Origin of the sequence: Streptomyces africanus (genome assembly GCF_030816955.1) — a bacterium.
Classification (GTDB): Bacteria; Actinomycetota; Actinomycetes; order Streptomycetales; family Streptomycetaceae; genus Streptomyces; species Streptomyces africanus.
The window spans coordinates 3,751,412-3,863,622 of record NZ_JAUSYP010000001.1 but is presented as its reverse complement, the minus strand read 5'-3'; the positions used below and the strand labels follow the sequence as shown (position 1 = coordinate 3,863,622).

109 protein-coding genes and 3 pseudogenes (2 of these 112 running past the window's edge) are annotated in these 112,211 nt (G+C 72.2%); 61 read left to right on the top strand and 51 right to left on the bottom strand.

All coding sequences use genetic code 11. The annotated features are described in order from the left end of the window. Positions 1-341, top strand: partial view of a pyridoxamine 5'-phosphate oxidase family protein gene (locus QF034_RS17795; protein WP_307175903.1) — the 3' portion only. 118 nt of this gene lie to the left of the window's left edge; only the last 341 of its 459 coding nucleotides appear in the window; the start codon falls outside the window, past its left edge; its stop codon occupies positions 339-341. A gap of 30 nt (positions 342-371) precedes the next feature. Here QF034_RS17795 and QF034_RS17790 read toward each other — a convergent pair. Further along, a pseudogene (locus QF034_RS17790) lies at positions 372-500 on the bottom strand (TetR/AcrR family transcriptional regulator); the annotation flags it as partial. A gap of 12 nt (positions 501-512) precedes the next feature. Beyond that, positions 513-1,283, bottom strand: a complete 771-nt coding sequence (locus QF034_RS17785; RefSeq protein WP_307175902.1) for a hypothetical protein — start codon at positions 1,281-1,283, stop codon at positions 513-515. 375 nt (positions 1,284-1,658) lie between these two features. Between QF034_RS17785 and QF034_RS17780 the strand changes: the two genes are divergently transcribed. From QF034_RS17780 to QF034_RS17745, 8 genes are all read left to right on the top strand, one after another. Continuing rightward, entirely contained in the window at positions 1,659-2,453 is a 795-nt protein-coding gene (locus tag QF034_RS17780) for a TIGR03084 family metal-binding protein (protein ID WP_307175901.1), read from the top strand. Next, positions 2,450-4,117, top strand: coding sequence for an acyclic terpene utilization AtuA family protein (locus QF034_RS17775; protein WP_307175900.1), 1,668 nt, complete (start codon positions 2,450-2,452; stop codon positions 4,115-4,117). The genes QF034_RS17780 and QF034_RS17775 overlap by 4 nt, the downstream gene beginning before the upstream one ends. Continuing rightward, positions 4,114-5,712, top strand: a complete 1,599-nt coding sequence (locus tag QF034_RS17770) for an acyl-CoA carboxylase subunit beta (RefSeq protein ID WP_307175899.1) — start codon at positions 4,114-4,116, stop codon at positions 5,710-5,712. The genes QF034_RS17775 and QF034_RS17770 overlap by 4 nt, the downstream gene beginning before the upstream one ends. Positions 5,713-5,723: 11 nt before the next feature. After that, entirely contained in the window at positions 5,724-7,568 is a 1,845-nt protein-coding gene (locus QF034_RS17765; RefSeq protein ID WP_307175898.1) for an acetyl/propionyl/methylcrotonyl-CoA carboxylase subunit alpha, read from the top strand. Between the two features lie 82 nt (positions 7,569-7,650). Next, positions 7,651-8,772 carry an acyl-CoA dehydrogenase family protein gene (locus tag QF034_RS17760; RefSeq protein WP_307175897.1) on the top strand — a complete coding sequence of 374 codons (1,122 nt, stop codon included), beginning with the start codon at positions 7,651-7,653 and terminating at the stop codon, positions 8,770-8,772. A 25-nt stretch (positions 8,773-8,797) separates the two neighbouring features. Next, the gene (locus tag QF034_RS17755; protein WP_307175896.1) at positions 8,798-10,369 is read left to right on the top strand and encodes a 4-coumarate--CoA ligase family protein; all 1,572 of its coding nucleotides are present in this window, start codon (positions 8,798-8,800) and stop codon (positions 10,367-10,369) included. After that, positions 10,366-11,100 (top strand): enoyl-CoA hydratase family protein, encoded by a 735-nt coding sequence (locus QF034_RS17750; RefSeq protein WP_307175895.1) that lies wholly within the window; start codon positions 10,366-10,368, stop codon positions 11,098-11,100. Before QF034_RS17755 ends, QF034_RS17750 begins: the two co-directional genes overlap by 4 nt. Before the next feature lie 4 nt (positions 11,101-11,104). Next, complete coding sequence (locus QF034_RS17745) at positions 11,105-11,722, top strand: TetR/AcrR family transcriptional regulator (protein WP_307175894.1); 618 nt, start codon at positions 11,105-11,107, stop codon at positions 11,720-11,722. A gap of 36 nt (positions 11,723-11,758) precedes the next feature. Here QF034_RS17745 and pdxH read toward each other — a convergent pair whose 3' ends face one another. After that, a complete protein-coding gene (gene pdxH / locus QF034_RS17740) occupies positions 11,759-12,427 on the bottom strand; it encodes a pyridoxamine 5'-phosphate oxidase (RefSeq protein ID WP_010035799.1) in 669 nt (222 codons plus the stop codon). A gap of 286 nt (positions 12,428-12,713) precedes the next feature. On the opposite strand from pdxH, the gene QF034_RS17735 reads away from it, so the two are divergent. Further along, entirely contained in the window at positions 12,714-13,814 is a 1,101-nt protein-coding gene (locus tag QF034_RS17735; protein WP_307175893.1) for a citrate synthase 2, read from the top strand. Positions 13,815-13,865: 51 nt separating this feature from the next. Here the strand turns inward: QF034_RS17735 and QF034_RS17730 are convergent, their stop codons facing one another. Further along, the gene (locus QF034_RS17730) at positions 13,866-14,336 is read right to left on the bottom strand and encodes an HIT family protein (protein WP_370880811.1); all 471 of its coding nucleotides are present in this window, start codon (positions 14,334-14,336) and stop codon (positions 13,866-13,868) included. 301 nt (positions 14,337-14,637) lie between these two features. Beyond that, positions 14,638-15,537, bottom strand: a complete 900-nt coding sequence (locus QF034_RS17725; RefSeq protein WP_307175891.1) for a LysR family transcriptional regulator — start codon at positions 15,535-15,537, stop codon at positions 14,638-14,640. A 72-nt stretch (positions 15,538-15,609) separates the two neighbouring features. Here QF034_RS17725 and QF034_RS17720 point away from each other — a divergent pair, with 72 nt between their 5' ends. Together QF034_RS17720 and QF034_RS17715 are read left to right on the top strand one after the other, a co-directional pair. After that, entirely contained in the window at positions 15,610-16,026 is a 417-nt protein-coding gene (locus QF034_RS17720) for a RidA family protein (protein WP_307175890.1), read from the top strand. Positions 16,027-16,191: 165 nt separating this feature from the next. Next, the gene (locus QF034_RS17715) at positions 16,192-17,595 is read left to right on the top strand and encodes a PAS domain-containing protein (RefSeq protein ID WP_370880810.1); all 1,404 of its coding nucleotides are present in this window, start codon (positions 16,192-16,194) and stop codon (positions 17,593-17,595) included. 7 nt (positions 17,596-17,602) lie between these two features. Here the strand turns inward: QF034_RS17715 and QF034_RS17710 are convergent, their stop codons facing one another. Further along, positions 17,603-18,358, bottom strand: a complete 756-nt coding sequence (locus QF034_RS17710) for an SIS domain-containing protein (RefSeq protein ID WP_307175888.1) — start codon at positions 18,356-18,358, stop codon at positions 17,603-17,605. Positions 18,359-18,657: 299 nt separating this feature from the next. On the opposite strand from QF034_RS17710, the gene QF034_RS17705 reads away from it, so the two are divergent. Together QF034_RS17705 and QF034_RS17700 are read left to right on the top strand one after the other, a co-directional pair. Then, positions 18,658-19,350, top strand: a complete 693-nt coding sequence (locus tag QF034_RS17705; RefSeq protein WP_086562108.1) for an iron-dependent transcriptional repressor DtxR — start codon at positions 18,658-18,660, stop codon at positions 19,348-19,350. Between the two features lie 626 nt (positions 19,351-19,976). Further along, a complete protein-coding gene (locus tag QF034_RS17700; RefSeq protein ID WP_307175887.1) occupies positions 19,977-20,879 on the top strand; it encodes an alpha/beta fold hydrolase in 903 nt (300 codons plus the stop codon). Positions 20,880-20,942: 63 nt separating this feature from the next. Here QF034_RS17700 and QF034_RS17695 read toward each other — a convergent pair whose 3' ends face one another. From QF034_RS17695 to QF034_RS17685, 3 genes are read right to left on the bottom strand one after another with little or no spacing between them, the layout of a single operon-like run. Then, positions 20,943-22,535: a transporter gene (locus QF034_RS17695; RefSeq protein WP_307175886.1), complete on the bottom strand. Its 1,593-nt coding sequence runs from the start codon at positions 22,533-22,535 to the stop codon at positions 20,943-20,945. Further along, positions 22,532-23,323: an ABC transporter ATP-binding protein gene (locus QF034_RS17690; RefSeq protein WP_307175885.1), complete on the bottom strand. Its 792-nt coding sequence runs from the start codon at positions 23,321-23,323 to the stop codon at positions 22,532-22,534. Before QF034_RS17690 ends, QF034_RS17695 begins: the two co-directional genes overlap by 4 nt. A gap of 50 nt (positions 23,324-23,373) precedes the next feature. Continuing rightward, a complete protein-coding gene (locus tag QF034_RS17685) occupies positions 23,374-24,036 on the bottom strand; it encodes a bifunctional DNA primase/polymerase (RefSeq protein WP_307179906.1) in 663 nt (220 codons plus the stop codon). 307 nt (positions 24,037-24,343) lie between these two features. On the opposite strand from QF034_RS17685, the gene QF034_RS17680 reads away from it, so the two are divergent. Continuing rightward, a complete protein-coding gene (locus QF034_RS17680) occupies positions 24,344-25,729 on the top strand; it encodes an NsdA family TPR-like regulatory protein (protein WP_307175884.1) in 1,386 nt (461 codons plus the stop codon). 635 nt (positions 25,730-26,364) lie between these two features. Further along, a complete protein-coding gene (locus QF034_RS17675) occupies positions 26,365-27,855 on the top strand; it encodes a hypothetical protein (protein ID WP_442480583.1) in 1,491 nt (496 codons plus the stop codon). A gap of 36 nt (positions 27,856-27,891) precedes the next feature. Here the strand turns inward: QF034_RS17675 and QF034_RS17670 are convergent, their stop codons facing one another. After that, positions 27,892-29,205 carry an ABC transporter substrate-binding protein gene (locus QF034_RS17670; RefSeq protein WP_307175882.1) on the bottom strand — a complete coding sequence of 438 codons (1,314 nt, stop codon included), beginning with the start codon at positions 29,203-29,205 and terminating at the stop codon, positions 27,892-27,894. 116 nt (positions 29,206-29,321) lie between these two features. Between QF034_RS17670 and QF034_RS17665 the strand changes: the two genes are divergently transcribed. After that, entirely contained in the window at positions 29,322-29,822 is a 501-nt protein-coding gene (locus QF034_RS17665) for an SCO4402 family protein (protein WP_086562874.1), read from the top strand. Positions 29,823-29,868: 46 nt separating this feature from the next. After that, positions 29,869-30,750, top strand: a complete 882-nt coding sequence (gene purU, locus QF034_RS17660) for a formyltetrahydrofolate deformylase (RefSeq protein ID WP_010035755.1) — start codon at positions 29,869-29,871, stop codon at positions 30,748-30,750. Positions 30,751-30,771: 21 nt separating this feature from the next. Here the strand turns inward: purU and QF034_RS17655 are convergent, their stop codons facing one another. Next, the gene (locus tag QF034_RS17655) at positions 30,772-32,043 is read right to left on the bottom strand and encodes a zf-HC2 domain-containing protein (protein WP_307175881.1); all 1,272 of its coding nucleotides are present in this window, start codon (positions 32,041-32,043) and stop codon (positions 30,772-30,774) included. Continuing rightward, a complete protein-coding gene (locus QF034_RS17650; RefSeq protein WP_307175880.1) occupies positions 32,040-32,621 on the bottom strand; it encodes a sigma-70 family RNA polymerase sigma factor in 582 nt (193 codons plus the stop codon). The genes QF034_RS17655 and QF034_RS17650 overlap by 4 nt, the downstream gene beginning before the upstream one ends. A gap of 362 nt (positions 32,622-32,983) precedes the next feature. On the opposite strand from QF034_RS17650, the gene QF034_RS17645 reads away from it, so the two are divergent. Continuing rightward, on the top strand, positions 32,984-33,364 hold the full coding sequence (locus QF034_RS17645; protein WP_307175879.1) for an STAS domain-containing protein: 381 nt from the start codon (positions 32,984-32,986) through the stop codon (positions 33,362-33,364). A 168-nt stretch (positions 33,365-33,532) separates the two neighbouring features. Then, positions 33,533-34,045, top strand: a complete 513-nt coding sequence (locus QF034_RS17640; RefSeq protein ID WP_307175878.1) for an EF-hand domain-containing protein — start codon at positions 33,533-33,535, stop codon at positions 34,043-34,045. A gap of 19 nt (positions 34,046-34,064) precedes the next feature. Here QF034_RS17640 and QF034_RS17635 read toward each other — a convergent pair whose 3' ends face one another. Then, positions 34,065-35,567 (bottom strand): class I adenylate-forming enzyme family protein, encoded by a 1,503-nt coding sequence (locus tag QF034_RS17635; protein WP_307175877.1) that lies wholly within the window; start codon positions 35,565-35,567, stop codon positions 34,065-34,067. A 90-nt stretch (positions 35,568-35,657) separates the two neighbouring features. Here QF034_RS17635 and QF034_RS17630 point away from each other — a divergent pair, with 90 nt between their 5' ends. The 4 genes from QF034_RS17630 (at position 35,658) to QF034_RS17615 (ending at position 39,794) form a co-directional block, all read left to right on the top strand. Beyond that, positions 35,658-36,854, top strand: coding sequence for an amidohydrolase family protein (locus QF034_RS17630; RefSeq protein WP_307175876.1), 1,197 nt, complete (start codon positions 35,658-35,660; stop codon positions 36,852-36,854). Then, positions 36,854-37,987, top strand: a complete 1,134-nt coding sequence (locus QF034_RS17625) for an acyl-CoA dehydrogenase (protein ID WP_307175875.1) — start codon at positions 36,854-36,856, stop codon at positions 37,985-37,987. The genes QF034_RS17630 and QF034_RS17625 overlap by 1 nt, the downstream gene beginning before the upstream one ends. Before the next feature lie 2 nt (positions 37,988-37,989). Further along, complete coding sequence (locus QF034_RS17620; RefSeq protein WP_307179905.1) at positions 37,990-38,871, top strand: acyl-CoA dehydrogenase family protein; 882 nt, start codon at positions 37,990-37,992, stop codon at positions 38,869-38,871. A gap of 443 nt (positions 38,872-39,314) precedes the next feature. After that, complete coding sequence (locus tag QF034_RS17615) at positions 39,315-39,794, top strand: ATP-binding protein (RefSeq protein WP_307179904.1); 480 nt, start codon at positions 39,315-39,317, stop codon at positions 39,792-39,794. Between the two features lie 419 nt (positions 39,795-40,213). Here the strand turns inward: QF034_RS17615 and QF034_RS17610 are convergent, their stop codons facing one another. After that, positions 40,214-41,140: a cyclase family protein gene (locus tag QF034_RS17610; protein ID WP_307175874.1), complete on the bottom strand. Its 927-nt coding sequence runs from the start codon at positions 41,138-41,140 to the stop codon at positions 40,214-40,216. 105 nt (positions 41,141-41,245) lie between these two features. Here QF034_RS17610 and QF034_RS17605 point away from each other — a divergent pair, with 105 nt between their 5' ends. The 3 genes from QF034_RS17605 to QF034_RS17595 all read left to right on the top strand — a co-directional run bounded on the left by QF034_RS17605 (position 41,246) and on the right by QF034_RS17595 (position 44,514). After that, a complete protein-coding gene (locus QF034_RS17605; protein WP_307175873.1) occupies positions 41,246-42,163 on the top strand; it encodes an SDR family oxidoreductase in 918 nt (305 codons plus the stop codon). A 153-nt stretch (positions 42,164-42,316) separates the two neighbouring features. After that, a complete protein-coding gene (locus QF034_RS17600) occupies positions 42,317-43,465 on the top strand; it encodes an acyl-CoA dehydrogenase family protein (protein WP_307175872.1) in 1,149 nt (382 codons plus the stop codon). Beyond that, positions 43,465-44,514, top strand: coding sequence for a Zn-dependent alcohol dehydrogenase (locus tag QF034_RS17595; protein WP_307175871.1), 1,050 nt, complete (start codon positions 43,465-43,467; stop codon positions 44,512-44,514). Before QF034_RS17600 ends, QF034_RS17595 begins: the two co-directional genes overlap by 1 nt. Here QF034_RS17595 and QF034_RS17590 read toward each other — a convergent pair. Beyond that, complete coding sequence (locus tag QF034_RS17590) at positions 44,504-45,571, bottom strand: GlxA family transcriptional regulator (RefSeq protein ID WP_307175870.1); 1,068 nt, start codon at positions 45,569-45,571, stop codon at positions 44,504-44,506. The two genes, QF034_RS17595 and QF034_RS17590, sit on opposite strands and share 11 nt — an antisense overlap. A 71-nt stretch (positions 45,572-45,642) precedes the next feature. On the opposite strand from QF034_RS17590, the gene QF034_RS17585 reads away from it, so the two are divergent. Then, on the top strand, positions 45,643-46,959 hold the full coding sequence (locus QF034_RS17585; RefSeq protein WP_307175869.1) for an MFS transporter: 1,317 nt from the start codon (positions 45,643-45,645) through the stop codon (positions 46,957-46,959). 32 nt (positions 46,960-46,991) lie between these two features. Here QF034_RS17585 and QF034_RS17580 read toward each other — a convergent pair whose 3' ends face one another. Beyond that, positions 46,992-47,882: a LysR family transcriptional regulator gene (locus QF034_RS17580; RefSeq protein ID WP_307175868.1), complete on the bottom strand. Its 891-nt coding sequence runs from the start codon at positions 47,880-47,882 to the stop codon at positions 46,992-46,994. Positions 47,883-48,000: 118 nt separating this feature from the next. Between QF034_RS17580 and QF034_RS17575 the strand changes: the two genes are divergently transcribed. Next, complete coding sequence (locus tag QF034_RS17575; protein WP_307179903.1) at positions 48,001-48,366, top strand: YybH family protein; 366 nt, start codon at positions 48,001-48,003, stop codon at positions 48,364-48,366. 31 nt (positions 48,367-48,397) lie between these two features. Here the strand turns inward: QF034_RS17575 and QF034_RS17570 are convergent, their stop codons facing one another. Together QF034_RS17570 and QF034_RS17565 are read right to left on the bottom strand one after the other, a co-directional pair. Then, on the bottom strand, positions 48,398-48,853 hold the full coding sequence (locus tag QF034_RS17570) for a GNAT family N-acetyltransferase (RefSeq protein WP_307175867.1): 456 nt from the start codon (positions 48,851-48,853) through the stop codon (positions 48,398-48,400). After that, positions 48,850-49,734, bottom strand: a complete 885-nt coding sequence (locus tag QF034_RS17565; RefSeq protein WP_307175866.1) for an NAD(P)-dependent oxidoreductase — start codon at positions 49,732-49,734, stop codon at positions 48,850-48,852. Before QF034_RS17565 ends, QF034_RS17570 begins: the two co-directional genes overlap by 4 nt. Positions 49,735-49,802: 68 nt before the next feature. On the opposite strand from QF034_RS17565, the gene pdxR reads away from it, so the two are divergent. Together pdxR and QF034_RS17555 are read left to right on the top strand one after the other, a co-directional pair. After that, positions 49,803-51,197, top strand: coding sequence for a MocR-like pyridoxine biosynthesis transcription factor PdxR (gene pdxR, locus QF034_RS17560; protein ID WP_307175865.1), 1,395 nt, complete (start codon positions 49,803-49,805; stop codon positions 51,195-51,197). Positions 51,198-51,335: 138 nt separating this feature from the next. Then, complete coding sequence (locus tag QF034_RS17555) at positions 51,336-51,524, top strand: hypothetical protein (RefSeq protein WP_307175864.1); 189 nt, start codon at positions 51,336-51,338, stop codon at positions 51,522-51,524. A gap of 133 nt (positions 51,525-51,657) precedes the next feature. Here QF034_RS17555 and QF034_RS17550 read toward each other — a convergent pair whose 3' ends face one another. Then, positions 51,658-52,068, bottom strand: coding sequence for a winged helix-turn-helix transcriptional regulator (locus QF034_RS17550; RefSeq protein WP_307175863.1), 411 nt, complete (start codon positions 52,066-52,068; stop codon positions 51,658-51,660). 99 nt (positions 52,069-52,167) lie between these two features. On the opposite strand from QF034_RS17550, the gene QF034_RS17545 reads away from it, so the two are divergent. Then, on the top strand, positions 52,168-53,052 hold the full coding sequence (locus QF034_RS17545; protein WP_307175862.1) for an alpha/beta fold hydrolase: 885 nt from the start codon (positions 52,168-52,170) through the stop codon (positions 53,050-53,052). Positions 53,053-53,425: 373 nt separating this feature from the next. Continuing rightward, positions 53,426-54,541 carry a methyltransferase gene (locus QF034_RS17540; protein ID WP_307175861.1) on the top strand — a complete coding sequence of 372 codons (1,116 nt, stop codon included), beginning with the start codon at positions 53,426-53,428 and terminating at the stop codon, positions 54,539-54,541. Positions 54,542-54,556: 15 nt separating this feature from the next. Here the strand turns inward: QF034_RS17540 and QF034_RS17535 are convergent, their stop codons facing one another. Genes QF034_RS17535 through QF034_RS17525 form a run of 3 tightly spaced genes read right to left on the bottom strand, consistent with a single transcriptional unit; the run spans position 54,557 to position 58,236 of the window. Continuing rightward, positions 54,557-55,174 carry a flavin reductase family protein gene (locus tag QF034_RS17535; RefSeq protein ID WP_307175860.1) on the bottom strand — a complete coding sequence of 206 codons (618 nt, stop codon included), beginning with the start codon at positions 55,172-55,174 and terminating at the stop codon, positions 54,557-54,559. A 42-nt stretch (positions 55,175-55,216) separates the two neighbouring features. Continuing rightward, positions 55,217-56,011 (bottom strand): enoyl-CoA hydratase/isomerase family protein, encoded by a 795-nt coding sequence (locus QF034_RS17530; protein WP_307175859.1) that lies wholly within the window; start codon positions 56,009-56,011, stop codon positions 55,217-55,219. Then, on the bottom strand, positions 56,008-58,236 hold the full coding sequence (locus QF034_RS17525; protein WP_307175858.1) for an acetate--CoA ligase family protein: 2,229 nt from the start codon (positions 58,234-58,236) through the stop codon (positions 56,008-56,010). The genes QF034_RS17530 and QF034_RS17525 overlap by 4 nt, the downstream gene beginning before the upstream one ends. 140 nt (positions 58,237-58,376) lie before the next feature. Between QF034_RS17525 and QF034_RS17520 the strand changes: the two genes are divergently transcribed. Further along, positions 58,377-59,216: an endonuclease/exonuclease/phosphatase family protein gene (locus tag QF034_RS17520; RefSeq protein WP_307175857.1), complete on the top strand. Its 840-nt coding sequence runs from the start codon at positions 58,377-58,379 to the stop codon at positions 59,214-59,216. Here the strand turns inward: QF034_RS17520 and QF034_RS17515 are convergent. Further along, positions 59,213-60,427 (bottom strand): flavin-containing monooxygenase, encoded by a 1,215-nt coding sequence (locus QF034_RS17515; protein WP_307175856.1) that lies wholly within the window; start codon positions 60,425-60,427, stop codon positions 59,213-59,215. The genes QF034_RS17520 and QF034_RS17515 overlap by 4 nt on opposite strands. A gap of 288 nt (positions 60,428-60,715) precedes the next feature. Here QF034_RS17515 and QF034_RS17510 point away from each other — a divergent pair, with 288 nt between their 5' ends. Beyond that, positions 60,716-61,141 carry a pyridoxamine 5'-phosphate oxidase family protein gene (locus tag QF034_RS17510; RefSeq protein ID WP_307175855.1) on the top strand — a complete coding sequence of 142 codons (426 nt, stop codon included), beginning with the start codon at positions 60,716-60,718 and terminating at the stop codon, positions 61,139-61,141. A 28-nt stretch (positions 61,142-61,169) separates the two neighbouring features. Continuing rightward, on the top strand, positions 61,170-61,835 hold the full coding sequence (locus QF034_RS17505) for a pyridoxine/pyridoxamine 5'-phosphate oxidase (protein WP_307175854.1): 666 nt from the start codon (positions 61,170-61,172) through the stop codon (positions 61,833-61,835). Between the two features lie 12 nt (positions 61,836-61,847). Here QF034_RS17505 and QF034_RS17500 read toward each other — a convergent pair whose 3' ends face one another. From QF034_RS17500 to QF034_RS17470, 7 genes are all read right to left on the bottom strand, one after another. Beyond that, positions 61,848-62,852 (bottom strand): MerR family transcriptional regulator, encoded by a 1,005-nt coding sequence (locus QF034_RS17500; RefSeq protein WP_307175853.1) that lies wholly within the window; start codon positions 62,850-62,852, stop codon positions 61,848-61,850. Between the two features lie 6 nt (positions 62,853-62,858). Next, on the bottom strand, positions 62,859-63,497 hold the full coding sequence (locus tag QF034_RS17495; RefSeq protein WP_307175852.1) for a HEAT repeat domain-containing protein: 639 nt from the start codon (positions 63,495-63,497) through the stop codon (positions 62,859-62,861). Between the two features lie 47 nt (positions 63,498-63,544). Next, positions 63,545-64,429 carry a GNAT family N-acetyltransferase gene (locus QF034_RS17490; protein WP_307175851.1) on the bottom strand — a complete coding sequence of 295 codons (885 nt, stop codon included), beginning with the start codon at positions 64,427-64,429 and terminating at the stop codon, positions 63,545-63,547. A gap of 40 nt (positions 64,430-64,469) precedes the next feature. Beyond that, complete coding sequence (locus QF034_RS17485) at positions 64,470-65,099, bottom strand: GNAT family N-acetyltransferase (protein WP_307175850.1); 630 nt, start codon at positions 65,097-65,099, stop codon at positions 64,470-64,472. Positions 65,100-65,130: 31 nt separating this feature from the next. Further along, positions 65,131-65,550 (bottom strand): Zn-ribbon domain-containing OB-fold protein, encoded by a 420-nt coding sequence (locus QF034_RS17480; protein ID WP_307175849.1) that lies wholly within the window; start codon positions 65,548-65,550, stop codon positions 65,131-65,133. Next, complete coding sequence (locus QF034_RS17475; RefSeq protein ID WP_307175848.1) at positions 65,550-65,999, bottom strand: DoxX family protein; 450 nt, start codon at positions 65,997-65,999, stop codon at positions 65,550-65,552. The genes QF034_RS17480 and QF034_RS17475 overlap by 1 nt, the downstream gene beginning before the upstream one ends. 108 nt (positions 66,000-66,107) lie before the next feature. Beyond that, entirely contained in the window at positions 66,108-66,857 is a 750-nt protein-coding gene (locus QF034_RS17470; RefSeq protein ID WP_307175847.1) for an NAD(P)H-binding protein, read from the bottom strand. An 84-nt stretch (positions 66,858-66,941) separates the two neighbouring features. On the opposite strand from QF034_RS17470, the gene QF034_RS17465 reads away from it, so the two are divergent. Then, on the top strand, positions 66,942-67,658 hold the full coding sequence (locus QF034_RS17465; protein ID WP_307175846.1) for an HAD family hydrolase: 717 nt from the start codon (positions 66,942-66,944) through the stop codon (positions 67,656-67,658). On the opposite strand, the gene QF034_RS17460 is transcribed toward QF034_RS17465, so the two are convergent. Continuing rightward, a complete protein-coding gene (locus QF034_RS17460; protein ID WP_307175845.1) occupies positions 67,576-68,568 on the bottom strand; it encodes a hypothetical protein in 993 nt (330 codons plus the stop codon). The two genes, QF034_RS17465 and QF034_RS17460, sit on opposite strands and share 83 nt — an antisense overlap. Positions 68,569-68,658: 90 nt before the next feature. Further along, entirely contained in the window at positions 68,659-69,831 is a 1,173-nt protein-coding gene (locus QF034_RS17455; protein ID WP_307175844.1) for a thiolase C-terminal domain-containing protein, read from the bottom strand. Positions 69,832-69,940: 109 nt separating this feature from the next. Here QF034_RS17455 and QF034_RS17450 point away from each other — a divergent pair, with 109 nt between their 5' ends. Further along, complete coding sequence (locus QF034_RS17450) at positions 69,941-71,122, top strand: acyl-CoA dehydrogenase family protein (protein ID WP_307175843.1); 1,182 nt, start codon at positions 69,941-69,943, stop codon at positions 71,120-71,122. Continuing rightward, complete coding sequence (locus tag QF034_RS17445) at positions 71,119-71,589, top strand: nitroreductase family deazaflavin-dependent oxidoreductase (RefSeq protein WP_307175842.1); 471 nt, start codon at positions 71,119-71,121, stop codon at positions 71,587-71,589. Before QF034_RS17450 ends, QF034_RS17445 begins: the two co-directional genes overlap by 4 nt. Positions 71,590-71,705: 116 nt before the next feature. Here the strand turns inward: QF034_RS17445 and QF034_RS17440 are convergent, their stop codons facing one another. Next, entirely contained in the window at positions 71,706-72,341 is a 636-nt protein-coding gene (locus QF034_RS17440; protein WP_086565072.1) for a TetR family transcriptional regulator, read from the bottom strand. Positions 72,342-72,475: 134 nt separating this feature from the next. Between QF034_RS17440 and kbpA the strand changes: the two genes are divergently transcribed. The 3 genes from kbpA (at position 72,476) to QF034_RS17425 (ending at position 76,494) form a co-directional block, all read left to right on the top strand. Continuing rightward, entirely contained in the window at positions 72,476-73,198 is a 723-nt protein-coding gene (gene kbpA, locus QF034_RS17435) for an AfsK-binding protein KbpA (protein ID WP_307175841.1), read from the top strand. A 212-nt stretch (positions 73,199-73,410) separates the two neighbouring features. Beyond that, the gene (gene afsK, locus QF034_RS17430) at positions 73,411-75,783 is read left to right on the top strand and encodes a protein serine/threonine kinase AfsK (RefSeq protein WP_307175840.1); all 2,373 of its coding nucleotides are present in this window, start codon (positions 73,411-73,413) and stop codon (positions 75,781-75,783) included. A gap of 93 nt (positions 75,784-75,876) precedes the next feature. Next, the gene (locus tag QF034_RS17425) at positions 75,877-76,494 is read left to right on the top strand and encodes a hypothetical protein (RefSeq protein WP_307175839.1); all 618 of its coding nucleotides are present in this window, start codon (positions 75,877-75,879) and stop codon (positions 76,492-76,494) included. Between the two features lie 75 nt (positions 76,495-76,569). Here QF034_RS17425 and QF034_RS17420 read toward each other — a convergent pair whose 3' ends face one another. From QF034_RS17420 to QF034_RS17405, 4 genes are all read right to left on the bottom strand, one after another. Further along, positions 76,570-77,520, bottom strand: coding sequence for an alpha/beta fold hydrolase (locus tag QF034_RS17420; protein ID WP_307179902.1), 951 nt, complete (start codon positions 77,518-77,520; stop codon positions 76,570-76,572). An 83-nt stretch (positions 77,521-77,603) separates the two neighbouring features. After that, positions 77,604-78,377, bottom strand: a complete 774-nt coding sequence (locus tag QF034_RS17415) for an enoyl-CoA hydratase/isomerase family protein (protein ID WP_307175838.1) — start codon at positions 78,375-78,377, stop codon at positions 77,604-77,606. Beyond that, positions 78,374-78,787 (bottom strand): Zn-ribbon domain-containing OB-fold protein, encoded by a 414-nt coding sequence (locus QF034_RS17410; protein WP_307175837.1) that lies wholly within the window; start codon positions 78,785-78,787, stop codon positions 78,374-78,376. The genes QF034_RS17415 and QF034_RS17410 overlap by 4 nt, the downstream gene beginning before the upstream one ends. Position 78,788: 1 nt before the next feature. Next, complete coding sequence (locus QF034_RS17405) at positions 78,789-79,949, bottom strand: lipid-transfer protein (protein WP_307175836.1); 1,161 nt, start codon at positions 79,947-79,949, stop codon at positions 78,789-78,791. A gap of 105 nt (positions 79,950-80,054) precedes the next feature. Here QF034_RS17405 and QF034_RS17400 point away from each other — a divergent pair, with 105 nt between their 5' ends. Beyond that, entirely contained in the window at positions 80,055-81,692 is a 1,638-nt protein-coding gene (locus QF034_RS17400) for a FadD3 family acyl-CoA ligase (protein ID WP_307175835.1), read from the top strand. Here QF034_RS17400 and QF034_RS17395 read toward each other — a convergent pair. After that, the gene (locus tag QF034_RS17395; RefSeq protein WP_307175834.1) at positions 81,655-82,581 is read right to left on the bottom strand and encodes an SMP-30/gluconolactonase/LRE family protein; all 927 of its coding nucleotides are present in this window, start codon (positions 82,579-82,581) and stop codon (positions 81,655-81,657) included. The genes QF034_RS17400 and QF034_RS17395 overlap by 38 nt on opposite strands. A 119-nt stretch (positions 82,582-82,700) precedes the next feature. On the opposite strand from QF034_RS17395, the gene QF034_RS17390 reads away from it, so the two are divergent. Both QF034_RS17390 and QF034_RS17385 read left to right on the top strand, forming a co-directional pair. After that, complete coding sequence (locus QF034_RS17390; RefSeq protein WP_307175833.1) at positions 82,701-82,967, top strand: hypothetical protein; 267 nt, start codon at positions 82,701-82,703, stop codon at positions 82,965-82,967. Continuing rightward, the gene (locus QF034_RS17385) at positions 82,967-83,362 is read left to right on the top strand and encodes a type II toxin-antitoxin system VapC family toxin (RefSeq protein ID WP_307175832.1); all 396 of its coding nucleotides are present in this window, start codon (positions 82,967-82,969) and stop codon (positions 83,360-83,362) included. The genes QF034_RS17390 and QF034_RS17385 overlap by 1 nt, the downstream gene beginning before the upstream one ends. Before the next feature lie 126 nt (positions 83,363-83,488). On the opposite strand, the gene QF034_RS17380 is transcribed toward QF034_RS17385, so the two are convergent. Then, complete coding sequence (locus tag QF034_RS17380; protein WP_037671516.1) at positions 83,489-83,674, bottom strand: hypothetical protein; 186 nt, start codon at positions 83,672-83,674, stop codon at positions 83,489-83,491. 218 nt (positions 83,675-83,892) lie between these two features. Continuing rightward, a complete protein-coding gene (gene afsR, locus QF034_RS17375; RefSeq protein WP_307175831.1) occupies positions 83,893-86,886 on the bottom strand; it encodes an SARP-family global regulator AfsR in 2,994 nt (997 codons plus the stop codon). A 217-nt stretch (positions 86,887-87,103) separates the two neighbouring features. Here afsR and QF034_RS17370 point away from each other — a divergent pair, with 217 nt between their 5' ends. The 3 genes from QF034_RS17370 (at position 87,104) to QF034_RS17360 (ending at position 90,000) form a co-directional block, all read left to right on the top strand. Then, the gene (locus QF034_RS17370) at positions 87,104-88,339 is read left to right on the top strand and encodes an amidohydrolase family protein (RefSeq protein ID WP_307175830.1); all 1,236 of its coding nucleotides are present in this window, start codon (positions 87,104-87,106) and stop codon (positions 88,337-88,339) included. Between the two features lie 2 nt (positions 88,340-88,341). Next, entirely contained in the window at positions 88,342-89,259 is a 918-nt protein-coding gene (locus QF034_RS17365; protein WP_307179901.1) for a TIGR03619 family F420-dependent LLM class oxidoreductase, read from the top strand. A 102-nt stretch (positions 89,260-89,361) separates the two neighbouring features. Beyond that, entirely contained in the window at positions 89,362-90,000 is a 639-nt protein-coding gene (locus tag QF034_RS17360; RefSeq protein WP_307175829.1) for a response regulator transcription factor, read from the top strand. Between the two features lie 20 nt (positions 90,001-90,020). Here QF034_RS17360 and QF034_RS17355 read toward each other — a convergent pair whose 3' ends face one another. Both QF034_RS17355 and QF034_RS17350 read right to left on the bottom strand, forming a co-directional pair. Beyond that, complete coding sequence (locus tag QF034_RS17355; RefSeq protein WP_307175828.1) at positions 90,021-90,812, bottom strand: hypothetical protein; 792 nt, start codon at positions 90,810-90,812, stop codon at positions 90,021-90,023. Positions 90,813-90,849: 37 nt separating this feature from the next. Then, positions 90,850-91,593 carry a hypothetical protein gene (locus tag QF034_RS17350; protein WP_307175827.1) on the bottom strand — a complete coding sequence of 248 codons (744 nt, stop codon included), beginning with the start codon at positions 91,591-91,593 and terminating at the stop codon, positions 90,850-90,852. 183 nt (positions 91,594-91,776) lie between these two features. Between QF034_RS17350 and QF034_RS17345 the strand changes: the two genes are divergently transcribed. The 4 genes from QF034_RS17345 to QF034_RS17330 all read left to right on the top strand — a co-directional run bounded on the left by QF034_RS17345 (position 91,777) and on the right by QF034_RS17330 (position 97,052). After that, positions 91,777-92,547 carry an SDR family NAD(P)-dependent oxidoreductase gene (locus tag QF034_RS17345; protein ID WP_307175826.1) on the top strand — a complete coding sequence of 257 codons (771 nt, stop codon included), beginning with the start codon at positions 91,777-91,779 and terminating at the stop codon, positions 92,545-92,547. Positions 92,548-92,664: 117 nt separating this feature from the next. Continuing rightward, positions 92,665-93,783 carry an LLM class flavin-dependent oxidoreductase gene (locus QF034_RS17340; protein WP_307175825.1) on the top strand — a complete coding sequence of 373 codons (1,119 nt, stop codon included), beginning with the start codon at positions 92,665-92,667 and terminating at the stop codon, positions 93,781-93,783. A gap of 90 nt (positions 93,784-93,873) precedes the next feature. Further along, positions 93,874-95,604 (top strand): N-acyl-D-amino-acid deacylase family protein, encoded by a 1,731-nt coding sequence (locus tag QF034_RS17335; RefSeq protein WP_307175824.1) that lies wholly within the window; start codon positions 93,874-93,876, stop codon positions 95,602-95,604. Next, positions 95,601-97,052, top strand: coding sequence for an aldehyde dehydrogenase family protein (locus QF034_RS17330; RefSeq protein WP_307175823.1), 1,452 nt, complete (start codon positions 95,601-95,603; stop codon positions 97,050-97,052). The genes QF034_RS17335 and QF034_RS17330 overlap by 4 nt, the downstream gene beginning before the upstream one ends. Positions 97,053-97,073: 21 nt before the next feature. Here the strand turns inward: QF034_RS17330 and QF034_RS17325 are convergent, their stop codons facing one another. Next, positions 97,074-97,466, bottom strand: coding sequence for a nitroreductase/quinone reductase family protein (locus QF034_RS17325; protein ID WP_307175822.1), 393 nt, complete (start codon positions 97,464-97,466; stop codon positions 97,074-97,076). Between the two features lie 50 nt (positions 97,467-97,516). Between QF034_RS17325 and QF034_RS17320 the strand changes: the two are divergent. After that, positions 97,517-97,717 (top strand): annotated as a pseudogene (locus QF034_RS17320) (endonuclease/exonuclease/phosphatase family protein); the annotation flags it as partial. A gap of 50 nt (positions 97,718-97,767) precedes the next feature. On the opposite strand, the pseudogene QF034_RS17315 reads toward QF034_RS17320, so the two are convergent. Both QF034_RS17315 and QF034_RS17310 read right to left on the bottom strand, forming a co-directional pair. Beyond that, positions 97,768-97,875 (bottom strand): annotated as a pseudogene (locus QF034_RS17315) (DUF397 domain-containing protein); the annotation flags it as partial. 10 nt (positions 97,876-97,885) lie between these two features. Beyond that, a complete protein-coding gene (locus QF034_RS17310) occupies positions 97,886-98,737 on the bottom strand; it encodes a helix-turn-helix domain-containing protein (protein ID WP_307175821.1) in 852 nt (283 codons plus the stop codon). A 201-nt stretch (positions 98,738-98,938) separates the two neighbouring features. Between QF034_RS17310 and QF034_RS17305 the strand changes: the two genes are divergently transcribed. From QF034_RS17305 to QF034_RS17295, 3 genes are all read left to right on the top strand, one after another. Continuing rightward, positions 98,939-99,379, top strand: coding sequence for an ATP-binding protein (locus QF034_RS17305; RefSeq protein WP_307175820.1), 441 nt, complete (start codon positions 98,939-98,941; stop codon positions 99,377-99,379). Between the two features lie 101 nt (positions 99,380-99,480). Beyond that, complete coding sequence (locus QF034_RS17300) at positions 99,481-99,756, top strand: hypothetical protein (protein ID WP_063888989.1); 276 nt, start codon at positions 99,481-99,483, stop codon at positions 99,754-99,756. Next, a complete protein-coding gene (locus QF034_RS17295) occupies positions 99,753-100,034 on the top strand; it encodes a hypothetical protein (protein WP_307175819.1) in 282 nt (93 codons plus the stop codon). Before QF034_RS17300 ends, QF034_RS17295 begins: the two co-directional genes overlap by 4 nt. A 38-nt stretch (positions 100,035-100,072) precedes the next feature. Here the strand turns inward: QF034_RS17295 and QF034_RS17290 are convergent, their stop codons facing one another. Beyond that, the gene (locus QF034_RS17290; protein ID WP_307175818.1) at positions 100,073-101,581 is read right to left on the bottom strand and encodes a CehA/McbA family metallohydrolase; all 1,509 of its coding nucleotides are present in this window, start codon (positions 101,579-101,581) and stop codon (positions 100,073-100,075) included. A gap of 276 nt (positions 101,582-101,857) precedes the next feature. Between QF034_RS17290 and QF034_RS17285 the strand changes: the two genes are divergently transcribed. Both QF034_RS17285 and QF034_RS17280 read left to right on the top strand, forming a co-directional pair. Continuing rightward, entirely contained in the window at positions 101,858-102,064 is a 207-nt protein-coding gene (locus QF034_RS17285; protein ID WP_086562922.1) for a hypothetical protein, read from the top strand. 43 nt (positions 102,065-102,107) lie between these two features. Beyond that, the gene (locus tag QF034_RS17280; protein WP_307175817.1) at positions 102,108-104,693 is read left to right on the top strand and encodes a bifunctional FO biosynthesis protein CofGH; all 2,586 of its coding nucleotides are present in this window, start codon (positions 102,108-102,110) and stop codon (positions 104,691-104,693) included. Positions 104,694-104,714: 21 nt separating this feature from the next. Here the strand turns inward: QF034_RS17280 and QF034_RS17275 are convergent, their stop codons facing one another. Next, positions 104,715-106,109: a hypothetical protein gene (locus tag QF034_RS17275; protein ID WP_370880809.1), complete on the bottom strand. Its 1,395-nt coding sequence runs from the start codon at positions 106,107-106,109 to the stop codon at positions 104,715-104,717. Between the two features lie 36 nt (positions 106,110-106,145). Beyond that, positions 106,146-106,598: a GtrA family protein gene (locus tag QF034_RS17270; protein WP_307175816.1), complete on the bottom strand. Its 453-nt coding sequence runs from the start codon at positions 106,596-106,598 to the stop codon at positions 106,146-106,148. 141 nt (positions 106,599-106,739) lie between these two features. Here QF034_RS17270 and QF034_RS17265 point away from each other — a divergent pair, with 141 nt between their 5' ends. Continuing rightward, on the top strand, positions 106,740-107,738 hold the full coding sequence (locus QF034_RS17265) for a glycosyltransferase family 2 protein (protein ID WP_307179899.1): 999 nt from the start codon (positions 106,740-106,742) through the stop codon (positions 107,736-107,738). A gap of 83 nt (positions 107,739-107,821) precedes the next feature. Next, complete coding sequence (locus QF034_RS17260; RefSeq protein WP_307175815.1) at positions 107,822-108,382, top strand: hypothetical protein; 561 nt, start codon at positions 107,822-107,824, stop codon at positions 108,380-108,382. Between the two features lie 9 nt (positions 108,383-108,391). On the opposite strand, the gene QF034_RS17255 is transcribed toward QF034_RS17260, so the two are convergent. Beyond that, entirely contained in the window at positions 108,392-108,904 is a 513-nt protein-coding gene (locus tag QF034_RS17255) for a DUF2165 domain-containing protein (RefSeq protein ID WP_307175814.1), read from the bottom strand. A gap of 84 nt (positions 108,905-108,988) precedes the next feature. Between QF034_RS17255 and QF034_RS17250 the strand changes: the two genes are divergently transcribed. Further along, positions 108,989-111,496, top strand: a complete 2,508-nt coding sequence (locus QF034_RS17250) for a tetratricopeptide repeat protein (protein WP_307175813.1) — start codon at positions 108,989-108,991, stop codon at positions 111,494-111,496. 251 nt (positions 111,497-111,747) lie between these two features. Here the strand turns inward: QF034_RS17250 and QF034_RS17245 are convergent, their stop codons facing one another. Both QF034_RS17245 and QF034_RS17240 read right to left on the bottom strand, forming a co-directional pair. Then, entirely contained in the window at positions 111,748-111,942 is a 195-nt protein-coding gene (locus QF034_RS17245; protein ID WP_307175812.1) for a DUF397 domain-containing protein, read from the bottom strand. Then, positions 111,939-112,211: the 3' portion of a helix-turn-helix domain-containing protein gene (locus QF034_RS17240; protein ID WP_307175811.1), read on the bottom strand. 540 nt of this gene lie beyond the right edge of the window; the window shows 273 of its 813 coding nt (coding positions 541-813); the start codon falls outside the window, past its right edge; it ends in the stop codon at positions 111,939-111,941. The genes QF034_RS17245 and QF034_RS17240 overlap by 4 nt, the downstream gene beginning before the upstream one ends.

Below are 112,211 nucleotides of genomic sequence, written 5' to 3'. Positions count from 1 at the left end.
CCATGGTCTACAGCTGGGACCCCGAGGCCCGGATCGTGCGGTTCTCGACGACGGCCGACCGCGTCAAGGTCCGGCAGCTGAGGCACAATCCGCGCGCGGCGCTGCATGTGCAGGGCGGTGACGTGTGGTCGTTCGCCGTCGCGGAGGGCGAGGCGGAGGTTTCCGACGTCACGACGGTTCCCGGTGACGAGGTCGGGCGGGAGCTGCTCGGGATCATCCCGGAGGAGGCCCGGCCGGAGGACGAAGGCGTGTTCCTGGAGCAGTTGGTGACCGAACGGCGGGTGGTCGTCCGGCTGCACGTGGACCGGCTGTACGGGACGGCGCTCGACATCGACGGCTGAGGTCTGCGGCGACTTTCCCCGCCGGACCCGTCAGGCGGGTGGCCGGCTCCGCAGGGCCATGTCGGCCACCCGCTGGAGCTCGTCGCGGGTGGCGCCGCCGGCGGCCTGGACGGCGATGCCGTTGGCCACGGTCATGAGGTAGCGGGCGAGAGGTCGGGGCCGAAACACCCCCTAGCGCACCAGCACCCCCCGCACCGAGATCCCGTAATGCACCCGCAGCCGCCGCAGCTCCCACAACCCGACCGCGGTCACGGACAGCGGGGCCCCGAGCACGAACACCGCCCGCACCGGCCCCGGCACGCCCGCATACGCCCCGGTGACGACGTCGATCAGCGCCATCTCCCAGACCAGCGTCATGGCGAGCAGCGGCGGCATGGTCTGGTGGATGTCGGCCGTGCGGAACACGTGGATCAGCGCCAGACCGATGCCCCAGAAGATGAACGGCGTCACCCACACCAGGATGAACACGATGACCACCCAAGTGACCACGGACATCACCGGGTTGGTCGCGAACTTCCCGTCGAGGAAGCCGGTGAGCATGGACGCCGGGAAGACGAAGACCCCGGCGATGAGGGCCAGGATCGCGCCGAACGACTTCGCGGCCCGGCGCAGTAGGTCCCGGCGGGCCGGCGGAGCCGTCAGGGCCGTCAGGACGCCCACGACCGCCGGGAGCGTCACGGACAGCATCAGCACGCTGATCCACGACTGATGGAACCGGTCGTCCGCGACGTCCTGGACGGAGTTGGCGATCTTGTAGGCCACCGACACCCACACCACCGCGCCCAGCCCCACCAACGTACGGATCTTCTGCATGCGCGCGATCAACGGATCCTCGACGAGGTCCGGCCGGGAGGGCTTGAAGACCCGGCGCGCGGTGTGGATCGGGCCGATACGCCGCCGCAGCCGCGTGAAGGGGCCGGGCGGCGGCGCCTGCGGTGGCATCGGGTGAGGGGTGTAGGGGTGCGGCACATGGGGCGGATAGCCACCGCCAGCGCCCGGTGGCTGGTGCGGCGGCCCATAGGGGCCGGGTGGAGGCGGCGGGTACGGCTGCCCGCCGTGCGGACCGTACGGCGGCGGCTGCCCACCCGGGTTCCAGTTGCTCATCCTTGTGTCTCCCCCGATGCGTGACCATGCGCGACCAAGTGAACGAGCGCGTCCCAGAGTGTATTGATCGCGCCGCCTGAGCACACGCTTCCGGCCACCCCACAGTTTCATGCAAGCACGCTTGATTGTTTCTGGCTCCGCTGCCATGCTCCTCAGCACGCCGCACCACCCCGCACCGACCCCGCACACCGCCGTGCCCCGAGGGGAGCGCCCGTGTCCGATCCGACGTCCGTGATCGACGACCTGCGCGAGGAGAGCGAGGAACTCGACCGCCTCGTGGCCGCGTTGAGCACGCAGGGCTGGGCGCTCCCCACCCCCGCGCCCGGCTGGACCGTCGCCCACCAGATCGCCCACCTCGCCTGGACGGACCGCTCGGCCCTGCTCGCCGTCACGGACGCCGACGGCTTCCGAGCCCTGGTCGAGAAGGCCCTCGCCGCACCGGGCTCCTTCGTCGACGAGGGCGCCGAGGAGGACGCCGGACTCCCGCCCGCCGAGCTGCTCGCGCGGTGGCGCGACGGCCGTACCGCGCTGGAGGAGGCGCTGCGGGCCGCCCCGCCCAAGGCGCGCTTCCCCTGGTACGGCCCACCCATGTCGGCCGCCTCCATGGCGACGGCCCGCCTCATGGAGACCTGGGCCCACGGCCAGGACGTGGCCGACACCCTCGGTGTGGTGCGCCCACCCACCGACCGGCTGCGGCATGTGGCCTGGCTCGGGGTACGGACGCGGGACTTCGCCTACGGAGTGCACGGGCTGACTCCGCCCACCGAGCCCTTCCGCGTCGCACTCGACTCGCCCTCCGGTGACGTGTGGGCGTACGGGCCCGAGGACGCCCCGCAACGCGTCACCGGGCCCGCCCTCGACTTCTGCCTCCTGGTCACCCAGCGCGCCCACCGCGCCGACCTCGCCCTGCGCGCCGACGGCCCCGACGCCGACCGCTGGCTGGACATCGCCCAGGCCTTCGCGGGCCCGCCGGGCACCGGGCGCCCCCCGAAAGGGGCCGCACCGTGACCCTCCGGATCGGCAACGCCTCCGGCTTCTACGGCGACCGCTTCGACGCCATGCGCGAGATGCTCACGGGCGGCGACCTGGACGTCCTCACGGGCGACTACCTCGCCGAGCTGACGATGCTCATCCTCGGCCGGGACCGGCTGAAGGACCCCGGTGCCGGATACGCCCGTACCTTTCTGCGGCAGTTGGAGGACTGCCTGGGGCTCGCCCATGAGCGGGGCGTGCGGATCGTCACCAACGCCGGCGGGCTCAACCCGGCCGGACTCGCCGACGCCGTACGGCACTTGGCCGACCGGCTCGGCATCCCCGTGCGCGTCGCACATGTGGAGGGCGACGACCTCACCGCCGCCCATCCCGGCAGCCTCGCCGCCCACGCCTACCTCGGCGGCTTCGGCATCGCGGCCTGTCTGCGCGCCGGCGCCGACGTCGTCGTCACCGGGCGGGTGACGGACGCGGCGCTCGTCACCGGGCCGGCCGCCGCCCACTTCGGGTGGCGGGAGACCGACCACGACCGGCTGGCCGGGGCCGTCGTCGCCGGGCATGTGCTGGAGTGCGGGGCGCAGGCCACCGGCGGCAACTACGCCTTCTTCCGGGACGGCGACGTCCGCCGGCCGGGCTTCCCGCTCGCCGAGCTCCACGAGGACGGCAGCTGCGTCATCACCAAGCACCCCGGCACCGGCGGTTTCGTCGACGTCGGCACGGTCACCGCCCAGTTGCTGTACGAGACGGCCGGTGCCCGGTACGCGGGGCCGGACGTCACCGCCCGGCTGGACACCGTGCGGCTCGCCCAGGACGGGCCCGACCGGGTGCGGATCGAGGGTGTGCGCGGTCAGGCACCGCCGCCCACCCTCAAGGTCGGGCTCACCAGGCTCGGCGGCTTCCGCAACGAGGTCGTCTTCGTGCTCACCGGCCTCGACGTGGAGGCCAAGGCCGCCCTGGTGCGGGAGCAGATGGAACCCGCCCTCGGCAAGGCCGCCGACGTGCGCTGGGAGCTGGTCCGCACCGACCGGCCCGACGCCCGGAGCGAGGAGACGGCGAGCGCGTTGCTGCGGCTCGTCGTACAGGACCCCGACCAGGAGGTCGTCGGACGGGCCCTGAGCGGGGCGGCCGTGGAGCTGGCGCTCGCCAGTTACCCCGGCTTCCATGTGCTGGCACCACCCGGAAAGGGCTCGCCCTATGGAGTCTTCGAGGATGTGTACGTCCCCCATGGTGCCGTCGACCACGTGGCCGTCCTCCATGACGGGCACCGGGTCCCGGTGCCCCCGGCCCACGACACCGCCGTACTCGACGAGGTCCCACAGCCGCACCTGCCCGAGCCGCTGCCGCCCGGGCCCACCCGGCACGCCCCCCTCGGGCTCGTCGCGGGCGCCCGCAGCGGCGACAAGGGCGGCAACGCCAACGTCGGCGTCTGGGCCCGCACGGACGACGCCTGGCGCTGGCTCGCGCACGAGCTGACGGCCGACCGGTTCCGGGAGCTGATCCCCGAGAGCCGGCCGCTGAAGGTCACCCGGCACGTCCTGCCCAACCTCCGCGCCCTCAACTTCGTCGTCGAAGGGATCCTCGGCGCGGGCGTCGCCGCACAGCACCGCTTCGACCCGCAGGCCAAGGCCCTCGGCGAATGGCTGCGCTCCCGCCACCTGGACATACCGGAGGCCCTCCTGTGACCGTCCTGACCTCCGCGCTCGACCCGAGCGGCCCCGAGTACCGGGCCAACCGCGAGACCATGCTCGCCAAGCTCGCCGAACTCGACGCCGAGCACGCCAAGGCCCTCGCGGGCGGCGGCGAGAAGTACGTCGAGCGGCACCGCAAACGCGGCAAACTCCTCGCCCGCGAACGCATCGAGCTGCTCCTCGATCCCGACACGCCCTTCCTGGAGCTGTCCCCGCTGGCCGCCTGGGGCAGCGACCACACCGTCGGCGCCTCCCTCGTCACCGGCATCGGTGTCGTCGAGGGAGTGGAGTGCCTGATCACCGCCAACGACCCGACGGTGCGCGGTGGTGCGAGCAACCCCTGGTCGCTGAAGAAGGCCCTGCGCGCGAACGACATCGCCCTCGCCAACCGGCTGCCCTGCATCAGCCTGGTGGAGTCCGGCGGCGCCGACCTGCCGTCGCAGAAGGAGATCTTCATCCCCGGGGGTGCCATCTTCCGGGACCTCACCCGGCTTTCCGCCGCCGGGATCCCCACCCTCGCGGTCGTCTTCGGCAACTCCACCGCCGGGGGCGCCTACATCCCCGGCATGTCCGACCACGTGATCATGGTCAAGGAGCGGGCCAAGGTGTTCCTCGGCGGTCCGCCGCTGGTGAAGATGGCGACCGGGGAGGAGAGCGACGACGAGTCCCTGGGCGGCGCCGGGATGCACGCGCGCGTCTCGGGCCTCGCCGACCACTTCGCCGTCGACGAGCACGACGCGCTCCGGCAGGCCCGCCGCGTGGTCGCCCGCCTCAACCACCGCAAGGCGTACGGCGATCCCGGCCCGGCCGAGCCGCCCGAGTACGACGCCGAGGAACTCCTCGGCGTCGTCCCGGGCGACCTGAAGAGCCCCTTCGACCCGCGCGAGGTCATCGCGCGTATCGTCGACGCCTCCGACTTCGACGAGTTCAAGCCGCTGTACGGGACGAGCCTGACCACCGGCTGGGCCGCGCTCCACGGCTATCCGATCGGCATCCTGGCCAACGCCCAGGGGGTCCTCTTCAGCGAGGAGTCCCAGAAGGCCGCCCAGTTCATCCAGCTCGCCAACCAGCGCGACATCCCCCTGCTCTTCCTGCACAACACGACCGGCTACATGGTCGGCAAGGAGTACGAGCAGGGCGGCATCATCAAACACGGCGCGATGATGATCAACGCGGTCAGCAACAGCCGCGTCCCGCACCTCTCGGTCCTCATGGGCGCCTCCTACGGCGCCGGCCACTACGGCATGTGCGGCCGGGCCTACGACCCGCGCTTCCTCTTCGCCTGGCCCAGCGCCAAGTCGGCCGTGATGGGCCCGCAGCAGCTCGCGGGCGTGCTGTCGATCGTCGCCCGCCAGTCGGCGGCGGCGAAGGGGCAGCCGTACGACGAGGAGGCGGACGCCGCTCTGCGCGCCATGGTGGAGCAGCAGATCGAGTCCGAGTCGCTGCCGATGTTCCTGTCCGGGCGGCTGTACGACGACGGCGTCATCGACCCGCGCGACACCCGCACCGTCCTCGGCCTGTGCCTCTCGGCGATCCACACCGCCCCCTACGAGGGCGCGCGCGGCGGCTTCGGCGTCTTCCGGATGTGAGGAAACCTCCAGTGATCACTTCTGTGCTCGTCGCCAACCGGGGCGAGATAGCCTGCCGCGTCTTCCGCACCTGCCGCGAGCTGGGCATCCGCACGGTCGCCGTGCACTCGGACGCCGACGCACACGCGCTCCACGCGCGCGTGGCCGACACGGCCGTACGACTGCCGGGGGCCGCGCCCGCCGACACCTATCTGCGCGGCGACCTGATCGTGAAGGCCGCCGTCGCGGCCGGAGCGGACGCCGTGCACCCCGGCTACGGCTTCCTCTCCGAGAACGCCGGCTTCGCCCGGGCCGTCCTGGACGCGGGCCTGGTCTGGATCGGCCCGCCCCCGGACGCCATCGAGGCGATGGCGTCCAAGACCCGCGCCAAGCGGCTCATGGGACTGAAGCCCCTCACCGACGTCACCGAGGCCGACCTGCCGGTCCTGGTCAAGGCGGCGGCGGGCGGCGGCGGACGCGGCATGCGCGTCGTACGGCACCTGGCGGACCTGGACGCCGAGTTGGCCGCCGCGCGTGCCGAAGCCGCGAGTGCCTTCGGCGACGGCGAGGTCTTCGTCGAGCCGTACGTGGAGAACGGCCGCCACGTCGAGGTGCAGATCCTCGCCGACACCCACGGCACCGTCTGGCCGCTCGGCACCCGCGACTGCTCCCTCCAGCGCCGCCACCAGAAGGTCATCGAGGAGGCCCCCGCCCCCGGCCTGGCCGGGGAACTCGAAGAGGAGCTGAGCGCCCTCGCCGTACGGGCCGCGCGAGCCGTCGACTACGTGGGCGCCGGCACGGTCGAGTTCCTCGTCGCCGACGGCCGGGCCCACTTCCTGGAGATGAACACCCGCCTCCAGGTCGAACACCCCGTGACGGAAGCCGTGTTCGCCCTCGACCTGGTCGCCGAACAGATCCGCATCGCCGAGGGCCACCCCCTCGACAGCACCCCTCCACGCGCGCGTGGCCACGCCGTGGAGGCCCGCCTCTACGCCGAGGACCCGTCCCGCGACTGGTCCCCGCAGACCGGCCGCCTGCACCGCCTCGCCCTGCCCGAGGGCATCCGCCTCGACACCGGCTACACGGACGGCGACGACATCGGCGTCCACTACGACCCCATGCTCGCCAAGGCCGTGGCCCACGCCCCCACGCGCACGGAGGCCGTCCGCAAGCTCGCCTCCGCCCTGGGACGGGCCGTGATCCACGGCCCCGTCACCAACCGCGACCTCCTGGTCCGCTCCCTGCGCCACCCGGAGTTCACCGCGGCCCGCATGGACACCGGCTTCTACGACCGCCACCTGCCGGACCTGACCGAGCCGTCCCCCGACCCGCACGCCCCGCTGGCCGCCGCGCTCGTCGACGCCCACCGCCGCTCCCGCTTCGGCGGCTGGCGCAACGTCCCCTCACAGCCCCAGACCAAGCGCTACGCCATGGCCGGGCAGGAACACGAGGTCCGCTACCGGCACACGCGCACGGGCCTGGAGGCGGACGGCGTACGGGTGGTACACGCCGACGCGCACCTCGTCGTCGTCGAAGTGGACGGAGTGCGGCACAAGTTCGACGTGACCCGCTACGGCGACCAGATCCACGTCAACGCCACCGCGCTCACGGCCCTGCCCCGCTTCCCCGACCCGACCACGCAGCACGCCCCCGGCTCCCTCCTGGCCCCCATGCCGGGCACGGTCGTCCGAGTAGCCGACGGCGTCACCGCAGGAAGCGCCGTCAAGGCCGGAGACCCCCTGCTCTGGCTGGAGGCGATGAAGATGCAGCACAAGATCACGGCGCCGGTCACGGGAACGCTGAGCGAGCTGTGTGTTGTACCCGGACAACAGGTAGAGCCGGGCGCGCTACTGGCAGTGGTGACAGAAACCTTCTAGGGGCGCGGGGCTGCATCGAATATGCGGCTCCGCCGCGTGGGCGCCTCAAGCCACATACGGCTCGCACCCGAAAGGACTCCCCATGGACACCGAAGACCACAAAGCCCTACGAGAGGCAGTCGCCGCACTCGGCAACCGCCACGGCCGCCCCCACGACACCGCCCAACTCTGGTCAGAAGCCGGAAAACTCGGCTACCTCGGCGTCAACCTTCCGGAGGAACACGGCGGCGGAGGCGGCGGCATCTCCGAACTCTCCATCGTCCTCGAAGAACTCGGCGCAGCCGGCTGCCCCCTCCTCATGCTGATCGTCTCACCGGCGATTTGCGGCACCGTCATAGCCCGCTTCGGCACGGACGCCCAGAAACAACACTGGCTCCCCGCCCTGGCCGACGGCTCCCGCCTCATGGCCTTCGGCATCACCGAACCCGACGCCGGCTCCAACAGCCACCGCATCACGACCACGGCACGAAAAGACGGCAACGACTGGATCCTCACCGGCCGCAAGGTCTTCATCTCCGGCGTCGACCTCGCGGACGCGACCCTCATCGTCGGCCGCACCGAGGACGCCCGCACCGGCCGCCTCAAGCCCTGTCTCTTCATCGTCCCGCGCGACGCGCCCGGCTTCACCCGCCGCCCCATCGACATGGAACTGGCCGCCGCCGAGAAGCAGTTCGAGCTGACGCTGGACGACGTACGGCTGCCCGCCGACGCACTCGTCGGCGACGAGGACGCAGGGCTCCTCCAGCTCTTCGCCGGCCTCAACCCCGAGCGCATCATGACGGCCGCCTTCGCGATCGGCATGGGCCGCTACGCCCTCGCGAAAGCCGTCGAGTACGCCCGCGACCGACAGGTCTGGAACACGCCCATCGGCGCCCACCAGGCCATCGCCCACCCCCTGGCCCAGGCGCACATCGACCTCGAACTGGCGCGCCTGATGATGCAGAAGGCCGCCGCCCTCTACGACGCGGGCGACGACATGGGCGCCGGCGAGGCCGCCAACATGGCGAAGTACGCGGCGGGGGAGGCCTGTGTGAAGGCAGTGGACCAGGCCGTGCACACCCTCGGCGGCAACGGCCTCACCCGCGAGTTCGGTCTGGCCTCGCTGATTACGGCCTCGCGCGTGGCTCGTATTGCCCCGGTGAGCCGGGAGATGATTCTCAACTACGTCTCCCACCAGACCCTGGGCCTGCCCAAGTCGTACTGAGACGGCCCGCGCGCGAGGAGGAACCATGTTCCGCAGCGAGTACGCCGACGTCCCGCCCGTCGACCTGCCCATCCACGACGCCGTCCTGGCCCGGGCCGCGGAGTTCGGCGACATCCCGGCGCTGATCGACGGCACGGACGGCACCACCCTCTCGTACGAGCAGGTGGACCGGTTCCACCGGCGGGTCGCCGCCGCCCTCGCCGAGGCCGGGGTGCGCAAGGGCGACGTCCTGGCCCTGCACAGTCCGAACACCATCGCCTTCCCGACCGCCTTCTACGCCGCCACGCGCGCGGGCGCCACCGTCACCACCGTGCACCCGCTCGCCACCGCCCAGGAGTTCGCCAAGCAGCTGACGGACTCCGCGGCCCGCTGGATCATCACCGTCTCGCCGCTGCTGGACATCGCGCGCCGGGCCGCCGAACTCGCGGGCGGCGTGCACGAGATCTTCGTGTGCGACAGCGCGACCGGACACCGCTCCCTGATCGACATGCTGGCCTGTGCCGCCCCCGAGCCGCAGGTAGCCATCGACCCCGTGGAGGACGTGGCGGCCCTGCCCTACTCCTCCGGGACCACCGGCACGCCCAAGGGCGTGATGCTCACGCACCGGCAGATCGCCACCAACCTCGCGCAGCTCCACCCTGCGATACCCGCCGGCCCGGGCGACCGTGTCCTGGCGGTGCTGCCCTTCTTCCACATATACGGCCTCACGGCCCTGATGAACGCGCCCCTGAGGCAGGGCGCCACCGTCGTCGTCCTGCCGCGCTTCGACCTGGAGCAGTTCCTCGCGGCCATCCAGAACCACCGCATCACCGCCCTGTACGTGGCCCCGCCGATCGTGCTGGCCCTCGCCAAGCACCCGGCCGTCGCGCAGTACGACCTGTCGTCGCTGAAGTACATCATCAGCGCCGCCGCACCCCTGGACGCCCGCCTCGCCGCCGCCTGCTCCGAGCGGCTGGGCCTGCCGCCCGTCGGCCAGGCCTACGGCATGACGGAACTGTCGCCCGGCACGCACGTCGTCCCGCTGGACGCGATGAGCCAGGCGCCGCCCGGCACCGTCGGCAAGCTCATCGCCGGCACCGAGATGCGCATCGTCTCCCTCGACGACCCGGACAAGGACCTCCCCGCCGGCGAGTCCGGCGAGATCCTCATCCGCGGCCCCCAGGTCATGAAGGGCTACCTCGGCCGCCCCGACGCCACCGCCGCGATGATCGACAGCGACGGCTGGCTGCACACCGGCGACGTGGGGCACGTGGACGGTGGGGGAGGCTGGCTGTTCGTCGTCGACCGCGTCAAGGAACTCATCAAGTACAAGGGCTTCCAGGTGGCCCCCGCCGAGCTGGAGGCCCTGCTGCTCACCCACCCGGGCATCGCCGACGCGGCCGTCATCGGCACGTACAACGACGACGGCAACGAGATCCCGCACGCCTACGTGGTCCGCCAGCCGGCCCGCACCGACCTCTCCGAGGCGGAGATCATGATGTACGTCGCCGAGCGCGTGGCCCCCTACAAGCGGATCCGGCACGTCACCTTCATCGACGGCGTCCCCCGGGCGGCCTCCGGCAAGATCCTCCGCCGACAGCTCAGGGAGCGCGCATGACCCTGGTCAGCCGGGCACGCGCGCGTGCCGTGGAAACCCTCACCCTCGACTCGCCCCACAACCGCAACGCCCTGTCGGCGGCCCTCGTCGGCGAACTGGCCGCCGCGATCGCGGACGCGGGTCGGGACCCCGGCGTCCGCGCGGTCGTCCTCACCCACACCGGCAACACCTTCAGCGCGGGCGCGGACCTCAAGGACCCGCCGCCCCCCGAGGCGCTGGTCGCCCTCCTCCGCCGGATCATCGAGTTGCCCAAGCCGGTCGTCGCCCGGGTCACCGGCCACGTCCGCGCGGGCGGCCTCGGCCTGCTGGCCGCCTGCGACATCGCGGCCGCCGCCACCGAGGCCACCTTCGCCTTCACGGAGGTCCGCATCGGCGTCGCCCCCGCGGTCATCTCCCTGCCGCTGCTGCCGCGCACGGACCCGCGCGCCCTGTCCCGCTACTACCTCACCGGCGAACGCTTCGACGCGGCGGAGGCAACCGCGACCGGCCTGCTCACCACCCATGCCGACGACGTCGACGAGGCCCTGGCCCCCATCCTCGACGGCCTGCGCAGATCCGCCCCGGACGCCCTGGCCGAGACGAAACGGCTGCTCACGGCTAGGGTGCTGGAAGCCTTCGACCGGGACGCGGCGGGCCTGACCGCGCTCTCGGCCCGGCTGTTCTCCTCCCCGCAGGCCCGCGAGGGGATGACGGCCTTCCTCGAACGACGGGATCCGGCATGGGTGGTGTGAGGACATGGGCGGTGTGAGCACGGTCGATCGTGCGGAGCGAGTCCCCAAGCAGGACCGCAGCCGGGCCACCCGGCAGCGGCTCCTGGAAGCCGCCGTGTCCTGCCTCGCCGAACACGGCTGGGCGGGATCCACCGTCTCCGTCGTCGCCGAATGCGCCGGTGTCTCCCGCGGGGCCGCCCAGCACCACTTCCCGACCCGTGAGGACCTCTTCACGGCGGCCGTCGAGTACGTCGCCGAGGAACGCTCCACGGCCCTGCGCGCTCTGTTCCCCGAGGGCGCGGCCGGAGACCGGCACGCGGTCGTCGCGGCCCTGGTCGACCTCTACACGGGACCGCTGTTCCGCGCGGCCCTCCACCTCTGGGTGGCCGCCTCCAACGAGGACCAGCTCCGCGCCCGCGTCACCGAGCTCGAATCGCGCGTGGGCCGCGAGACCCACCGCATAGCCGTCGACCTGCTGTCCGCCGACGAATCCGTCCCCGGCGTCCGCGAAACCGTCCAGGGCCTCCTCGACATGGCCCGCGGCCTGGGCCTCGCCAACCTCCTCACGGACGACGCGGCCCGCCGGGACCGGGTGGTCGAGCAGTGGGCGGGGCTGCTGGAGGGGGCGCTGGGCCGCCGCTAGGGGACGTCCGCCCAGGGACGCCCGCCCGGCGTCCGCCTAGGGACTGAGCCGCTCCACGCGCCAGCTCCCGTCGGCCCGCTCCACGTACCGCAACCGGTCGTGCAGCCGGTTCTCGCGGCCCTGCCAGAACTCCACCGTCTGCGGGGCCACCCGGAAACCGCCCCAGTGCGGGGGCACGGGGACCTGTTCGCCCTCGGGGTAGCGGGCGGCCAGTTCGGCGTACGCGCCGTCGATGTCGGCGCGGGTGGCGATCACCGAGGACTGGGCGCTGGCCCACGCTCCGAGCTGCGATCCGTGCGGCCGGGTCCGGAAGTACGCCGCCGTCTCGTCCCGCCCGGTCCGCCGCGCGACCCCGGTCACGATGACCTGCCGGGCCATCGGATGCCAGGGGAACAGCAGCGAGACGTACGGGTTCTCGGCCAGGTCACGGGCCTTGCGGGAGTCGTAGTTCGTATAGAAGACGAAGCCCTGTTCGTCGAAGTGCTTCAGCAGCACCGTGCGGGAGCTGGGCCGGCCCTCGGCGTCGGCCGTCGAGACGATCATGGCGTTCGGCTCGAACAGCCCGCCGTCCGTCGCGGCCTGCTTGAACCAGCGCGCGAACTGCTCGACGGGGGTGGCGGCCAGCTCGTTCTCGGAGAGGCCCTCGGCCCGGTACTGCTTGCGCATCGAGGCCAGGTCGAAGGGGACGGCGTCGCGGTCGGTCACCCGGTCATCTTGCCGTATGGACGGTGTCCTTCGTCACTGCGTGGCACTGAGTGCCGTGAACCCTCCCCAACGGTGGCACTCGGGGATATCGTTTCCGTGCCGTTCCGGTTGGGTGACCGCCAGCCGCACGGGGCATCACAGGGGGAGACCGGCCAGGACCGCGAGTCGCCGCACACGACCGTGGATCCTCCGGACGGCCGCCCGCTTCGCAAGCTGACTGACACATGGTTCGTTCGCCCCACCCCACATCACACCATCTGTCACTTCCATCACGAGGAGCCGCCTGATGTCCGACTTCGTACCCGGGCTCGAGGGAATCGTCGCGTTCGAGACGGAGATCGCCGAGCCGGATAAGGAGGGCGGCGCACTCCGGTACCGGGGCGTCGACATCGAGGACCTCGTCGGCCACGTCTCCTTCGGCAACGTCTGGGGCCTGCTCGTCGACGGCGCCTTCAACCCCGGCCTGCCGCCCGCCGAGCCGTTCCCGATCCCCGTCCACTCCGGCGACATCCGCGTCGACGTCCAGTCGGCCCTCGCCATGCTCGCGCCTGTCTGGGGCCTCAAACCCCTCCTGGACATCGACGCCGAGCAGGCCCGCGAGGACCTGGCCCGGGCGGCCGTCATGGCCCTGTCCTACGTCGCCCAGTCGGCCCGTGGCCAGGGCCTGCCGATGGTCCCGCAGCGCGAGATCGACAAGGCCCACTCGGTCGTCGAGCGCTTCATGATCCGCTGGCGGGGCGAGCCGGACCCCAAGCACGTGGCGGCGGTGGACGCGTACTGGACGAGCGCCGCGGAACACGGCATGAACGCGTCCACGTTCACGGCGAGGGTCATCGCCTCGACCGGCGCGGACGTGGCGGCGGCCCTGTCGGGAGCGGTCGGCGCGATGTCGGGTCCCCTCCACGGCGGCGCCCCCTCCCGCGTCCTCGGCATGATCGAGGAGATCGAGCGCACGGGAGACGCCGAGGGCTACGTCAAGAACGCGCTCGACAAGGGCGAACGCCTCATGGGCTTCGGCCACCGCGTCTACCGCGCCGAGGACCCGAGGGCGAGGGTCCTGCGCCGCACGGCCCGCGAGCTGGGCGCTCCCCGCTTCGAGGTCGCCGAGGCCCTGGAGAAGGCGGCCCTGGCGGAACTCCACGCCCGCCGCCCCGACCGGGTCCTGGCCACCAACGTCGAGTTCTGGGCGGCCATCGTCCTGGACTTCGCCGAGGTCCCGGCCCACATGTTCACGTCCATGTTCACCTGCGCCCGCACGGCCGGCTGGTCCGCCCACATTCTCGAACAGAAGCGCACGGGCCGCCTGGTCCGCCCCTCGGCCCGCTACACGGGCCCGGGCTCCCGCGACCCGCGCGAGATCGAGGGCTACGAGGACATCTCCCACTGACCCGTCCCGCACACGGCCTCACCCGGTTCCGGGTGAGGCCGTCCTTACGCCTCACCCCGTGAGCCGGTCCAGCTCCTCCCCGATCGCCTCCCGCAGCGGGGCATGCCGCGCCCCGAGCGCATACCGCTCCTCGCTCCACGTCTCCCGCGGATAGAGCCACACGGGCAGCCGCACGAGATCCTCGGGCTCCCAGTCGTAGCGCGGCCACACATGCGCGTGCAGGAACCCGTCGGCGTTCCCGAGAATCTCCAGATTGACCCGCCGAAACCCCGACTGCACCCGTCGGCAGGCCCGCTCGACGGCTTCCCCCAGCCGCTCCATGTCCCCCAGAAACGCCAGCCGCCTGCTCCGCGGCAGCTCCGACAGCCGCTCCACCAAGGGATCATCGGTCAGCAGCACCGAGTAACCGGGCAGGAACTGCACATCGCCGATCACCGCGAACCCGGCGTCCAGCCTCCGCATCACGGCCGGATTGTCGCCCCGCAGAGCGCTGCCGATCCGATCGTCGCGCCACTCACCCATCACCGTCGCCCCCCCCTGAAAACGCAGACGACCCGCGAGCCTGGTCCTCCGGAGGAGGGCCGGCCGGACGTACCGGCGGCTCGCGGGTCGGGTGACTGCTGGAGATTGGGCCGGCTGCACGTTTCGCTCACGCGCTGGTCCGGCACCGCACTGTGTGTGGTGTCGGGCCGCTAGCCCGCAGCCACCTCACGCGTCCGGTATTCATACATCTGCCGAACCACCTCCTCTCTCGTGTACCTGGAACCCTAGGAAACGGTCCGGCCTCGGATCAACCGATTTTCCGAGAGGTTGACCCGCACACTCACGAGGCCTGGACCGTCTCCAGCAGATTCGCCGTCAACGGCCCCTGATCGCCCCGGCGCCACCCCACCGCCACGCAGGTCCGGGTGTCGTCCGGCACCACAGCGCGGAACGCCACCCCGCGGAGGCGGATCCGGCGCATCCCGGCCGGGGCCAGGGAGACGCCGAGGCCCGTTTCGACCAGGGCGCAGACCGTCTGCCACTCCACCGCCTCCTGGACGACCCGGGGCGTGAAGCCGGCGGTGGCGCACAGGCTGGTGATGCGGTCGTGGAGGCCGGGGCCCGCCTCGCGGGGGAGGAGGACGAAGGGGGAGTCCGCCAGGTCGGCCAGGGCGATCGTGCGGTGGGCCGCGAGGGGATGGGAGGACGGGAGCACGGCCACGAAGGGTTCGGTGAGGACCGTGCGGAAGGCGAGATCGGGGTCGTCGCCCGGGGGTTCGCGTAGGAGGCCGACGTCGATCGTCCCGTCGCGCAGGGCGGCGAGCTGCGGTGCCGTGGTCATCTCGCGGATGTCGAGCTCGACCTGCGGGAAACGCTCCCGGTGGGTCCGGAGCAGACCGGGCAGCACGGTGAGGGCGAGGGACGCGGCGAATCCGATGCGCAGGTGCCCGGTGCGGCCGCTCCCGGCGGCACGGGCGGCGGCGAGGCCCTCCGTGAGGCCGGTGAGGGCCCGCCGGGCGGCGGGCAGCAGTTCCCGACCGGCGGCGGAGAGGGCGACGCGCCCCGGGGACCGGGTGAACAGGGCGTGGCCGACCTTGTCCTCGAGGCGGCGGATCTGCTGGCTCAGCGGCGGCTGGGCGATGCCGAGGCGGTCCGCCGCACGGCCGAAGTGCAGTTCCTCGGCGAGGACGACGAAGGCGTGCAGCTGTGGGAGGGGGAGCAGTTCCGGGCGCCGTTCCATATGGTCAGGGATATCAGAACGACCCCCATCTCGTATTGGACGTATGGACGATCTCCCGCCTAGCTTCGGCGCATGACACAGCGACGACAGGCGATTCTCAGCGGTTCGGTGTTCGAGGAGCGGATCGGCTACGCCCGGGCCGTGGTGGACGGGGACTGGGTGCACGTGTCGGGGACGACCGGGTTCGACTACGCGGACATGACGATCTCCGACGACGTCGTGGAGCAGGCAGAGCAGTGTCTGCGGAACACCGGGGCCGCGCTGGAGAAGGCGGGGTGCTCGTTCGCGGACGTCGTGCGGGTGCGGTACCTGCTGCCGGAGCGGGAGGACTTCGAACCGTGCTGGCCGGTGCTGCGCAAGTGCTTCGGTGAGGTGCGGCCGGCCGCGACGATGCTGGTGTGCGGGCTGGCGGACCCCCGGATGAAGATCGAGATCGAGGTGTACGCGCGCCGCGGGAGTGGTACTGGGGGCGTGGCGTTGATCGACTGAGTCCGCGGCGGGCCCCCTCGGGGCGTTGACGTGGGGATCGCCGCCGTACAACGATTCCTTCAATGTTGTGGGAACTCGGTGTGCGCTGGGTCACGTTCGAGTTGAATGATTGCAAGTAGCGAACCGACGTGCCGTACGTGCGGACGCAGCCTGCAGGGGGTCCAGGTGAGTGCTTCCCGGCGTAGTGGGACCACCGACGAGCTGGGGCCCGACGGGCCCGAGCCCGAGCGGGACGGCTCGGACGGCTCGGACCTGCTCGCCGCGCTGCTGGACGGCATGGACGCGGCGCTGTGCGCCTTCGACGCCGACGGGGTCGTGACGCACTGGAACCGCGAGGCCGAGCGGATCCTGGGCTGGAGCGCGGACGAGGCCGTGGGGCGGCGGGGCCTGGCCGGATGGGCCGTGCGCAGCGCGGACGCCGAGGAGGTCGAGGGGCGGCTGATGTCCGCCATGCACGCCCCGGGGCGCCAGGTCAACGAGTTCGCGCTGCTGACGAAGGACGGCGGGCGGGTGCTCGTGCGGACGCAGTCGGCGGCCGTGCGGGGCCCGGACGGCAAGCCCGCGGGTGTGTACTGCGCCTTCAGCGAGGTGCACACGCAGATCGATCTGGAGCGGTCGATCGCCCTCAGCGAGGCGCTGTTCGAGGACGCGAGCTGGGGCGTCGTGCTCGTGGACGTCGACCTGCGGCCCGCCGTGGTGAACGCGCACGCGGCCCGGGCGCTGGGCATGGGGCGTACGTCCGTGCTCGGGCGGCCGCTCGGGGAGCTGCTCACGCAGGGCGTGGAGGAGCTGGAGAGCGCGCTTCAGCATGTGCTGGCCCAGGGCGCGCCGCCCGCGCCCGCCGAGGTGTGGGTGACCGTGCGCACGCCCGAGGGGGAGCGGCGGAGGTGCTGGCGCAGCGGTTTCCTGCGGCTGGCCTCGCCGCTCGCCGAGGAGCCGGTCCCGCTGGGCGTCGGATGGCTGTTCCAGGACGTGACGGAGGCCAAGCAGAGCGAGCAGGAGGCGTCGCTGCTGCGGTTCCGTACGCAGCAGCTGCACCGGGCCTCGCGGGCCGCCGCCGAGTGTGAGGACCCGGCGGAGGCCGCGACGATCCACCTGGACTTCGCCCTGGCCGGTTTCGCCGACCACGGGCTGATCGACCGGGTGTCCGGCGGTGCGCTCACGGACGCGGAGGCCGAGGGACCGGTACGGCTGGTGCGGGTCGCCGAGACACCCTCCGGCGCGCCGGGTCCGAGCAAGCTCGCCGACCGCGCGGGCCTGCCCGTGCGGTACGCCGAGGGGCATCCGGCCCTGCAGTGCGTGGAGCGCGTCGGCGCGCTGCGGGCGAGCGCGGGCACGGTCCCGCCCGAGCAGGCCCGGGAGTGGGCCCTGGCCCGCCAGTGGCCGCCGGACGCCGTGCACGCCCTGTGCGCGGTGCTGCGCAGCCGGGGGCGGACACTGGGCGTCGTGACGTTCCTGCGGGGCGCGGGCCGCAGCGCCTTCGAGCGGTCCGACGCGATGTACGCGGAGGACGTGGCGGTACGGATCGCCGCGGCGCTGGATCTCGCGGGGCTGTCGGACGAGGAGTGAGCGACGGTCAGTGCCGGTAGAAGATCCGGTCCCGGTACTGCTCCATCACCCGCGCGTTCCAGTCATGTCCTCCGTCGACGTTCCCGGAGCGCAGGAGCGGCGGCTCGACGCCGCGGTCGGCGAGCGTGGCGGCCGTTGTCGCCATGACGGCCTGGAGGAGGGCGGAGGTGACGACCGTGGAGGCGGGGGCGAAGGGGGCGGGCACGTCGTCATGGGTGAGTTCCGCGTCGCCGACCGCGATCTTCGAGTCGAGGACGAGATCGCAGTGGTCCTTGAGGTACGTCCCCGAGGCGTGCCGCGGCGTCGTCTCCGTGGCGTACGCCACCGACGTCACGCCGATGACCTTCGCGCCCAGGGCGCGCGCGTGCAGGGCCATCTCCACGGGAAGGGCGTTGCGCCCCGAGAGGGAGATGATCAGCAGGGCGTCGCCCGCGCGGAGCGGGGAGCTGTCCAGGACGGCGCTCGCGAGGCCGTCGACGCGTTCCAGGGCGGAGCCGAGGGGCGCGGGCATGACGTCGACGCCGACGACACCCGGCACGGCGAGCAGGTTCATCAGGGCGAGACCGCCGGCGCGGTAGACGAGGTCCTGCGCGGCGAGGGAGGAGTGCCCGGCGCCGAAGGCGAAGAGGCGGCCGCCGTTCTCGACGGTGTCGGCGAGGAGCGTCCCGGCCGCCGTGATGCTGTCGGCCTCCTCGTCGCGGACCCGCCGCAGCAGGCCGATCGCGGCGTCGAGGAACTGGCCGGCCGGCGCGCGGTCGCTCATACGGGGTCCCTTCGGGCTGGGCTGAGGCCGAGTGTCGCGCATCACGGTGCGGTCTGGACCAGTGCGGTGTCAATACGGCCGTGAAAGGCCCGGCAGAGCCCTGAAAATCCCGCCGGAGGCGGTGTGAGTGCTTGGTGCGGCTGTGAAAAGCTCCGTCGTACCCCGTCGCGGGCCCGGATAACCTTCGCCTTCGCTCCCGCGGCACGGTTGTCGGTGGTATCCGGCAGAATTGAGTGCAGGGCCAGCGCACACGCCGGTGAGCCGTCCAGCCTCCGGCAGATCTCATTCGAGGGGCACGTATGTCCGGACTGATCGACACCACGGAGATGTATCTCCGCACCATCCTCGAGCTGGAGGAAGAGGGTGTGGTCCCCATGCGCGCCCGTATCGCCGAACGGCTGGACCAGAGCGGGCCGACGGTCAGCCAGACCGTGGCGCGGATGGAGCGCGACGGCCTGGTGTCCGTCGCGACCGACCGGCACCTGGAGCTCACCGACGAGGGCCGCCGTCTCGCCACGCGCGTGATGCGCAAGCACCGCCTCGCCGAGTGTCTGCTCGTCGACGTGATCGGCCTGGAGTGGGAGCAGGTCCACGCGGAGGCGTGCCGCTGGGAGCATGTGATGAGCGAGGCCGTGGAGCGCCGCGTCCTGGAGCTGCTGCGGCACCCGACGGAGTCGCCGTACGGCAACCCGATCCCGGGGCTGGAGGAGCTCGGCGAGAAGGACGGCGCCGACCCGTTCCTGGACGAGGGCATGGTGTCGCTGGCCAGCCTCGACCCGGGCCCCGAGGGCAAGACGGTCGTGGTGCGCCGGATCGGCGAGCCGATCCAGACGGACGCGCAGCTGATGTACACGCTGCGGCGCGCGGGCGTGCAGCCCGGCTCGGTGGTGAGTGTGACGGAGTCGGCGGGCGGTGTGCTGGTCGGCAGCGGTGGCGAGGCGGCCGAGCTGGAGTCGGACATCGCCTCCCACGTGTTCGTCGCCAAGCCCTGAGCCCGGCCGCGGCCCGGACCGCGGTCCGGACCAGGTCCCGGGGTCGTCGCCAACTACCGTTGCCCGTGGAGTGGTTGTGGCGTTGGCGTGATCCCGTCGAATCCGGGATTCAGTCCGTCGAATGGCAGCGCTCGTTCGCTTCCCGTGCGACGCTGTCGCGTGAGGCATATGACCTGAGGGCTCTTGGCCGCGGCTCGACAGCGATGTCGCCCGGCCGGGGAGGGGGCGCAAGGATGTGCCGTGGAGAAGCGGAGGGCCCCGGCGCCGTGTGGCGCCGGGGCCTGTCCTCCCCTGTGCTGACCCGGAGCCCCGAGCTCTCAGGGTCATTCCCCGCGGACCGGTTTCCCCGAGCGGTCCGCCCCCCGCTGAAGATCTCCCCTCGACCGAGGCGATCAATCCCCGAGGGTGGTCACTCGAACGAGGGGTGTTGCCCGCGAGAACGGTCTCCTCGAATGGCCATTCGATAATCTGCGGGTGACAGACCCGCCGGAGCGTGCGCTACAGGAAAGGGCGCTCCGACAGGAACCACGAGGAACGGCGACAGGCACAGCAGGCAGAACACGGTTCACAGGACCGACCGGCCGAAGACGGCCACGGTCCGCGCGAAGCTTGGGGGGTGCCAGGACATGGCGCGACGCATCGACGTGACCGGGACGGGCGGCGTACGCCTGGCGGCCTGGGAGTTCGGCGACCCGCCCAAGACCGATCCGGCCGGATCCGGTCCGGCCGGGTCCGATCCGGCGCGGGACGTGCCGGACGGCTCCCCGGGCGTGCTGTTACTGCACGGCCTCATGGGCCGCGCCTCGCACTGGGCGTCCACCGCCCGCTGGCTCTCCGGCCGGTACCGGGCGGTCGCCCTCGACCAGCGCGGCCACGGCCGCAGCGACAAGCCCCCGCAGGGCTCCTTCACGCGTGACGCCTACGTCGACGACGCCGAGGCCGCTCTCGAACAGCTCGGCCTCGCCCCGGTCGTCCTCATCGGCCACGCCATGGGCGCGCTGACCGCCTGGCAGCTCGCCGCCAAGCGCCCCGATCTGGTCCGTGGCCTGATCATCTGCGACATGCGGGCCTCCGCGCTCGGTGCCGCCTCGCAGCGCGAGTGGGACCAGTGGTTCAAGTCCTGGCCGCTGCCGTTCGCCACACTCGCCGACGTCCGCAAGTGGTTCGGCGAGGACGACCCCTGGGTGGAGCGGCCCAATCCGGCCCGCGGCGAGTTCTACGCCGAGGTGATGGCCGAGTCCCCGGACGGCTGGCGCCCGGTCTTCGACCCGGAGCAGATGCTGCGCTCCCGAGAGACGTGGGTGTACGACGCGCACTGGGAGGAACTGGCCCAGGTCCGCTGCCCCGCTCTGGTGGTGCGCGGCCTCGACGGCGAGCTGGGCCGGGCCGAGGCCCAGGAGATGGTCCGCGTCCTGCCCCGCGGCCAGTACGCGGAGGTCGCCGACGCCGGCCACCTGGTCCACTACGACCAGCCGGAGGCCTGGCGCGCGGCGATCGAACCGTTCCTCGACGCCCTCAGCACCGACTGACGCCCCCAGGGGTGTTTCGGAAGCCCCGCACAGCACCCGCGGGGCTTGCGGAACACCCCCTGGTCACCCCTTGCTGACCGCCGTCAGGATCTCCGGCAGCCGCCGGGCCGTTCGCGGCGCGGCGAGCCGCAGCCCCGCCGCCGTGAGCGCCGCCGCGTACCCGGCGCCCACCGGCAGCAGCAGCCACCTCCAGTCGTCGCCGCCGGCGCTCACGTTCAGCCAGATCGTGAGCGCGATGACGGGCGCGCACAGCAGGGCGGCGGCGACCATCCCGCCGAAGATGGAGATCCAGGCGAGCCCGGCCTGCCCGGGGGCGACGTTCTTGTAGCCCTCCTGCGGGATGGAGTAGGGGAAGCGGGCCGATGTCCACGCCCCGGTCGCGAGCATCGCGCCGAGCAGCGCGAACGACAGCCCCAGCGCCTCGGGCAGCCGCCGCCAGTCGCCGAGCATGGCGCTCGTCACCACGGTGACGAGCGTGGCGTACGGCAGGGTGATCAGCAGCAGGGCCAGGGCACGGGCGCGCAGCTCGACGTAGGCGTCGCGGGTCGACGAGATCGTCATCGCGACCATCCAGAACGCCGAGGTGTCCTGCCCGAACTGGTTGTACATCTGGATGCCGAGCATCCCGGCGGCGAAGCAGGCGAAGTACACGGAGCCGGTGCCCTGCCAGGCGTTGAACACCGGCACGATCAGCCCGATGGCCAGCGACGTCACCCAGGCCGCCTTGGTCTTGGGGTCGCGCCACACGTACCGCAGGCTGCGCTCCATGACCGTCCCCGTACGGCCCGCCGGCAGCAGCCGACCGAGCCCGGTGGACGTCCGCTCGCGGGCGGCCGACTCGGCGGCCGGCAGCGTCGACCCGTCGGGCGAGGTCATCAGCCGGGTCAGATGCCGTGACCACACCGCGAGCAGCGCGGCCAGCGCGCCCGCCGTCAGCGCCAGTTGCGCGAGGGCGCGACCGTACGCCCCCTCGCCCACCGCGTGCACGGCCCCGATGGCCGACGCGGGCGGCACCCACCGGAGCACGTCCGCCGCCGGGTCGAGCTCGCCCAGCCCGGACGCCCCGAGCCGCTGCGCACCGAAGTTGACGACCTGCGCCCCGATCGCGATGACGAGCCCGCTCAGCACTGCGAGGTCCCGCCCCTTGCGGCTGGTCAGCAGCCGTACGTTGGCGGCGGCGACGGCCCGCGCGAGAGCCACGCACACCAGCAGCGCCAGCACGACGGCGACCACGCCCACCGCGAACGCCGCCCCGCCCCGGGCCACCGCGACCACCGAACCGACCAGCAGGCACAGTGTGAACAGCGGCCCGATACCGACCAGTGACGCCACGAGCAGGGCCCGCACCAGCGGCCGGGGCCGCAGCGGCAGCATCACCAGCCGGGTCGGATCCAGCGTCTCGTCACCGCCGGGGAAGAACAGCGGCATCACCGCCCAGCCGAGCCCCAGCACCGCCGCCGCCAGCACGACCACCGACTCGGCGTGCGCGTGCCCGCGCAGCGCGATCAGGCCGATCAGTTGCAGCGCGGCGAACAGCAGAGCACAGACCGCCGACGCGAGGTAGGCGGCCTTCCGCCCGCCGGACTGCCGCAGCCCGTTGCGCAGCAGCGACAGCTTCAGCCGTACGAAGAGCGGGGTGATCGCGGAGTCGCTCACCGGGCCCCGCCGCCCAGCCAGTCGAGATCGGACCCGGCGTCCCGGCTCTGCGCCCCGACGAGCTCCAGGAACGCCCGCTGCAACGAGGGCGCGTCACCCCGCACCTCGGCCAGCGTCCCGTGCGCGCGGATCCGCCCGGCGGCCATGACGGCCACCCAGTCGCACAGCGACTCGACGAGCTCCATGACGTGGGAAGAGAACACGACCGTGGCGCCCGAGGCGGTGTACCGCTCCAGGACGCCCCGGATGGTCTGGGCGGAGACGGGATCGACGCCCTCGAACGGCTCGTCCAGGAACAGCACTTCGGGATTGTGGAGGAGGGCCGCGGCGAGCCCGATCTTCTTGCGCATGCCGGTCGAGTAGTCGACGACGAGCTTGTGCTGCGCCCCCGCCAGATCGAGGACGTCGAGGAGCTGCGTGGCCCGCTTGTCGACCTCGGCGCCGGGCAGGCCGCGCAACCGCCCGGTGTACGCCAGCAGTTCCCGCCCCGACAGCCGCTCGAACAGCCGCAGCCCCTCCGGCAGCACCCCGATCCGCGCCTTCACCTCGACGGGGTCCCGCCACACGTCGTGCCCGACCACCTCGACGGTCCCCTGGTCGGGCCTGAGCAGCCCGGTCACCATGGACAGTGTGGTGGTCTTCCCCGCCCCGTTCGGCCCGACGAGCCCGATGAACTTGCCCGCGGGCAACTCCAGATCGACCCCGGCAACAGCGACCTGCTGCCCGAACCGCTTCCAGAGCCCCCGCACACGCACAGCACTGGAACCCACCGCATCTCCCTCCGTCACCTTGAACCCTACGGTGGCGTTCTTCAGGGGCGCGGGGAGTTGCGCGACGCTTACCGATCCCTGCCGCATGCATAGGCCAACGGCGAGATCAACTCCTCCGCATCCGGCAGCCACCGATTCGCAGGCGTGGGCCGGCAGGCCCACTGCACAGCCCCCCGAGACCCGAACCGCGTGGGCGGCGCAGCCACATACGCGCCCTCACCCAGCACCGTCAGATCCAGCGACGACGACGACCACCCCAGCTTCCGCACCAGATCGGGCACCTTCACCGACGCCCCCGGCAGCACGAAGAACTCCATCCGCCGGTCCGGCGTGAGCGTCACCGGCCCCAGCGTCAGCTCCATCCGCTCCATCCGGGCCAGCGCGAGAAACCCGGCGGTCTCCGGCACGGAAATCGCGTCGAACGTCCGCCCCGTCGGCAGCAGGATCGACGCCGTCGGCTGCTTCTGCCACATCCGCCGCGCGACGGTCGCACTGCCCGTCGCCTGCGTCGCCCAGTCCGGGCGCGCCGGGTGCGATCCCGGGGCCGGACACGCCGCGTCACCGCAGGAGCAGCGCTGGGCGCCGTCGACGGCTTCCAGCCAGGTGCCGGGGAACACGTCCCAGTGGCGCTCCTCGGCGTAGCGGACAGCGGTCTCCAGCAGCGATTCCCCGCGCTGCTTCGGGATCTGAGCGGCTTCGGTGCCGGCGATCGTCTCTTCCACGATGAACACAACTCTGGTCGTCACCAGGGGTTACGCCCGCTCGCGTGCGCGGGGAGGAGCATCGCCCTCGGCGTCGGGGCGCATGGGTGCATGTGCGGGGGCGCGCAGGAGGATCCCTGGCCGGGGCTGGGTAGCCACGAGGGGGGCCGGCAACAGCCGTTACCCCGGCAATCCTCACATGCCTCGCATTTTCGCCTGGTCGGCGGGGCATTGATCTTCACGGCCGGATCTTTTCGCCGGGACGCGAGGGACCCCGGCCGCGGAAGACACGTCAACTCGGTGCGTGGGCAGGCACCGCAGCCACAGGGGGTACGCCATGGCCGCAAGGCCGCTCGTCGCCAGGCAGCCGAACGAACGGCTCCAGGCGCTCATCCAGGAAGCCGGATGCTCCAACGCCGGCCTCGCCCGCCGGGTCAACATGTGCGGCGCGGAGCACGGCCTCGACCTGCGCTACGACAAGACGTCGGTGGCGCGCTGGCTGCGCGGGCAGCAGCCACGGGGACGGGCCCCGGCGATCATCGCCGAGGCGCTCGGCCGCAAGCTCGGCCGTACGGTCACGATCGACGAGATCGGCATGGCCGACGGCAAGAACCTCGCCTCGGGCGTGGGTCTCCAGTTCTCGCCGACGGTACTGGGGGCCATCGAGCAGGTCTGCGAGCTGTGGCGCAGTGACGTGGGGCGGCGGGACTTCCTGTCCGGCTCCTCCGTCGCCGCGTCCGCGCTGGTCGAGCCCAGCCGTGACTGGCTTATCTCCGCACCCGACGGCCAGGTGGCGCGCTCGGCCGGGCCGCGGGTCGGGCAGTCCGACGTGCAGGCGGTGCGGGCCATGACGCAGGCGCTGGTGGATCTCGACCACCAGTACGGCAGCGGGCATGTCCGGCCGGTCGTCGTGCACTACCTCAACAGCGTCGTCTCGGGGCTGCTGGCGGGGTCGTACCGGGAGGCGGTCGGGCGGGACCTGTTCGCCGCGGTGGCCCGGCTGACCGAACTCGCCGGGTACATGGCCGTGGACACCGGGCAACCCGGCCTGGCCCAGCGCTACTACATCCAGGCGCTGCGGCTCGCCCAGGCGGCCGGGGACCGGGGCTACGGCGGGTATGTGCTCGCCGCCTCCATGAGCCATCTCGCCGCGCAGCTCGGAAACCCGCGGGAGATCGCGCAGTTGGCGCGGGCGGCGCAAGAGGGCGCGCGGGGGCGCGTGACGCCGCGTGCGGAGTCGATGTTCCACGCGGCGGAGGCGCGCGGGCACGCCCTCCTGGGCGACGCGCGCGCCGCCCAGTCCAGCGCCGGGCGGGCGGTGAGCGCCCTGGAGGCGGCCGACCCGGACACCGGGGACGACCCGGCGTGGATCGCGCACTTCGACGAGGCCTATCTCGCCGACGAGCTGGCCCACTGCCACCGGGATCTGGGGCAGGCCGAGGCGGCGGCGCGGTGCGCGCAGGAGTCGCTGGCAGGGCATCCCGAGACGCGGGCGCGCCGCCGGGCCATCGGTTATGTGCTGTTGGCCACGGCGCAGGTGCAGCAGCGCGAGATCGAAGAGGCGTGCAGCACGGGCATGAAGGCCGTCGAACTGCTGGAGGGACTGCGTTCCAACCGGGGTGCCGAGTATCTGGAGGACTTCCAGCAGCGGCTGGAGCCGTACCGGGAGGAGGCGGTGGTCAGGGAGTTCGGGGCGCGGCTGGACCTTCAGACGGCGGCGTGAACACAGGGTCCGCGGATGCGTGAACGTACGGGAACGGCCGCTTGACGCGAAGGAGGTGACGGGGGCGGCGGGCCGTGACCCGGTTTTGTTACCGCGCTCACAGGGCAGGAGGTCGCGTCCTGTGCTGCGTGGCACGGGGCTCGGGGGACCCGGTAGCGTGACCCGACGATTCACAAGGTCCCCCATTAGTAGGAGTCCCGGTGACGCAGAGTGGACAGGGCGAGGAGCCCTCGGCGCGCCCCGCGCGCGAAGGCATCGTGCTGCCCTCCGACGGTGGCGAGCCCCTGCTGCCGGGCATGACGGGCGGAGCCGGCGACGCGCCCGCCGGACACCGCTCCGGCCCGCCCCCGACCGGTCAGGCCCCGGCCTCCGCCCCCGCCGAGGGCCAGACCTGGGGCCAGCCGTGGGGCCCCGACCAGCAGACCCCGCCCGCGCAGCCGGGCCAGAGCTGGCAGTCCCCACCGCCCCAGCAGTGGACGGAGCCATCGGCCTGGGACGGCCGGCACTCCAACCCCGGCACCCCGGGTCCGGGCGAGCTCCCCCCGGAGGGCACCCAGCCCCCGAACCCGTACACCGGCTCCTACGGCCCGCCCGCCGACGCCGGACAGTACGGCGCGCCCGCGGGCGGAGCCCCGTTGCCGCCGGAGGGCACGGGCGGGCAGCCGCCACAGCAGTCCGGCGCGTACAACTCCCCTGCTGGCGCAGCGGGCCCCCAGGGGACCGGCGGGTACGGGCCCGGGCCTGCCGGGCAGCAGCCGCAGCAGCCCGGCGCGTACGGGACCGGCCCCGCGGGCGGGCAGCCGCAGCAGCGGACCGATGCGTACGGGACCGGAGCCTCCCACGCCTATGGACCCGGACCTTCCGGGGGCCGACAGCCCCAGCAGTCCGACGCCTACGGGCCCGGGCCCTCCGGTGGGCAGCAGCCGCAGCAGCCTGGCGCGTACGGGACCGGCCCCGCGGGCGGGCAAGCGCCGCGGCAGGCCGATGCGTACGGGGCTCCCGCGGGGGGCGCCCTGCCTCCCGCCTCCGGTGCGTACGGGCCCGCCGGTGGGCAGCCGCCGCAGCAGAATGACGTGTACGGGTCCGCCGCCGGGCGCGCCCCCCTGCCCCCGGCCGCCGACGAGGGGGCGACCCAGTATCTGCCGCCCGTCGCCGCCCCCGCCGACGAAGGGGCGACGCAGTACATACCCCCGGTGGGCCCGGGCGCGCTGCCGCCCGAGATGCCCGCCGAGCAGGACTCCGAGGCGACGCGGTTCCTGGGGACCGGGCCGCTGCCGCCCGCCTCGAACCCGGACGCCGAGGCGACGCAGTACATCGCGCCGGTGCCCGGCGGAGGCCAGCAGCCGCCCGCCGGGTTCGAGAACCTCTTCCGCAGCGAGCCCGGCGCCGAGAGCCCGGCCGCGGCCACTCAGCAGATACCCCGCTTCGAGCAACCGGAGCCGCAGCCTTCCTATGCCCCGCCCGGCGGCGGCCGGTCCGGCCGTGGTGGCCGGACCGGCTCGCGCGTGCCGGTCATCGCGGCCGTCGGCATCGGCATCGCCGTCCTCGGCATCGGCGCAGGCGCGCTGCTCGCCGGCGGCGGAGGCGGTGACGACGACGGCGGCGACAACAACAAGACCGTGGCCGCCTCGGCGCCCGCGACGGACGGTTCCGCCTCGCCGTCCGCCGACCCGGCCCGCGCGCAGGCGGTCGAGCTGGACAAGCTCCTCGCCGACAGCGGCGACAGCCGCAGCACGGTGATCAACGCGGTGGCCGACGTCAAGGGCTGCGACAACCTCGCCCAGGCCGCCAAGGACCTGCGCGACGCGGCCGAGCAGCGCAACCAGCTGGTCACCCGGCTCTCCGGCATCACGGTCGACAAGCTGCCCGACCACGCCGCGCTGACCACCGCCCTCACCAAGGCGTGGCAGGCCTCCGCCTCGGCCGACAACCACTACGCGGCCTGGGCCGACCAGACCGCGGGCAAGAAGGGCTGCAAGAAGGGCCAGGCCCGGGTCACCGGCCAGACGCAGGCCGGCAACCGGGCCAGCGGTGTCGCGAGCACCGAGAAGGCCAAGGCGGCCCGGCTGTGGAACGGCATCGCGAAGAAGTACGGCCTGACCGAGCGCCAGCCGACGCAGCTGTGAGGCGACCGGAACTCAGGAGCCGGGTCAGCGGTTGACTCAGTAGTTCACGTCGGCGTTCTGAAGGGTCCTCGTCGTGTCGACGAAGCCCTTCCGCGCCGACACCAGCCGTCCCTCCCGCACCACCTGAAGGGTCACGTTCGCATTGACCAGGCGCGGGAAGCCGACGGAGGCGAGCTCGGCCTGGAACCGCCACTGAAGCGTCGGCGTGAGGCCGCCCGTGCCGATCCTCAGGCCGTTGTCGAGGGCCTCCGTGACGGTGTCGGCGGTCACCTCACCGCCGCCGAGCGACTCGACGACCTCGCGGAACACGGTGTAGGCGATCCAGGTGGTCTGCACTCCGGCGTCCGCAGGGTCGATGCGGTTGTCGTCGAAGGCCTCGTCCTTGATCACCCGCTTCATCGCGTCCCAGCGGGGATCGCTCGCCACCGGGTACCAGCCGGTGATGTACGAGCCCTCGTACGGCCCCGACGCCCCGCCGGTCGCGTCGATCACCGTCTGGTCGACGCTGCCGAGCACGGTGGCCGTCCGTACGTCGGGATAGTCCTCACGGGCCCGGCGGAAGGAGTCCATGAAGGTGCCGTTGCGGTCGCCGAGCGCGGGCACCACACACCCCCGGTCCGCCGGGTCGGTGGTCGTCGTCTCCAGTGCCCGCTCGGCCTGGCCGTCGTACTCGGTGGCGTCCTCCGCCGCCCGCTGGTCCCGCGCGGGCCGGTGCCCGCCCGCCTTCAGGCCGGAGTCGAGAAGCGGGGGCAGCTGGTCGCCCGTGATGGTGTCGGGCCGGATCAGCGCCACGGGGCCGCAGTCGCCGGCGAGCGCGCTGCCGAGCCCGGCGAGCAGCGCGGGCTGGCCGCCGTTGACGGGGTAGGACAGCGGGCTGGTGAACTCGGCGTTGGTGATGCCGTAGCCGCCTATGTACGGGATGCCCGCGCCCTCCAGGGACGGGAAGAAGGAGTCGGCGTGCTGGCTGTAGGATCCTACGACCGCGACGACGTTCTCCTTGGCGGCCCGCCGGGCGCACTTGGCCGCGGCCACGCTGTCGTTGTGTTCGTTGCAGGTCAGCACGTTGAGCTTGCGGCCGTTGATCCCGCCGTGGGTGTTGACCCAGCGGGCGTAGGCGCGGGCGAAGGCGGGCATGCCGGGCTTGTTGGTCGCCTTGGTGTCCTGCGGCGCCCAGGTCATGACGGTGATCGGGTCGTCCCCGGCATCCCCCGTGGTGCCGGGGACGGCGCCGCAGCCGGCGAGGAGCGACGCGCACGCGACCGCCGTGCCTGCGGAGAGGACGCCGGATCTGGCGTGACGGGTGAGGAGGCCGGGGAGGAATGTGCTGCGCTTGCGTCGCCTGCCGGTCATGGTCCGCACGATTCCGCCACATGACCAACCCGGCAGTGATCTCCGGTCAACGATCGGTGACGCACAGGTGAATTGCAGGGGTCGGTGTGACCGATGTGAAGGGGAACGTACGATCGATGACCGTGCAAGCTTCGGAGAACTCTTCCCGTCGTGGCCGTCGCTCATCCACCATGGGCGGCATGCCTGTCAATGACATGCCGTGGTGGCGCTGGCGCAGCAACGTGCGCTCGGCGCTGCACATGCTCTCCGATCCCGTGTTCCAGCGGGACGTCTGGCTGGCCGGCGTGGACGGCTACGGCGACGTGACCGACGCGGTGTACCGGCTGGTCGAGGATACCTGGCTGGACCACTGGTCCGCGGAGAAGTACGTCGGCACGATCTTCCGCGACTCGCAGGAGGCGGCCCTCGTCGACACCGCCGTGCTGCGGGTGCTGCGGATCATGCACCAGGTCGGGCCGGACGCGCCGGTCGCCGCGTACCTGGAGCACCAGGCGTGGCCGGAGGCGGTCCAGGCGGCCCGGGACGCGCATGTGCGGCTGGCCGCGAGCGACGGTGACGAGCCGGACGCGCCGCCGCGCAGCCTGGAGGTGCTGCGGATCATGACGAGGTCCGCGTAGCGGGACGATTGCCGGTGGTCTCGTGGCTTGTGGGACCCTGTCCTGCATGAACGAGCAGTCCACCAGCGCCGCGGCCCCGGCCGACCAGTACGTCCTCACCCTCTCCTGTCCGGACAGGAAGGGCATCGTGCACGCCGTGTCGAGCTATCTGTTCATGACCGGCTGCAACATCGAGGACAGCCAGCAGTTCGGCGACCACGACACGGGACTGTTCTTCATGCGGGTCCACTTCTCGGCCGAGGCGCCGGTGAGCCTGGACAAGCTGCGGGCCAGCTTCGCGGCGATCGGTGACTCCTTCCAGATGGACTGGCAGATCAACCGGGCCGACGAGAAGATGCGGATTCTGCTGATGGTCAGCAAGTTCGGGCACTGCCTGAACGATCTGCTGTTCCGGGCGCGGACCGGGGCGTTGCCGGTGGAGATCGCGGGTGTGGTCTCCAACCACACGGACTTTGCGGAGCTGGTGGGCTCTTACAACATCCCCTTCCACCACATCCCGGTGACGAAGGACACGAAGCCGGAGGCAGAGGCCCGGCTGCTCGACATCGTGCGGGAGGAGGGTGTCGAGCTCGTCGTCCTCGCCCGGTACATGCAGGTGCTGTCGGACGACCTGTGCAAGGCGCTCGCCGGGGGGATCATCAACATCCACCACTCGTTCCTGCCGAGCTTCAAGGGCGCGAAGCCGTATCACCAGGCTCACGCCCGGGGTGTGAAGCTGATCGGGGCGACGGCTCACTACGTGACGGCTGATCTCGACGAGGGGCCGATCATCGAGCAGGAGGTCGAGCGGGTCGGGCATGACGTGACGCCCGAGGGGCTGGTCGCGATCGGGCGCGATGTCGAGTGTCAGGCGCTGGCCCGGGCCGTGAAGTGGCATGCCGAGCGGAGGATTCTGCTCAATGGGCGGCGGACTGTGATTTTCGCGTAGGAGCTCGCCCCTCCGGGGACGTCACATCCTGCTCAGTGACGCCGCCGCGAACAGGACGTCCCTGATCGCCTCCCTGTCTCCCACCTGGCCCGCCGCCGCCTCCTGCGGGGGTACGTGGCCCGCTGCCAGGCGGCAGAACTCGACGCCGTCCAGGGCCACGTGGGCCACCTCGTGCTCGGCGGAGCCCTTCGCGGCGGGGGAGTCGAGGGGGATCAGCCACTCGCCGCCGCCCGAGCCCTCGATCTCCAGGCGGAGGCTGCGGCCCGGTTCGCCCGCTGTCACGAGATGGCGGTGGCGGGCGGGTGCGGCCAGGCCGCCTCTGCGGCGGTCGGCCAGGACGTCGGGCAGCATGCGGGCCGCCAGGTCGATCATGCGGTGCAGATGGCGCGGCGAGGGCGGGTCGTACGGGTAGTCGACCGCGTCCGCGATGTCCTCGGCGTGCACCCAGCATTCGAAGGCCCGGTCGAGCATCGCGTCGTGCAGGGGCAGCGCGAAGTCGCCGTAAGGCACCGGCAGCCCGCCGACGCCGCTGCCCGTGAAGGACACCGTGCGGACGAGGTGGTGGCTCTGCTCCCGCCAGGGCGCCCGCACGGCACGGGTGGGCGGGAAGTGGGAGGCGTTCCAGTACGCCTCGGTGCGGGCCGCCGGGGTCGGCCGCCGGGGCGTGACGTCGCCCAGCGGGTCGTCCAGGCCCAGCGCGACCGCGACCAGCCCGTCCACGCTGAGCAGGTGCGCGATGACGCCGGCGACGGTGGTGCGGCGGCTCGTGGCCTCGTCGCCCCGGAACCAGCGCAGCCGTACCGGCGCGTGCCACTCGGCGTCGCCGAAGTCCTGGAGCAGGGCGTCCAGGCGCGCGGTCTCGGTGTCGTACGCGGCGGCCCAGTCCGGCACCGGGATGCGCGGCGGGCGGCGCTCCAGGCAGGACTCCAGGACCCGGGTGCGCAGGCCCGGGTCCAGGTCGAGGCTGTCGGGGCGTTGCAGCAGCCCGACCGCCTCGCGCAGCCGCCGGGCCTCGTCGGCACACGCGCCGCACTCGCCGAGGTGCTCCTCGACGGCCGTGGCCTCCTCCGCCGAGCACGCGGCCAGCGCCCAGGCGCCGAGCAGGGCCTTCAGCACGGGGTGCTCGAACACGGGCCGTGCGGGCGGCGGCTGTGTCGCGTCACCGGGCTCCCCCAGAGCGGGCAACGGCAGCCCGGTGTCCTCGACGGAGGTCCGGGGCGTGGGGACCCGCGGCGGGCGCCCCGGTTCCTCGTCATCACCGTCGTACGCCTCGAACCGGTCCGGCCCGCTCACACCGCACCCCCGTATCCGGGCGGTGCGCCGGGTGCCTCGGAGTCGTGGGCGGTGGCCAGGAGTTGCAGGCCCAGGCGGAGCCGGCGGCGGGCCTCGTCCTCGGTGATGCCGAGGTCGGTGGCGGTCTGGCGGTAGTCGCGGCGCTGGAAGTAGGCCCGCTCCAGGGCCGAGCGCAGCGGGACCGGCATGGACTGGACGATGTAGTCGGCGCGGGCGGCGACCGAGGCCCGGCGCACGGTGTGCTCCAGTTCCTCCGCCGAGCCGGAGCCCTCGCGGGCGAGCGCGGCGGTCTCGGTGGCGCGCAGGCGCTGGACGGCCAGGCGGTGGGTCAGCGTGGCGACCCAGGTGCGCAGCGGGCCCTGTTTGGGGTCATAGGTGTCCGGATGCTCCCAGACGTGGACGAAGACCTCGCGGGTGATGCGGTCGGCGGCGCGCTCGTCGCCGAGGACGCGGTGGGCGAGGCCGTGCACGAGGGAGGCGAACCGGTCGTAGAGCTCGGCGAGGGCGGCGGCCTCCCCGCGGGCGAGCCGCTGCTGCATCGTGCGGTCCCAGCGAGGCGGTACGTCCTTTTTCGCCATGCGGCCCCCTCACCCCCTGCTCGTGTCCCGCGCCCGTGCCCTGTCCAGCCTGTGTCCGACGTCTCCCCGAATGTAGTCGGCACGTCCCGTAGCGCACGCCCCTTTGTGGCAATGTGCGCCCCCTGACCGGCCGCAGGTGGTAGGGGACCGCCGGCGGCTCGTGCCGGGTGTCATCGGGCCGCGCCTACCCGTCCCACCTCCGATCAGACCTGACTGAAGAGGATCGAACAGGATCGAAGTCGACTAAAACAAGCCTCATCTCCGGGGGATCCGTTTTTCGGGTTGTGTTTCAGGGAACGGCCGCTGGGCAGCCGCGCTGCAAGGAAGCGTAGGGACTGCTTCCGTTTTGGCGATCGAAGGGCGTGGTGGTGACCTTCAAAGTGACCGGCGGCGAGCAGGGCGAATGGGCCGTGCTCCAGGTGTCGGGCGAGCTGGATCTGGTGACGTCGCCGGTGTTGCGTCAGCGTGTGCACGACGCGGTGGCCGAAGGGCACCACTGTCTCGTCCTGGACCTGTCCGAGGTGTTCTTCTGCGACTCCAGCGGCGTCGGCGTGCTCATCGCCGCCCGCCGGCTGATCCGCTCCTGCCAGGGCCGGCTGCGGCTGGTGCTGCCCGCCCGGGGCGCGGCCGACGGGTCGCATGTCAACCGGGTGCTCGGCGCGCTGGGCGTGCGCAGGCTGTTCGACGTGTACGGCGATGTGGACGCGGCCCTGGGCGACGAGGGCGAACCCATGTCCGCATGAGGGGCCGGTGGCGCACGGTGGGGCGAGTGTTGCCGTTCCGACACGCTGGTGTCCCGGAATTCCCCCGGTCTCGGCACAAGTGACGTTTTCCCGCGCCCGAACGGCCCCCTCCGTCGTACGCTCCGAGCCAGAAGCACCCCACCCGACGTAAGGCGGCCCGAAAGAGACATGGTCAGCAGCGAGTACGAGCGCAGGATCGCCGCCCGGTTCGCCACCTTCGACCAGGACGGCAACGGCTACATCGACCGCGAGGACTTCTACGGCGCGGCCAAGGCGCTGCTCACGGAGTTCACCGTGGCGGCCCGGTCCGACAAGGGGCAGGCGCTGTACGTCGGCGCCGAGGCGTTCTGGCAGGGCATGGCCGGGATAGCGGACCGCGACGGCGACCAGCGCATCACGCGCGAGGAGTTCGTGGGCGGCGCGGTCAAGCGGCTGCGCGACAACCCCGACCGGTTCGCCGAGATCGCCCGTCCCTTCCTGCACGCAGCCCTGGACGTCGCCGACACCGACGGTGACGGCGCGGCGACGGTCGAGGAGGCCGCCCGCGTCCTGAAGTGCCTCGGCGTCCCCGAGGACATCGCGGGCCCGGCCGCCGCCACGCTCGACGCGGACGGCGACGGCAAGGTCGGCGAGGCCGAGGTCGTCCCCGCCTTCGCCCGCTACTTCACGGTGCCCGAGTAGCCGCGCCCGGCGCCGGGCGTCAGGTGCCCGCATAGCGCTCGCGCAGCTTGTACTTCAGCACCTTCCGCAGGGTCTCGCCCCGCGGAAGGGCGTCCACCACCTCCAGCCGCTCGGGCAGCTTGTGCACGGACAGTCCCTCGGCACGCAGGAAGGCGGTCACGGCCGCGAGCGTCAGGGCCTCGGCCCCCGGGGGCTGTTCCACCACCGCGCACACCAACTCCCCGCGCGCCGCGTCCGGCAGCCCGATCACCGCCGCGTCCCCGACCGCCGGATGCCGGTGCAGCAGGTCCTCGATCTCCCGGGCCGAGATGTTCTCGCCCTTGCGGATGATCACGTCCTTGAGCCGACCGGTGAGGACCAGGTGCCCGGTCTCCGTCAGCCGCCCGAGGTCGCCGGTGCGCAGGAACCCGTCCTCGTCGAAGGCCTCGGCCGTCTGCCCCGGGTCCAGATATCCCCGGCACACCGCCTCCCCGCGCAACCGCACCTCCCCGTCCACGATCCGTATCTCCATGCCCTCCGGCGGCCGCCCCTCGGTCGTCGCCAGCAGCTCGGGCGTGTCGTCCGGCGCCCCCATGGTGATCATCGGCACCTCGGTCATGCCGTACCCGTGGGTGAGCCGCACGCCCATCTCGCGCACGACGGCGTGGTACAGCTCCGGCGGCTTGGGCGCCCCGCCGCCCGCCAGCAGCCGCAGTGACGGGACGACCGGAACCCCCGGCTGTTTGCGCTGCTCCGCCAGGAACATCGAGTAGAACGCCGTCGACCCGCCCGCCAGCGTCACCCCGTGCCGCCGGTAGGTCTCCAGCGCTTCCGGCAGCGCGAACTGCTCGAACAGCACCGCCGGGAAGCCGTACAGCAGCAGCATCACCGTGTAGTCGGGCCCGCCGATGTGGGCGTACGGGAAGGCGATCGACCCCACGTCATGCGCCGAGGGGCGCAGCGCGTGGGCGAGGCAGGAGCCGCCCGCGAGCAGGGAACGGTCCGTGTGCAGCACGCCCTTGGGGTCGGAGGTCGTGCCGGACGTCCAGTAGATCCAGCGGACGGCGGTGCCGTCGCGGGGCGGGGGAGGCAGCACCGACGGATCGCCGTCGGGCAGGTCGTCGTAGGCCTCGAAGACGCCCCTCGCGCCGAGCCGCCGGGCCATCTCCGTGTGGTCGAAGCCCCGCCACACGCCCGGCACCGCGAAGAACTCCGCCTTCGACTCGCGCAGCGCGAAGCCGACCTCGCGGTCCCGGTAGAAGGGGATCACCGGGGTCTGCACGGCGCCGAGGCGGGCCAGCGCGAAGGAGAGCAGGGCCGTCTCGATACGGGTGGGCAGCTGCCAGGCGACCACCGTGCCGGGGCGTACGCCCATGCCGTACAGGCCGGCCGCGACCCGCTCGGCGCGCGTACGCAGGGCGCCGAAGGTGAGCACGCGGTCGTCCTGGAGGAAGAGCGGGCGGCCGGGGGTGAGGGCGGCGCGGCGGACGAGAAGCTCCCACAGGGTGCGGGACGAACTCAGGGCGTGCGGGGTCTCGGTCACGGCTGCCCCCCTGCTGCTTGGCTGACGGGTCGTCAGGTGGGATGCTATCTGACGCTGCATCAGATAAGTACCGTCCGGCGGAGGGGACCCATGGCGACCGAACTGCCCCGCATCATCAGCGTCGACGACCACGTGATCGAGCCCGCCCACCTCTTCGACACCTGGCTGCCCGCCAAGTACCGCGACCGCGGGCCGAAGGCGCTGACCGCCGGAATCGGTGAACTCGCCTACGTCGGCGGCAAGTACCGCATCACGATGGACCCGGACGGCCCGCCCACCGACTGGTGGGTCTACGAGGACCTGAAGTTCCCGTACAAGCGCAACATCGCCGCCGTCGGCTTCGACCGCGACGAGATGACCCTGGAGGGCATCACCCGCGAGGAGATGCGGCCCGGCTGCTGGGACCCCAAGGAGCGCCTGAAGGACATGGACCTCAACCATGTCGAGGCCAGCCTCTGCTTCCCGAGCTTCCCGCGGTTCTGCGGCCAGACCTTCGCCGAGGCGCACGACAAGGAGGTCGCCCTGGCCTGCGTGCGCGCCTACAACGACTGGATGGTCCAGGAGTGGTGCGGGGGCAGCGGCGGACGGCTCATCCCGCTGTGCCTGATCCCGCTGTGGGACGTCGGCCTGGCGGTCGCCGAGATCCGGCGCAACGCCGCGCGCGGGGTGAAGGCCGTCACCTTCTCCGAGATCCCCACCCACCTCGGGCTGCCGTCCATCCACTCCGGCTATTGGGACCCGTTCTTCGCGGTCTGCCAGGAGACCGGGACGGTCGTGAACATGCACATCGGGTCCTCGTCCCAGATGCCGGCCGCCTCCCCGGACGCCCCGCCCGCCGTCCAGGCCTCGCTCAGCTTCAACAACGCGATGGCCTCGATGATGGACTTCCTCTTCAGCGGGGTCCTGGTGCGCTTCCCGCGCCTCAAACTCGCCTACTCCGAAGGGCAGATGGGCTGGGTCCCGTACGCCCTGGAGCGCGCCGACGACGTCTGGGAGGAGCACCGCGCCTGGGGCGGCGTCCGCGACACGATCCCCGAGCCGCCGTCGACGTACTACTACCGGCAGATCTTCTGCTGCTTCTTCCGCGACAAGCACGGAGTGGCCTCGATCGATGTCGTCGGCCGCGACAACGCCACCTTCGAGACCGACTACCCGCACGTCGACTCGACCTTCCCGCACACCAAGGAGGTCGCCCTCGACCATGTGAAGGGCCTCGACGACGAGACGGTGTACAAGCTGATGCGCGGCAACGCCATCCGGATGCTCGACCTGGACCTCGACCGCTGATGGACCTGTCGGACACGCCCGAGGAGGAGGAGTTCCGGGCCCGGCTGCGGGACTGGCTCGCGAAGACGCTCCCCGGTCTCCCGCCCGCGCCGTCCCCCGACGACTGGCCCGGGCGGCGGGCGTACGACCTCGGCTGGCAGCGCAGGCTCCACGACGCCGGATACGCCGACGTCCACTGGGACGCCTCCCCGGCCACCCGCCTGATCTTCCTGGAGGAGACCGAGAAGGCGGGCGCACCCTACGTGGGGGCCAACTTCGTGGGGCTGCTGCACGCCGGGCCGACGATCGCCGCCGAGGGCACGGACGAGCAGCGGGCGCGCTGGCTGCCGCCGATCCTGCGCGGCGAGGAGGTCTGGTGCCAGGGCTTCAGCGAACCGGACGCCGGCTCCGACCTCGCGGCCCTGCGCACGCGCGCGTGGCGCGACGACGACACCTACGTGGTGACCGGCTCCAAGATCTGGACCTCCCACGCGGAAGTCGCCGACTGGTGCGAGCTGTTGGTCCGCACCGACCCGGAGGCGCCCAAGCACCGGGGCATCACCTGGCTCGCGATGCCCATGGACGCGCCCGGCATCACCGTACGGCCGCTGCGCACGCTCGCCGGGTCGGCCGAGTTCGCCGAGGTCTTCCTCGACGAGGTGCGGGTGCCGGTCGGCAACCGGGTCGGGGACGAGAACGACGGCTGGCGCGTGACCATGGTGACGCTGTCCTTCGAACGCGGCACGGCCTTCGCCGGCGAGGTCGTCGCCTGCCGCCGCGTCCTCGGCGAACTGGCCGTCGCCGCCCGCGACAACGGCCGCTGGGACGACCCGGCGCTGCGGCGCCGGCTGGGCAGGCTGCACGCCGAGTTCCGGGCGCTGTGGCGGCTGACGCAGTGGAACGTGAGCGCGGCGCAGGCGTCGGGCGGCGTGCCGGGCGCCACAGGCTCGGTCTTCAAGCTGCGCTACTCGCACGCCCGCCAGGAGCTCTACGACGCCGCCGCCGAGGTCCTGGGCGCCGACTGCCTCGACCTGGACCGCCCCTGGACGCTGGACCGCCTCTCCTCCCTGTCGTACACCATCGCGGCCGGCACCTCGCAGATCCAGCACAGCATCATCGCCGAGCGGATCCTCGGCCTGCCGAAGGGACGGTGACCGTGCGGTTCCGGCTGACGGACGACCAGCGGGCCTTGCGAGACGCCATGCGGCAGCTGCTGGCGCGGCACTTCGACGGGACGGCGCTGCGGGCCGCCGCGCAGGGCCCCGCCCGGCTCGACCGGGAGCTGTGGCGGGCCCTCGGCGACGCCGGGTTCTTCGCGCTGCGGCTGCCTCAGGCGCAGGGCGGGGTGGGACTCGGGCTGCCGGAGGCGGTGTTGGTGTTCGAGGAGGCGGGGCGGGTGCTGCTGCCCGGGCCCTTGGCCGCCACCCATCTCGCCGCCGGTGTGGTTCCGGGAGCCGCCACCGGGGAGACGGTCGTCGCGGCCGTGGACGGCGGGCTCGTGGAGTGGCCGGCACAGGCCGACGTCGTACGCGGTGACGCCGCCGGAGCCGTGCCGGTGCGCTCCCTCGACCCGCTGACGCCCCTGCACCGCGTGCCCGGCGGCACGGCGGCGGAACCGGACCCGGTCGCCGTCCTCCTCACCGCCGCAGAGCAGCTCGGCACGGTCGGCCGCGTCTGCGAACTGGCGGTGCAACACGCCCGGGCGCGCGAACAGTTCGGACGGCCCGTCGGGAGCTTCCAGGCGGTGGCACACCTGTGCGCCGGGATGCTGGTCCGGTCCCGGACGGCCCGCGCGGCGGTGTACGCGGCGGCCGTCACCGCCGACCCGGTCGACATCGCCGCCGCCCGTCTGCTCGCCGACGAGGCCGCCGTGCGCGGCGCCCGCGACTGTCTCCAGGTGCACGGCGGCATGGGCTTCACCTGGGAGTCCGAGGTCCATCTCCATCTGAAACGCGCATGGGTTCGAACCCAGCGTGCGGGCGGAGTTACGGAGAGTGAGGAGATTCTTGCGGCCGCTCTGGCGGCCGGAGGAGCCTGACAGGCCGCCTGGCTGCGGTGTCACCGAATATGCCCGTGGAGATGTCGCGGATCGTGGCATCCCGTGATCACGGAGCGTTGATATCGGCTTGTGTCCCCGGAGCGACTCGTCACGGCCCGGAGTCGACTGCGGGCTCCGGTACCTTGTGTGAGATGCGAGTGGTTCTGAGCGCGGTACGACCCAGTAGCGCCGCCTGTTCGACTCCCCGCAGCGAGCGTCGCACAGTATGCCGCACGGGTACTCCTTCGCGCTGGAATATGCCCGAAGCGCTTGTTGGGGTGACTGTACGTCAACCATGCTGTCCCACAAGGGATTCACGTTGCGTGATCCTTGTCCCGGCCGTTGTTCTGGCCATGCAGAAAATGGCTACGATCGTGGCCCTCGTGAGGCGCGAGCCTAAGTGTCCGCCGGTTCGGATGGTGTGAGCGGTGCAGGTGCTTCAAGTGCAGCTGGAGATCCGGCCCGACCCCGCAGAAGTGGGGCGGGCCCGGCGGTGGGCCCGCTCCCGCCTGGCCGGGTCGGGCATACAGGCCGACGAGCCGCTCGCCGAGACCCTGATCCTGCTCGTCTCCGAGCTGGTCACCAACGCCGTGGTGCACACCGGCCGGCCCGCCGTGCTGCGGCTGTCCCTGCCGCACGCGGTGACGGAGGAGGTCACCGTCCGCCTCGAGGTCGCCGACCGCAGCGGCCGGGCCCCCGTGCCCCGGTGTGCGGACGACGACGCGACCGGCGGCCGGGGCCTCGCCCTCGTCGACGGCCTCGCCGACCGCTGGGGCTGGAGCGTCGAGAGCACCGGCAAGCGCATCTGGTGCGAACTGGACCGGTGTTCGAAGTCCCCCGAGGTCGCGGCCGCCTGCGGGGGCGGCGCGGTGGCGTACGGCGGCGGGGCCGCCATGGAGGGGTTGGCCTACGAGGCCGTGTGAGCCGGCGTGGGGTGGTGTACGGCGGCACATGCCGCGCGGTGTTGCGGCGGGGCCGGGGCACGGTCGCACGGCAGATCCGCCGTTTTCGTCATGGCATGCGGCGATGCGCCGGGACGTGCTTCCGTGCGCGCCCAAGGTGAAAGCCGCATAAGCGACAAATCCCCGAATGGGTGTTGACGCGTCGTGACCATTTGCTCACGCTTGTGGGCAGCGATTCGCCGTGAGGGGACGGCGAGGGCCGGCGACGGCGGCCCTCGGCGAGTGCGAGTCGTGACTCGGCGTCGGCTCCCTTTTCAGGGCCACGGGAGCCGGGGCGGGAGCGCCGGAGTCGGGTGGTGGCGCGCGCTGCCGTGCTCGGGGCGAGCAGCGCGGCGCCGCCATCCAGCTTCCCGGGGTGGGGTGGCGGCCCGGCGTGCGGGCTACAGGACGGCGACCGGGGCCACCGGAGAGCCGGTCGCTCCCGTGAACGGCTCGGGTGTCGCCGCCAGCAGGAACGCGTAGCGGCCCGCTTCTCCACAGGCTGTGGACAACTTTTCGAGATTCCAGTTCTGGCCCTGAGGCATCCCCATCTCCACGAGATGGAGGGCGTGCACCGGCAGCCACAGGTCCTCCACCTCGGGCGGGAACACCTCGAAGGTGAGGGTGTCGTTGGCGACCGCCGCGACGTCGCGCGCGTGGAACCACTCCGGTGTCCGGATCGACAGCCCCGGCGACGGATAGGCGTACGCGTGCCGGTCCCCGGCCAGGCAGAGCTGGACCTGCCCCGTCCGCACGAGCACGACGTCGCCCGCCCGCACGCGCGTACCGGCCAGGTCCTCGGCCGCGTCCAGGTCCTCGGGCGTGACGGCGTATCCGCCGTCGAGCCGGTCCGTGCCCCGGGCCCGGGCGACGTCGAGCAGTACGCCGCGCGAGACGAGGTGCCGGACCTTGTCGATGCCGCTGAACTCGGCGCCGTCGTGCGCGGTGATGGAGTGCGCCGGGCGGCCGTTGTAGAGCCTGCCCGAGTGCGAGACGTGCGGCAGCGCGTCCCAGTGGGTGGCCGCCTGGAGCCCCATGGTCACGGCGTCGTCGCTGCACGCGACGGTGCCCGGGCCGAAGAGCTCCTGGTTGATCTGCACCATGACGTGCAGCGGGTCGATCCGCCCCGGGATCATCCCCGTCTGGACGCCGTCGCGCCTCAGGGGCAGCGCGAGCGGGATCCGGCGACCGGTGCGGACCGTCGCCGCGGCCTGACGGACGACCTCGTCGGTGATCAGGTTCAGTGTGCCGAGTTCGTCGGCGGCTCCCCAACGGCCCCAGTTGTTCACGCGCTTGGCGATGTCGTGGAACGCGTCCGGCAGCGACATGAGTCCTCCCCGGGGCTTGTGCTCCCGTATCTGACGGGTCGTAGAATCTGGAGGTCTGCAAATCTAACGGTCCGTCAGAAACCGTGGGACGGGAAGGGGCCGGGCGTGGGGAACTTCTTGGCAGGCAAGGTCGTCGCCGTCACCGGCGCCGGGCGGGGCATCGGCCGGGCGGTCGCGCTCGCGGCGGCGGCCGAGGGAGCGAAGGTCGTCGTCAACGACTACGGCGTGGCGGTCGACGGCGCCTCCCCGACCAGCGCGGTGGCCGAGGCCGTGGTCAAGGAGATCGAGGCGGCGGGCGGGGACGCCGTCGCCGTCGCCGACGACATCTCCACCATGGCGGGCGGGCAGCGGGTCGTCGACGTGGCGCTGTCGTCGTACGGGCGGCTCGACGGGGTGGTGTGCGTGGCCGGGATCCTCCGGGAACGGATGCTGTTCAACATGACCGAGGAGGAGTGGGACCCGGTCGTCGCGACCCATCTGAAGGGCACGTTCACCGTGTTCCGGGCCGCCTCGACGGTGATGCGGGGGCAGCGCGCCGGCACGCTGATCGGCTTCACCAGCGGCAACCACCAGGGGTCGGTGTCGCAGGCCAACTACAGCGCGGCCAAGGGCGGGATCATCTCGCTCGTGCGGAGCGCGGCGCTGGGGCTGCACAAGTACGGGGTGACCGTGAACGCGGTGGCACCGGTCGCGCGTACGCGGATGTCCGCGGGGGTGCCGATGGAACTGGCGGAGATCGGGGAGCCGGAGGATGTCGCGGCGCTGGTGGTGTATCTGCTGTCCGACGAGGCCTCCCGGCAGGGGATCACCGGGCAGGTGTACACGGTCGCCGGGGCGAAGATCGCGGTGTGGGCGCAGCCGAGGGAGCTGCGGGCGGCGTACTCCGCCTCCGGCGGGTGGACCGTGGAGAGGATCGCGGAGTTTCTGCCCGGGTCGGTGGGGGTGGATCCGATGCCGATGCTGGAGCGGGTGCGGGAGATGGAGAGGGCGGCTCGAGAGGGGGAGCGGCCGAACGCCCAGTAGCTCGGGGGTGCGTGTGGTGGTGCGGCTGCGGGTGCGTGGGGGCTTGTCGCGCAGTTCCCCGCGCCCCTTGGATTGCTTCGCAACCCGCCGGCAGTCGCCACCCACCCCGCATCAGCCTCATCGCAGCAGTCACTTCGGACTAGGGCGGCAACCGTGGATTTCGGGTTCGCGCAAGAAGACGAGGACTTTCGTGCCGAGGCTCGTTCCTGGCTCGCCGCGCATGCCGACGGGGCGAATGAGCGCCGTTCCTGGGAGCGCACCCTCGGGGCGGCCGGCTGGATCGGGATCGGGTGGGGGGCGGGCGGGTACGGCAATCGCGCTGCCACGCTCACCCAACAGGTCGTGTGGGCCGAGGAGTACGCGCGGTCGGGCGCGCCCCCGCGCTCCGGGCACATCGGCGAGAACCTCCTGGCCCCCACGCTCATCGCGCACGGCACCGAGGAGCAGAAGTCCCGCTTCCTGCCCCCGATCGCCGCCGGTGAGGAACTCTGGTGCCAGGGGTACAGCGAACCCGGCGCCGGCTCCGACCTGGCCGGTGTCCGGACCGCGGCCGTGCGCGAGGCGGACGGTCGTACCTACCGGGTCACCGGGCAGAAGATCTGGACGTCGCTCGCCCACGAGGCGGACTGGTGCTTCGTGCTCGCCCGCACCGAGCCCGGCTCGGAGCGGCACCACGGACTGACCTTCCTCCTCGTCCCCATGGACCAGCCGGGGCGGATCGAGGTCCGCCCCATCCGGCAGCTGACGGGTACCAGCGACTTCAACGAGGTCTTCTTCGACGGGGCGCGCGCGGAGCATGTCGTCGGCGGTGCGGGCAACGGCTGGCGTGTCGCCATGAGCCTCCTCGGCTTCGAGCGGGGCGTGTCCACGCTGGCGCAGCAGATCGGCTTCGCCGAGGAGCTGGGCAGCGTGGTGCGGGCGGCCGTGGAGTCGGGCGCGGTGACGGATCCCGTCGTACGGGAACGGCTCGTCCGGCAGTGGGCCGAGCTGCGCACCATGCGCTGGAACGCCCTGCGCACCCTGGGCGGTTCGGGCGACGCGGGAGCCCCGAGCGTGGCGAAGCTGCTGTGGGCCGGCTGGCACCAGCGGCTCGGGGAGCTGGCGGTGCTGGTGCGGGGCGCGGCGGCGAGCGCCGGTCCGGCGGACTGGTCGCCGGCGGCGCCGTACGCACTGGACGCGGCGCAGCACCTCTTCCTCTTCTCCCGGGCCGACACCATCTACGGCGGCTCGGACCAGATCCAGCGCACGATCATCGCCGAGCGGGTGCTCGGCCTGCCCAGGGAGCCCAAGGGAGCCGCGTGATGCGAGGCGTGATCTTCGACGGGAAGCAGGTCCGGGTCGTCACGGACCTTCAGGTGCGGGAGCCGGGGCCGGGTGAGGTGCGCGTCGCGATCTCGGCGGCGGGGCTGTGCCACAGCGATCTGTCGGTGGTGGACGGGACCATACCCTTCCCGGTTCCTGTGGTGCTGGGCCATGAGGGGGCGGGTGTGGTGGAGGCGGTGGGGGAGGGCGTCACGCATGTCGCGCCCGGGGATCACGTGTCCCTGTCCACGCTCGCGAACTGCGGTACGTGCGCTGAGTGCGACCGGGGGCGCCCGACGATGTGCCGGCAGGCGATCGGGCGCCCGGGCCGGCCGTTCCGCCACGCCGGCCTGCCGGTCCACCAGTTCGCCGCGAACTCGGCGTTCGCGGAGCGCACGATCGTGAAGGCCGTACAGGCGGTCCGGATCCCCGAGGACATCCCCATGGCGTCGGCGGCGCTCATCGGATGCGGGGTGCTGACCGGTGTGGGCGCCGTGCTGAACCGGGCGCGGGTCGACCGCGGCGACAGTGTCCTGGTCATCGGGGCGGGCGGCATCGGCCTGAACGTGGTGCAGGGGGCGCGGCTCGCGGGCGCCCTGCGGATCGTGGCCGTCGACGCCAACCCGGCGAAGGAGGAGGTGGCACGCCGCTTCGGCGCGACGGACTTCCTCACCTCGACGGCAGGCGTGCGGGACATCCTGCCCACGGGCGTGGACCACGCCTTCGAGTGCGTCGGCCGGGTGGAGCTGATCCGGCAGGCGATCGACGCGCTGGACCGGCACGGCCAGGCGGTCCTCCTCGGGGTGCCGCCGGCCACGGCCGAGGCGTCCTTCCGCGTCTCGTCGATGTACCTCGACAAGTCCGTCCTGGGCTGCCGCTACGGCTCCTCCCGCCCTCAGCGGGACATCGCCCTGTACGCCGAGCTGTACCGCCAGGGCAGGCTGTTGCTCGACGAACTCGTCACCCGGACCTACCCGGTCGAGGACTTCGAGAAGGCGGCGGCGGACGCGGAGGCGGGGCGGGTGGCGCGCGGGGTGCTCACGTTCTGACGGCCGCTGTGCGGTCCTTTCCGGTCCTTATCGGTATCTTCTGGTCCTTTCCGGTCCGGAAGGTGCGCCGGTAGGCGGTGGGCGTGACGCCGAGCGCCGCCTGGAGGTGCTGGCGCATCGACTGGGCCGAGCCGAAGCCCGCGTCGCGTGCCACCTGGTCGACGGAGCGGTCGGTGGTCTCCAGCAGGTGCCGGGCCCGTTCCACGCGCTGCTGGGTGAGCCACTGGCCGGGGCTGACGCCGGTCTCCTCGCGGAAGCGGCGGGTGAACGTGCGCACCGACATGGACTCCTGGGCGGCCATGTCGCGCAACTGGATCGGCTCGTGGAGACGGCCCAGGGCCCAGGCGCGGGCGGTGGTGGTGGAGGCCTGCTGCGGATCGGGCACCGGCCGCTCGATGTACTGCGCCTGACCGCCGTCGCGGTGCGGCGGTACGACCGTACGGCGGGCCACGTCGTTGGCGACGGCGGCGCCGTGGTCCCGGCGCACGATGTGCAGGCACAGGTCGATGCCGGCGGCGACGCCCGCGGAGGTCAGCACGTCGCCGTCGTCGATGAACAGCACGTCCGGGTCGACCCGGATCCTGGGGAAGAGCCGCTGGAGGCGTGCGGCGTCGGCCCAGTGGGTGGTGGCGGGGCGGCCGTCGAGGAGGCCCGCGGCGGCGAGGACGTAGACGCCGGTGCAGATGGAGGCCAGCCGGGTGCCGGGCCGGAGGCGGGCGAGGGCCGCGGCCAGTTCGTCGGTCAGCACGCCCTCGCGGTGGACCGGGCCGAGTCGGTACGAGGACGGGATGATCACCGTGTCGGCATCGGCGAGGGCCTCCGGCCCGTGCGCCACGTGGATGGCGAAGTCGGCGTCCGTGTCGACGGGGCCCGGCGCCCGGACCGAGCAGGTCACCACCTCGTACAGGCGTCGTCCCAGGGCGTCCTTGGGGCGGCCGAAGATACGGTGCGGGATGCCCAGTTCGAACGGGAGCAGCCCGTCGAGGGCGAGGACGACGACGCGGTGGGGACGGAAGCCGGCGGCCGGGGCGCGGTGGGCATGGCTGGCCGATGTCATGGCCCGATCCTAGCGAATGCTGTCCTCCGGGCCACTCGATGGAGCCTGCCGCAGGCCGGAAGCTCTATGTCGTGACCCAGACAAGCGAAGCCGCAGCAGTCGCACAGCAGCCGCCGAAGCCGGGCCGCGGCAGCCGCATACGCGTGCACCGGGCCTGGTTCGTCGCCGCCGTCACCTTCGTGACCATCATCGGCGCGGCCGCCTTCCGTTCGGTGCCGGGCCTGCTCATCGACCCGTTGCACGACGAGTTCGACTGGTCGCGCGGCACGATCGGCGCCGCCGTCTCCGTCAATCTCGCGCTGTACGGTCTGACGGCCCCGTTCGCGGCGGCCCTGATGGACCGCTTCGGCATCCGCCGGGTCGTCGCGGTCGCCCTGACGGTCATCGCGCTCGGCTCGGGCCTCACGGTGTGGATGACGGCCGCCTGGCAACTGATGCTGTGCTGGGGCCTGTTGGTCGGCCTCGGCTCCGGCTCCATGGCGCTGGCGTTCGCGGCGACCGTCACCAACCGCTGGTTCACCGAGCGGCGCGGCCTGGTCAGCGGCATCCTCACCGCCGCGTCCGCCTCCGGCCAGCTGATCTTCCTGCCCCTGCTGTCCTGGATCGTCGAGCGGCACGACTGGCGTCCGGCGGCCGTCACGGTCGCGCTCGCCGCCCTGGCGGTCGTCCCGTTCGTCTGGCTCCTGCTGCGCGACCACCCCGCGGACGTGGGCCAGAAGCCGTACGGCGCCACCGAGTTCGTACCGAAGCCCGCACCGGTCCCCGGCGCCGCCCGCCGGGCCGTGACCGTCCTGTTCTCGGCCGCGCGCACCGGCCCGTTCTGGCTGCTCGCCGGCACCTTCGCGATCTGCGGCGCCTCGACCAACGGCCTGATCCAGACCCACTTCGTGCCCGCCGCCCACGACCACGGCATGCCCCTGACGACCGCCGCCTCGCTGCTCGCGGTGATCGGCGTCTTCGACGTCGTCGGCACGATCGCCTCCGGCTGGTTCACCGACCGCTTCGAAGCCCGGCGCCTGCTCGCCGTCTACTACTCCTTGCGGGGCGTCTCCCTCCTCTTCCTGCCCCTCCTCCTGGTGACGCCCGGCGTCCAGCCGCCGATGATCTTCTTCATCGTCTTCTACGGCCTCGACTGGGTCGCCACCGTCCCGCCCACCCTCGCCCTGTGCCGCGAGCAGTACGGCGAGGACAGCGCGATCGTCTTCGGCTGGGTCCTCGCCTCCCACCAGGTCGGCGCGGCCCTCGTCGCCTTCCTCGGCGGCCTCGCCCGCGACACGTTCGGCTCGTACGACGTGGTCTGGTACGCGTCGGGCGCGTTGTGTGCGGTGGCGGCGTTGATGGCGCTGGTGATCCGGCGGCGGGGGGTGGGGGCGGAGGCCATGGCCTGAGAGCGGGCCCCCGCCTTAGCCGTGTCCTCCGCTCAAGTCGGGCCGGGCTCGGTGAATGCCCGTCGGCTGTGCAGGAGCAACTCCCGCAGGGCGGGGCTGTGCTGGCTTTTCCAGATCAGGGCGAGCAACGCCGGTGTCTCGACGTCGTCGAGGGTGCGGGCGGTGAGCCGGTCGCGGTGGTCCGCGGCCATCGACTCGCTGAGGACGGCGACGCCGAGCCCGCGGGCGGCGAGGTCGGCGATCGCCTCCGCCGAGCTCGCCTGCAGTGCGATCGCGGGCTGGAGGCTCTGTGCGGCGCAGGCGCGGTCGAACACTGTGCGCAGACCCGTACCGGGTGGCATGCACACGATGGAGTGAGCGGCCAGATCGAGCAGAGTGACCCGCCGTTGTTTTGCCAGGGGGTGCCCGGCCGGAACCGCTGCGACGAGCCGCTCGCTGATGATCGTCAGCGCGTCCAGCCCGTCCGGAGCGGCGGCTGCGGTCCCGATGAGAGCCAGGTCGACGGTGCCGGCCCGTACGCCCTCGACGAGCCGGTCGGAGTTGTCCTCCAGCAGGGAGATCTCCACACCCGGATGCGCCCGGTGGAAGGTGGCGAGGGCGTCGAACAGCGGCGTGACGGTGCAGCCGATGACCATCCCGACCGTGAGCCGACCTCGGATCAGGTCGGTGACCTCACCCACCGCTTGGCCGACCGCATCGGCTGCGGCGAGCGCGGCGCGGGCGTGTTCGAGCGCGGCCTTTCCCGCCACGGTGAGGGTGGCGGTGCGCGCCGAGCGGTGGAACAGTTCGGCGCCGAGTTCGCGTTCCAGTTGGCGGATCTGGGCGCTGACACCGGACTGGCTGATGTGGACCCGCTCGGCCGCCCGGGTGAAGTTCTGTTCCTCGGCCACTGCGACGAAGTATTCCAGCTGCCTCAGTTCCATGACCGGCAATTCTAGTTTCCAGAAGAACCATCTGTTGGACTTCTGGTCGGCGGCCGACCAGGCTGGAAAGCGCTGGAAAGCACTGGAAAGCACTGAAGCCCGACGTCAGGAGGTACCCGTGCCGGAGTACGAGAAGGCCATGCGGCCCGAAGACATCACCCGCTTGTTCGTCGAACGCTCCAACGCCGGTGACGCGGCCGGGGTTGCCGCACTGTACGAAGAGGACGCAGTGCTGGCCTACCCGCCCGGCGAGCAGACGGTGGGCCGGGAGGCGATCCGTGCGCTGTGGGAAAAGGTGCTGGCGGGCCGTCCCCGCTTCGAGCCGGAACAACCGCTGCCGACGCTGGTCAGCGGCGACATCGCGCTCACCTCGACCCCGCCGAAGGACGGGGCCGGCGCCCGGGCCCAGGTCGTCCGGCGCCAGCCCGACGGAAGCTGGCTGCGCGTGCTCGACCAGCCCGAGTTCGTCCCGCCCGAGCGTTGAGCCGGCTCTGGTGCTCGGCCGGATATGAGCGTCACAGTTCGATCTGGTATCGGATGAAACCGCGGTTCTCCGCCACCTTGTCGTAAAGGTGCCGTGCCGTGCTGTTGGACTCGTGGGTGTTCCAGTACACGCGGCAGCAGCCGCGAGCCCGGGCCCGGTCGGAGACGGCGGTGATCAGCGCGCGAGCCGCGCCCTTGCCGCGTACGGCCGGTGCGGTGAAGAGGTCTTGCAGGTAGCAGACGTCCGGCCCCGACGTGCTGGGGTGGACGAAGAAGTGCGTGATGCCGACGAGCCTGTCGTCCAGCCTCGCCCCGAGGGCGTGCAGACGTGTGTCGGCCTGGAACTCGCGCCAGGCCCGGTCGTACATCTCGGGCGGCTCGACCCGCTCGTAGAACTCGATGTACGCGCGGAACAGGGCCTCCCAGTCATCCCTGTCGGACGGCACGAGCTTGCCGATACGGATCATGCGGCCCACCTGTTCGTTCACCGCCGGGGTCCCTTCGTCGCGGTCTGCAGGATGTGGGACAGGACGGCCGAGTAGTCCTGGCCGGCGCGTCCCGCGCGCTCGGCGTCGACCAGCCAGTCCCGGGCCGCGGCGGTCAGGCCGAGGCCGAGCCCGCCGTCGGTGACGGCGTCGACGACGAGGTCCGCGTCCTTGCGGGCCAGGGCGAGTGCGAAACGCGCCGGATGGTCGCCGGCCTCGATCGCAGGGCGGCGACGCGCGGCCTGCTCGGCCAGCGGTGTCACGCCCAGCACCTCGTGCAGGGCCTCCCACGACAACCCCAACGCGCCGCCCAGCGCGAGGGATTCGCCCAGCACGCCCAGCACACCGAAGAGCGCGTTGTTGGCGACGAGTTTCGCCGCGGTGCCGGCCCCGAGCTCCCCGACCCGCAACGGTGCACCCAACTGCGTCAGAAGGGGCAGGCATCGCTCGACCAGCTCGTGCGGGCCACCCACCAGGAGCCGCAGCGTCCCTGACGCCGCCTCGGCCACGCTGCCGAGCACCGGCGCGTCCAGCAGTCCCGTACCCGGTGGCAGCGCATGCGCGAGACGGGTCACCGACGACGGCGACACCGTCGACATCTGCACGACCACCGCTCCCGGTTGAACCCCGGCCGCGATCCCGTGCTCGCCCTCGGCCACTGCCAGCAGTGCCTGCGGGTCGGAGACCATCACGATCACCGTCTCGGCCCCCCGCGCCGCCTCCGCCGGACTCGCCCCGACCACGGCGCCCGCCTCCCGCAGCGCCGCGACCCGCCGCGGCGAGCGGTTCCAGACGGTGACCCGGTCACCGTTGCCCAGCAACCGGCGGGCGATCGGCGCGCCCATCGCGCCGAGCCCGATGACAGCGACCCGTTCCACGCTCATGCTCCCTCCGTCCCGCCTTCCGACGTCGAACGTAGAGGGCCACAGGACCAGACATAAGATCCAGTTCCATGCCAGAACATTGGTCCGGTTCCCGGCTCGACCTGCACATCGATCTCGATGCCGCAGGGGGGCGTCGCACCGGCCTGGAGTCCGCGCTCCGGGCGGCCATCCGCCAGGGACGCCTGCCCGCCGGCACGCTCCTGCCGTCCACCCGCGGGCTGGCCAGGGAACTCGGACTCTCGCGGGGCACCGTCACCGCCGCCTACGGCCAACTGGTCGAAGAGGGCCGCCTGATCACGCGGCCGGGTTCGGGCACCACCGTGGCCGGGATACCGCAACACGCCACGCCTGCCACACCCCCCGCACCCGCGCCGACGACTCCCCGTCACGACCTTCGCCCCGGGCTCCCCGACGTCAGCGCCTTCCCCACCCGGGCCTGGCTCGCCGCCACCCGCCGCGTCCTCACCCGCGCCCGCCCCGAGGTCTTCGGCGCCGGAGATCCGCAGGGCCGGATCGAGCTGCGCCACGCCCTCGCCGACTACCTGGGCCGCACCCGCGGTGTGATCACGACCCCGGACCACATCGTGATCACCTCCGGCTGCCACCAGGGCCTGGGCCTGCTCAGCGGCGTACTGGCCGCAGGCGGCATCAGCACCGCGGCCGTGGAGGATCCGGGCCACCGCCTCTTCCGCGACGTGGTGCGACGCGCCGGGCTCACCGCCGTCGCCCTGCCCGTCGACGCCCACGGCGCCCGCGTGGAGGAGCTGACGCAGCGCACGGGAGCCGTGTTCCTCACCCCCTCGCACCAGTATCCGACCGGTGTCCCGCTGCATCCGGGCCGCCGCCAGGCACTGTGCGCATGGGCGCGCTCCACGGGCGGGCTGATCGTCGAGGACGACTACGACGGCGAGTACCGCTACGACCGCTCACCGGTCGGCGCCCTCCAGGGCATCGCCCCCGACCATGTCGTCTACTGCGGAACCGCGTCCAAGACCCTGGGCCCCGCCCTCCGCCTGGCCTGGATGGTCCTGCCGCCCCCTCTGGTGCCACTGTTGGTGCGGGCCAGACAGGAAGCCGACCTGTACACCGAGACCCTGGGCCAGCTCGTCCTCGCCGACCTGATCACCACGCACGCCTACGACCGTCACATCCGTGCCGCCCGCCTGCGCTACCGCCGCCGCCGTGAGCTCCTCGTCAACCGCGTGGCCGCAATCCCTGGTTTCCGTGTTCACGGCGTCCCCGCCGGCCTGCACGCCCTCCTCACCCTCCCCTCCGACGGCCCCACCGAACACCAACTCCTGACCAGAGGCGCCCGCCACGGCCTCGCCTTGGGCGGTCTCACCGACCTCCACCACGTCCCCGCCAACCGCCCCCAGGGCCTGCTGATCGGCTTCGCCGCCCCGTCCGAACACGGCTACCCGGTGGCCCTCGACGCCTTGTTCACGTTGCTGGCTTCGAATTGAGTCCTGCTCGTAGCCCCCTGGGCTCTGCGGCCCTGCACGATCACCACACTTCGGAGGTATCCCGATGATCGAGTCCGGCAGTTCGGAGAGACTTCGGGACTCCAGCGAGTGCAGAAGGCGCCGCCAAGCGAACGGCCCGTGTTGTTCTGGGTGTTCACGGCCATCGCCGCGCTCGGCGCCGTTCTCACCGTCTTACGGCTGCGGCGCATGTGGAACACACACCGGCGCCGCCGCACCCTGCCCTCGTGGACACGGTTCCTCGGCGTGCTGCTCGCCGTGTACGGGCTGTACGTCGCCTACTGCGTCGCCGACGGCTTCGCCGGGTAGGGAGCGGGAGCCACGTAGCAGATGGCCTCGATCCGCTGTCCTGCTCCGTACGGGTGCTCGGCCAGGCGGGTCCTGAGCCAGCCGAGGCCTCGCCGTTGGGTCGCGTCACGGCGCCATGGCCGATCCGGTCTGCCTATCCCTCACCGATCTCCTGATCGGCGACTTCGTTGGCGCGGTCGATCTCGGCCATGTGCTCCTCCGCCCAGGTCCGCAGCCCCGCTAGCGCGACTTCCAGAGACAGCCCGAGTGCGGTGAGTCGGTAGAAGACCCGCGGCGGCACGGTCGGTTCCACCCGGCGTGACACCAGCCCGTCGCGGGTCAGGCTGCGCAGCGTCACGGACAGCATCTTCTGCGAGACGCCGGGCATCCGGCGTCTGAGCTCCGCGAAGCGCACCTCGTCCGGTGCGGCATCGGCGAGCGTCTTGACGGCCATGGATGTCCACTTCGTGCCGATGCGGTCCAGCAACTGCCGCGTCGGGCAGTAGGGATCGAACAGATCGCCGCGCACCCCGCGACCGGCGGGCCGGGCTCCTCGGGTGGTCACCTGTGACTCACCACCTTCCCTGAAAGTGCCGTCTGGGCAGCGGTCGGACAGTTACTTATCGTTCTGTGGTCACCAATGGTAACCATCCGGGGAGTCGTCATGCCCGCCACCACCGCACACCAACTGCGCCGCATCACCACGAACGGCGTCCAGCTCAACGTCGCGATCGCCGGTGAGGGACCTGCGGTTCTCCTGCTGCACGGCTTCCCGCACACCTGGCAACTCTGGCGCGGCATCATGGGCCGACTGGCCGGGCAGTACCGGGTCATCGCCCCGGACCTGCGAGGCTTCGGGGCCAGTGCACGTGCCGTCGAGGGTTACGACGCAGGCACCCTCGCCGCCGACGCCGAAGGGCTGCTCGACGCACTCGGCGAGCGCTCCGCAGCAGTGGTCGGCATCGACGCGGGCACCGCCCCCGCCGTCCTGCTCGCGCTGCGCCGGCCCGGCCTCGTCCGGCGCCTGGTCGTGATGGAGGCACTGCTCGGCCGCCTGCCCGGAGCAGAACACGCCTTCGCGGGCGGCACCCCGTGGTGGTTCGGCTTCCACGCCGTCCCCGGCCTCGCCGAGACCGTCCTGGCCGGCAACGAGGGCCCGTACATCGACTGGTTCCTCGACTCGGGGACGCTCGGGCGCGGAGTACCCGACGACATCCGTGCGGCCTTCGTCCACGCGTTCACCGGGAGCGAGGCCCTGCGCTGCGCGTTCTCCTACTACCGGGCCCTGCCCACCAGCGCGCAGCAGATCCAGGACGCCGTCGCGACGGCTCGGCTGACCATGCCCACCATGGCCGTCGGCTCACACCCCGTCGGCACCGGGCTCGAACGCCAACTCCGTCCCATCGCCGATGACCTGGTCGGACACCATCTCCAGGACTGCGGCCACATCATCCCCCTCGACCGCCCCGACGCGTTGTTCGCGCTCCTTGCTCCCTTCCTGGCCGCCGATCTGCCGGGACGTGGGGCGATGTTCCCGTCCACGACGTGAAGGAACGGTCGCGGCCGACCCTTGCCCCAGGCCGTTCCAGCACGTGGAAGAAGCGAGCGGGCGGCCCGTAGAGGCGGGTGGCCGGGGGCGGTTGGCCTCTTCGGTTGGTTGTGTGGCCGCTCGGCGAGGGGTGGGCGCGGTCGCGTGTCGCCTGCATGCCGGGTGGAATCGGCGGTGATCGGTGGGCGGGCCGCGTGGCGATCCGTGGGTGGGCCGAGCGGTGATCGGTCGGTGGTTCCGGAGCTGTGCCTATCCTGGGGCCAGCTGATTCGCCTCTCGGAAGGTCCGTTGATGACACTCGGCATGGTCCTCGGTGACGTGGTCGTCGTGACGTCGCAGGTTCGTTCACGTTCGACCTTCCGAGGAGTTTGCCGTGTCCACGATCCACTGGATCGAGGCTCAACCCCGTTCCGCCCGCTGGCACTCTGAGTCCGGGCTGCCCCTGCCCCGACGGGTCGTCGTCGCCGACGACCGTATGCGGGCCGCCGTCGCCTACCGGCTGGCCTGCGAGGGCACCGCGCTCTTGTGGCGCGGGGATTTTCAGAACGCGCGGCAGTTGTTGCGCGCGATGGACCGTCGAGTCGGTCGTGCCGCGCCCGGTGCGGCGCAGACGCCGGCCGAGACCTTTCGCCTGTACCGCCGGTTCCGTGCCCACCGCGCGCGCGTGATCGGCAAGTTGCTCGTCGTGCTGGAGGAGGACCACACGCTGGCGCTGCGCCGGGCGCCCGATGTGGGCCGGGCGTGTGCCGAGGCGTACGGGTCGTCCGATGGTCCTGTGGCCGTCGCCCTGACCGAGTTGCTGGGCGTGATCAGTGCCCGGGAATGGCGGGAGAGCGGCGTGTACGTACCGGCGCTGGGCGCCCGGATCCACCCGCACTACGGGGTGTTCGCACCGACGAGGAGCGAGTACGTCGACCTGGCCGCGCGGGCACCGGTGCCAGGCCCTGGTATGCGTGCGGCCTTCGACCTGGGTACGGGCACCGGCGTGCTCGCCGCCCTGCTCGCCCGGCGGGGTGTGGGGCGGGTCGTCGCCACTGATGTCAGTGCCCGGGCGCGGGCGTGTGCCCGGGACAACGTGCGGCGGTTGGGGCTCGGGCGGGTGGTCCGCGTCACCGGACCCGAGTTGTATCCCGACGGTCGCGCCGGCCTGGTGGTGTGCAACCCGCCCTGGATTCCCGGCCGTCCCGCCTCCGACCTCGACCTCGGCGTCTACGACGCGGGCGGCGGCATGCTCCACGGGTTCCTCGACGGGCTCGCCGATCGGCTGGAGCCGGGCGGTGAGGGCTGGCTCGTGCTGTCCGATCTGGCCGAACGGCTCGGGCTGCGCAGCCGGGCCGAGCTGCTGACCGCCATAGAGGCGGCGGGGCTGCGGGTCGTCGACCGTCTGGACACGCGCCCGCGCCACGCGCGCGTGCGCGACACGCACGATCCGCTGCACGCCGCACGGGCCGCCGAGGTCACGTCACTGTGGCGGCTGGCCGTCGCCTGATCCGTACCGACTCGATCAGTCCGACAGCCGCGCGAAGCGCCCTCGGTGGAAGAGCAGCGGTCCGTCCGGATCGTCGGCCGCCGTGCCGAGGGCGTCCACCCGGCCGACCACGACGAGGTGGTCGCCGCCGGTGTGGACGGCGTGGATCGCGCAGTCGATCCAGGCCACGGCCCCCGACAGGCGCGGCGAGCCGGACACCGGCGCCGCGTCGTACGCCACCCCCGCGAACTTGTCCGCGCCGCTCACCGCGAAGGCGCGGCACAGGTCGCTCTGGTGGGCTCCGAGGACGTTCACGCAGAACACCCCGGCCCGGGCGATACGCGGCCAGGTCGTCGACCTGCGGCCGACCATGAAGGCGACCAGCGGGGGGTCGAGCGAGAGGGACGTGAAGGACTGGCAGGCGAAGCCGGCGGGTGAGTCGGTGGGGGTGGCGGGGGGTGCCGTGATGACGGCCACTCCCGTCGCGAAATGTCCCAGGACGCGGCGGAAATGCGCCGGGTCGACGGGCGCGCGCTCGTCCTCGCCGACGCACCGCAGCTCGGGGCGCGGCAGCGCTTCGACGGGCTCAGGGGCGGGTGGGCGGACCGACCTGAGGTAGCGGACGGCGGCTTCGGCCATTCCTGCTTGTCCCATCACACACGCCATTGAAGCTGACGGACCATCAGATGGGAAGGGTCAGCAGCCCCTGTACGCCGGGCTCCGCCGCTCCACGAAGCTCCGTACGCCCTCCTGCGCGTCCGCCGTCGTCATGTTGATCTCCTGCGCGGCGGCCTCCGCCGCGAAGGCCGTGGCGCGGTCGGCGTCGAGGGAGGTGTTGACGAGCTGCTTGGTCAGGGCGAGGGCGCGGGTCGGGCCGGTGGCGAGGCGTTCGGCCCAGGCGCGGGCCGTCTTGTCCAGGTCGGCGTCCGGGACGACCCGGTTCACCAAGCCCAGCCGCGCCGCGTCCGCCGCCGTGAGCGCGTCGCCGAAGAACATCAGCTCCTTGGCGCGCTGCGGTCCGATGAGGCGGGGCAGGAGGTAGGCGCCGCCGGCGTCGGGTACCAGGCCGCGTCGTACGAACACCTCGATGAAGCGGGCCGATTCGGCGGCCAGGACGAGATCGCAGGCCCACGCGAGATGGGCGCCCAGCCCGGCCGCCGTGCCGTTGACCGCCGCGATCACCGGCTTCTCGCAGTCCAGGACGGCGGCGATCAGGCGCTGGGCGCCGGTGCGGAGGGTGCGTGCGACATCACCGGCGACGTGTGCGGCGGGCGTGGCGGCCGTGGCTCGGAGGTCCGCGCCGGCGCAGAAGCCGCGCCCCGTTCCCGTGAGCACGACCGCTCGTACCTCCGCCGACGCGGACGCCTCCGACAGCAGCCGGACGATCTCGTCCCGCTGGCCGGGCGTGAGGGCGTTGAGAGCCTCGGGCCGGTTGAGGGTGAGGGAGAGGACGTGGTCGGCGGTGGTGTGCAGGACGGCGGGTTCCGTCATCGGCTGCACACCGCCAGCGCGTCCAGCGCCACCGCGCCCTGCCCCTGGGGCAGGACCATGAGCGGGTTGATGTCCAACTCGGCCAGCTGGTCCCCGAGTTCCAGCGCCATGCGCTGTGCGCGCAGGACGACCTCGACGAGTGCGTCCAGATCCGCCGGTGGCCTTCCCCGGACCCCGTCGAGCAGCGCCCGCCCGCGCAGCCCGGCGAGCATGTCCCGCGCCTGCTCCTCGCCGAACGGCGGCACCCCTACGGCGGTGTCGCGCAGGACCTCGACGAGGACCCCGCCGAGCCCGACCGTCACCGTCGGCCCGAACAGGTCGTCGTGCGTGATGCCGACGACCATCTCCACGCCGTGCTCGACCATCTGGCAGACCAGTACGCCGTCCAGCGGGACATCCTCGTAGCGGGCGATGTCGGTCAGCTCCCGGTAGGCGTCGCGGACCTGGCTCGCCGAGGTGAGCCCGATCTTCACGAGGCCCAGTTCGGTCTTGTGGGCGATCCGGGCACCCGAGGCCTTCATCACCACCGGGTAGCCCACCAGTCCCGCCGCCCGTACGGCCGCCGCCGCGCTGGTCACCAGCTGCTCGCGCGGCACGCGGATGCCGTACGCCCGCAGCAGCTGCTTCGCCGCGTGCTCGCTGAGCTGCTCGCCGGGCCGCATCAGCGCCTGGGCCTTGCGGTAGGAGGGGGAGGGGGTGCGCGGGGCGTCGTCGAAGGGGGAGCGGTAGCCGGTCGTGAAGCGGTGGTGGGCGAGGTGGGCGCGGACGGCGGTGAGGCAGTTGCCGACCGTGCGGAAGGTGGCCACGCGGGAGGAGCCGAGCAGGACCTCGCGGTAGGCCGGCTCGGTGCCGACCGGCGAGCCCCACACCACGCACACCAGCTTGTCCGTCTGCTCCGCCGCGTCCACCAGGTCCCGCACGAGCCGGTCGCTGAGCGGGGGGAACGGCCCGGTGACGGGGCAGACGAGCACGCCCACCTCGGGGTCGTCCAGGATCGCGTCGATGATCTTCCGGCCGCGCCGGTCACCGACCGGGTGACCGCCGTTGTCGACGGGGTTGGCGACGCTCAGGTACTCGGGTATCCACTGGTGCAGCTCGGCCTGTTTCGCCTCGGACAGGACCGGCAGCCGCAGGCCCGCCTCCGTCGCCAGGTCGGCGACGTGCGCGCCCGTGCCGCCGGAGATCGAGTAGACGACGACCCCGTCGGCGCGCGGCGGACGGGCCCGGGCCAACAGGGCGGCCGTGTCCTGGAGTTCGTCGAGCCCGTCGACGCGGATCACGCCGTACTGCCGCAGCGCCGCGTCCACCACCGCGTCGGCGCCGGTCAGCTTGCCGGTGTGGGAGGCGGCCGTGCGGGCGCCGGTCTCGGTACGGCCCACCTTGACCGCGACGACCGGCACACCGCGCCGGGCGGCCCGGTCGGCGGCGAGCAGGAAGGAGCGGCCGTCCTTCAGCCCCTCCAGGTAACAGGCGATGGCGCCGGTCCCGGGCTGCTCGGCGAAGTACGAGAGGAAGTCGGCGCTCTCCAGGTCGGCCTCGTTGCCGGTGGGCGCCCAGTGGGAGAGCCGGATGCCGAGTTCCTGGAGGGCGAAGACGGGGCGGCCCTGGTGGCCGGACTGGGTGATCAGCGCGATCGCCGGGCCCTGAAGGTCGTCACGGAAGTGCTCGAAGGCGTTGAGGTTGGTGTTGGGGCCCAGCAGCCGCATCCCGGACCGCTCGACGGCGGCGGCCAGTCGCCGCTGGGCGGCCTCGCCCTCGGGCCCGGTCTCCGCGAACCCGGAGGCGAAGACGACCGCGAACCGCGCCTTGGCCTCGGCCAGTTCCTCGACCACCGGGAGGGGGTCGCCGACCAGCACCACGGCCAGGTCGACCTGCTCGGGCAGGCCGGCGACGGAAGGGCAGCAGGGCATGCCGAAGACGGACGGCCGGCTCGGATGCACCGGATACAGCCGGGCCCCGACCCGCCCGGCCCAGTCGGCCAGTTGCCGCGTGACGCCGGTGTGGGGGCGTCCCTCGGCATCGGACGCGCCGATCACGGCGACGGACTGCGGGTGGAAGAAGCGGTCCAGGTCGGGTACGTCCGCGTGCAGCGGACGCCCGCTGACATCGAGGTCTCCCGTCTGGGCCGGCCTGCCGTGCACGACGGGCCCGGACCGCTCGCCACAGGCGATGGCCCGGGTCCGGCGGGAGTCGGTGGTGAGGGTGCCGTGGGTCGATCCAAGCATCGTTCCGCCCGCTCCTGTGAGACAGCCGCTAACTGACGCTCTGTCAGATTATCCGAACTGACAGGCTGTCAGGAACGGTTGTGAACGGGGGAAAATGCCGGGCGGATGAACGTCCGTGTGCCGTGTGCCACGCTGAACCCATGAGTGAGGCCACCTCCGGTATCCGGCTGATGACCATGAACGTGCTGGCACCGCAGTACGCCGACGGCCCGAGCCGGCGGGCGGTCCTGGCCCGCGAGATCGAGCGCCAGGACCCGGACGTGCTCGCGCTCCAGGAGGTCACCCCGGAGGACGTGGCGGCCCTCGTCGACGCCGGCTGGCACGTCGCTGCGCACCCTCGCCGGTCTCCCGACGGTGTGGGGGCCGTCCTGGCCGCCCGCCACCCCTTCGGGCACACCGTGACGGACCCGCTCCAGGTGACCGAGCGCACGGCACTCACCAGCTGGTGCGGAGTCGTCGCCGCCGAACTACGGCTTCCCGAACCCTTCGGCACGATCCTCGTCGTCCACCACAAGCCGAGCTGGCCCTACGACTACGAGCGGGAACGGGAGTTGCAGGCGCTCGTCACCGCCCGGCTCGTGGAGCGCGTCACCGCAGAGCGCCCCGTGCGTCACACCGTCCTGCTCGGCGACTTCGACGCGACCCCCGAGGCCGCCAGCCTGCGGTTCCTCCAGGGGCTCCAGTCGCTCGACGGCATGGGCATCTGCTTCCAGGACGCCTGGTCGGCCGTGCACCCGGGTGAACCGGGCCCCACGTTCAGCCCCGCCAACCCGCTCGTGCGCCAGGGGGACATGCCCGAGGCCTCGGATCGCCGGATCGACTACATCCTGCTCCGGTGCGGCCCGCACGGCCCCACCCTGCGGGTCTCCTCATGCCGGCGCGTGCTGGTACGACCGGTGGACGGCGTGTACGCGAGCGACCACTACGGCCTGGTCGCCGACCTGACGCTGCCCGGCCATCCTCCGGGCCGGTGGGCCTAGGGGGTGTCCCCCTGGCCCGGGAGCCGCGACACGCTCCCCGAACCGTCCCGTTCGATGGCCTTCGCGATCTTCACCGCGTCGATCGCCATCTCGCGGAACATGCCGCTGATCGGGTTGGTGAAGCCGGTGAAGTACAGGCCGGGAGCGGTCCGCGGGGTGCGGGCGCCCTGGGTGACGGGCTTCCCGCGGGCGTCGAGTACGTCGAGGTGGCCGACGAGGCCCTCCAGCGCCCGGGTGTAGCCGGTGGCCGCGACGACGGCGTCCGGGGAGAGGCGGGTGCCGTCGGCGAGGACGGCCTTGCCGTCCTCGAAGCCCTCCACGGCCGCCACGACCTCCACCCTGCCCTTGCGCACGGCGTCGATCAGACCGACGTCCTGGACGGGTACGGCGCCCTCGGTGACCCGGGTGTAGAGGCCGGTGTCGGGGCGCGGCAGGCCGCGGGCGGACAGGTCGGGCACGCTCAGCTTGGCCATCTGCCGGGCCATCCGGTCGACCAGGCCCACCGGCAGGTGCCGTGCCAAGACGCCCGAGTACTGCGCGGCCCAGCCCGCGGTCGAACGGCGCACGATGTGCGGGACGGTGCGGATGGACAGCCGTACCCGGGCGCCGCCGTCCGCCAGGTCCACGGCGATCTCGGCGCCCGTGTTGCCGGCGCCCACGACGAGGACCTCGCGGCCGGCGAAGGGCTCCGCGTTGCGGTAGGCGGAGGCGTGCAGGAACTCGCCGGTGTAGGTGTCGCGGCCGGGCCAGTCGGGCACGCGGGGCGTGTGGTTGTAGCCGGTGGCGACGACGACCGCCGCCCCGGTCAGTTCCCGGCCGCCGGTGGCGTGCAGCAGCCAGCCCGTGCCGTCGGGCGCGCGCTCGATGCGGGACACCTCGACGCCGGTGACGACTTCGAGCCGGTGGTGCTCGGCGTACTTCTCCAGGTACCGCACCACGTTGTCCCGGGACACCCACCGCCCGAACCGGCGCGGCATCGGCAGCCCGGGCAGGGACGACAGCCGGCGGGTGGTGTGCAGGTGCAGCCGGTCGTAGTGGCCGCGCCAGGACGACCCGACGCGGTCGGACTTCTCCAGGACGACGGCCCGTATGCCCCGGGCCCGCAGCGCGTACGCGGCGGAGAGTCCGCCCGGGCCGCCGCCGATGACGTAGACGGGGCGGTCGGGTGCGGAGGGCGCGGGGGAGTGTGTGGGGGGTGTGGAGTCGGCCATGAGCGGGAGCGTAGCCACGGGCCCGCTTGATGGGTCTCGGTCAAGACCGGAATTGGTTTCGGATTGATCACGGCTGTAGGGGGACGGGGTGGACCCGGTGGAGTGGCGGGCCCGGGTGTGGCGAGCCGGTGGAGTGGCGGGCCCGGTGCGGCGAGCCGGTGATCATTCCCTGCGTCCCAGGAGCAGAGGTCTGAGGACACGGGGCCGACACGGGAACACCCTTCTGTGGAGCGGGTGTTGAGATGACACCGAGGTGGAAACCGGAACGACCCCGCGAAGGAGACCGGAATGGCCCTGACACGTGAAGAGCGCGAACAGTTCCTGGCCGAGCCGCACATCGCCGCACTCGCGGTCGACGCGGGGCCGGGCCGCGCGCCGCTGACCGTGCCGATCTGGTACCAGTACGAGCCCGGCGGCGACATCTGGATCATGACCGGCCTCGACTCCCGCAAGAACCAGCTGATCAGCGCGGCGGGCCGGTTCTCGCTGATGGTGGACCGGCTGGAGCCGACGGTCCGGTACGTGTCGGTCGAGGGCCCGGTCGTCGACACGGCCCCGGCCACCCCCGACCAGCTCCGCGAGCTCTCGGCGCGCTACCTGCCGGCCGACAAGGTCGACGGCTACGTCGACTTCTCCTTGAAGAACCACGGAGAACAGCTGGTGCTGCGGATGAGGCCGCAGCGGTGGGTGTCGTCGGACCTCGGACAGGTGTGAGGAGGCCTCCCGGGTGACAATCGGGGGCATGGCAACGGATCTTCACGAGCTGCTGAGGTCACTGCGGGTCTGGGACCCGCAGGTCACTCGACTGCCTCCCTTCGACCCGACGACCGCCCCCGCCACTCCGCTGCCGCTCTTCACCGAGTGGTTCGCGGCGGCGGTGGCGGCCGGGCAGACCGAGCCGCACACCGTGTCGCTGGCGACCTCCGACGAGTCCGGCCTGCCCGACGTACGGATCGTCATGCTGCACGGCGCCGACGAGACCGGCTGGTCCTTCGCGTCCCACGCCGGCAGCCGCAAGGGCCGCCACCTCGGCGCCCGCCCGTACGCCGCGCTCTGCTTCTACTGGCCCGTGCTGGGCCGGCAGGTCCGGGTGCGCGGCCCGGTGGCGTCGGCTCCGTCCGAGGAGGCCCAGGGCGATCTCCACGCCCGCTCGACGGGCGCGCTGGCCGCGGCGCTGACCGGCCGCCAGAGCGAGATCCTGGGCTCGGTGGAGGAGATGGCACGGGCCTCGGAGGCGGCGTGGGAACGGGCCCGGAGCGAGCCGGCGACTCCCGTACCGTCCTGGACCCTGTACCGGCTGCGGCCGGACGAGGTGGAGTTCTTCCAGGGAGACGCGGCACGGCGGCACGTACGGCTCCGCTATCGGAGCACAGGTGAGGAGTGGACGCGGGAACTGCTGTGGCCGTGAACGGGCCCGGGGTCATCGCGCGTCACGCAGCCCGAGAACGTAGGCCGCGGTAAGCGCCACGGCACGGTCTTCGTCGTGTGACAGGTCGGCGAGGGCACGTGCCGCCGTGCTTCCCGGGATGTCCGCGAGCGCCTGTGTCAGCCGTCGGCGTGCGGACGCGTCGACGGTGCCGTGGGCGAGGCATCCGACGAGCCCGGTGGCGATCCGATCGGCCAACGCGGGACGACTGGCCAGCGCGCTCAGCGCGTCGGCGGCGTCGACGTCGTTCGCCTCCTCGACGATCATGTCGATGAGCGTCGGGACCGCGTCGGCCACCCCGCGTGCCCCGAGCTCCAGAGCGGCATACCTGCGGACCACGATGTCGGGGTGCGCGAGGGCGTCCTGGAGCAGTGCGGTCGCCTCACCGTCCGCAATCTCGGCGATCGACTGGACGGCACGCTTGCGCACCTCGGCCGCCGGTGAGCCGAGGCCCTCCGCCAGCAGCGCCGGCGCGCCGTCGCCCGAGCGGGCCAAAGCCCATCGCAGGGCTCCGGCGACGTTCGGATCGGTCTCGCTCAGCGCCGCCTCGACCAGGGCTTCCACCGGCACCGGAACCTCGTCGACCGAGGACAGGGCCGCACGTTGGCGGGCTCCCGCGCTCTTCGACCCCAACCCCCGCAGCAGCGCGACGACCTGGAGGACGTCCTCCCAGCCGGCGGGTTCCGCGGCACCGATCCTGTGGAGCCGCGTGAGCAGCTCCGTCTCAGCCGCGATGCGTTCTCGCGTCTGGCGGACGAGGTCGTCGACGAGCTCCGCGGGCGCGAAGCCGGGTTCGTCGAGCGCTCGCTTGACCTCACGCAGCGACAGCCCGAGCGACCGCAGGCTCTCGATGTGGAAGATCCGCCGGACGTCCTCGCCGGAGTACTCGCGATAACCGGCTACGGTACGACCCGTCGGCCGCACCAGGCCGAGCGATTCGTAGTGCCTGAGCATGCGGGCGCTGACCCCCGACCGACGTGCCACATCACCGATCAACACGGCCTGTCATCCCTCCGGGCAGGTCGTGCCGAGAGCCACGACGCGCTTCGCCTCCTCGACCGCGAACTCGAATCCGGCATCCGGGTCGCGCAACAGCCGTTCCGTGACGAGCGCGTGCGCGCGCACGCCGGGGTCGAGGTCCGCCGTCGCGTCGCGCAGGGCCGGCGTGATCACCTCACCGAGCGCGATCAGCGCCCGGCTGAGACTCAACCGCGTCTCACGCTCGCCGCGCCCGAGCTGTGTCACCAACACCCCGGCCAGTTGCCTCTCTTCACCCTCGGGCACGAGCACGACCGCCGCTCGCCAGGCGCTCCGGGCCACCTCGTCGTCGGGATCGGTCAGTAGCGCCCGTGTGATCGCGGGCCAGACCTGACGATCCCCGATCTTGGACAGCGTGTGCAACGCCTGGCTCCGTGCCTGCGCACGCTCCGAGCGGAGTTCCCTGAGAAGCTCGGGGACCGTCATCGACGCCGGGTGGCGGGTGAGCGCCCACGTGAGCATGTCGCGGACGGAGAACTCCGGCTCGACCGCGCACCGTTCGACGAGCTTGCCGATGAAGCGCGGGTCAGGGGACGTGCCGACCGCCAGCGCCGCCCGCAGCCGCACGGACGAGCTGCTGTCCTCCAGGCCTTGGAGACCTCTCATCGGGACCACCTCCTCGCCACAGTGAAGGCCTTGTCACTGTGTCAAGGTCAAGCGGATGCGGAGGGCCCCGCGAAGTCGTACACCGCGAAGTCCGCCACCGGCCGGTACCCGATGCGCTGGTACAGGCCGTTGCTGGTCGGGTTGGCCAGGTCCGCGAAGAGGAGCACCTCCTGCGCTCCGGCCGCCAGGGCGGCGCGGCTGACCTCGGCTGTGGCGGCGCCCGCGTAGCCTCGGCCGCGCAGGTGGGGCGGGGTGTAGACCGGGGCGACGCGGATCTGGCCGGCGACCTGAGGGGTCGTTCCGGCCATGGCGGCGGGGGCGCCGTCGGGGGTCTCCCAGAACGTGATGCCGCCCTGCTCGATGCGGGCGTCCGCCCACTCGGCGGCGTCCCGGAAGACGCCCGAGCCGGCGGCTGCGACGAACTCTTCGTGCCAGCGGATGAGTTGCTCCCGGTCCGCCGTACCGGCGATACGGGGACCGCCGGGCGGCAGGGGAGTGGGCACGGCCAGGGTGCCGAGCCGGTAGAGCCGATTGCGCTCCCGGAGGGTGGCCGTGGCGCCCGTATGCCGCTGCCAGGCCTCGGCGAAGGCTGTGGCGGTGTCGCGGTCGGCGTGCACGCCGGGCAGGCATTGCCCGAGGGCGGCCAGCCGTGCGGCCAGCGCATCGGCCTCCTCGGGCGTCAGGACGGTGAGGTTCAGCCGGTGCGGTGGTGTGCGGAAGAACGTCGCCCGGACCGCGCCGTCCTGTTCCAGCATGCCGAACTCCGGCACTCCGTCGCCGTAGATGTGCGGGCCGTGCGTACGCAGGTTCTCCGTGACGGTCAACGGGAGAGTGTGCAGAGCGAGTTGGGAGCGAAGGAAGGCGTCGGCCCGGGTCAGGAAGGCGTCGAGGTCCTGGGTGAGGTGCCAGTGCCGGTGGTCGTCGGTGCGCATGCCCCATCGTGCCGCCCGCGCCCCCGTCGGCACCTCCGAATTACGCCCCGGGCGGCCGGCTCACCTGTGGTTCCGCGTCCGGTTCCGGATCCGTCGCCAGCCGTGCGTGCAGGTGGGCGTCCCGGAACGCGTCGTGCCGGCCCTCCTCGAAGATCGCCCCGCGCAGCGTCCCCTCGTACGCGAATCCGCACCGCTCGGCGATCCGGCAGGAGGCGTCGTGGCCGACGGCGTGATCCAGTTCCAGCCGGTGCAGGCCGAGTTCGGCGAGGGCCCAGCGGGCGGCGAGCAGCAGGGCCCGGGTGGCGACGCCCTGGCCGCGTGCCTCGGGGAGCACCCAGTAGCCGACGCGGGCGACCTTGAGGTGGTACTTGATCTCGTTGACGCCGATGTGACCCAGGGCGGTGCCGCTGCGGGCGTCCGCGATCCGGAACGACATGGACGTGCCCTCCGCCGCGCTCTGGGCCCGCGCGAGCAGCGACTCCCGGGCGCTCGTCCGGTCCGTGACCAGCCTCAGCGGGGTGTTCCAGCGCCGGAACTCCGGGTCCCGCATGCCGCGCAGCCATGTCTCGACGTCGGCGCCGGACGCGGGGTCCCAGGGGCGGAGACGGAGGTCGTGGCCGTGGATTTCCGGGAGGGGGCCGGTCGGGGACCGGTCGGGTATGGGGGCCATGGGGCCATTCAAGCGCGTGGGGCGGCGCCGTTCACCCGCCGGCCGTGCCCGGCACGACCCGGAACACCGGGATCCCGTCCCGGAACACGACCTCCAGTTCCGCCCCGGCGGACAGCTCCCCGGTCGGCGGTTCCGCCGCCGCCCCCACGACCTCCGTCATCATCCGCGGCCCCTCGGCGAGGTCGACCACGGCGGCGATGTACGGGGTGCGTTCCGCGAAGGGCGGCAGGTCGTTGCGGTGGACGACGGACCAGGTGTAGAGGGTGGCGCGGCCGCTCGCGGGCTCCCAGGCGACGTCCTCGCTCCAGCAGTGGGGGCAGAACTCGCGCGGATAGTGGTGGGCCCGGCCGCAGGCCCGGCAGCGGCGGATGAGCAGCCGGCCCTCGGCGGCCGCGTCCCAGTACGTCCGGGTGAAGGCGTCCGGCTCGGGCAGGTCGAACCGCCCGGCCATCAGAACAGCCCCAGCGCGCTGTCCAGCGACCAGGTCTGCCAGGACATCCCGAACAGCCCGACCACCGACATCAGGGCCATCATCGCGTTCTGCCCCTGCTCGGCCACGTCGTGGATCATGAGGGTGAAGTAGAGGGCGTTGAGGAGGAATCCGCCGGCCAGGGCGATCGGGGTGAGGAAGCCGGTGATCAGGCCCAGTCCGAGCGCGAGTTCCGCTGAGACGACGACGTACGCCATCGCGCGCGGGTGGGGCGCGACGACGGTGTCGAAGCCCGAACGCACGGCGCTCCAGCGGTGCTCGGCCGCTATCCCGGCCGCCCATGTGATGCCGCTGCCGCGTTCGAACCAGGCCTTGCGGTCCTTGTGCCGCCAGCTCTCCAGCCACCACAGCCCGAGCCCGATCCGCAGCACGGCCAGCCATTCCGCTCCGGTGAGCCAGATCGTGTCCATGCCCATGCTCCCGCGTCGCCGCCCGAGACGAAATCTGACGGTACGTCAGATAGATGGCGGCAACAAGCCCTGGAGCGACGCTCGGCTGCACCAGTGCCGGCGGCACCGTCAGTCAGGGAGGAACTCCCGGGCGTGGTCGTGTGCCCACTGGGCGAAGGTGCGAGCCGGGACCCCGGTGACCTCCTCGGCTGTGGGCAACGGCCCAGCCGCCGCCGGATCGAGTTCCTCGGGTGCCTGCGGGTCCGTCTCGCCGCCTGAGTAGTCCTCGAAGCCGAGCAGGAAATCCGCGTTCTCCGCTGCGAATCCTCCTTGTCTGCGGTAGTTCTCCCGTGCCTCTTCCCGGCTCACCACTTCGAAACGGATCGGTCGCCCGGTGGCCTCGGCGATGAGTTCGACCTGTCGACGGTGCGACAACATCTCGGGGCCGTTCAGGGTGTACGCCCGTCCGCAGTGTCCGTCCTCCAGCAGAGCCAGGGCCGCGACATCGGCGATGTCCCGCTCATGCACCGGGCACCAGGCCGCGTCGGGGTAGGGGTCGCGCACCACGCCCTCGGCACGGATGGACGGGCCCCACAGGGCCAGCTTGTTCATCGCGAACTCGCCGGGGCGCACATGAGTCCACTCCAGGCCCGACTCCTCCACGGCCCGCTCCGCCGGCAAGTGGAAGTCGCTGTCGAAGCCGGCCGTGACAGCCCCGGAGGACAGCACGACAATGCGGCGCACCCCGGCCTGCCGTGCCGAGGCGACCACGTCCCGTGCCGTTTCGGCGACCGGGAAGAGATACATCCGGTCGACGCCCTTCAACGCGTCGGTGAGTGACTCCGGTTGCGTGAGATCTCTTCCGTAGGGGCGCGGCACAGCGCACCGGTCGCGGAGAAGGCGCCTGCCTTCTCCGCGACCGGTGGGGCTCCGACTGCCGAAGAAGCTGATCTACTGCGGGTCATGCCGTTGTTGCTGCTGGACCTGGACAACACTCTCGTCGACCGCGATGCGGCCTTCCGCTCCGCCGTCGTCGACTTCCTCGCCGAGCACGGTCTGCCCGCCTCCGACCTCTCTTGGGTGATGGCCACCGACGCCGGCGGCTACACCGCACGTCGCGATGTCGCCACAGCCCTGACCGACCGGTACGGCGACGTGGTGCCCACCACCGCCGTCCGTGCGCTGCTCGACACGGGCGCCGCCGATCGCGTCGCCCTGGCGCAGACCGCCCGCGAGGCGCTGGGCAGAGCCCAGGCGGACGGCTGGACTTGCGTCATCGTCACCAACGGGCGCACTGTCCAGCAGGAAGCGAAGATCCGGAAAACCGGACTCGATCAGCTCGTCCGGGGCTGGGTCGTCTCGGAAGCCGTCGGCCACAAGAAGCCGGCACCGGAGATCTTCCAGGCGGCAGCCGCTCTCGCCGGTCTCCCCCTGCCGGGCGCGTGGGTCATCGGCGATTCACCGCACGCCGACATCGCGGGCGCCGACAGGCTCGGTCTTGCGAGTGTGTGGGTGACGGACGGACGTGACTGGACCGAGGACTCCTACCGGCCCACTCATGTCGCCGACGACGTCGCCTCCGCGATCGACCACGCCATCAGCCGGCGACCCTCCCCGCCTCCTCATCCGCACGCAGCTCCCCGTGGAGACGGGCGAACACCGCACACACCAGCGGCATGACCAGCGGGGGCAGCAGCAGGAGAGCCACGGCTGTGGGCAGGATCAGCACCAGTACGCCGGTGATCCACACGTTGTCGTCGCTGAGCCACAGCATGCCGAGGCCGGCGAAGTGGGCCAGGGGAGCGGCCGCGTACCGGGCCGGCGTGAAGACGAGTACCGCGGCCGCGGTGACCAGCGTGCCCAGGCCCAGGACGCGCCGGCGTGCGCGGCGGGTCAGCACCCAGGAGCGGTACAACGCGACGAACGGGGAGCGGCCCTCCAGCACCGTCTCGGCCGTGGCCAGGGACAGGCGGAAGTACAGCAGCGGGCCGAGGCACCCGACGGCGATCGGCAGCACCCAGCCCACCAGCGTGTACTGCGGGGTCGCGGTGCCGTGCAGGGGCGTGGGCTCGACGCCGGGCACCTTGCCGCGCTCGACGAGGTCCCACCACATCAGGGCCGTCAGCTCGATGGCGGCCACGGCCAGTCCGGTCAGCGCGTTGACCATGAAGGCCGCGGGGAGGCGTGCGCGGGTGCGTCGCCACAACGCGCGGGTGGTCAGCGGTCCGCCGTCGCGCCTGGCGTGCGAGTCGCCGAGGGCGTACGCGCTGTGCAGGACAGAGAGGACGAGGAGGGCCAGGACGAGCAGCAGCAGCGACACCACGGCACCGGCCCGTACCAACGGGGGCATGCCGCCGTCGGCGTAGGCGACGTAGGAGTCCTCGTTGGCGATGTTGGTGTCCGCGTAGTCCCGGACGGCCTCGAAGGTGTCCCAGGTCTGCGCGAAACCGCCGGCCACGATCGCGCAGGCGAGCAGAGCCGTCAGGGCGGACACGCGGAGGGTGAAGCCGTACAGCGCGCGCGGGTGGCGTCTGACGACGTCGAGCGCCCCACCGAGACTGCCGACCGGCTGGTTTCCGTGGTGTGCCATGACTTGGCCTGACCTCCATGCGGCCCGGTAGCGGTGAAGGCAAAGACGCCGTGTGCGGTGCGTGGGGTTCCCGGAAGCCCGACAGGCCGGTCACCCCACCCCCAGCACCACCGTCCCCGACGAGCAGAACCACCCACCCGTACCCGACGCCACCCCCAGCCGCGGCAGCCCCCCGCCGGCGCCCCGCCGCACCTGCCGGTCCCCGCCCTCCCCCCGCAACTGCCGTACCGCCTCCACCAGCAGGAACAACCCCCGCATCCCGGGATGCTGGGCCGACAGCCCGCCCCCGTCGGTGTTCACCGGAAGGCCCCCGCCCTCGACCCGCAGCCGGCCCTGCTCCACGAACGCCCCGCCCTCGCCCTTCCCGCAGAAGCCGAGGTCCTCCAGCGTCACCAGGGTCATGTAGGTGAACGCGTCGTAGATCTCCGCGAAGTCCATCTCGTCCGGCCGTACGCCCGCCCGGTCGAAGGCCAGCCGTCCGCTCACCGCCGCCGGGGACACCGTGAAGTCGGCCCACTCGGACATCGCCGCGTGCGAGACGTGCTCCCCGCTGCCCAGCACCCACACCGGCGGCGTACGGCAGTCCCGTACGTACTCCTCCGCCGCCAGCAGCACCGCCGCCCCGCCGTCGGAACGGACGCAGCAGTGCAGCTTGGTGAAGGGGTCGGCGATCATCGGGCCGGCCAGGACCTCGTCCACCGTGACGGGGGTGCGGAACATCGCCTCCGGGTTCAGGGCCGCGTTGGCCCGGGTCTGGACCGCCACTTCCGCCAGCTGCTCGATCGTCGTGCCGTACTCGATCACGTGGCGGCGCGCGGCCATGGCGTACTTGGCGATCAGGGTGTGGCCGTAGGGGACTTCGAACTGGAGGGGGCCGCGCGTGCCGAAGGACAGGGTTCCGGTGCGGCGGCCCGCCCTCACGTCCGCGCGGGCGGTCGAGCCGTAGGCGAGAAGCACCACGCGCGCGTGCCCGGCCGCGATCGCGTCCACCGCGTGGGCCGCCATGACCTCCCAGGTGGCGCCGCCGACCGAGGTGGAGTCGACCCAGGTCGGGCGCAGGCCCAGGTACTCGGCGACCTCGACGGGGGCCAGGGTGCCCAGGCCCGCCGAGGCGAAGCCGTCGACCAGGGAGCGGTCCAGGCCCGCGTCGGCCAGGGCGCGCCGGGCCGCCTGGGCGTGCAGGGCGTACGGAGTCGCGTCGTCCACGCGGCCGCAGTCCGAGAGGGCCACGCCCACGACGGCCACTTTCCTCCGGGCAACCATGGATCTGACGGTACATCAGGTAACCCGCAGTGCAAGGCCGCAGGACTCTGGGCATCCCCGCTCCGCCGCCCTAATATGACGGATCGTCAGATGCGGAGGTGCTACCCCCATGGACGCCCGCTTCACCCCCGAACAGGACGAGATCCGCCGCACCCTGCGCGAACTGCTCCACAAGCGGTGCGGCCCCGAGGAGCTGCGGGCCGCCGTCGGCACCCCGGCCGGGCACGACCCGGCCCTGTGGACCGCCCTCGCCGAACAGCTCGGCCTGCCCGGACTGGCCCTGCCCGAGAGCCACGGCGGTGTCGGCTGCTCGGTCACGGAGCTGGCCCTGGCCTGCGAGGAGACGGGCCGGGCCCTCGCCCCCTCCCCGCTGCTCGCCACGGCCGTCCTCGCCGCCCCGCTGCTGCTCGCCCTCGGCACCGACGCCCAGCGGACGGACCTCCTCCCGCGGATCGCCTCCGGGACACTCACCGCGGCCCTCGCGGTACCGGGTCCCGCTCTCGCCACCGCCCTCGGGCTCACCGGCCACGACCCGCGCGGGGAGTGGGCCGGCGGCGGGCGGGCCGGGGGCGTGCAGGCCCGGCAGGCCGAGGGCGGCTGGCGGCTGTACGGGCAGGCCGACCAGGTCCTCGACGGGCACAGTGCCCGGCTGCTCGTGGTCGCGGCGCACACCGGCGGGTTTACCCGCTCCCGCGTGCCGCTCTTCCTCGTGCGCGGTGACGCGGCCGGTCTCACCCGCGTACGGCAGACCGCGCTGGACGCGACCCGCCCGCAGGCTCGGCTCCAACTGCGGGATACGCCCGCCGAGTTGCTGGGTGATGCGGACACCGACGCCCTGACCGCCCTCGCCCGCCTCGGTGACACCGCCGCCGCCTGTCTCGCCGCCGAGGCCGTCGGCGCCGCCGGCCGGGTGCTGGAGCGGACCGTCGAGTACGTCGGGCAGCGCGAGCAGTTCGGGCGGCCGGTCGGCTCCTTCCAGGCGGTCAAGCACCGGCTGGCCGATGTGTACGTCCAGGTGCAGGCGGCCCGCTCGGCGGCGTACTACGCGGCCTGGGCCACCGCCCGGGGGGAGCGGGTGGGCGGCCTCGCCCTCGCCCAGGCGCTCCAGGCCCTGCGCTCGGCCGCCGCCGAGGGGATCCAGCTGCACGGCGGCATCGGTTTCACCTGGGAGCACGAGGTTCACCTGTACTTCAAGCGCGCCGCGGGCGACGAGCTGCTGTTCGGGCCGGTGCACCGGCTGCGGGCGCACGCCGCCGACGTGGCGCATGTCGTCGAGGAGGCCGGCCGATGAGGGGCGTGCGGTTCGTGCAGAAGGTGTCCTCCACCCGGGGCTTCGCGCGTGTGGCGCCGCACGTCTTCCCGGCCCTGGACCGGGCCGTGCACCGGCTCACGCGCGGAAAAGTGCTGCTCAGCGCGCAGCTCCTGCCCGGGGTGGTGCTGACCTCGACCGGGGCGAAGAGCGGTCTGCCCCGTCGTACCCCGCTGGCCTGTATGCCGGAGGACGGCGGGGACAGCTGGATCCTCGTCGGGTCCAACTTCGGGCGGCCGGGGCACCCCGCCTGGAGTCACAACCTGCTCGCGCACCCGGACGCCCGCATCAGCTGGAAGGGCCAGGACATCGCGGTCACGGCCCGGCTGCTGGAGGGGGCGGAGCGGGCGGCGGCCTGGCAGGCGGTGCTGGCGTTCTGGCCGCCGTACGCGGCGTATCAGGCGCGGGTGGAGCGGGAGATCCGGTTGTTCAGGGTCGTACGACGGTAGAAAGCTGCGAATCGTACGACGGCGGAAAGCGCAACAGGCGGCCGTCCACTCGGGTGGACCGCCGCCTGCCAGACAGGACTTGGGTGCGGGAAAGAGGCCGGGGCCGCCGGGCCGGGCTACCTCGTGGGCTTTCTGCCCGTGACGCCCAGGTGCACCAGCAGCGCGAGGTTCGGCTTCAGTTCGGCCTGCTTCACGCCCCAGGAGGAGAAGCCCTTCTGGTGGGAGGCGACGGCCGCGAGCATCGCGACCAGCGAACCGGCGACGGCCGCCGGGTTCACGTCCTTGTCGACCCGGCCCTTGGCCTGGAGCTCGGCGACGGAGTCCGCGAGCGAGTTGTTCACCGAGTTGAGGATCTTCATCCGGAGCTTGTAGAAGCGCTTGTCGCCCTCGGCGGCGCCGAGATCCACGACCCGGAGGATCGCGTCGTTCTTGCGCCAGAACTCCAGGAACCCGTCGACGAGCTCCTGCGCCGTCTGCCAGCCGGCCTTCCCGGCCCAGGAACGGCCCTCGAGGAGCTCGGTCAACGACGCGCCCTCGGCCGCCATTTGCTCGGCGATCTCCAGGACGGCGCCCTCGACGTCCGGGAAGTACTGGTAGAAGGTCGCGGGCGAAGTGCCCGCCTTCCGGGCGACATCGATGACTTTGACGTCCCGGTACGGGGAGGAGCTGAGCATCTCGCTGAGGCAGTCGAGCAGCTTCTGCCGGGTCGCCTGCCCGCGCCTACCGGCCACGCGGCCGTCGACGGTACGCACTTGTCCTGTCATGACGTCAGCTTACCGAGGCGTGATCGGGGCGCGATTCGGCCGACTGCAAATGGGGTGTAAGGGAGTACGGGGGCTGGTGTGCCTGGTCTGCGGGGTGTGGCAGTCGCGGTTACGTTGTCGGCATGGCCGAAAACAGGGCATCGGTGTACGCAGAGGGCGTTCCCTGCTGGGTGGACGCGCAGCTTCCCGACGTCGAGGCGGGCAAGCGGTTCTACGGTGAACTTTTCGGGTGGACCTTCGAGGACTGGTTCGGCCCCTTCGCGCAGGCGCTGAAGGACGGGGAACCCGTGGCCGCGCTGGTCCGCAAGGCGGACGGCCGGCTGCCCACCGTCTGGACGGTGTACTTCGCGACCCCGGACGCGGCGGCCCTGGCCCGTCGTATCCGGGCGGCCGGCGGGCAGGTCGTCTCGGCGCCCGTGCCGGCCGGCGAGCTCGGCGTCACCGCCCTGGTCACCGACCCGGAGGGGGCCGTCTTCGCGCTGTGGCAGCCGGTCGAGCACCCCGGCTTCGGCAGGCGGCACGAGCCGGGCACCTTCGCCTGGGCCGAGCTGTACGCCCGGGACACCGAGGCGGCCAACGCCTTCTACGGCGATCTCTTCCGGGAGGCCCTGTTCGGGCCGGACACCGAGCCCGACGTCGGCCGCGCCCCGGTCACCGACGTGTTCCCGGCCGAGATGCCGCCCCACTTCCTCGTCCACTTCGCCGTCGAGGACGTCCCCGCCGCGCTGGAGGACGTCACCCGTCTCGGCGGCCGGGTCCAGGCCCCGCCCTTCGCGACCTCGTACGGGACGGTCGCCGTCGTCACGGACAATCAGGGGGCGTCCTTCGCGCTGCTGCACCGCTGAGCAGGGCTGAGCAGGGCTGATCAGGCAGTGTTTGGTCGTCGTTTGGTCGCCTGTGTCCGGAGACATCCCAATTGTCACCGGGTTCGCAACCAGGGCTCCGGCCAGGAAGAATCGGGGTGCGTGCCGCCATGGCGGTGCGGTGGTGAGACGCTGCACGGGGTCGCGTGGAACATGTGGCTTGGCGCGGCTCGTACGGGGAGGTGGCAGGCAGAGTGGTGGATCAGCTGACGCAGCACGATCCGCGGCGGATCGGGCCGTTCGAGGTGCTGGGACGGCTGGGTGCCGGCGGCATGGGGCTGGTCTATCTCGCGCGCTCGGCGTCCGGTCGGCGCGTGGCGATCAAGACCGTCCGCACGGAGCTCGCCGAGGACCAGCTGTTCCGGGTCCGCTTCACGCGTGAGGTGGAGGCGGCCCGCGCCGTCTCCGGCTTCTACACGGCCGCGGTCGTGGACGCCGACCCGCGCGCCGCCGTGCCGTGGCTGGCCACCGCGTACGTTCCCGCGCCCTCCCTCGAAGAGATAGTGAACGACTGCGGGCCGCTCCCGGCCCAGGCGGTGCGCTGGCTGGCGGCGGGTGTGGCCGAGGCGCTCCAGTCCATCCACGGTGCCGGGCTGGTGCACCGGGACCTCAAGCCGTCGAACGTCCTCGTCGTCGAGGACGGCCCCCGGGTGATCGACTTCGGTATCGCGTCGGGTGTTTCGAACACGCGTTTGACGATGACGAACGTCGCCGTCGGCACGCCCGCCTACATGTCCCCCGAGCAGGCCAAGGACTCCCGCAGCGTCACGGGCGCGAGTGACGTCTTCTCCCTCGGCTCCATGCTGGTCTTCGCCGCCACCGGACACCCGCCCTTCCACGGCGCCAACCCGGTCGAGACCGTCTTCATGCTGCTGCGCGAGGGCCCGGACCTGGAAGGTCTCCCGGACGAGCTGCGGCCGCTCATCGAGTCCTGTATGCAGATGGACCCCACGGCCCGCCCCAACCCGGCCGACCTCCAGGCCCAGCTCGCCCCCCACCTCTTCGGCTCCGGCTCCGACGACAGCGGCACGGCCTCCGCCTGGCTGCCCGAGCGGGCCGTCGGCCTGATCGAGTCCCGCCGCAACGGCCGCCCGGCCGGCAAGCCCGCCTCCGGTGCCGGACGCAGCGGCGGCGGACGCCCCGCCCCGGGGTCCGCCCCCATCCCGCCCCCGCCCTCGCACGACCCGGTCGTCCCGGTGCCCGCCCCGGTCGGCGGCCCCGACACCGGCCCGGTGCGGCTGGCCGGCGGCCAGGTGCCCATCGGCCCGGGCCCGCGCGTCGCCGACGTCCGTGCCGCCGCCGTCAAGGCACCCCCTCCGGAGGCCGCCCTCGCCGCCTCCTGGTCCAAGCCCCGCCCGGGCGTCAACGGCACCGACCCCGCCGTGGGCCCCGCCGTCGCCGCGCCCCCGGCCCCGGCCGCGCCGCCCGAGCAGGCGAGCGGCTGGCGGCCGTGGCGCTTCCGCATGTCGAACGACGTCTGGGGCACCCCGTCCGTCGACGGCGACCTGGTCTACGTCACGTCCTTCGAGGTGCACGCGCTGGACGTGGCCACCGGCCGCCGCCGCTTCAAGACCCGGGACGTCGCCTGGTCCATGGCGGTCGCGGACGGCCGTATCCACGCCTCCGACGGTCCCACGCTGTTCGCCCTCGACGCTCGTGAGGGCGCCGACCTGTGGCGCCTCCAGACGGACGCCTGGGTCTACTCGCTCAAGGCCGAACGCGGCACGGTCGTCACCGGCACCCGGGGCGGCGGCGTCCAGGGCTGGGAGGCCTCGAACGGCCAGAAGCTCTGGGAGGTCACCGGCTGCCAGAGCGACTTCGAGTCGCCCGAGGCCGGACCCGCCCTGCACGACGGCACGGTCTACGTGTGGCAGGACGCCCGGCTGCGTGCCCTGGACGCCCGCACCGGCGACGAGCGCTGGTCGTACCCCATCGGCGACACGGCCTCCTGCGGCGGCGTCCCGGTCCGGGTCGCCCAGGCGTCCGACGGCTACGTCTACGTCTGCGCCGGCACCCGCGTCCTCGCCCTCGACGTGGCCGCCGGGCACGTGAAGTGGCACTTCGAGGCCCCGGCCGTCTTCCTGTCCCCGCCCACCTTCGTCCCCGGCCCGGCCGTCACCGGCGGCGGCATCTACCTCGCCGACTACCTCGGCACGGTCTACGCCCTCGACGCCACCGACGGCCGGGACCGCTGGCGCATCGCCACCGAGTCCCGGGCGTCCGTCGACCCCGTCCTGGTCGCCGCCGGCCATGTCCACGTGGGCAGCGGCAAGGGCCTCTACACCCTCGACGCGGTCACCGGCACACCCAAGTGGCGCTTCCAGGCGGGCGGGGACATCGTGGGCGCCCCCTCGGTGGCCGAGGGCCGTATCCACTTCGGCTCCACCGACCACCTGCTCTACACCCTGAAGGCCGACGACGGCCGGCTCCGCTGGAAACTCGCCACCGGCGGCGAGATCACCGGCTCCCCGGTCGTCCGGGACGGAGTGGTGTACGCGTGCAGCAAGGACCGCTGCGTGTACGCGCTGGACGCGGAGAAGGGCACGGGCACGGCGCGCACCGCGTGACGCGCCCGGGGCGGCCGCGCCCGACCATGTCGGGCACGATCCGGTCGCCCCACGGTGACATGACCGTGACAGGCGTTCACTAGGCTGTCCGCCATGCAGATACGGGGGCGCAGGCTCAAGTTCACAGCGGTGTCGGTCCTGGTGGTACTGGCACTGACCGGCTTCTCCACGGGCCGGGGCCGCGGCGGCAGTCACAGCAGCAGCGGCAGCCACGGCAGCGGGGGCGGGTGCAGCAGTTCCAGCCAGGACCACGACAGTTCGAGGTCGTCGTCGACATCGGGCGGCGGCTCGTACAGCTCCGGCGGCTCGGGCGGCTCTTACGGTTCCGACGACGATGACGACGACTACGGAACCAGTGGCGGCGGCTCCTACAACCGCAGGCCGAACTACGGATCCAGGCCGACGTCCACGACCGGCTCCGGCTCCGGCAAAGCCCTGCGGGACGGCACGGCGAAGCTGGTGACCTGCGCGACCCCCGCCTCTCCCCACGCGACCGTCGAGGTCAGCAACCCCAACAGCCGCAAGGCCACGTTCTCCGTCTCGGTGACCTTCGAGGACGCCCGGAGCATCACCGTCACCGACCGGAACGCGGACATCACGGTCCCCGCCCAGGGCAAGGCGACCGTCGAGGTCGAGGTGGGCGGCGGCTCGGGCCTGGTGGACTCGGTCGACCACTGCAAGGTCGACGGCCAGGCCCTCGTCGACGACTGAACGGGATCGGAGCGTACGGGACTTCAGTTCGGCCGGAGCCGGCGGGACGTCAGTCCCACCGGAGCCCACAGGACGTCAGTCCCGCAGCTCCGTCAGGAAGTCCAGCAGCGCCTCGTTCACCTCGGCGGGCCGCTCCTGCTGCGTCCAGTGGCCGCAGCCCGGCAGCACGAGCGGCTTCCGGCGCAGGTCGGGCATCAACCCGGGCAGCTTCTCGATCAGTTCGGGCGTGCCCGGGAAGGCCGGGACCAGGTCCCGGTCGCCGTACACGTACAGCGCGGGCGGGGACACGACCGCACCCTGCCAGGGGGCGGTCAGCTCCCAGTTGCGGTCCAGGTTGCGGTACCAGTTGAGCGCGCCGGTGAAGCCCCGCGCGTAGCTGTCGGTGAGGGCGTCGAGGTCCTCCTCGGTCAGCCACCCGGGCAGCACCTCGGGGTCGGGCGCGTCCGCCAGCCAGCCGCGGTCCAGGTCGACCAGAGCCTGCTCGGGGCGTCCGGCGTCCGGGGCGTCACCGGAGGCGGAGTACAGCAGCTTGCGCAGGGTGGCGCGGGTGTCGGCGGTGAACTCGGCCTCGGCGACCCCGGGCTCCTCGAAGTAGTTCCAGTAGAAGCGCCCGCCGAACCGCTCCCGCATGGTCCTGAGCGGCGGTTGCGCGCCACGGAACGGTGGCGGCACGCTCAGCCCCGCCACCCCCCGCACCACGTCCGGCCGCAGCAGCGCGGTGTGCCAGGCCACCGGCGCTCCCCAGTCGTGCCCGACGACGAACGCCCGCTCCTCACCCAGCGCGTGGACCAGCCCGACCACGTCGCCCACCAGGTGCAGGATGCTGTACGCCGCCACGTCCTCGGGGTGATCGCTGCGCCCGTATCCGCGCTGGTCGGGCGCGACCACCCGGAAACCGGCCTCGGCGAGCGGCCCGAACTGGTGCCGCCAGGAGTGCCAGGACTCGGGGAACCCGTGCAGCAGCACCACGAGCGGGCCCTCGCCCTGCTCCGCGATGTGCAGCCGTATGCCGTTCACGTCGATCATCCGATGCTCAACCACCCGTCGAGCATACGCGTGTATGGGTAAACGATTCCCTGGCGCAACCGGTCATCAGCGGGACGGGTAGCTCAACGCAACCGGTACTCACGCCGCCGCCCCGCGAACAGCCGGGCCTGCTCCTCACCCGTCGCGTTCCCGAGCGCGATGAGATGCGGCGCCTGCGCGAACCCCTGGGCCCGCCCCGCCTCACGCGCGGCCCACAGCGCCCGCACGGTCCCCTGCACGGCCTCGGTCGGATACCCGGCGAGGACGGCGGCGCACGCCCGCGCCGCCCCCAGCGCCTCGCCCTCCGCCACGAGTTCCGACACCAGCCCGATGTCGTACGCGCGCCGCGCGGAGATCCGCTCCGCCGTCCCCATCAACGCCATCCGCGCGGCCTCCCCGTACGGCATGCGCTGCGCCATCAGGACGGACTCGTAGGCGCTGACCATGCCGTAGGCGGTGTGCGGGTCGAAGAAGGCGGCGGTGGGGTCGGCGACCAGGAACTCCGCCTCCCCGAGGAGGTAGAAGGCACCTCCGCAGGCCATCCCGCGCACGGCGGCGACGACCGGCTTCCACAGGTCGTTCGCCTTCGGCCCGATGCCGAGCAGCGGATCGTCCTGGGAGTACGGCGAGTTCGGCTGCGGCACGACGGCGTCCCGGTCGATGCCCGTGCAGAAGGCCCGCTCCCCGGCACCGGTGAGGACGACGGCCCGCACGGAGTCGTCGCACCGCAACTCCCGCCAGACCCGGGCGAGATCACCGGCCATCTCCAGGTCGACGGCGTTGAGCCGCTCGGGCCGGTTCAGGGTGACGACGGCGACTCCGCTGTCCTCGTCGGCACTGACCAGTACCCCGCTCATGACCGCTCCGGAACCCACCAGGGGAGCCCGTCGTCGAAGACGACCCGCACCCGGGCGCCGATCCTCAGGCGGTCCGCCGCGAGGGAGCCGAGCGGCTCGCCGGGCCCGGCGACGAGGTTGCCGACGAGCCGGATGCGCGGGGCCTCGTCGAGTTCGACGACGACCACGTTGTACGGCGCCAGCTCGGCGTAGCCGGGCAGCAGCGGCGGATGCGGAACCACGTACGACCAGACGCGGCCCCGGCCGGACATCCGGCGCCAGTCGGTCTGGAAGGACTGGCAGTGCGGGCAGCAGGGCCGGGGCGGGAAGCGGAGCTCACCGCAGCCGGCGCAGGCCTGGACCCGCAGCTCGCCCCGGGCGGCATACTCCCAGAAGGGCGCGCCGTCGGTGTCGGTGACGGGACGCAGCATGTCAACTCCTCAGCAGCAGAGCGGAGGTCGGGACGCCCTCGCCCGCGGTGACCAGACAGGCCGAGGCGCCCGGCACCTGCGCGGTACTGGTGCCGCGCAGCTGCTTCACCCCTTCGTTGATCAGGTTGAAGCCGTGCACGTAGGCCTCGGACAGTCCGCCCCCGCCGGTGTTCACGGGCAGCAGCCCGCCGGTCTCCAGCGCCCCGCCCTCGGTGAACGCCCCGCCCTCGCCCCGCCCGCAGAAGCCGTACCCCTCCAGGGACAGCAGGACCAGGGGCGTGAAGGCGTCGTAGATCTGGGCGACGTCCACGTCCTGCGGCGTCAGGTCGGAGTGTTTCCACAGGTGCCGGGCGGCGGCCCAGGCCGGGCCCGTGAGGGGGTCGTCGTTCCAGTAGTTGACCATGCCGTGGTGCTGGGCGGGGAGCGACTGGGCGGCGGAGTGGACGTAGACGGGTGTGCGGCGGCAGTCCCGGGCGCGCTCGGCGGAGACGACGACACAGGCCAGCGCCCCGTCCGTCTCCAGGCAGTTGTCGAAGAGGCACAGGGGTTCGCTGATCCACCGGGACGTCATGTACATCTCGCGGGTCAGGGGCCGGTCGTACATGATCGCGGCGGGGTTCTGGTTGGCCCGGTTGCGGCAGGCCAGGGCGACGTTGAACAGGTGGTCCCGGGTGGCCCCGTACTCGTGCATGTAGCGACGGGCCAGCATGGCGATCTCGTCGACCGGCCTGAGCAGCCCGAACGGGCGGGTCCACTGGGCCGGGGTGGGCAGCTGGACGGCGGTGTTCGTCCAGGGGCGGGGCCCGCTGCCCCGCTTGCGCGACCGCCAGGCGACGCCGACACTCGCCTGCCCGGTGGCGACGGCGGCGGCGAGATGGGCGACGGTGGCACACGAACCGCCGCCTCCGTAGCCGACCTTGCTGAAGAAGGTGAGGTCACCGAAGCCACAGGCCTTCGCCAGCTCCACCTCGTCCGTCTCCTCCATGGTGTAGGAGGCGAGGGCGTCGACCTCCCCGGGCGCGATCCCGGCGTCGTCCAGGGCGGCCAGCACGGCACGGCAGGCGAGGGTGCGCTCGTCCTCGGGGAGCCGCTTGGCGAAGGGCGTCTGGCCTATGCCGACGAGGGCGGTGGCGTCCTTGAGGCCGCCCGATCCTGCTGCCATGCTGCGCGCACCTCCGGGCCGAACGGTTCGCTGACAGGTCGTCAGATTACAGCTAATCTGACGGTCAGTCAGCTCCTGTGCCGGCTACTGCTGGGGAGGCCTTCGGTGCGAGCGGATACGGAGTCGGGAAGCATCCCGGGCCTGGTGCGGACGGCGGCCGGGCGGTACGCGCACGTCGAGGCGGTCGTCGAGGGCCGCACCCGGATCACCTACGCGGAGCTGGGCGCCCGTGTGGAGCGCGCGGCGGCGGCCTGTCTGGCGCACGGCATCGGACCGGGTGACCGGGTCGGCATCTGGGCACCGAACACGCTCGACTGGATCGTCAGCGCCCTGGGCGCGGTCTCGGCGGGCGCGGTGCTCGTGCCGCTGAACACCCGCTTCAAGGGCACGGAGGCGGCGGACGTGCTGCGCCGCAGCGGGGCGCGGCTGCTGTTCGTGACGGGCACGTTCCTCGGCACGTCGTACGTGGCGTCGCTGCGCCGGGCGGCGGGCCAGGGCCCGGGCACCGGCCCGCTGCCCGGACTGCCGGACCTGGAGCACGTGGTGGTCCTCTCGGAGGACGCCCCGGCCGACTTCCGCACCTGGAAGGACTTCCTGGCGAGCGGGGAGGCGGTCGGGCCGGCACGGGTGCGGGCGAGGGCGGAGGCGGTCGACGGCTCCCGGCCCTCGGACATCGTCTTCACCTCGGGCACCACGGGCCGCCCGAAGGGCGCGGTCATCACCCACGCCCAGACGCTGCGGGCGTACGAGATCTGGAGCGACCTGGCGGGCCTGACCCGGGGCGACCGCTACCTCATCGTCAACCCGTTCTTCCACACCTTCGGCTACAAGGCCGGCGTGATCGCCTGCCTGATGCGGGGCGCGACGATGATCCCCCAGCCGGTGTTCAACGTGAACACGGTCCTCGCCAACATCGCGGCCGAACGGGTCTCCGTGCTCCCCGGCCCCCCGACCCTCCTCCAGTCCCTCCTCGACCACCCGGCACGGGACGCGCACGACCTGTCCGCACTGCGCCTCGTGGTGACGGGAGCGGCAGTGGTGCCGCTGCGACTCGTCGAGCGGCTGCGCGGGGAACTCGGCGTCGACACGGTCCTGACGGCCTACGGCCTCTCCGAGGCAAGCGGCGTCGTCACGATGTGCCGGCGCGGCGACGACCCGACGGTGATCGCGTCGACGTCGGGCCGGGCGATCCCCGGCACCGAGGTCCGGGTCGCGGACTCCCGGGGCAAGCCCCTGGGACCCGGCACCCCGGGCGAGGTCCTGGTCCGCGGCTTCAACGTCATGACCGGCTACTACGAGGACCAGGAGGCCACCGCCGAGGTGCTGTCGGAGGACGGCTGGCTGCGCACGGGCGACGTGGGCGTCCTGGACGCCGCGGGCAACCTGCGCATCACCGACCGCCTCAAGGACATGTTCATCGTCGGCGGCTTCAACGCCTACCCCGCCGAGATAGAGCAACTCCTCGGCCTCCACCCGGACGTGGCGGACGTGGCCGTGATCGGCGTTCCCGACGCCCGGCTGGGCGAGGTCGGCAAGGCGTACGTCGTACGGCGGCCGGGCGCCCTGCTGACGGCGGACGACCTGATCGCCTGGTCCCGCAGGGAGATGGCGAACTACAAGGTCCCGAGGACGGTGGAGTTCGTGGCCGAACTGCCCCGCAACGCGAGCGGAAAGGTCGTGAAGGGGGCGCTGCGGGACGGCCTGCTCAGCGGCCGGCCGGCGGCAGCGCCGGGGTCCCGGTGACGGACATGACGAGGGAGTACAGGGTGGTGTCGGCGGCGATGAAGAGCCGGTTGCGCCGGGCGCCGCCGAACCGGATGTTGGCCACCGTGCCGGGCACCAGGACGCGGCCGAGGAGCGTGCCGTCGGGGTCGTAGCAGTGCACACCGCCGTGCAGGGCGGCGGCCCACAGGCGACCCTCGTCGTCGAACCGGATGTTGTCGAAGTTGCCGTCACGGCACTCGGCGAAGACGTCGCCGCCGGTCAGGGTGCCGTTCGGCCGGACGTCGAAGACGCGGATGTGATTGGCCAGGCTGTCCGACACGTACAGCTTGCGCTCGTCGGGGGAGAACACCAGCCCGTTGGGTCCCTGGAAGCCTTCGGCGGCCACGCGCACGTCGCCGCTGCCCGGGTCCACGCGGTAGACGTTCCGGGCCCCGATCGCGCTCTCCCCGCGGTGCCCCTCGTAGTCGGTCGCGATCCCGAACTCGGGGTCGGAGAACCACACCGACCCGTCGGACCGCACCACGGCGTCGTTCGGGCTGTTGAGCCGCTTCCCCCGGAACCGCTCGGCGATCACCGTCACCGACCCGTCGTGCTCGGTCCGGGTCACCCGCCGGTTGCCCTGCTCGCAGGTGATGAGCCGCCCCTGGCCGTCCAGGGTGTTGCCGTTGGGGTACCCGGCGGGCGAGCGGAAGACCCCGACGGACCCGGTGGTCTCGTCCCAGCGCAGCAACCGGTCGTTCGGGATGTCGCTCCACAGCAGATACCGCCCGGCCGGCACGTACACCGGCCCCTCGGCCCACCGGCACCCGTCGAAGAGCGTCTCAAGCCGCGAGTCCCCGGCCTGACACCGGCCGGTCCGGAACCGCTCGTCGAGGGTCTCGTACGTCTGCGGTTGCTCGCCGGGCATGGGGCGCCACCTTCGGGGTCGGGCCGATCGTGATCAGGTTCCGGACCCACTATCGCGCGCCCGGAGCGGCAGCGCACGCCACCGGGCCGAGCCCCTCCGACCCGGGTATGGTGAACGGTATGGCAACGAAGAAGTACACCGTGACCCTCCCGGAGGAGCTCGCCGAGGAGATCCGGCAGGAGGTCGGGTCCGGCGGCTTCAGTGCCTATGTCACGCGGGCCATAGAGCGTCAGCGGGAGCAGGACCGGCTCGGTGAGCTGGTGGCGTGGCTGGAGGAGGAACACGGCCCCGTCACCGACGACGAGCTGGCGTCGGCCGAAGCCGAGCGCAGAGAGTTCGAGAGCCACTTCGCGGAGCAGGGTGAGCAGCACCGGAAGGCAAGTTGATGCGGCCCTCCTGCTATGTGCTGGACTGCGAGGCGCTGTCGCGCGCCGTGCTGGGTGACCGGGCGATGCTCGCGCGGCTGAAGGACGCCCATCGCTCCGGCATCCGCGTCGTGACCAGCTCCATGACGCTGATCGAGGCGTATCACGGTCGGGTACAGCGTGCCGCCTGGGCGTGGGCGATGTCGCGTGTCGTGGTGGAGCCCGTGACGCGGGAGGTCGCCGACGCCGCCGTCATTCTGCTCCAGGACACGGGCCTGCACGGCCACAAGTACGCCATCGACGCGGCCCTGGCCGTCATCGCGGGCCGGCAGCCCGGAGGCGTGGTGCTCTTCACGTCCGACGAGGACGACATGGGAAAGCTCTGCGGGCCGGGTGTCAAGGTCGTTCCGTTGTAGCGAACGACCCCGCTTGCGGACACACATCGGCCGCGACGGCTCCCCCTCCGCGCCGCCGCGGCCGAACCCCGTGTGGAGATGGCTTGCTTCCCCCGTCGGCTTCCCCCCGGCGCCTGCGCCGGTCGCCTACTTCGTCGGCTTGAAGGGCTCCGACGTGGCGTGCAGGTCCTTGGTCTCCAGCGGCTCGTCGGTGGCGTGCAGGTCCTGCGTCCTCACGGCCCCCTCTTCCGTGGCGTGCAGGTCCTCCGTCGAGGCCTCGCCGTCCGTGCCACCCGTGGCGTGCAGGTCCTGCGGCTTGAGCTCGTCGCCCATATCGTCAACTCCCCTTGGCATGGATCAAGCAGTGAGGTCGGCGGGCCCGCCCGGTCACTCCCCCGAGGGTGACCGGGCGGGCCCGCCTGGGCCGCTCACCCTGGTTCGGCGGTGGCAGGCCCTGCGCAGTGACCCGTCTGCCCCCCGACGCGACGGATCGACTGCCTCAAGCATGGCGGGGAGCGATAAACGAATGATGAACGCGGGCGCGCCAGGCCTCAGGCCGCCCGCACCGGCGACAGCAGCGCGCGCACCTCGGCGGCCTCGGGCGAGCCCAGCTCCTCGTAGATCGCCGCCGCCTCCTGCCAGCAGACCTGCGCCCGGCCTGTCTGCCCTATACCGCTCAGCGCGCGGCCGAGGACGGTGAGGACGTTGCCCCGCCGCCACTCCCCGCCGATGCCGCGCAGCACGGTGAGGGCCATCTCGGCGTTGGCGGCGGCCTGTGCGGGGCGCCGGGCGGCGAGATCCACCTCGGCCAGCCGGAACAGGCTCATGCCCTCCCACAGGCGCTGCCTGCTGTCCCGGAACACCTCCAGCGCTTCCTGGAGCCGGCCGGCCGCGTCGCCCAGCTCACCGCTCTGCGTGAGGGCGAGGCCGAGGGCGTAGCGGGCGTTCGCCCCGCGCATGGAGTTGCCCATGGCGTCGTAGATGTCGATGCCCTCCTGGGCGAGCGCGACCGCGCTCTGGGTCCGCCCGGTCGCGAGGTGGATCCGGGAGAGGTTGCACAGCGCGGCGGCCTCGCCGGGGCGGTCGCCCAGGGCCCGGAAGTGCTCGATGGCCCGGGAGAGGTGTTCCTCGCCGTCCTCGTGCCGGTTCTGGTAGAGCGCGATGATGCCGCGGGCGTTGCTGGCCCAGCAGACGGGCAGCAGGTCGCCGGCCTGCTGCGCGAGGACGATGGCCCGTTCCGCCTCCTGGTCCGCCCGCTCGAAGCGGCCGCCGACGTGGTGGACGTTGACGAGCGTCATGAGCGCCCGGGCCTCCGCCCGCACGAGGCCGAACTGCCGCGCCGCGTCCAGGAGCGCCCCGGCCGTCGCCTCGTACTCCCGCGAGTTGGCGCCCGACTCGGAGAGGTCGTGCGCGGCCCACAGCAGGTCGATCGCCCGGGGGAGGGTGTCCGGCAGCGCCGCGGACTGCCGTACGCACGCGAGGAGGCAGATGGCCTCCGCGTACAGCCAGTCCTGTGCCGCGTGCCGGCTGTCGAACCGCAGCCCCGGGTACGAGGCAGGCTCCAGGTGGTCCACCAGCCCGTCGCCGGGCCGCTCGATCGCGTACACCCCGGCCGCGGACGCCAGGTAGAAGTCCAGCAGCCGCGACAGCGCCGCCCCCCGCTCGCTCGGCGGGAGTTCGTCCCTTTCCGCACAGGCACGCGCGTAGAGCCGGACGAGGTCGTGGAAGCGGTAGCGGCCGGGAGCGGCCGATTCGAGGAGGGAGGTGTCGACGAGGGACTCCAGGAGATCCTCCGTGTCCTCGACCGGAAGGTCGAGGACCGCCGATGCCGCCGGCAGGGAGATGTCCGGGCCGTCGGCGAGGCCGAGCAGGCGGAAGGCGCGGGCCTGGGCGGGCTCCAGCTGGCCGTAGCCCAGCTCGAAGGTGGCCTTCACCGCCAGGTCGCCGGCCTGGAGTTCGTCCAGGCGGCGGCGTTCGTCGGCGAGCTTCGCCGCGAGGACCGACACGGTCCAGGTACGGCGGGCCGCCAGGCGGGAGGCCGCGATGCGGATCGCCAGCGGCAGGAAGCCGCAGGCCGCGACCACGTCCAGGGCGGCCTTGCGCTCGGACGCCACCCGTTCCTCGCCCACGATCCTCGTGAACAGGGCCAGGGCCTCGTCCGGTGCCATCACGTCCAGGTCGATCAGGTGGGCGCCCGCCAGGTCCACCATCCGCACCCGGGAGGTGACCAGCGCGGCGCAGCCGTCCGTGCCGGGCAGCAGGGGGCGTACCTGGGCGGCGTCGCGGGCGTTGTCCAGCAGGACCAGGACGCGGCGGCCGTCCAGCACCGAGCGGTACAGCGCCGCGCGCTCCTCCAGGGAGTCGGGGATCGCCGTGTCGGCCGTGCCGAGGGCGCGCAGGAAGGAGCCCAGGACCGTTTCCGGATCCGCCGCCCGGGCGCCCGCGCCCTGGAGATCGACGTACAGCTGCCCGTCCGGGAACGCCCCGCGCGCCTGGTGGGCGACGTGCACGGCGAGGGTCGTCTTGCCGACGCCGCCGATGCCGGCCAGGGCCGAGACCGCCATGACCCGGTTCTCGGCCGAGGCCAGGATGTCGCCGAGCTCGCGCACGAAACCGGAGCGGCCGGTGAAGTCCGGCACCGTCGCGGGCAGCTGCGCCGGACGGACCGGGACGGCGGCCGGCTCGGGGGCCGGGGAGGAGGGCTCCGCGAGCCCCGGGTCCGCCTGGAGGATCCGCTGTTGCAGTTCGCTCAGGCCGGGGCGCGGGTCCACACCCAGTTCGTCGGCGAGCAGGCGCCGCGTGTCGGCGTAGACCGCGAGGGCCTCGGCCTGGCGTCCGCTGCGGTACAGCGCCAGCATCAGCAGCTCGCGCAGCCGCTCGCGCAGCGGATGGGCCGCGGTGAGGGCGGTGAGCTCGGAGACGGCCTCCGCGTGGCAGCCCTGCTCCAGGTCCATGTCCAGCCGGGACTCGACGAGCTGGAGCCGCCACTCCTCCAGGCGGACGCGCTGTGCCTCCGCGTACGGGCCGGGTACGCCGGCCAGGGTCTCCCCGTCCCACAGGGTGAGGGCCCGCCGCAGCACCTCCCGGGCGTGGCAGAGGTCGCCGGCCGACCGGGCCTTCTCCGCCTCGGTCGCCAGGTCCTGGGCGACGGTCAGGTCCAGGGCGCCGTCGCCGAGGCCCCGTACCGCGTAGCCGCCGGATTCGCTGACCAGGACGCCGGGGTCCAGCACCTTGCGCAGCCGGGAGGCGTACGTGCGCAGCGCCGCCAGAGCCTGCGAGGGCGGTTCCTCGCCCCACAGGGCGTCGATGAGCTCCGCGGCCGTGGCCGTACGGCCCTCGCGCAGCAGCAGGGCGGCGAGCAGGGCGCGCTGCTGGGGGGAACCGGTGGCGAGCGCCTCCTCGCCCCGCCAGGCGCGCACCGGTCCGAGCACGCCGAACCGCAGCGCCGTCAGCCCCGTCGCCCCCGTCGGCTCCGGCGGCTTCGCCGAGGAGTCGGAACGCCGCTGCTCCGGTACGCGCGGTACACCGTCCGGTACACCGTCCATGCAGTCCCCCTAGACATCCTGAGCAACCACGCCAGTTTGCCTTGTGCGCGGCGGATACGTCAGCCGTGGGAGATACCGATCACAGGGCGACGCACGGGAGTCCACAAGGTCCGCACACTCTCTCCGCACCCACCCGCCCCGGCCCGGCCACCGCGGCCGGAACCCGCCCCCGCCCACATAGCTGACGGTCCGTCAGATCGGCGCTACCGTGAGCCCCATGGACACCCACGCGAGCACGTTTCCGCTGATCATCTCCGTGGACGACCACACCGTGGAGCCCCCGACCGTCTGGCAGGACCGGCTCCCGGGTAAGTACCGGGGCACCGGCCCCCGGATCGTCCGCGCGCCCGTGAAGGAGATGACGTTCCTCGGCGGGCGCTTCAAGCCCGTCATGGGCGCCCCCGGCGACGACGGTCCCGTCGGTGACTGGTGGGTCTACGAGGACCTCCGCCGGCCCCTGACCCGACTCGACACCGCCGTCGGGTACGACAGGGACGAGATACGCCTGGAGGTCATCACCTACGAGCAGATGCGGCCCGGTTCCTACGACGTCCCGGCCCGGCTCGCCGACATGGACGTCAACCACGTCCAGTCCGCCCTCTGCTTCCCGACGTTCCCGCGCTTCTGCGGCCAGACCTTCACCGAGGCCAAGGACCACGAGCTGGGCCTGCTCTGCGTCCGCGCCTACAACGACTGGATGGTGGAGGAGTGGTGCGGGCCCGAGGCGCACGGGCGGCTCATCCCGCTCACCCTGATCCCGCTCTGGGACCCCGAGCTGGCCGCCGAGGAGGTCCGGCGCAACGCCGCCCGCGGGGTCCGTGCCGTCGCCTTCTCCGAGATACCGCCGTACCTCGGGCTGCCCTCCGTCCACACCGACGACTGGAACCCCTTCCTCGCCGCGTGCGACGAGACCGGCACGGTCGTCGCCATGCACATCGGCAGCAGCAGCCGTATGCCTTCCACCTCCGCCGACGCGCCACCCGCCGTCGGCTCCACCATCACCTTCGCCAACTGCTGCTTCTCGATGGTCGACTGGCTGATGAGCGGCAAGTTCGAGCAGTTCCCGAACCTCAGGGTCATGTACGCGGAGGGCCAGATCGGCTGGATCCCCTACATCCTGGAGCGCGCCGACGTGGTGTGGGAGGAGAACCGCGGCTGGGGCGGCGTCGCCGACAAGGTGCACCGGCCGCCGTCCGAGCTGTTCGCCGAGCACGTCTACGGCTGCTTCTTCGACGACGCCTTCGGGCTGCGCAACCTGGACGCCATCGGCCTGGGCAACGTCCTCTACGAGACCGACTACCCGCACTCCGACAGCACCTGGCCCAAGTCCCGCGAGGTCGGCGAGGCGCAGATGGGGCACCTGGAGCCGGAGGTCGTGGAGCGGATCGTGCGGCGCAACGCGATCGAGCTGCTGGGACTGACCGACGACGGGCTCTGGGACGGGCCGCGGTGAGCCTGGCCTACGGGATCCAGCTCCCGGTCCAGTCCCAGAGCACGATCTACGCCGAGCCCTGGGAAGCCGCCGCCGGGCCCGAGGACCTGCTCGCCGTGGCCCGCGCCGCCGACCGCGCCGGTTTCGCCTACCTGGCGTGCTGCGACCACGTCGCCGTCCCGCGCCGCCTCGCGTCCGCGATGAGCACGGTCTGGTACGACCCGGTCGCCACCCTCGCCTTCCTCGCGGCGGCCACCGGGCGGACCCGGCTGCTCAGTCACGTCGCCGTGGTCGGACTGCGGCATCCGCTGCTGACCGCCAAGCAGTACGCCACCCTCGACCATCTCTCGGGCGGCCGGCTGGTCCTCGGGGTCGGGGCCGGGCACGTGCGGGAGGAGTTCGAGGCGCTGGGGGCCGACTTCGAGCGGCGCGGCGCCGTGCTGGACGAGACGATCGACGCCCTGCGCGCCGCCCTCGGGCCTGAGGAGTTCCCCGAACACCACGGCAAGCTGTACGACTTCGAGGGGCTCGGGCAGCGGCCCCGCCCGGTGCAGGACCGGGTCCCCGTCTGGGTCGGCGGGTCCTCGCCCGCCGCCCTGCGCCGGGCCGCGCTCAAGGGCGACGGCTGGTTGCCCCAGGGAGACCCGAGGGGCGTGCTGCCGGACCGCATCGCACGGATACGGCGGCTCAGGGAAGAGGCCGGCATCGAGGGGCCGTTCACCGTCGGCGCCATCGCCGAGCCCCTGTACGTCGGGACGCCGGGCTGGGACGTCGGACGGCGGACGGTCAGCGGGCCCGCCGGGGCGGTCGCCGAGTCGCTGCGGGCCTACCGCGCGATGGGGGTGGACCAGGTCCAGGTGCGCTTCCGCAGCCGGAGCCGGACCGAACTCGCCGCGCAGATCGAGCAGTTCGGGGAGGAGGTCGCGCCGCTGCTGCCGTAAGCGCGTTCCTTGAAAGCTTGAACATGTCCTCGCCGATCTCCGTATGGACGGACGTACGGACACGTACGGACACGTACGGCTTCGGCGGAAGGACACAATGACGTGCGCACTTCCCGGAAACTCTCCGTCGCCCTCGCCTGCCCCGAGGGTCCCTGGCCGCATCCCGACTGGCCGGCCCCGGACGACCCGTACGTCGAGCGGGTGGTGAGCCTCAGCCCGCCCCCGCCCTTCCGCGTCCCGGACGGCGTCGACGTCGTCGTCCTGCGCTGCGCCGAACCGGTCGACGGACTACGGGAGTTGCGGGCCGACGGCGTGCCGGTGATCGTGATCGGCCCGGACCGGGACGCCGAGACGATCGTGGAGGTGTTCCGGGGCGGCGCCGGGTATTTGGTCGAGGGCGACTACTGCACCTGCATGCTCTCCTCGGCCGTCGTCGGGGCCACCATCGGGCACACCTACCTCTCGCCCGCGGCCTGCGCGGCCCTGCGCGAGGGGGCCCGGCGGGCGTCCCCGGAGGACACGGCGCTGGAGCGGCTGCGTGGGCGGCTCTCCCCGCGCGAGCGGCAGATCATGGAGCTGCTGTCGACCGGGCTGGGCGCGCAGGAGATCGGGCTGCGGTTACGGCTGAGCGAGAAGACCGTCCGCAACAACCTCAGCAACATCTACGCCAAGCTGGATGCCCGCGGCAGCACGGACGCGGTCCTGAGGTGGCTGGGAGCCGCGCCCGTGCTTCGCATCTGAGAACCTCAGAAGCGGTTCTTCTACTGTGCCGGAATATCCGACAGCGGGATCTCGACGTCGGTGACGTTCTCGCCGGCCTCACCGAATCCCGGTTCGGACCGCAGGGCGCGCGTGGAGTTCTTCAGGCCCGACGCCTCGGGCGTTCCGCACTTCACGTTGCGCAGCCACAGCCGCCCGTCGGGGGTGCCGTTCTTCAGGATCTGCGGATAGAAGACGTGCACGCTCGTGGCGCCCTCGCTCGGGGAGAAGAAGACCGTGCCGCCGTCCTGCGCCTCCTTGTACGTGGCCCTCAAGTAGCCGCTCACGTCGGTGCGCTTCGCGGACCACATGAAGAACCCGACGCTGTCGGGCTGCACGGTGTCCGTCCTGCTGAACTGCAGGGTGGTCGTCTTGTCGTCACGCGTGATGTTGATCTCGGACGTGCTGAACTTCACGCCGATCTCGAAGAACGAATTGCCGAGTTTCGTGTCGGCGCCCGCGGTGAATCCGTCCTCCAGCTGAATGGTCCTGGTGACGGACGTGCTCACATTGAAGGTCTTCGAGGCGGTGCTCGTCGATCCGCAGTTGTCGGTCACCGCGGAGACGCGCTGGTTGGGACCGAGGCTGTTCCGCTTGAACTGGACGTCGACGAACTCGCAGTTCTCCAGCTTGTCGGAGTCCGCCGCGCAGTCGGCGGTCACTTCGGAGGGGGTGGCGGCACCCGCGGGGTTCATCAGCGGCACGGCCACCGCGAGGGCCGCGACCGGGGCCAGGGCGAGGGTGATGCGCTTCTTCTTGCTCCGGTGGCTTCTCGAGCGGCTGGTGCGTGTCATGGGGTTCTCCTGTGGGGGAAGGAAAGCGGGCGGTCGGTCAGCAGTCGGTCAGGACGGCCTTGGAGGTGCCGTCCACGACACCCGGGGCGCCGGCCGCGCCCGGCAGCACGACCGGGCCCTCGACGACCTCCGGCGCGACGAAGTTCTGTTCCGGAGTGGCGTTGGTGACGGTCGTCGCCTCACGGGCGTCGATCCGCACCCGCCACTCGCCCGTCATGCGCTGCATCTTCGGCGTGAACTCCATGTGGAGCACCTTGCCGACCGGGACCTCCCGCTGTTCCGTGTCACCGGCGGTCGCCGACCTGACGGTCATGTCGAGGGTGCCCTTGTGCTTGACCCAGGATCCGCTCAGCGCCCCGAAGAGCCCTCCGGCGCCGCCCTGCTGGGTGACGGTGTACTTGCCCTGGCCCTGCGCGGTCGTCGCCTGCCAGGTGACCGACACCTTCGCCGGTTCGGTGGCGTTGGGTTCGCAGTTCGGGAAGTCGATGGAGGCCTTTTCGGTCGGTCCGTCGAAGGTCTCGAACTTCGTCTCGACGAAATCGCAGTTGTCGGACGCGAAACCGGGGCCGGCGATGGGGTGGCCGCCGAAGTCGGAGATGGACTGCTGCTTTCCGTTGAGCACCTTGGCCCGCTGGCACATCGTCATGATCTGCTCGGGGGTCTTCTCGTCGGCGGCGTTCGCCGACGGCAGCAGCACCGCGGCCACGGCACCGCCGGCCACGAGAGCCGCTCCGATCGCGACGATCCTGATCTTTCTGTTCTTCAGTCTCCTCTTGGCCATGGGGCCGATCCTGGAAGGTCCCGACCGGCCCCGACAGGGTCAAACATCCCTACTTGCGGGTTACGTGAGATTCGCCTCAGCAACGGCCGAGTCTTGTATCTGCCGAGTCTTGTATCTGACGCTCCGTCAGGTATGCCGGTACGATGCCGAGGCCACCGTGTCCACCGCGCGAAGGGGGCTGCCATGGGCAAGCTCGACGGACGGGTCGTCATCATCACCGGCGCCGCGCGCGGCCAGGGCGAGCAGGAGGCCCGGCTGTTCGCGGCCGAGGGTGCCCGGGTGGTCGTCGCGGACGTCCTCGATGACCGGGGCGAGGCCCTCGCGAAGGAGATCGGCGCCCGGTATGTCCATCTCGACGTCGGCCGGGAGGACGACTGGCAGGCGGCCGTGACTGCCGTCCAGGACGCGTACGGCCGGGTGGACGGGCTGGTCAACAACGCCGGCATCCTCCGCTTCAACTCCCTCCTCGACACACCCCTCGACGAGTTCATGCGGGTCGTCCAGGTCAACCAGGTGGGCTGCTTCCTCGGCATCAGGGCCGTCGCGCCCGGGATGGCCGACGGGGGCACGATCGTCAACACCGCCTCGTACACGGGCCTGACGGGGATGGCGGCGGTGGGCGCGTACGCGGCGAGCAAGCACGCCGTGGTCGGGCTGACCCGGGTCGCCGCGCTGGAACTGGCCGGGCGGGGGATACGCGTCAACGCCGTCTGCCCGGGCGCCATCGACACCGCGATGTCCAACCCGGCCCGGCTGGACCCGGACGCCGACGCGGAGGAGACGGCCCGGGGGCTCGACCGGCTGTACCGCAAGCTCGTGCCGCTGGGGCGGGTCGGGCAGCCGGAGGAGGTGGCGCGGCTCGCCCTGTTCCTGTCGTGCGAGGACTCCTCCTACATCACCGGGCAGCCGTTCGTGATCGACGGGGGCTGGCTGGCGGGGGTGAGCGTCATCTGACCCGGCCGCCGCTGCTCTGACGTGCCGTCAGCTATTGACGCTCCAGGGGAGCGGTGGAACAGTCGGAGCCATGTATCTGACGAACCGTCAGAATTGACTGTGGGGCGGTGAATCTCCTTGGAATTCGGGGTCTTCGTACAGGGATACGTGGGCAAACGGGCCGAGACCGACCCGCTCGCCGAACACAAGGCGCTGATGGAGGAGACCGAGTACGTCATCCAGGCCGACAGGTCGGGCTTCAAGTACGCCTGGGCCTCCGAGCACCACTTCCTGGACGAGTACTCGCACCTGTCCGCCAACGACGTCTTCCTGGGGTACCTGGCACACGCCACGGAGCGGATCCACCTGGGCTCGGGCATCTTCAACCCCCTCGCCCCGGTCAACCACCCCGTGAAGGTCGCCGAGAAGGTCGCGATGCTCGACCATCTCAGCGAGGGGCGGTTCGAGTTCGGCAGCGGGCGGGGCGCCGGCTCGCACGAGATCCTGGGCTTCATGCCGGGGGTGACCGACATGAACCACACCAAGGAGATCTGGGAAGAGACCATCGCCGAGTTCCCCAAGATGTGGCTCCAGGACGAGTACGCCGGCTTCCAGGGCAAACACTGGTCCCTGCCGCCGAGGAAGGTCCTGCCGAAGCCGTACGGCGGCTCGCACCCGGCGATGTGGTACGCGGCCGGGTCGCCGCCGTCGTACGCCATGGCCGCGAAGAAGGGGCTCGGGGTGCTCGGCTTCAGCGTGCAGAAGGTCTCCGACATGGAGTGGGTGCTGGAGCAGTACAAGACGGCGATCGTGGACGCGGAGCCGGTGGGTGACTTCGTCAACGACAACGTGATGGTGACGACCACGGCGATCTGTGCGCCGACGCATGCGGAAGCCGTGCGGATCGCGGCGAGCGGGCAGTTGCACTACCTGCCGTCGCTGGTGTTCCGGTACCACGACACGTTCCCGCGGCCCGAGGGGTTCCCGGTGTGGCCGGAGACGCTGCCGGAGTACACCGAGGAGTTCATCGAGGTGCTCATCGAGGAGGAGCTGCTGATCTGCGGGGATCCGGACGAGGTGCTGCGGCAGTGCGAGCGGTGGGAGCGGGCCGGGGCGGATCAGCTGAGTTTCGGGTTGCCGGTGGGGGTGCCGAAGGAGGAGACCCTGCAGACGATTCGACTGGTCGGGGAGTACGTGATTCCCAAGATCGATACGGATCCCGTGCATCGGACTTCGCGGTTCCGTCAGGGGGCCTGAGCGTTCGTCGGCGGGTGCGGGTGGTTCGTGGCCGGTCGCGCAGTTCCCCGCGCCCCTATAGGGCAACGGTCTCAAGGGAGTTGACTGCTCATGCTCGATCACGTCATCAAAGGTGTGACCGTCGTGGACGGGACAGGCGCCCCGGCCTACACCGCCGACGTCGGCATCCTGAGCGGGCGTATCGCCGTCATCGGTGAGGTCACTCAAGAAGCGCGCACAAGCGAGGACGCCACCGGCCTCCTCCTCGCCCCCGGCTTCGTCGATCCGCACACGCACTACGACGCCCAGCTCTTCTGGGACCCGTACGCCACGCCCTCCCTCAACCACGGGGTCACCACCGTCGCCGGCGGGAACTGCGGGTTCACCCTCGCGCCGCTGAACCCTGCCCGGCCCGAGGACGCCGACTACACGCGGCGGATGATGTCCAAGGTCGAGGGCATGTCGCTGGTGGCGTTGGAGGAGGGGACGCCCTGGAGCTGGCATTCCTTCGGGGAGTACTTGGACGCCCTGGAGGGGCGGATCGCCGTCAACGCCGGGTTCATGGTGGGGCACTGTGCGCTGCGGCGGTACGTGATGGGCCCGGAGGCCATCGGCGGGCAGCCGACCGGGGAGCAACTGGCGGCGATGGTCGCGCTGTTGCGGGACGCCATGGACGCCGGGGCCTGGGGCTTGTCCACCACCCAGTCGACCAGCCACTCCGACGGCGACGGGAAACCGGTCGCCTCCCGGCACGCCGGGCCGGCCGAGCTGCTGGCGCTGTCGCGGGCCGTCGGGGAGCACGAGGGCACGCAGATCGAGGCGATCGTCGCGGGCTGCCTGGACCAGTTCAGCGACGCGGAGATCGACCTCTTCGTCGAGATGAGCGCGGTGGCGGGGCGGCCGCTGAACTGGAACGTGCTGACGATCGACGCTGCCGTTCCCGAGCGCGTGCCCCGGCAGCTCCTGGCGAGCGAGCAGGCGCGCAAGGCGGGCGGCCGGGTCGTGGCCCTCACCATGCCGATCCTCACGCCGATGAACATGTCGCTGGGGACGTTCTGCGCGCTCAACCTCATCCCCGGGTGGGGGCCGATCCTGGGTCTGCCCGTGCCCGAACGGATCGAGAAGCTGCGCGACCCGGACGTACGGGACGGGATGCTGCGGCGCGCCCGGTCCAAGGAGGCGGGCGTCTTCCGGCGGCTGGCGAACTTCGGGCGGTACGTCATCGGTGACACCTACAGCGAGGCGAACGCCGGGCTGACCGGCCGTGTGGTCGAGGACATCGCCGAGGAACGCGGGCAGGAGCCCTTCGCGTGCCTGGTGGAGATCTGCGCCAACGACGCGCTGCGCACGGTGCTGTGGCCGATGCCGCCCGACAACGACCCGGCGTCCTGGGCGCTGCGGGCTCAGACCTGGCGGCACGAGGACGTACTGCTCGGCGGGTCCGACGCGGGCGCGCATCTGGACCGGATGTGCGGGGCGCCGTACACGACCCGGTTCCTCGGGGACTGTCTGCGCGGCCGGAAGCTGGTCGGTCTCGAACAGGCCGTGAAGATGCTCACCGACGACCCGGCCCGGCTCTTCGGTCTGCGGCAGCGGGGGCGGGTGCGGGAGGGCTGGCACGCCGACCTCGTCCTGTTCGACCCCGAGCGGATCGACGCGGGCCCGGCCACCCTGGTGCACGACCTGCCCGGTGACAGCCCGCGGCTGGACTCCCGGGCGCTGGGCGTGCGGGCCGTGTGGGTCAACGGGGTCGAGGTGATCCGGGACGACGTGGTGACGGGTGCCGTGCCGGGGCGGGTGCTGCGCTCCGGCCGGGACACGGCGACGGTGAGCACGAGGTGACGGCACGGCAGGCGCTGTTCGTCGGCGGCTCCTGGGTGGAGCCGGACGGCGGGCACTACGAGGTGATCGACCCGGCGACCGAGCAGACCGTCGGGTGGGCGCCGGAGGCCTCGCGGGATCAGGTGCACGCGGCCTGTGCCGCGGCCCGTGAGGCCTTCGGGCCGTGGTCGGCCACGCCCGCGGAGGAGCGGGCCGCGGTCCTCGCCCGCGCCGCGGACATCGTCCGGGACCGTCTCGTGCCGTACGCCGAGCTGGCCCGGGCGGAGACCGGCGCGACCACCGGCACCGCACGCGGCATGCAGGTCGGGGTCGCCGCCGCCCGCTTCCGGCGCTACGCGCGCGTGGAGCCCGCCGAGTGGCCGATCCCGCCGCAGATCAACGAGGCCGGGCCGATGGGCAGGGCGGGCGTCATGGGCGCACTCGCCGTACGTCAGCCCGTCGGGGTCGTCACCTGCATCACCTCGTACAACAACCCCTGGGCCAACCCGGCCGGCAAGATCGCCCCCGCCCTGGCGATGGGCAACACGGTGGTGGTGAAGCCGGCGCCCCAGGACCCCCTGTCCGTCTATCGCATGGCCGAGGCCCTGGAGGCCGCCGGCGTGCCGCCGGGCGTGGTCAACGTGGTCAGCGGTGCCCGTACCGAGGTCGGCGAGGCGGCCGTGGACTCGCCGGACGTCGACATGGTCAGCTTCACCGGCTCCACGGCGGTCGGGCAGCGCATCGCCGAGGTGTGCGGGCGCGGCATGAAACGGCAGTTGATGGAGCTGGGCGGGAAGGGCGCGGCGATCGTCCTCGACGACGCCGACCTCGGCTCGGCCGTCTCCGGCATCGGCACCACGTTCTCCTTCTACAGCGGCCAGATCTGCACGGCCCCGACCCGGGTGCTGGCGCAGCGGGGCATCTACGACCGCCTCGTCGGTCAACTGGCCGCGTACGCAGGCCGCTTGAAGGTGGGCGACCCGTGCGAGCCGGACACGGTGGTCGGTCCGGTGATCTCGGCGACACACCGGGACCGGGTGGAGTCGTACGTGGAACTCGGCCGGAAGGAAGGCGCGACGGTCGTCACGGGCGGCGACCGCCCCGGCCTGCCGACCGGCTTCTACGTCACCCCGACCCTCCTGGCCGACTGCACCAACGACATGCGCGTGGCCCGCGAGGAGATCTTCGGCCCGGTGGTGGTCGTCATCCCCTTCGAGGACGAGGAGGAGGGCGTGGCCCTGGCCAACGACTCCGACTACGGCCTCATCGACTACGTCTGGTCGGCCGACGTGGCCAGGGCCTTCCGGCTGGCCCGCCGCCTGCGGTCCGGCGGCGTCGGCATCAACACCGTGGGCCGCAACATGGAGGCCCCCTTCGGCGGCTTCAAGAAGAGCGGCGTCGGCCGGGACGTCGGCTCGTACGCCCTGCACGCGTACAGCGAGGTGCAGGCGATCGTGTGGCCGGGGTGAGGCCCGCGCGCCAGGGGGTGGTCAGTCCGTCAGATCCACCCGCACCGTCAGCAGATCCGTCCCGAACGCCCGCACCCCCAGCCCGTTGACCCTCGGCAGCCGCCGCAGCCGCGCCACCGGGTCGTCGTCCGGCAGCAGGTGCGCGACCCCCGTGTGCCACCGCCCGCGGATCCGCACCCGCACCCGCGGATCCGCCTTGATGTTGCGCACGTACTGCGACCGTTCACCGAACTCCGACACCAGCCAGAAGGAGTCACCGGTGCGGCGACCGCCCACCGGGGTGCGGCGGGGCAGGCCCGAGGCGCGGCCCCTCGTCTCCAGAACGGTCTGGAGGGGAAGGCGCCGCATGAGCGGGTTGACGCGGCGCTGGAAGGACGTGGCGGCGCGGAACCTCAGGTCGGCGAGGCGGGACATCGTCGCGGGTCTCCTTCGCACGAAGTTCTCACGGTTTCTGCAACGGTTGCGCCCCCGCCGCCACCTGGGACGCCGCCAACCCGTACGTGGCGCCGACCCATGAGCCGAGCGTGCGCATCGACTACATCCACGTGGGCCCGCCCGACCCCGGCGGACTCGGCCGCGTACGGGACGTCCGGCGGGCGTGCGACGGCCCGGTGGACGGGGTGTGGCCCTCGGACCACGCGGCGGTGGTGGCCGACCTGGCGTAGGAGAGCAGGGCGCGGAATGCGGTGTGGCTGGTGGTGAGGATGGCCCGGGGCGGGTCGGGGCGGTCGGTTATGTGGACGGAGTCGTGGCTGACGGATATGTGGACGCAGGCATCGCCTTCCTGGCAGTAGGACGACTTCTGCCAGCGGTGCGGGGACATGTCGGCTCCCTTACAGGTTCTGGGCGATGGAGTGGATCAGATCCCGGGACTTCTCTGGACTGAGTGCGGTGGCTTCCACGATGTCGAGCAGGTTCCGGTACTTGTCCAGGAGGGCCTCGGCGTCGAGGAGGGCGGGGCCGTGAAACTGGTCGAGTTGCGCGGTGTCGAGTTGCGGCACCGTGCCGTACAGGTAGTTGATCGACTGACCGGCTCCGGGGAACGCGCCGACGTCGTACGGAAGCACGCGGATCGTGATGTGCTCGCGTTCACTCATGTCGAGCAAGTGCTGCAACTGGGCACGCGCCACCTTCCGGCCGCCGACGCGCATGTGCAGAGCAGCCTCGTGCACGGTCGTCCCGTACGGAGTCGGATTGTCGCCGTACAGGACTCCCTGCCGTTTGATCCGGTGGGAGACGCGGTGCTCGACCTCGGGTGGTGTTGGTGAGGGGATGACGTGCCGGAAGATCTCACGCGCATGATCGGCTGTCTGGAGCAGTCCCGGCATGTGGGAGGTGTACGCCGTGCGTACGGCGATGGCGTGGTGCTCCAGTTCGGCCAGGTCGAGGAGCCCTGATGGCAGTACTTCGCGATACGACTCCCACCAGCCGAACGTCTTGTCGGTCGCCAGGTCGACCAGAGCCTCGATGAACCCCTGGTCCGCGCAGGAGTAGATGCGGGCCAGAGCCCGGATGCGCTCGGGGCTCACCCCGAAGCGTCCCGACTCCACGTTGCTGAGCTGCCCCTGGCTCGTACCGAGCGCACGGGCGGCCTCGGTCGCCGTCATGCCCGCACGTTCGCGCATCTTGCGCAGCTCCACGGCGAGCCGTAGGCGACGGGCCGTCAGAGGTGGCCTTGCGGGCATGTGAACGCCTCCTGGACATACGTTCCGTCGCAAGTCACCCACACGAAGGGAAGTTGGCCGAAGTATCTCCGGATCACGCAAATGACATTTGCTGAGGTCCTATCTTCCTCCTCAGGCGCCCCGCCTGGAAGCGCACCGTGGGACGCCACGGCAGAGACACCAGGCACCCGTCCAACCCTCCTCAGCAACCGGAGACTTCCGATGGCCACCGTATCCCCGTCCTGGAACTACACCCTGCACCTGCCGCACGATCCACGCGCACCCGGTATCGCACGCGGCACCCTCAGACTCATTCTCGCCGCTCACGAGATGCCCGAACTCGTCCCGACGGCGGAACTCCTGGCCGCCGAACTGCTGGCGAACTCGCACTGCCACACCAAGGGGCCGTACGCCCTCCGCGTCCGCTCGGCGGAGCCCGGCCGGCTCCGTGTGGCCGTATGGGACACAGACCCTCGTGTCCCGCCCGGCTTCTCGAACGGAGGATCCCCGGCGCCCCCACCGGACGCCGAGCACGGCCGCGGCCTCCCCCTCGTGCGCGCCTGCGCGGACGCGTGGGGCGCGTCGGTGCTCCGCGAGCTGGGCGCGTCGAAGGGCGGCAAACTGCTGTGGGCCGAGTGCGGCGGTGGGGCGGCGGCGTGGTGAGCGGAGTCGTGCGGACCGTAGGCCATGGAGCGCGATGCCCGTCCAGGGCAGGCGGCGCCATACTGGGAGGTGGAGCGATGCCCTTTCATCAGGAGCAGATCATGAGTGCACAGCCCGAGCACGGCTGGACAGCGATGCCGCTGCCGGAGATCCGGACCGTGGACGATTTGCGCAGTGCGCTCAGCCGCTACGGCTTCCCGGGCGACCGGGAGCGGTTCGAGGAGGAGCTTGCGGCCGCCATAGGAGCCTCCCCGACCAACGACCTCACGGGCGCTGCAGCCGTGGTCCGGGCCTACCGGCACCGGGTGCTGATCAGGAACTCGCCCGACATCATGGCGGCTCTGGAAGAGGCGCGAGCCGGGGGCGGCGGCGCGTGAACGAAGTCCCGCTGGAGGAGGCCGAGCCTGCGCGCAAGGCGTTCGGTGACCTGACGGAGGGGGAGCGGGAAGTCGTCCGGGAGGCGCTCGTCGCCATCGCCCGCGAACCGGCGGCGGGTCGCGAGATCCCCGGCTGGCGGCCTCCGTCCGTGGAATACACGTACACCACGCCCCTGGCCCGCGACTCGGCTGAGGCGATCACGGTCGTGTACACGCACACTCCGGGCATGGGAGTGACGGTCGTCTACTACTTCCGTGATCCACAGGTCGTGGACTGACTCTGCTGCGTACCCCGTGAAAGGCTCCACACCCGATCTCACTGACGTCCGAGAAAGATCGGGTTCGTGAAGGCGGCCAACGCCCCCGGCACCGGCCCCGCCGCCGCCTCGTGCCGCAGTTCCGCCCGGACGTACGCCGCGTACGACGGCGTCGTACGCCACTCCACGACCCCCGCACCCGCCACCGGCAGCGGGGCGCTCGTGTGCAGCACGCCCTGGTCGGTGACGAAGCGGACCGTGCAGCGCGGGGCGCCCGTGACCTCCAGGCGGACGGTGACCGGGGTGTCGCGGTCCACCCGCAACCGCTCGCCGATGCCCGCGTGGTCGCCGCGTCCGCCCGACGCCCGGAAGGACAGCGCAACGCGCGCGGACTCGGCGGCGTACGACCGTCCCGCCCGGATGCCCTCCTGGATGGCCTGCCGGGTCAGGTCGTCGGCCAGGACGACCGTCTGGGGGTGCCCGACGGCGTCCGGGTCGCGGTGGGCGTCGCTGCTGCCCATTGCGGGGATCCAGTCGCGCCCGTCCCGTACGGACGCCACCAGCATGCTGTCCCAGTCGGCGAGGGTCACCTCGTCGTCGGGCGTGTAGGGGCCGTTCCACACCTCGACCGCGTCGGCCTCGCCGAAGCCGAACTTCCAGTTGCAGCCGACGCACGTGGCGTGCGGGTGGGCGGGGACGACCAGACCTCCGGCGCGGCGGATGCGGTGGGCGAAACGGCCGAAGCGGTTGTCTCGGGCCCGGTAGCGCCAGTCGACGAAGGTGCCCGGGTCGGTGCCGAGCGCCACCACGTGGCCGTTCCTCGTCGTGACCTCCTCGCCCAGCATCACCAGCAGGTCGTCCCCGGCCACGTCCGCCCAGTGGGCGTGCGCCGAGTGGGTGTTGTGCTCGGAGGAGTTGATGAAGTCCAGGCCCGCCGCCCGCGCCAGCGCCCCGATCTCGGCGGGGGTGCGGCGGCCGTCGGAGTACCAGGAGTGCAGATGGCAGTCGCCCCGGTACCAGGCACGGCCCCGGCCCCTGGCCCGGTCCGGCGGGTACACCGGCCGGATGGCCTCGCCCGACTCGCCGTACGTCAGCGTGATCGTGATCTCGTACGACAGGCCCTGCGGGGCGACCGTGTACGGGCCGAGCGCGATGTGCCAGGTGCCCTCGCGCACCGGCCCCGGGAGGTAGCCGGGCGTCGCCTCGTCGGCGCGGATGAAGAACTCCGTGCGCGCCCCGCCCGACCAGCCCCTGAAGCCCCGGCCGCCGAGCTCGGTGCCGCGGTCGTCGAAGATGCCGATGTCGAGGGCGTTGCCGGTGGTGCCGGCCGGGACGGCCGGGCGGTCGTAGGTGTAGGCGACCCTGAGCTCCCGGACACCGGCCGGGACCTCGACGGGCACGTACACGAAGTCGGGGGAGCCGGGCGGCAGGGTGCCGCGCACCGTTCTGCTCTCCTGCTCCCCGTCGGCCGCTGCGGCGAAGCTCACGCTTCCCAACGTAAGCGCGGCGGCCGCTCCCGTCACGAACAGAGCGCGCCGGCCGAGCCCGCCGTGGTGGTCCTCGCACATGCTGCTGCTCCCCAGGTGTCGTCTGCTGACATGGCATGGGTGGTGCGGGGGTGGTGCGGTGCAACTCTTGTATTCGGCCCTGAACCGGCGGGCAAGGGAAGGGAATCCGATGGCGGGAAACAGCCGAACAGGTCGCGTCGGCGCCTGACAGTGCCGACCGGTCGGTATGGACCGTCGAGTGCCCCTCGGGTACAGGACCGGGCTCACGGGATATCTTCCAGGTACCTGACAACTCGCTGACCACTCGGTCCGGACACAGGGGGAGAGCACGGCGTCATGAGGCTTGCCTGGTTATCGTGGCTCGCGCGGCATTTCACCGAATACGGCTACAGTCAGGGGCTGTTGCGGGCCGGGATCGGGACGACGGCCGTGCTCGTGACCGCCGCGCTGGTCTGGTTCGGTCTGCACCGCAACAGGCCCCTCGCGGTGGCCCTCAGCGGTCTCGTGTCAGCCCTGGGCATCGGGTGGCTGGCCTTCCACTGACGGGCCCCGGCCGAGTTGATCAGCGCGATCGTATGCTCGAAGGATGACGACTTCCGCGACCTCCGGAACCGGCCCCACCGAGAACTCCATGCGTCGCGCCCTGAAACGGGCCAGGGACGGCGTCTCCCTCGATGTCGCCGAGGCGGCCGTCCTGCTCCAGGCCCGGGGCGCGCACCTGGAGGACCTGGCGGCCTCGGCCGCCCGGGTGCGGGACGCGGGCCTGGAGGCGGCCGGCCGGCCCGGCGTCATCACGTACTCCAAGAGCGTCTTCATCCCGCTGACCCGGCTGTGCCGGGACAAGTGCCACTACTGCACGTTCGTCACCGTCCCCGGCAAGCTGCGCCGCGAGGGCCACGGGATGTTCATGTCCCCCGACGAGGTCCTGGACATCGCCCGCAAGGGCGCCGCGCTGGGCTGCAAGGAAGCCCTCATCACCCTCGGCGACAAGCCGGAGGACCGCTGGCCGGAGGCGCGCGAGTGGCTGGATGCGCACGGCTACGACGACACCATCGCCTACGTCCGCGCCATCTCCATCCGCATCCTGGAGGAGACGGGACTCCTCCCGCACCTGAACCCGGGCGTCATGTCCTGGACCGACTTCCAGCGGCTCAAGCCCGTCGCGCCCAGCATGGGCATGATGCTGGAGACGACCGCGACCCGGCTCTGGTCGGAGCCGGGCGGCCCGCACCACGGTTCTCCCGACAAGGAGCCCGCCGTCCGCCTGCGCGTCCTGGAGGACGCCGGGCGGTCCTCCGTGCCGTTCACCTCGGGCATCCTCATAGGGATCGGCGAGACCTACGAGGAGCGCGCCGAGTCGCTGTTCGCACTGCGCAAGGTGTCCCGGGCCTACCACGGCGTCCAGGAGCTGATCATCCAGAACTTCCGCGCCAAGCCGGACACCGCGATGCGCGGCATGCCGGACGCGGAACTGGACGAACTGGTCGCCACGGTGGCCGTCGCCCGTCTCCTCATGGGTCCCTCGGGCTGCATCCAGGCCCCGCCCAACCTCGTCGACGACGAGTACGAGCGGCTGATCGGCGCCGGTATCGACGACTGGGGCGGGGTGTCCCCGCTGACCATCGACCACGTCAATCCCGAGCGCCCCTGGCCGCAGATCGAGCAGCTCGCCGAGACGTCCCGGGCAGCCGGTTTCGAGCTGCGCGAACGGCTGTGCGTGTACCCGGAGTTCGTCCGGCGCGGCGAGCCCTGGCTGGACCCGCGGCTGCGCCCGCACGTGGCCGCGCTGGCCGACCCGGAGACCGGGCTCGCGCGCCCCGAGGCCCTGCCGGAGGGCCTGCCGTGGCAGGAGCCGGAGGAGGTCTTCGTCGCGTCCGGCCGCACCGACCTGCACTCCTCGATCGACTCCGAGGGCCGCACCTCGGACCGCCGGGACGATTTCGACGAGGTGTACGGCGACTGGGGCGCCCTGCGTGAGGCCGCCGCCCCGGGCATGGCACCGGAGCGCATCGACACCGACGTACGCGAGGCCCTGCGCACGGCGGCCGACGACCCCACGAAACTCACCGACGACGAGGCGCTGGCCCTGCTGCACGCGGACGGCCCGGCCCTGGACGCCCTCGCGCGGGTCGCCGACGACGTCCGCAAGTCGGCCGTCGGTGACGACGTCACCTACATCGTCACCCGCAACATCAACTTCACCAACGTCTGTTACACGGGCTGCCGGTTCTGCGCCTTCGCCCAGCGCCGCACCGACGCCGACGCCTACACCCTCTCCCTTGACCAGGTCGCCGACCGGGCCCAGCAGGCCTGGGACGTCGGCGCGGTGGAGGTCTGCATGCAGGGCGGCATCCACCCGGACCTGCCCGGCACGGCGTACTTCGACATCGCGCGGGCGGTGAAGGAACGCGTCCCGGGCATGCACGTGCACGCCTTCTCGCCGATGGAGGTCGTCAACGGCGCGGCCCGCACCGGCATGTCCATCCGCGAGTGGCTGACCGCCGCCAAGGAGGCCGGCCTGGACACCATCCCGGGCACGGCCGCCGAGATCCTCGACGACGAGGTCCGCTGGATCCTGACCAAGGGCAAGCTGCCCGCGGCCGACTGGATCGACGTCGTGACGACGGCCCACGAGCTGGGCATCCGCTCGTCCTCGACGATGATGTACGGCCATGTCGACCAGCCCCGCCACTGGCTCGGGCATCTGCGCACCCTGGCCGGCATCCAGCAGCGCACCGGCGGCTTCACCGAGTTCGTGACGCTGCCGTTCGTGCACACCAACGCGCCCGTGTACCTGGCGGGGATCGCCCGCCCGGGCCCGACCATGCGGGACAACCGCGCGGTCACGGCCATGGCCCGGCTGCTGCTGCACCCGTACATCCCCAACATCCAGACCAGCTGGGTGAAGCTGGGCACCGAGGGCGCGGCCGAGATGCTCCGCTCGGGCGCCAACGACCTCGGCGGGACGCTCATGGAGGAGACCATCTCCCGGATGGCGGGCTCGTCGTACGGCTCGTACAAGTCGGTCAAGGACCTCATCGCGGTGGCCGACGCCGCGGGCCGCCCGGCGAAGCCCCGGAACACCCTGTACGGGGAGATCCCGCAGGAGCGGCAGCGGGCGGCGCAGGTGTCGGACGGGCATCTGCCGGAGTTGCTGCCGGTGCTGGACTGAGCGGGCTGGGCGGCTGAGGGTCTACTGGCCTCCGGCGTCCGCCGGCTGCCGTGCCGTCACGGCACGGTCGGGCGCGGCGCCGGGGCTCTGGCCCCGGCCCAGCCAGAGCAGGAGCAGGCCGAGCGTGCAGGCGATCGCCGGCCAGTAGACGTAGCGGAAGTCCGTCGCGGGCATGATCGGCAGATAGCCGAGGATGTAGGCCGCCGAGCTGATGCCCAGCGCCCGGACCGGCATCGAGAACCGGCCCTTGCCCGGGCGGATGGCCAGCACCAGCGCGACGGCGAGCCAGAACCACCCGCGGAACAGCCACCGCACGTCCGTCACCATGCCGTTGACGTACGTGCCGAGCATGTCCTCCAGCAGGGGATGCGCCACCTCGATGCCCAGGTCGTTGCGGCTGACCCCCGCTTTGTACGGATCGTCCGTCTCGAACAGCAGAGTCGAGAAGAGCCGCAGCCGGTACTGGAGATACTGCGGCACATGCCCGCTCATCTCGCGCAGCCACAGGGACGTGATCTCCCCCGAGTCCCCGCGCAGCCCGTCCGCGGGGCGTTCGTAGCAGGCCCAGTAGGCGTCCGACAGGGCCCCGACGCGCTCGCACTCCTGCGCGGAGGCCACGAGCCGGTCCCTGAGACCGGGTGGCACGTCCGCCGTGCGGAGCTCGTCCACCTCCAGTACGTGGACCAGGTCGTCGAGCATGATCTGTGCGGCCTGTTTCGTCCCGAGAGGCCGCGCGAACAGGGAGATGGCGGCGGTCGGTACGACGAGGGCGGCCAGGAGTGCCGCCGTGCAGGTCACCCACGTACGGCGCCCGGGAGCGCGCCACAGTGCGAGGACCAGCATGACGAAGACGGGGAGCGCGGCGAAGAAGGCGTTCTTGCGCACCAGCATGGCGTACGCGAGGAACAGCACGCCCAGCCAGAGCAGCCCCCACCGCACGGCGGGACGAGGAGGCCGGTGGTCCCGCAGCAGCAGCCCGGTGAGCGCGACCGCGCACGCGGCGAGCAGCGCGACCGCCGCGTGGACGTCCTTCCACACCACCCCGACGAACGTCAGCACGAAGGGAGCCAGACCGAGGCCGAGTACGGCGAGCGAACCGCCGCGGCTCGCGGTCAGCTCCCAGACGCACCAGGCCAGCACCCAGAGCGCTCCCCAGAAGAGGACGGCCTGGAGGACGAGCATGGACGCGATCGAGCCGGTCACCGCGATGAGCGCACGCCACACCAGGCTCAGCACGGGCGGGTGCCAGTCGGTCAGGGGCGTCTTCCCCTCGGCCTGCCGGAGCTGGTCGAGGCTGTCGGGACTCAGGTAGCCGGGGAAGAACACGAGGATCGTGCCCAGACAGCAGACCGCGGCGACGACGGCCAGCCCCCAGACCCAGCGCTGCGCACGCGGCAGCCACGGCATTTGTCCCATATGCCGGATGCTAGCGGGTCGCCGGTGGCCGTCGGCTCAGGGTGCGACGAAGACGTAGCGCCGGTAGGCGTGGAAGCGGAACAGGGTCGCGAGCACCCAGCCGAGGATGCGGGCGGTGTTGTCGCTGAGCGCCGAGTCGAGCCCGAGCAGCTGCCGGGACGCGAAGACCGTGCCGGCGGTGATGGCGAGACCGACGCCGTTCGCGAGGAGAAACAGGCCCAGTTCACGGGAGACCTTCTCGCGGTGCTGGTGGCGATAGGTCCAGTAGCGGTTCCCGGCCCAGCTGAACAGCGCGGCGGCGCCCGTCGCGACGACGGACGCCTGGACGGGAGCGGCCCCCATCGGCCCGCCCTCCGCGCCGCCGGGCAGCCCGAAGACCAGCAGGTTGTAGCCGCCGTTGTCCACGACGAAGGCCAGCGCCCCGACGAGTCCGAACTTGGCGGCCTCGCGCCAGATGCCCCGTACGGCATCACGGGTGGAACGTGTCACAGAACGTGTCACAGAGGCGAGAACCGGCACAAAGCGAGAGTAGCCACCCGGCGCGCCCCCGCCTCAGAGGCGCGCTCATATCGCATGATTTACCCACATACCGGAACTCGGCACCGGCTCAGACGAGGAGTGGGAGTGGGAGTGGTCGTGGAACCGACGATCGCGTGTGTCGTGCCGTGCCACAACGAGGAGGCGGCCGTCGGCAAGGTGGTCCGCGACCTGCGCGCGGCCCTCCCCGAGGCCGTCGTCTACGTCTACGACAACGCCTCCACCGACCGCACCGTGGAGGTCGCCCGCGCGGCGGGCGCGATCGTCCGGCAGGAACCCCGCAAGGGCAAGGGCAACGTCATCCGCCGTGCCTTCGCCGACGTCGACGCCGACGCCCTGCTCATCGTCGACGGCGACGACACCTACGACGCCTCGCGCGCCCGGGACATGGTGGACCTGCTCTTCGAAGGGCCCTACGACCAGGTCGTCGGCGCCCGCAGGGTGACGGACGACGGCGCCTACCGGACCGGACACGCGGTCGGCAACAAGTTCCTCACCGGGGCCGTGCGGTCCCTGTTCGGCAACGACGTGACCGACATGCTCAGCGGTTACCGGGTCTTCTCGCGCCGCTTCGTGAAGTCCTTCCCGGCGCTGGCCCGGGAGTTCGAGACCGAGACCGAGATGACGATCCACGCCCTCCACCTCCGGCTCCCCACGGCGGAGGTGGTCGTCGACTACCGGGTCCGGCCCGCCGGCGGCGAGAGCAAGCTGCGCACCTACCGGGACGGCTGGCGCATCCTGCGGGTCATCCTCGACCTGGCGCGCCGGGAACGCCCCTCCCTCGTCCACACCGTGCTCGCCGGCGTCCTGGCCCTGATCTCGGTCGTCCTCGGCATCCCCGTCATCGCCGACTTCGTCCGCACGGGCACGGTGCCCCGCGTCCCCACGGCGATCCTCGCCGCCGCGATCATGACCATCGCCGCGCTCGTCCTGCTCGTGGGCTACATCCTGGAGTCGCTCACGCACATGCGGCAGGAGCAGACCCGGCTGGTGCACCTCTCCTACCCGGCTCCCGTCCGCACCCCGCTCTACACCGCCCACGGAGCCGGCACCGGCCCCGTCCCGGTCCGGAAGACCATGGACGGCCCCTGAGCCGCCTGGGGAGCGACGGGCTCGCAGTACGATGATCGGAACCCCCGAGCTGCGGGGTCCCGTGACCGAGGAGATGCGTGCCCGTGCCTGCCCGACTTCCTTCGTGGGCCTGGGTGACCGGGCTGACCGTGGGAGCGATAGCCGCGGTGACGGTCCTGGCCGTACAGGCGGACCAGGGTCCCCACCCCGCCGCCACCTCGGCCAAGCCGAGCACCTCGGCGTCGGCGGGCGCGCATCCCACCCCCACCGCGTCCGTCCCGGCCCGGGTGCCCGACGGCTCCGGCACCGGCCGGCGCATCGTGTACTCCCTCGGCGAGAAGCGGGTGTGGCTGGTCGACGCGAGCGAGGCGACCCGCCGCACGTTCGCCGTGTGGCCGGGCACGGTCAGCCCCGATCCCGGCACCTACACGGTGTCGTCCCGCAACGAGGCCACGACCGGCTCGGACGGCGTCCGGATCGAGCACATCATGTACTTCGCCGCGAAGTCCGGCGTCTCCGTCGCCTTCTCCAACGCGGTCGACGGCGCCTCGCCGCCGCCCGCCGACTCCGGCGCCAAGACGGGCGGAGTCCGGATGCGGAAGGCGGACGGCACGGCACTGTGGGCGTTCGGCACGGTCGGCACGACGGTGACCGTGGTCAAGTAGCGCCCGGGGTCAGGCAGCCGGGTCCGACTGCCTGGACGGCAGGTGGTTGACGATCAGCACGAGCCCGCTGAACAGGAACACCCGGGTCGCCGCGTCCAGCCCGTTCCAGCTCTTCGACTGCCACATCGAGAACCACTCACCGCCGATCGCGATGAACCCGGCCCCGAACAGCAGCAGCACCATCAGCAGCCCGTAGGTGGACATCCGCCGGGCCTGCTGCTGATCCCGTCTGGCCCACAGCCAGGTCCCGTATATGAGGACGAGCGCGGCGACGGTCTCCCAGACGATGATCAGGACGTAGGCGGTGTCCTGAAGTCCCGTGCTCGTCACGGCCCGCCACATCAGGTCCTCGTCCTTGAACGTGGTGTCCATGGCGAGAACATGGCGGACGAACTGCTGGTTGGTGCCGAAGTCGGTGATGTTCCCGAACGCGACCAGCGCCATGTACAGCGCGACGGAGGCAGTGAGCAGCGCGGTGGCGAGAGGCAGCGCGCCGCGGCGTGAGGTGGAGGAGGTGGCCATGCCGATCATTCTTCCCGAGCGGCGGTGGCCGACGCGACAGAATGACGGCGGAAGCCGGACGGGCGAGACGAGGGGGACGTACGGATGGCGCAGGCCAGGCCGTCGATGCAGGACCTGATACGGCAGCGGACCCGGGCCGGATTCGTCGGCCGGGCCGCTGAACGGGCCCTGTTCCGCGCGAACTTCGACACTCCTCCGCACGACGAACGCCACCGCTTCCGCTTCCATGTCCACGGCAACGCGGGCGTCGGAAAGACCTTCCTCCTACGGGAGTTGGAACAGATCGCCCGCGAACAGGGCGCGCTGACCGCGTACGTGGACGACAGCGCCGGCAGCGTGCCGGAGGCGATGGCCGAGATCAGCCGCCAGTTCACCGCGCAGGGCCACCGGCCCAAGGAACTGAACCGCCTGCTCGCCGCCCACGACGAACGCAGGCACGAGGCGGAACTGGCCGCGCTCGCCGCGCTGGACGCGCGGGCGGAGGACGCGGGCCCGTCGGCGGGCGGCAGGGCGGTCGCCCGGGCCGGGGTGGTCGCCATGGGCATGGTCCCGGTGGTCGGCCCGTTCGCCGGCATGCTCGACTCCGACCAACTCGCGGGCGGCGTCGACCGGTTCCGGGAGAGCGTCCTGGCCCGCTTCCGCGACCACGAGGACGTGCGGCTGGTCCTCGCCCCCGAGCAGGTGCTCACACCGGTGCTCCTGCGCGAACTCACGGAGGCCGCCGCCTCGGCTCCCTGGATCGCCCTCTTCCTCGACACGTACGAGCGGACCGGCCCTTACCTGGACCACTGGCTGCACGAGACGATGGTGACCGACCGCCACGGCGCCATGCCGGCCACGACCGTCGTCGTCACGGCGGGCCAACGCCCCCTGGACATGGCCCTGTGGGGCGGCCTGACGGACTTCGTGACGGACGTCGCGCTGTCCCCCTTCACCGAGGCGGAGGCACGCGGCCTGCTCGCCGGCAAGGGCGTGACCGCCGAACCGGTCGTCGAGGAGGTCCTGCGCCTCACCGGCGGCCTCCCCGTCCTGGTCTCCACCCTCGCCGAATCCCGCCCCGCCGACCCGGACGACGTGGACGACCCGAGCGCCACGGCGGTGGAACGCTTCCTGAAGTGGGAGCGCGACCCGGCACGACGAGCGGCCGCACTTGCCTGCGCGCTGCCCAGATGGCTGGACGCGGACGTGTTCCGGGCGGTCACCGACTGCCCCCAGGAGCAACTGGAGCCGCTCTACGCCTGGTTGCGAGGCATGCCGTTCGTCGGCGAGCGCGGTGGGGGACGCCTGCGCTACCACGACGTCGTACGGGCACCGATGCTGCGCGCGCAGCGCAGCCGGTCGCCCCGCGAGTGGGCCGAGCGGCAGCGGCGCCTGGCGCGGACGTTCGGCGGCTGGCGGGAGGAGACCGAGGCCGGCGGGGCCGAGCCGTGGGCCGACGAGACGTGGCGGAGCCTGCGCCTGGCCGAGGTGTACCACCTCCTCTGCGCCGGTGAGCGGGACGCGTTGCCGCAGGCCCTGCGGGACTTCGTCCACGCCTGCGACGCCGGTGCGGGCGTGGCCGCGCAGTGGGCGCGTGCGCTGGTGGACGCGGGACACGACGCGGACACGGCGGCGGTGGCCGAGTGGGGCACCGAACTGACGGCGGCCCTCGACACGGAGGGAACCCTCACCGCACTCGGCCTGCTCCTGCGCCGCGCGGTGCTCGACGCTCCGGCCCAGGCCCGGGCCCGGGTCGTACGGGGTGACGAGCTGCGCGGCCGGGCCGCGTACCCGCAGGCTCTCGCCGAGTACGACCGGGCCGTCGCCCTGGATCCGGAGCTGGCCGTCGCCTACCGTCACCGGGCCGGGATCCGCAGGGAGCTGGGCGACGACGACGCCGCGATCGCCGACCTGGACCGGGCCGTCGCGCTGGAGCCGGACAACTCCTGGTACGTCGCCCTGCGCGGCGAACACCACCGGCTCGCCCGGCACCATGCCGAGGCCATACGCGACCTGAGCGAAGCGATCCGCCTCGATGCGGCCAACGAGTTCGCCTGGGCCTCCCGGGGAGCCACGCACGAACGCCACGGAGACCTGGACGCCGCCCTCCGCGACCTGGGCCGGGCACTGGACCTCAAGCCGGACTACGCCTGGGCGCTCGCCCGCCGCGCCCGGGCCTGGCGCGCGCTGGGCGACCCCCGACGCCAACTCGCCGACCTCGACCACGCCCTCGCCCTGAGCCCCGACTGGCCCTGGGCCCGCTGCCAACGCGGCGACGCGCTGCGCGCCCAGGGCCGCGACGAGGAGGCTGTCGCCGACTTCGACCGAGCCCTGTCCCTGGACCCCGCCTACGCCTCGGCGTACGCGAGCCGGGGCGCGTCCCACGCCGGCCTCGGCCGCCACGCGGAGGCCCTCGCCGATCTGAACCGGGCGGTGGAACTCCGGCCGGGGTACGTCTGGGCGCTGTGCCGCCGGGCGGTCCTGCTCGCGCTCATGGGGCGCCTCGAGCAGGCACGGGCCGATGTGGAAAGGGTCCGGGAACTGGACTCCGAGGCACTGGAACGCCTTTCGGATACCGACCGTGCGGTATTGGTGTCGGTCCTCACCGGGTGAACGGCATGCGAATTAGCTGTGTGCGGATGTAATTCGACCGTGACGTATCGCGTCGTGGCCGGGTAATATTCCACACCTCAACACCCCTGCATTCAGAGGAGGCATCGGTGTTTGACGAGCGCAAAGAAGCGGAAATGAGGCTGTACTCGGAGGCCCTGGCCCGGGAACTCGCTCTGAAGAAGGAGCGAGCGGAGGCCGAGGAGAACGACACGACCCCCGACCCTGAAACGGCCCCCGCCCGGGACTGAGACTCAGCGCCCCACCGCGAACTCCAGGAATTCGGACCAGGCACCATCGGTAAATGCCAGGCGGGCGGCGTCCTTGTTCTTGGAGTCGCGGATGTGGACGGTGGGGTGGTGGGCGGGGGATATGGCGACCTCGACGCAATCGGGGCCGTCGTTTCCGCTGTAGCTGCTCTTGATCCACGTCAGTGGGGTGGGCGTCATGTCTCTTCTCCCAGCACTTTTTCGATGAAGGCCAGTGACTCGCGGGGCGAGAGGGCCTGCGCCCGGATCATGCCATAGCGCATATCGAGAACCTGTACGTCCTTTGGGTCGCTGATCACGCGGTCGTACAGCTGGCTTTCCGTGTGACCGAGCGCCTTGCCGTCCTGGAGCTTCAGCAGCCGGAACGAGCCCATCACAGCCGCGTGGTCCTCCCTGTCCATGGGCATCACTTGGATCTCGACGTGCCGCAACTCCGCCACTTCCAACAG

Coding starts and splice junctions, on each gene's coding strand:
- QF034_RS17785 (WP_307175902.1), bottom strand. CDS start 1,283: ATGCCACCGCAGGCGCCGCCGCCCGGCCCCTTCACGCGGCTGCGGCGG.
- QF034_RS17760 (WP_307175897.1), top strand. CDS start 7,651: ATGGACACCGAAGACCACAAAGCCCTACGAGAGGCAGTCGCCGCACTC.
- QF034_RS17755 (WP_307175896.1), top strand. CDS start 8,798: ATGTTCCGCAGCGAGTACGCCGACGTCCCGCCCGTCGACCTGCCCATC.
- QF034_RS17750 (WP_307175895.1), top strand. CDS start 10,366: ATGACCCTGGTCAGCCGGGCACGCGCGCGTGCCGTGGAAACCCTCACC.
- QF034_RS17745 (WP_307175894.1), top strand. CDS start 11,105: ATGGGCGGTGTGAGCACGGTCGATCGTGCGGAGCGAGTCCCCAAGCAG.
- QF034_RS17735 (WP_307175893.1), top strand. CDS start 12,714: ATGTCCGACTTCGTACCCGGGCTCGAGGGAATCGTCGCGTTCGAGACG.
- QF034_RS17730 (WP_370880811.1), bottom strand. CDS start 14,336: ATGGGTGAGTGGCGCGACGATCGGATCGGCAGCGCTCTGCGGGGCGAC.
- QF034_RS17725 (WP_307175891.1), bottom strand. CDS start 15,537: ATGGAACGGCGCCCGGAACTGCTCCCCCTCCCACAGCTGCACGCCTTC.
- QF034_RS17720 (WP_307175890.1), top strand. CDS start 15,610: ATGACACAGCGACGACAGGCGATTCTCAGCGGTTCGGTGTTCGAGGAG.
- QF034_RS17710 (WP_307175888.1), bottom strand. CDS start 18,358: ATGAGCGACCGCGCGCCGGCCGGCCAGTTCCTCGACGCCGCGATCGGC.
- QF034_RS17705 (WP_086562108.1), top strand. CDS start 18,658: ATGTCCGGACTGATCGACACCACGGAGATGTATCTCCGCACCATCCTC.
- QF034_RS17700 (WP_307175887.1), top strand. CDS start 19,977: ATGGCGCGACGCATCGACGTGACCGGGACGGGCGGCGTACGCCTGGCG.
- QF034_RS17680 (WP_307175884.1), top strand. CDS start 24,344: ATGGCCGCAAGGCCGCTCGTCGCCAGGCAGCCGAACGAACGGCTCCAG.
- QF034_RS17670 (WP_307175882.1), bottom strand. CDS start 29,205: ATGACCGGCAGGCGACGCAAGCGCAGCACATTCCTCCCCGGCCTCCTC.
- QF034_RS17665 (WP_086562874.1), top strand. CDS start 29,322: ATGACCGTGCAAGCTTCGGAGAACTCTTCCCGTCGTGGCCGTCGCTCA.
- purU (WP_010035755.1), top strand. CDS start 29,869: ATGAACGAGCAGTCCACCAGCGCCGCGGCCCCGGCCGACCAGTACGTC.
- QF034_RS17650 (WP_307175880.1), bottom strand. CDS start 32,621: ATGGCGAAAAAGGACGTACCGCCTCGCTGGGACCGCACGATGCAGCAG.
- QF034_RS17640 (WP_307175878.1), top strand. CDS start 33,533: ATGGTCAGCAGCGAGTACGAGCGCAGGATCGCCGCCCGGTTCGCCACC.
- QF034_RS17630 (WP_307175876.1), top strand. CDS start 35,658: ATGGCGACCGAACTGCCCCGCATCATCAGCGTCGACGACCACGTGATC.
- QF034_RS17625 (WP_307175875.1), top strand. CDS start 36,854: ATGGACCTGTCGGACACGCCCGAGGAGGAGGAGTTCCGGGCCCGGCTG.
- QF034_RS17610 (WP_307175874.1), bottom strand. CDS start 41,140: ATGTCGCTGCCGGACGCGTTCCACGACATCGCCAAGCGCGTGAACAAC.
- QF034_RS17595 (WP_307175871.1), top strand. CDS start 43,465: ATGCGAGGCGTGATCTTCGACGGGAAGCAGGTCCGGGTCGTCACGGAC.
- QF034_RS17590 (WP_307175870.1), bottom strand. CDS start 45,571: ATGACATCGGCCAGCCATGCCCACCGCGCCCCGGCCGCCGGCTTCCGT.
- QF034_RS17580 (WP_307175868.1), bottom strand. CDS start 47,882: ATGGAACTGAGGCAGCTGGAATACTTCGTCGCAGTGGCCGAGGAACAG.
- QF034_RS17565 (WP_307175866.1), bottom strand. CDS start 49,734: ATGAGCGTGGAACGGGTCGCTGTCATCGGGCTCGGCGCGATGGGCGCG.
- pdxR (WP_307175865.1), top strand. CDS start 49,803: ATGCCAGAACATTGGTCCGGTTCCCGGCTCGACCTGCACATCGATCTC.
- QF034_RS17545 (WP_307175862.1), top strand. CDS start 52,168: ATGCCCGCCACCACCGCACACCAACTGCGCCGCATCACCACGAACGGC.
- QF034_RS17535 (WP_307175860.1), bottom strand. CDS start 55,174: ATGGGACAAGCAGGAATGGCCGAAGCCGCCGTCCGCTACCTCAGGTCG.
- QF034_RS17530 (WP_307175859.1), bottom strand. CDS start 56,011: ATGACGGAACCCGCCGTCCTGCACACCACCGCCGACCACGTCCTCTCC.
- QF034_RS17525 (WP_307175858.1), bottom strand. CDS start 58,236: ATGCTTGGATCGACCCACGGCACCCTCACCACCGACTCCCGCCGGACC.
- QF034_RS17520 (WP_307175857.1), top strand. CDS start 58,377: ATGAGTGAGGCCACCTCCGGTATCCGGCTGATGACCATGAACGTGCTG.
- QF034_RS17515 (WP_307175856.1), bottom strand. CDS start 60,427: ATGGCCGACTCCACACCCCCCACACACTCCCCCGCGCCCTCCGCACCC.
- QF034_RS17510 (WP_307175855.1), top strand. CDS start 60,716: ATGGCCCTGACACGTGAAGAGCGCGAACAGTTCCTGGCCGAGCCGCAC.
- QF034_RS17505 (WP_307175854.1), top strand. CDS start 61,170: ATGGCAACGGATCTTCACGAGCTGCTGAGGTCACTGCGGGTCTGGGAC.
- QF034_RS17495 (WP_307175852.1), bottom strand. CDS start 63,497: ATGAGAGGTCTCCAAGGCCTGGAGGACAGCAGCTCGTCCGTGCGGCTG.
- QF034_RS17490 (WP_307175851.1), bottom strand. CDS start 64,429: ATGCGCACCGACGACCACCGGCACTGGCACCTCACCCAGGACCTCGAC.
- QF034_RS17485 (WP_307175850.1), bottom strand. CDS start 65,099: ATGGCCCCCATACCCGACCGGTCCCCGACCGGCCCCCTCCCGGAAATC.
- QF034_RS17480 (WP_307175849.1), bottom strand. CDS start 65,550: ATGGCCGGGCGGTTCGACCTGCCCGAGCCGGACGCCTTCACCCGGACG.
- QF034_RS17475 (WP_307175848.1), bottom strand. CDS start 65,999: ATGGACACGATCTGGCTCACCGGAGCGGAATGGCTGGCCGTGCTGCGG.
- QF034_RS17465 (WP_307175846.1), top strand. CDS start 66,942: ATGCCGTTGTTGCTGCTGGACCTGGACAACACTCTCGTCGACCGCGAT.
- QF034_RS17460 (WP_307175845.1), bottom strand. CDS start 68,568: ATGGCACACCACGGAAACCAGCCGGTCGGCAGTCTCGGTGGGGCGCTC.
- QF034_RS17455 (WP_307175844.1), bottom strand. CDS start 69,831: ATGGTTGCCCGGAGGAAAGTGGCCGTCGTGGGCGTGGCCCTCTCGGAC.
- QF034_RS17450 (WP_307175843.1), top strand. CDS start 69,941: ATGGACGCCCGCTTCACCCCCGAACAGGACGAGATCCGCCGCACCCTG.
- QF034_RS17445 (WP_307175842.1), top strand. CDS start 71,119: ATGAGGGGCGTGCGGTTCGTGCAGAAGGTGTCCTCCACCCGGGGCTTC.
- kbpA (WP_307175841.1), top strand. CDS start 72,476: ATGGCCGAAAACAGGGCATCGGTGTACGCAGAGGGCGTTCCCTGCTGG.
- QF034_RS17425 (WP_307175839.1), top strand. CDS start 75,877: ATGCAGATACGGGGGCGCAGGCTCAAGTTCACAGCGGTGTCGGTCCTG.
- QF034_RS17420 (WP_307179902.1), bottom strand. CDS start 77,520: ATGATCGACGTGAACGGCATACGGCTGCACATCGCGGAGCAGGGCGAG.
- QF034_RS17415 (WP_307175838.1), bottom strand. CDS start 78,377: ATGAGCGGGGTACTGGTCAGTGCCGACGAGGACAGCGGAGTCGCCGTC.
- QF034_RS17410 (WP_307175837.1), bottom strand. CDS start 78,787: ATGCTGCGTCCCGTCACCGACACCGACGGCGCGCCCTTCTGGGAGTAT.
- QF034_RS17405 (WP_307175836.1), bottom strand. CDS start 79,949: ATGGCAGCAGGATCGGGCGGCCTCAAGGACGCCACCGCCCTCGTCGGC.
- QF034_RS17395 (WP_307175834.1), bottom strand. CDS start 82,581: ATGCCCGGCGAGCAACCGCAGACGTACGAGACCCTCGACGAGCGGTTC.
- QF034_RS17390 (WP_307175833.1), top strand. CDS start 82,701: ATGGCAACGAAGAAGTACACCGTGACCCTCCCGGAGGAGCTCGCCGAG.
- QF034_RS17385 (WP_307175832.1), top strand. CDS start 82,967: ATGCGGCCCTCCTGCTATGTGCTGGACTGCGAGGCGCTGTCGCGCGCC.
- QF034_RS17380 (WP_037671516.1), bottom strand. CDS start 83,674: ATGGGCGACGAGCTCAAGCCGCAGGACCTGCACGCCACGGGTGGCACG.
- afsR (WP_307175831.1), bottom strand. CDS start 86,886: ATGGACGGTGTACCGGACGGTGTACCGCGCGTACCGGAGCAGCGGCGT.
- QF034_RS17370 (WP_307175830.1), top strand. CDS start 87,104: ATGGACACCCACGCGAGCACGTTTCCGCTGATCATCTCCGTGGACGAC.
- QF034_RS17355 (WP_307175828.1), bottom strand. CDS start 90,812: ATGACACGCACCAGCCGCTCGAGAAGCCACCGGAGCAAGAAGAAGCGC.
- QF034_RS17350 (WP_307175827.1), bottom strand. CDS start 91,593: ATGGCCAAGAGGAGACTGAAGAACAGAAAGATCAGGATCGTCGCGATC.
- QF034_RS17345 (WP_307175826.1), top strand. CDS start 91,777: ATGGGCAAGCTCGACGGACGGGTCGTCATCATCACCGGCGCCGCGCGC.
- QF034_RS17335 (WP_307175824.1), top strand. CDS start 93,874: ATGCTCGATCACGTCATCAAAGGTGTGACCGTCGTGGACGGGACAGGC.
- QF034_RS17325 (WP_307175822.1), bottom strand. CDS start 97,466: ATGTCCCGCCTCGCCGACCTGAGGTTCCGCGCCGCCACGTCCTTCCAG.
- QF034_RS17310 (WP_307175821.1), bottom strand. CDS start 98,737: ATGCCCGCAAGGCCACCTCTGACGGCCCGTCGCCTACGGCTCGCCGTG.
- QF034_RS17305 (WP_307175820.1), top strand. CDS start 98,939: ATGGCCACCGTATCCCCGTCCTGGAACTACACCCTGCACCTGCCGCAC.
- QF034_RS17300 (WP_063888989.1), top strand. CDS start 99,481: ATGAGTGCACAGCCCGAGCACGGCTGGACAGCGATGCCGCTGCCGGAG.
- QF034_RS17290 (WP_307175818.1), bottom strand. CDS start 101,581: ATGTGCGAGGACCACCACGGCGGGCTCGGCCGGCGCGCTCTGTTCGTG.
- QF034_RS17285 (WP_086562922.1), top strand. CDS start 101,858: ATGAGGCTTGCCTGGTTATCGTGGCTCGCGCGGCATTTCACCGAATAC.
- QF034_RS17280 (WP_307175817.1), top strand. CDS start 102,108: ATGACGACTTCCGCGACCTCCGGAACCGGCCCCACCGAGAACTCCATG.
- QF034_RS17275 (WP_370880809.1), bottom strand. CDS start 106,109: ATGGGACAAATGCCGTGGCTGCCGCGTGCGCAGCGCTGGGTCTGGGGG.
- QF034_RS17255 (WP_307175814.1), bottom strand. CDS start 108,904: ATGGCCACCTCCTCCACCTCACGCCGCGGCGCGCTGCCTCTCGCCACC.
- QF034_RS17250 (WP_307175813.1), top strand. CDS start 108,989: ATGGCGCAGGCCAGGCCGTCGATGCAGGACCTGATACGGCAGCGGACC.
- QF034_RS17245 (WP_307175812.1), bottom strand. CDS start 111,942: ATGACGCCCACCCCACTGACGTGGATCAAGAGCAGCTACAGCGGAAAC.